The following is a 113,508-nucleotide window of genomic DNA, read 5'->3' as shown; positions in this document are numbered from 1 at the left end:
AGCAGGATGAAAATGCCTATCAAGATGCTTCCAATATTTTTCATTTATTCTTCCTCTGGCTCTACTAGCGATATTCGCGATCACGGCTTCTCAGCGCATCGCGTGTGCGCTCAACCACCCCTGCATCAGATTGTGGCGGCTGCACCAGCTTTTCGCCGGTGGCGGCTGTCGATGCATTGTTACTATTATTTGCAGCGCCCGATCCAAGCAGCTTATCCAAAGGCAAATAAAGCATACTATTTCCGCCTTTTTGATCCACCAATACCTTGCTGGTATTAGACAATATCTGTTCCTGCGCATCCAGATACAAGCGCTGGCGAGTCACTTCCGGCGCCTTGTTATACTGCGCAAGCACCTGTTCAAACCGATCAGCATTCCCTTTGGCTTCATTCTCGACACGTAACTTGTAACCCGCAGCCTCTTCAGCCAACCTTGAAGCCGTACCGCGCGCTTTAGGGATGACATCATTAGCATATGCCTGGCCTTCGTTTTTCTGACGCTCCAGATCCTGCTTGGCTTTCACAGCATCATCAAACGCAGCCTGCACCTGCTCCGGAGGCTGTGCATTCTGCATGGTGACATTCACCACATGAATACCAGACTTATAACGATCCAGCATATCCTGCATCAGTTTCTTCGCTTTGGCGGCAACATCGTCGCGACCTTCATACAACACGAAGTCCATCTTGCTTTTGCCGACAATTTCGCGAATCGCTGTTTCAGCAACACCACGCACACTCTCTTCAGTCGAGCGGTTGCTAAACTGATAATCCTCTACAGATTTGAGGTTATATTGCACAGCCACTTGCAAATCAATAATGTTTTCATCATCTGTCAACATCAGTGATTCGCGCAACTCTTTGCTTCGCCCAGACTCACCTTCAAATGAACGGTAGCCCATTTCAATGGTACGTACCTGCTCCAAGTTGACATTTTCAACCGTTTCAATAGGAAAAGGTAAATGCCAACGCGGTCCGGGAGTGGTCGTTTCTACATGCTTACCAAAGCGCAACACAACACCGCGAGAACCCTGATCCACGATGTAGAAGCCTGAGCCTAACCAAATCACTGCCACCAAACCCAATATTGGCGCTACAGGTAATGGCGCAGAAGGTGTTGACGGGCCACGCCCACTGCCGCTACCTTGACTGCCTTTGCCACCAAACATACGGTTAAGCTTTTGATTCAAGTCTTTGAATACTTCATCCAGATCAGGTGGGCCTTCGTTATTCTTGTTCCAAAAGCCGGGGAATTTTCTCATGCATGACACTCCGTATTTTTATTCATCTTTAAACGTAAGCACGCTCTTCCGTACTCAGTTTTTTCAAGTATTGCTGATGTTCCAACAGCGCCTGACGTAAATCTTCAATACCACCACCGTCTTTAGCTGAAACCCTTACAGTTTTGATATTACCATACTCGTCACGGTCTACTCCCGACGGCATGCCCAGCTTGTCAATCTGGTTCAAGACCAGCACCTGCCTGACATCGGCTGCACCAATCTCGTTCAAAATAATATTCACTTGCTCAATCTGAGCATCCCGGTTAGGACTGGAAACATCCACCACATGCAGCAGCAAATCAGCCTGTGCTGCCTCTTCAAGTGTGGCGCCAAATGCCTCAATCAAGGTCGTTGGCAAGTGCTTGATAAATCCTACCGTGTCAGACAACACCACAGGAAAACCTTCAGGCAAATGCATTTTGCGTGAAGTAGTATCCAGCGTGGCAAACAATTGATCCGCAGCATACACCCCTGAATGGGTCAGCCGGTTGAACAAAGTGGACTTGCCAGCATTGGTATACCCCACAATGGAGACCGTCATCAAATTGGAGCGTTTGCGTGCACGCCGTTGCATGCCACGCTGCTGCTTGAGCTTATCCAGCTTTTCGCGCAACTGCTTGACGCGCACACGCAACATGCGACGGTCAAGCTCCAACTGGGTTTCACCCGGCCCGCCACGCACGCCAATCCCACCTTTTTGACGCTCAAGGTGGGTCCAGCCGCGCACCAGTCGGGTAGACAAATGCTCCAGCTGCGCGAGTTCCACCTGTAATTTACCTTCATGTGACTGCGCACGCTGGGCAAAAATATCCAGAATCAAGCCGGTGCGATCTACCACCCGAGCCTCGAGATGTTTTTCAAGGTTACGCTGTTGTGAGGGGCTCAAATCGTGATTAAAAGCTGCCACTTTACTTTCATGCGCAGCCATGAGCACTTTCAGTTCATCGGCCTTGCCCGAACCAATAAAAAATTTGGGATCAGGTGACTGACGTTTACCTTCCAGTGTGGCAGAAATATTGAGGCCGGCAGTATCGGCGAGGTGGCGGAGCTCTTGCAAGCTTTCTTCATAATCAGCATCCCCAAAGTTAACGCTGACCAGGACTACGGCATCTCCGCCCGTAGGTCTGTCAAACATGCATTAAGATTCTTGTGCGGGTTCGTGCGGCCCAAGATTCACCGGACGTGCAGGAACAATGGTAGAAATAGCGTGTTTGTAAACCATTTGGGTGACGGTGTTTTTCAACAAAATCACATATTGGTCAAAAGAATCCACTTGACCTTGCAGCTTGATACCGTTAACCAGATAAATGGACACTTGCACGTGTTCTTTTCTCAAGGCGTTCAGAAAAGGGTCTTGCAGCATTTGGCCTTTGTTATTCATGGAGTTGCTCCTTGTTTGTTTTAATCGTATTGGAGTTTTTGTTATCTTGAACACCAATCCATCATAATGACTATAATTGTACTAATTTGTTCCAATTTCAATCCCCATGCTTTATTTTTTTGGAAATAAAGCATGAATGCGCTGCAAACAGGTTTCTTTACCCAGAATTGCCATCACCTGGTCAATGCTGGGTGACTGTGCAATCCCGATCAAAGCCACCCGCAAAGGCATCGCCAGCTTGGGAAATTTGATCTGCTGTTCAGTCACCACGAAATTAAGCGCATCGTGTAGGTTATCGGCAGCCCAGTCGGAATCTTGAGCCTTTTCCAAAAATTTTTCGATAATGCCTGAAGTTTCCTGCTGAATATGCTTGGCAGCATCGGCTTCGTTGATGGCAGGCATCTGGTAGAAGAAAGCAATCTCCTGCGCCAACTGGTTCAGATTATTGCTACGCTCACGGTATAAATTCAGCACTGCCAGTAAATCAGGCGTACTGGTCTCCGTAACACCCAGTTTGCCCAGCCGAGGTTTGACCTCGTCGGCAATGCGTTCTAGCGGCAGATTTTTAATGTAATGCGCATTGAGCCAGTTGAGTTTTTCAGTATTAAACTGCGCCGCAGAAGGCGTGATATGGTCAAGGTCAAACCACTCACAGAATTGCGCCATGCTGAACACTTCGTCATCGCCATGCGACCAGCCCAAACGGGCCAGGTAATTGAGCACTGCTTCACGCAAGTAACCGTCCTCGTGATATTGCATCACACTCACAGCACCATGGCGTTTAGAGAGTTTTTGGCCATCATCGCCCAAAATCATTGACAAATGCGCATATTGAGGCACTTGCGCACCCAAGGCTTGCAACATGTTGATCTGACGCGGCGTGTTATTCACATGGTCATCACCACGAATCACCTGCGTCACGCCCATCTCCCAGTCATCGACCACGACGCAGAAGTTATAGGTGGGGGTACCATCGGCGCGCGCAATAATCAGGTCATCCAGCTCGGCATTGGCGATTTCAATGCGGCCTTTGACCATATCATCCCAAGCCACCACGCCTGTAGTCGGGTTTTTAAAGCGCACCACTGGTGGCACATCTTGGGGCACCTCAGGCAAAGTTTTGTCCGTTTCTGGGCGCCAGCGGCCATCATAGCGCGGCTTCAGACCCTGCTGCATTTGCGTTTCACGCAAGGCATCCAGCTCTTCTTTGCTGCAATAGCAATAATAAGCATGGCCGTCATCCAGCATTTTCTGAATGATTTTTTTGTAAGTATCCATGCGCTGCATCTGGTAAAACGGGCCTTCGTCATGGTCCAGTTGCAACCAGGCCATACCATCCAGAATCGCCTGCACCGCCTCTGGCGTTGAACGCGCCACATCGGTATCCTCAATGCGCAGAATAAACTGCCCGCCATGCCGCTTGGCATACGCCCAGGAAAACAGGGCAGTACGCGCACCGCCAATATGCAGATAACCGGTAGGACTGGGGGCAAAACGGGTTTTAACAACTGACATGATGACTCTCTAAATACACAAGCCCCCATTTTAACATGCTCATCCGGCTTATCATCCGGCTTATCAAGCATAAGGGCTACGCGGATGGATTGAAGCCTTGCGGCAAACGCGCTATCATCCTTGCATGCAGCATATACCTGATTCGCAAACCGACATTCATGTGGGAGAGCTCTACGGCAAACCTGCCGCAAATGGGCAATCCCAAACCATTTATCATGTACTGGATGTGCATAAGCATGGCATTACCCTGCAAAATATGGATAACCCGCTTAGCCAGTTTGAAACCACTGCCGAAAAACTGAGGCAATCCGGCTATGTGCGCTTGAGCCAGACGCCTTATGTCAACCTGCAACCCTCTGCTAAACGCAAAAACATACACAATAAACTGAAACGCTGCCCGTTTACGCTAGACATTTTTGCAGAGCGTGCGGACTGTGAGCGTCCGGCCATTGCGGCCTAAGCTGACGCCCCGTCTGGCCAAAAGTATCCCGGAAAATAAAAATGCCGCGCATGCGGCATTTTTATTCAGGAGAGCCAGATTAAAACTCTGGCGGCGCACCAATCAAATCGTGGCCTTGTGAGTCGACGATTTGCACATCAACAAAATCGCCCGGGTTCAAGCCTTCACCATCCTGCAAATAGACAATGCCGTCAATTTCCGGCGCATCGCCTTTGGTGCGGGCAATTGCAATCACATTGCCATTGTCATCTTCAGTCAACTCATCTACCAGAACGGTTTGCAGGCTGCCCACTTTTGCCGCAACTTTTGCCGCGCTGATGCGCTCTTGCACTTCCATAAAGCGGCTTAAGCGTTCCTGCTTGATTTCTTCGGCGACAGGATCAGGCAAGGCATTCGCGGCTGCACCGTCGACCGCAGAATAGGCAAAGCAGCCTACACGATCAAGTTGCGCCTCTTCCATAAAATCGAGCAGCATTTTGAAGTCATCTTCTGTCTCGCCAGGGAAACCGACAATAAAAGTACTGCGAATGGCGATTTCCGGGCAAATGTCTCGCCAGGCCTTGATGCGCGCGAGGTTATTCTCGCTACTGGCAGGTCGCTTCATGGTTTTGAGTACGCGCGGGCTGGCATGCTGAAATGGCACATCCAGGTAAGGCAGAATGGCGCCTTCTGCCATCAGGGGAATCACATCATCCACATGCGGATATGGATAGACATAATGCAACCGCACCCACACACCCAGCTCGCCCAAGGCTTTACTGAGCTCGGTCATATGTGTTCTCACCGGGCGGCCATTCCAGAAGCCCTTGCGGAATTTCATATCCACGCCATAAGCAGACGTGTCCTGCGAAATCACCAGAATCTCAGATACACCGGCATTGACCAGACTTTCGGCCTCATTCAACACATCGCCAATCGGGCGGCTGACCAGGTCACCGCGCATGCTGGGGATAATGCAAAAACTGCATCGATGGTTACAGCCTTCCGAAATCTTGAGATAGGCATAATGCTTGGGTGTCAGCCGTATGCCTTGCGGTGGCACCAGATCGGCAAATGGGTCATGTGGCTTGGGCAAATGGGTATGCACATGGCCCATCACCTCTTCGAGTGCGTGCGGGCCCGTCACTGCCAATACACTGGGGTGCGCACCAGTGACCACGTCTTTTTTGGCGCCCAGACAACCAGTCACAATCACTTTGCCATTCTTGTTGAGCGCTTCACCAATCGCATCAAGCGACTCCTGCACAGCAGAATCGATAAAGCCACAGGTATTGACCACTACGAGGTCTGACTGCTCGTAGCTATTGCTGATTTCATAGCCTTCGGCCCGCAACTGGGTCAGGATACGCTCAGAATCCGAACCGGCTTTGGGGCAGCCCAACGAAACAAAACCGACCTTGGGAGTGCTTTGCATGATATAAATCCTTTAACCTTCGACCAGCCACTTGGTCACCGCGACAGAAGCCACGCCAAGAGCGATCAATAATAATTGCAATAACGTATCCCGCATGGCTGTGCGCTTGTGCAAGCCGGGAATCAAGTCGGCCACCGCCACATAGAGCATGCTGGCGGCAGCAAGGCTTAAAATATAAGGCACCCACTGCTGCACCAGCGTCAGCGCAAGATAGGCCAGCACCCCTCCCAGCAGGGTTGCCAGGCTGGATGCAATATTGAATAAAAATGCTTTTTGCTTACTGTAGCCGGAATGCAGCAAAATCAGAAAATCACCCACTTCTTGCGGAATTTCATGGGCAATAATCGCCAGCGCAGTGACCAGCCCCACTTGCATATCCACCATAAACGCAGCACAAATCAAAATACCATCGACAAAGTTATGAAAGGTATCCCCGATCATAATCATCATGCCGCTACGACCATGATCATGGTCATGATGCAATGGCGCATGATCGCAGTCAGGTCCGTGCTGATGACGCTGTAGCTGTGACACCTGCGTTTGTGCCAATTTGAATTTGACACCAGACTGATCGGGCGCAGCATGCAAATCAGGACAATGTGCTTCATCATGCGGTGCATGCATCTCGCAATGATCGCCATGGCAATGCCGCCACAACACCAGCTTTTCCAGTGCAAAAAACAGCAGAATGCCAAACAGCATCATAGCGGTCATGGCTTCAATATTCGGTGCTGTCTGAATCGCGTGTGGCAGAATTTCAAGGAACACGGCAGCCAGCAAAGCGCCAATCGCATAACTGACCAGCAACGGCACCATTTGTTTTTTGGCGTTCAGGGCGAAGATGGCAGCCACAGAGACGCTTAGCACGCCCCCCACCAGGCAAGCCAGCACCATGCCGGTCAACGGGGTAATATCAGCAAGTAACAGAGTCAAAGTTGTCATGCAGTGTTCACAGGAAAGAGGCGCGCATTATACGTGAGTTATCAAAAAAACAAAGCATAAACAAACAGTTAACGGGTATTGAAATCACCACGTCTGCACACTTGAGAGATTAAATAAACTGTGCAACGACATAGCCTGTGATAATGCCCACCATCAATGCCAGTGTCAGTCCGCGATAGGTCAGCACATCTTGTGAATAGCCGCGACGAATGGCAATGTAGGAAACCAGGTAACCCAAGGCGTTGAGCAGCCAGATAAAACCGAAACTTAATACCTTCACCACGATGGGCCCAACCACAGGCAACAAACCGATCAGACCGATGATCCAGACAAAAGCACCAGACATCAGGCCCACCAGCAAAGTAAGCCCTGCCAGCACTTTGACATCCCAGTGCTGCTGTAGCCCCCAATACACAAAACCGAGCATGCAGATAACGACAGGCACCATCATCGGCCATTGACGCCACCTGCCCGCTGCAGTTCCCATAGAGTCGCTCACAGGATGTCGACGCGCACGTAGCTTTTTCATTGAGCGCCGCCTGCTAAAGTGGCTATCATGCCTGGCAAGGCTTGCACTTGCGCACAACGCTGCCAATGTGCTTTCATGCGCGAAACATCCCCTGCATACCCCCAGGTCACCAGTATAAAATCCATCTGGTGCGCATCCGCGGCCAGCCCGTCTTCCAGGCGGTCGCCAATATATACACATGCCTCGGCATCCAGTACCAGATCCGTCACCATCTGCCCCACCATATCTGCCTTGCACTGGAGGGTTGGCTGAAAGTAATCCAGTGCATATACGCCAGTAAACAAAGATTGCCAGCCCAGATGCGCCACAATTTTTTCAGTCGGGTCAAAGCGTTTGTTGGTGGCAATATATAAGGCATACCCAGCCGCCTGCAACTGCTCGAGCATGGCGGGCACACCGTCAAATACCACCGACTGCAAATAGCCGCTAGTGTCGTAATGCTGCTTGAAAGCAGCAGCAAGGGTGTGAAGCAGCGCCGGATCGTCGCTGCCAGACAATCGTCTGAGTGCCTCCATCAAGGGCGGGCCTATCACATCGTTGTTTAATTCAGTCTTGAGCGGGGTATGGGTAGTGCTAAAAGCCAAGCCGAAACAGTGCAAAATACTGGGCGCAGAATCAATCAGCGTCCCATCCAGATCAAAAATTAAATGTTTTTTCATATTTAAATAAAGCTTATTGACCACAGAGGACAGAGAAAACCAAAACATGTGGCTCAAAAAAATTGGGCATATCGGTCACAGCATCATCGTGCATAGCCCTTGTTTCTCAACGCTGATCCCTGTACGTCCTCTGTAGCTAAAAATTTATTCCAGCCAGATCATACTTGCCATACGCCCGGTATCACCATCGCGTCTATAACTGAAAAAGGTCTCTGCTTCGCTATAAGTACAGCGGCCACCCCCATACACCTGCGTCACGCCCAGCCGCTGCAAACGCTGTCTGGCGAGGGTATATAAATCGCCCAGCCATTTATCCCCGTGCGACACAAAAGCAGTTTCGGCTTGGGCATCCACCGCCATAAACTGCGCCCTCACCTCACCGCCCACTTCAAATGCCTGCGGACCGATAGCCGGGCCTAGCCAAGCCATCAGGCTGGATGCGGCGACCGGCATGGTGTGCACTGTGGCTTCGATCACACCATCGCACAGGCTGCGCCAACCGGCATGCACGGCAGCCACTACCGTACCGGCCTGGTCGCACAACAAGACAGGCAAACAATCGGCAGTCATGGTCACACAGACCACCTGTTTGTGCGTGCTGAAGCTCGCATCGGCACTTTCGATGCAACTTGCCTGTGCCGCATCAATCACGCGGATGCCATGCACCTGATTGAGCCAGACCGGCTCAGAAGGAAGCAAAGGGCTTAAACGCTGGCGGTTAGCCGCAACATACTGCGGTTGGTCTTTGACATGATCACCCAGATTCAAACTGGCATATACACCCGTGCTCACGCCCCCCAAACGTGTGGTTTGCAGGGCTTTGACATGGGCCGGAGCCGGCCAGTCTGGTATGATGATCGGTAAGTCAGCCATGGGGGTGCCGCTTGCTATGCATCATCTTCCAGAGGTGCATCATCTTCCAGAGGTGCATCATCGTCCCAATCTGCATCGTCGCCCTCGGCATCCTCAAAGTCTGCATCCAGGTCATCATCGCCCCAGTCTTCATCCTCTTCGCCAATAAACAACCCGTTTTCATCCACATTGAAATCCACCGGCGCCAATGGCTCATCCGGCAGCTCGGTGGTGCGCATCGCATCCAGCAAAACACGCATGTCATCCGCCAGCTCAATTTGCCATTCCATGAATTCATTGGTGACCGGATGGATCAGCCCCAGTTTAACCGCATGCAAGGCCTGACGCTTGAAATCACCAATCACGGCACGCAGTTCTTGTGACATCATCTTGTGCGGAATGATATTGCCGATGCCATACATGGGATCGCCAACTATCGGGGCTTTGAGGTATTGCAAATGCACGCGGATCTGATGCGTGCGTCCAGTTTCCAGGTTGCAACGCAAATAAGTGTTAGTACCAAACCGCTCCAGAATCTGATAGTGGGTCACGGCAGACTTACCTTTGCGCACCACCGCCATTTTGGTGCGCTGATGTGGATGACGTCCGATGGGCTGATCGACCTTACCATTGCGCCAGAGCTGCCCCCAGACAATCGCCCGGTACTCACGCTTGACTGTGCGTGCCTGCAACTGACGCACCAGGCTGGTTTGCGCCTCTAATGTTTTGGCAACCACCAGCAAGCCGCTGGTATCTTTGTCCAACCGGTGCACAATCCCGGCACGCGGCACGTCTTTGAGCTGCGGCCACTGAAACAGCAAGGCATTGAGCAAAGTCCCGCTCCAGTTACCAGCGGCAGGGTGCACCACTAACCCCGCAGGTTTGTTGATAATCATTAGTGCATCATCTTCATACACCACATCCAGTGGAATATCTTCCGGCGAAAACGCGTTTTCCTGCAAGTTTTCAGGTGGGTTGACCAGCAGCTTCTCGCCGCCCCACACCTTGGTTTTAGCGGTAGGGGCAGCACCATCCAGCAGCACCAAGCCCTCCTTAATCCAGGTTTGTAAACGGCTGCGCGAATGGTCAGGCAACATCTGCTGCAAGGCGAGGTCCAAACGCTGCCCGCCAAGGCTGGTGGGGACGACCAGAGTTAAGCTTGCGCTTTCTTTCATATTTTTAAACGGCATCAGTTATAATGCCTTGAGTTCCTTAATCTAACGACTGTTTAACAACATGCTTCGCATTTTACCGCTTAACGCCCTGCTCACGCGTGCTTTTATTTTAATCGCCGCGATTTCAATGAGCGCCTGCGCCATTTTTGGTAACCCCAACCCACTGGATGAGACGAAAGGCTGGAGCGAACAAAAGCTTTACGCCACCGGCCAGGAAAAAATGGTCGACAAGAATTACGACAAGGCGATTGAATACTTTCAAAAGCTGGAATCACGGTATCCGCATGGCGTCTATGCAACACAAGCGCAGTTAGAAGTTGCTTACGCCTACTATAAAAAAACTGAACCGGTACTCTGCATCTCGGCACTTGACCGGTTTATCAAGCTGCACCCCAATCACCCTAACCTGGATTACGCCTACTACTTAAAAGGCTTGGCCACGTTTAACGAGCGCGGATTCATGGAAAAATATACCGGGCAGCAAATCAATGACCGCGACCCAAAAACCTTGAAGGTTTCCTTTGCTGCATTCAAAGAGATGACCGAACGCTTTCCTACCAGCCGTTACTACAAAGACGCGACCCAGCGCATGATCTATCTGGTCAATGCACTGGCATTGCATGAAATGCATGTTGCACGTTACTACATGCAGCGCAAAGCTTATGTTGCTGCCTTGAACAGAACACGCTTCGTACTCGAAACCTACCCGAATTCAACAGCCGTCGAAGATGCATTGGTGACCATGGTCAGCGCCTACGACGCCATGGAACTGGACGACCTCAAGGCAGATACTTTGCGTATTCTGAAAACAAATTACCCTGATAACCCCATGGTCACCGGAAAAATTCAGGAGGAAGAAAAAATCTGGTGGAAATTCTGGGAAAGTCTTTACTAGGCTGGAAATATTATTCGTATCAAAAAAGCCAGCAGATGCTGGCTTTTTTGATCAGCCATCATGTGATTGCATCTCTTCATCCGCTGCAAACGCTTCCCGTTCAAACGGATTGTCATAATAGGCATGACGGCCACACAGGCTTTGCCAACACCCTGCCAGCACATAGGCTGGAATAAACAAGATTCCCCAACGCTCGGCTTGCCTGACATGCACGTGTTCATGGCAACGCAAAGTATGCAGACAGTCAGCCGAAACGCCTATCACAATATGCCCGAGCGTCATCGCAGCAAAACCACCCGCCTGCGTCAGGCATCTGAGCAGCCAGCCGTCATAGATTTCAAACGCGCCCTGCACGCATCTGATTTTGGCGCCTGTTAAAAGCAAAGGCATTGCCAGTGCAACGCCCACCAGTGTCGTCGGCGATGCCCAAAGATAGGCAAGTATTTTTTTAAACTGCATCATCATTCAGCACGCCATACACAATACCCCGATCAAATCGGGCATCTTATATATCTGTATACCGTGCCCCATCTAGTCATGGGAGTGACTCACCTCGCGCATGCGTATACTGCTCGTAGGGCAACTCCGCCTGTTGCAAGCACTTGTCCATGGCAGCCTGCTCCACCAGTTGCATACACTGGTTGCGTTGCAAATATTGTCCTGACGTATACATCTGCTGCGACGAACAAGCTGCCAGCAAGGCTAACATTGCCATACTGCTTACGCGCAAAATTCGCATCACGATGACTCCCTTGTCAGATGGCACAGATTATTTTCCAAAGAATTTAACAACAATCAACAGCGTGAAACAGACCATACTTTGCAACAAGGGCATAAACAGAAAGATCAGGGCACTCTGTGCATCCAGAAACACAAAAAAAGCCTGGTAATACGCATACATTCCTGTCGTAACCACCAGCAATGAAATCCATAGCATCCAGCGCTGGGCTTGAGCTCCCGTTGCGACATGCCTGCCAAAAAAGAGCATCGCATACGGTAACACTGTCCACGCGGTCATCCACCAGCCACTCTTGGTCGTCAGAAACCCAAAGCCTGCAGCTGCCACATACTCAAACCAGAGCGTGCCTATGGCGCCCGTCAGCGCCACTAAAACACTCTGCTTTTGAATATTCAACGCGCCTCCTGTGCGCTGATGAGACGCATCACCATGATGGACCGTCAGGAGAGCTGCACCCAGCGGTAACTTTTAATCTTTCACGGCCCATGTCGAAAGAGCGCGCGCCCAACAATGAAAATGAACGTCCAAACACTACTGTGGCTGGGGCATCAAGTAGTGCAGTCGGTTTTTTGTTGTCAATCACCACCACATCCACCGTGGCAGGCTCAGACACATTACCGGAATCATCCTCAACAATCAGCTGAAAACGGTGCCTGCCGGAATGCAAGGGGTTGGCTGCATCCATGGTGACTTCAATACTCGACGTATTCGTTTTAATTGCTTGCCTTGGAACAAACTTTGCCATGTTTCATGCGCCTTTTCATATCGATTAACAAGCATAGGCTGTCTGTGGTTGCAGTGCACAACACACACTATTTTTCAGCATTGACCTCCATTGCCAGTGTGCTGGTCACCGGTGTTTCTGACACTTTGACGGGCGGCAGCACCCGCAAACGTTGGCCAGTAATCCCCGCATCAGCCAAAAAGTTCTGCATCGCCACCCCCCTGGCCGTAGCCAAGGCTTGCAAATCGGCCTCGGTGATGACGATACTGACAGTCAGCTGCTCCTGTAGCTGTACATAATGCCCATCTTCCGGCTTTTCAAATTTCGAAGCCAGTCGTTTGAGCAGCGGTTTTTTCGTCAAGGTGTTATACAAATCATCCAGTACTTTTTGCGTTTTTGGATGACTCAAATCAATCGGCCCCGGGGCTTGTCCCGCAGCCAGTTTGATCCCCAAAGCAACAGCCACCTGTTTGCGCAAGGACTGTTCCTGTAATGCACGTGCATCGGCTGCCTGATTGTAAGCTGGGGTGACAGACAAACGCAACTTGGTACGTTGACCAAGCATGTGCGCGACTGCAACCAGCTTCTCTTGCTCGGGTGGCGTAATTTCAGCGCTCCCCACTTCAAACACAATACCATCCAGTTGGTCACCACCACTGCCAAACAGCTTGCCCAAGGCCTTAAACGGCGAGGTCACAATCTTGGTCAATACATTTTTAATCGCCTTCCACACAATGCCGCCATAGCTGAATTGTGGATCATCCAGGCTGCCTGCAATCGGCAAGTCGAGGTCGATCACGCCATCACTGTCTTCCAGAATTGCAATCGCCAGATCCAGCGGCAGATTTGCTGCCTCTTTGCTGTCCACACGTTCCCCCAGCTTGAGCTTCTGAATCACAAACTTGTTTTCACCTGCCAGCTGGCGTTGTTTGATTTTATATTGCAGCGCGACAGACAAGCGCCCGGAATCAATGCGTCTACCTGCAAACTTGCCTGAGTAAGGGGTGAGCCGGTTCATTTCCAGGTTTTTAAACGCGAGCTTCAAATCCGTAAACTGTGTCACATTAAATGGCTGCAATGCCCCGCGTATGGTGGCTGAGCCGTACGCGTCGACCTTGCCGTCCAACTCGACCTGCGCCACCGAGATTGGCTGCGTGGATACCCCATTGATCACACCACTCAAGGTATTGATATGCGTACCAAATTGTGGGGTCAGCGACAAATCGGCGAAATCGAGTTCGGCGCGGTCGATGCGCACCGTTTCAATGTTCACCGGAAAGCCGTCACTGTTAGCCGCTTTGCTCTCAGGGGCAGAAGGCATGACTGCAGCGCGTGCGCCTGATGTCGTCACTGTTGTAGCAGTGTTTGGTGCAGAAGTGATGGGTGCAGCGTTGACAGTAGCAGGCTGCCGCATGATGCGGGTGACATTCATGGTTTTGTCTTCATGAATAATCAGCTTGCCCGTCGGCTTGACGATTTCCAGCGTAGTCATATGCAACTGATTGGGTGCCAGCGTCAGTGCAAGGCTATCACTGCCTACCCGCTCCCAGCTTAAAAATGGCACTGCGCCTGCTTCTTCCACCACGCCCAGCTGATGAATATTAAAGCCCCCTTTAAAACTGCCCGTCAGCGTTTTTTGCTGTTGCACCGCCAGTTGTCCGCCCACATCCAGCGCCCCACTATGCAGTTTCAACAAGGCAAACCGATTGACATAGCCTGAAAAAGGCAACAGGGATAACTGCTGTAATTGCAGGTTGGCATCCAGCTTTAACGGCTGCGGTATGAGCTTGCCGTGCAACCGGAATTGGCCGCCCTGTCTGACCTGAAACGCCAGATTGACCGGCAGCGGCTTGCGTAAGTCCAGCGAAGCATCGCGCACTTCAAACAAGGCTTTTTCAATATCCAGCACCACGGGGGTGGCCAGACTGCCATCCTCGACATGCACGCTGGCATTGTCCAACGCAAGTTTTTTCAGGCTGACAGACCAGGGACTAGCCTGACTGCCAGCAGCGGCTTGTGGATGCGATGGTGACGACACCCTCGCGCGCAAGCTTGCCTGGCTATCCGGTTGTGCCGTCACCGGCAATGGCGCCAAAATCGTCTGCCAGTTCAGCGGCTGCCCGGCCGCGGCCTGTACTACCCCGGTTTTCAAGCCGGATAACTGCAGGCCCTGCACCTGCACCTTGTGCTCGGCCAGATGCAGCGCTGCCTCATTCAGGTTAAGTTTGGTCAGGCTCACCACCGGTGATTTGAACGCACTGGAGTGCGCCGCCAGTGTATGCATACTGGCTTGCACGTGCGTAATGGCCAATGCATTTGCCGGTCCTGCAACGGCAAAACCCAGATTGAAGTCGGCAACACTGACACGCAATGGATGCAACAATTGCTGATGCTCAAACCCCAGACGCCAATGCTTTAATTGCACATCGGCAATAGCGAGTTGAAACGGTTTATCCTCGGTGATCACATCAGACACAGGTGCAGCCGCAACGACCGTGGTCTCGCTGGCTGCCGGCGCTTCCACGGCAAACGCCTGTTGCCAGTTCATCACACCTGCCTTATCGAGCGTGGCATGCACTTCCCCATCCGGCAGCGCCACTTGCGCGACATGAATGCTGCGCTCGGCCAAATCAAAATCGAGCCCGCGTACGGCCAACGCAGGCACCTGCAGCAAGGTCTCATTGCCCTTTGCCAATGCCAATGCCTGCATGTCCAGGGATAATCCGGCAAACACCGCTTGTGTCGCACCGTTGAGACGGATATCCAGTTGTGGCAACTTCAATGCGGCATGTTTTAATGAAGCATGGGTATCTTTGCCTTGCTGCAAGGCCAGACCCTCCAGATTCAAACCCAGTTGCTGCAATCGCAGTGGCGGCTGCTGTTGCGCGGAGAAGTTAATGGTTGGTGCGCTCAGAGAAAACTGTGACAACGCCAGTTTTCTCTCTGATTGCAGGCTGGCAGCCAGTTGGCTGACCTGCATCAGCAACCCACGCACCGCCACTTCAGGTTGCTCGTCCACCAGCGCAAAATCGTACTCAAAGCCCAGTTGCAAACTTCCCTGTTCAAGCTTGAAATCAGGGGTCAGACTTGCCAGCAATGGTTTAAACCTGGCGAGATTGAGGCCTTCTACTGCAAATGCGCCTTTGGAGGCCAGCGGGTTCACCCCCATATCGCCCTTCCACTTCAACACTCCACCCTGGTTTGGCAGCCGGGCAGCCAGCAAATAATCGCCGCGATCTTCAGGCAGAGTTGAAAACCCGTCCAGTGTCAGGTCAATCGGCGACAAGCCGGTTTTAAATGGGGTGGCCCGGTGCGTATCGAGATAACTGACCTGACCATTGTGGATCACAATGTGCTGCAATATCAGCCGTGGCAGTGACTCGCTGGGCGGTGTTTTATCCTCATTGAGCTTGGCCAGCAAAGTGGCCCAGTTGAACGTGCCGTTTTGTGCAATTTCAAGCTGCACACGCGGCCCGTGAATGCTGATCTCCTTAAACTTCCATGCCCATTGCAACAAGCCACTGACTTCAACATCCACCATCAGTTGGTCAAATGCCGCCAATGGCGCACCGTTAGTCTGCGTGAGTTGAAGATCGTCTATGGTTGTTTTGAGGCGTAACGGATCAAAACTGACCTTGCCCACACTGAGTCGGCTGGCAAGCTGCTTCTCGCCCACCCATGGCAACACGCGCTGTGCCAGCGGATTGACCGCAAAATAAGCAAACAGGAAATAAAAAACCAGCAGCCCGCCAATAATGCGAACAGATAACCGGTGAGACAGCTCAGAAAAGATTTTTTTGAATTGATTTTGCATGCGAACAGCTTAGCAAAATTTGCAAGCAGGGTGTTAGAAGCAATGGCTGGCATACCCCGTGCATAAACGCCAAATGCATGCGCTTGTGATGGCTTTTCAGGACCGCGCCCAAGATGGAAATAAAAGGCGCACTCAACCTTGCAAATGCATCATTCACTGCTTATTTGGATGAAAGTTTGGTGATTTCCATCTGCACCTGTTTCAAATCTTCTTCCAGATACAGCTTGCTGCCACACGCGACTTGATATTGTTCAATCAAATGATTGTAAGCTGAAGTTTGCTGGTTATGTGCCTGCAGTAATTGCTGATAGTCATGCTGCAAGCTATTAAACACCTCAAGCTGATGATTATAGGCCGTGGCAACGGTACGAAAGCGACTCATGGCGGTGGCTGAGGATGACGCCCGCACCTCCAGTTGATCCAACTGATTATTTTGTTGCTGCAGACTTTGCTCGTGACTTGTCAGCAAGCCTTCCAAATGACTAATCTGCTGCCCAGAAACCATCAACACTTTTTTATGTGATTCTGTATTTGCCTGCAACCCAAGGCAACTGAAAATCTGCTGTTTACTCATCACGTTCCCAGCGGATGACTTTATCGGCACCAAAATACTAGCCGACGATAAAGCTTCAGACTTTAATTGATCAGCCAAACCGGACAAAGGCCAGAAAAATACTGAAAAAAACAGGTACAGAAACAAACGCCAACAGTAATATTTCATAAAAAATAATTATTTATATCAGTATGTTGGAGAACATTATTAAGGCTATTTATTAAAAAATGAGGTGACTTACCATAAGTTTTCAAATTTTAACATTAAATACACAAAAACCGCACATCAGCCAGCAGTTTTGCGCGTGATAAACAACAAATGACTGCGAATGAAATTAAAACAGAGAGCGAAATACTCGCGAGAGCAATACGCACATCAGCGCACACATCAACAAACAGTTAGATTTTTTATTTGCGGACAAGCCAGGTGCACATATAACACCCTTGCCGTTAATCCACGTTCTGACCAATCCGCCAAAGCACACCCGAAGGATCAGTGATACAAAAGTCGCGCATGCCCCAAGGCTGCAGCGTAATGGGCCAAATCTTCAGGTCGTATCGGCCGATCACACCACTTTCCTGCACCTTGCTCCACCAGGCATCCACATCATGTACCAGCAAATGCATCATAAAGTTTTCAGCCAGATGATCCGCACAAAAATCCTGCAACAAAAAACTCACATGCTCAAAATGAAAATAAGCCACCCCGCCCCCTTCAGAAGCCATGGTAAAGCCCAGCTCTTGATAAAACTGCTTGGAAAGCGCAAAGTTTTTGGCAGGTACAAAGGCCTTGATTTCAGTGACCTGTAAATTTGACATGATGAATAGCTCCTTCAATGGCACGTCCTGAATGGCTAGATGACAGTTTCAACACTCTTTAGAGATGATAAACACGGCCCAAAATGCATATGGATGCACTTAACGCAACAAAAGGTAAACGCAAGCAATGGCCGTGACCATCGCCAGACCAAGCGAAGCAAACAACATCGTTTTGTATGCTGCCACCTGCTTTTTGGCTTCCTGCCCGGCCTCCTCCAACGCCTGAATCGCCAGCTGCATTTTTTCTGCCAGCAAGTGGAGTGACTCAGCATTCTGGATCGTCGCTGCCTGTAACTCCTCAATCTGCCGCGTCAATAACGGGTCCACCTTGGCAGCCTCAGGTTTGGAAGTAAACGCCGGAATAGCCGCCGTAGCCACCTGCGCAATATAAGGCGCCACCGCTTTAAGGATAGGTAAAAACTGAATAGCCACTTAAAACCTCACTCATTTGGCATTAGATAAACCTCATGGTAAAGGCTAAGCTTGCACAGGTCCAGCATGGTAGTGGCTCAATCGGGAGATCATTCTACGCGTGCTTGTCAGGCAGATTAAGAAATGGGGGCTTTGCGCGCGAATCATCTTGGCCCGCGAAGTAACAAATGATCCGCAACAAAAGCCGACTAGAGAGATGCACTTTAACCCTTTATGGGCTATTGAAGATTGTCAGTCACAGGTTGAGGTGATTTACAAACCAAGGATGTAAAAAATGCAAAATCACCCTGATTTTAGGATGATTGGGTGGATTTTACTTGACAGGAAGGGGAAGTCCCTAGAGATGGGTTAGCGAAGTAATCGGCTCCATGCCGCAAATCGCGCCGAAGAAACACAAGTAGCTCCCGAAGTGGCAAAGTAGAATGTGGCGTTGCGGAAGACCGATAAAGCAATGGTGCATTCTGCCCGCGGGTTAGCATGGTCAGGGAGACGTCATCGATATTGGTGAACCCGTGTTGCGAGGTTTTCCGCAAGCAGGTATCCCGTTTGAGAGAGTGAGCTTGACGACGTTCCCGATGCAGCGCCACATTCAATCACGAATGATGGAGCAAATCATGACACAATGCAATCGCAATAACCGACTCAAGCCCGGCAAGTCTGGCCCGATAACCATCACGCATCCCAACGCTGCGGGTATCGATATTGGGAGCGCCTCACATTATGTGGCCGTTCCTCCTGACCGAGATGACGAGCCAGTACGGGAATTTAAGAGTTTTACGGCTGACCTCCACGCCTTGGCGGATTGGCTTAAAACTTGTGGTGTTGATACAGTTGCGATGGAGTCCACAGGGGTGTACTGGATTCCTGTGTTTGAGTTGTTGGAGGCGCGCGGTTTCAAGGTGTTGCTGGTCAATGCCCGTCATGTCAAGAATGTCTCAGGACGTAAATCCGATGTGCTGGATTGCCAGTGGTTGCAACAACTCATGTCCTACGGTTTGTTGCAAGGTGCGTTTCGCCCGTCAGAGGGGGTATGTGCCCTGCGTTCGCTGTGGCGGCAACGCGGTATGCTCTTAAAAGACTAAGGCAGGCAAGTGCAGCATATGCAAAAAGCGCTCACACAGATGAACATTCAACTGACCAATGTCATCTCGGATATCGCAGGAGAATCTGGGCAGAAGATACTACGTGCCATCATTGCTGGTGAACGTGATGGACAAGTGCTGGCTGCACTCAAAAACGTGCGCATCCGCGCCAGCCACGACGAGATTGCCAAAAGCCTGCAAGGGCACTGGCGAGAAGAGCATCTGTTTGCACTCAAGCAAGCGCTGGCGATGTTCGATTTTATCGTGACACAGTTGGCTGAATGCGACCAGGAGATTGAAGCCAAGCTCCGGAGTTTGCAGGCCTATGATGGCGTACCCGCAAAAGGTAAAAAGCGTGGACGTGCCCGCAATGCGCCAAAGTTTGATCTGCGCACACAGTTGTACCAGCTGTGTGGTGTAGACCTCACTCGTATAGACGGCATTGATGTGACCACTGCGCTGGCAGTCATCAGTGAAACTGGCGCAGACATGTCACGCTTTGCCTCAGCCAAACATTTTGCCAGTTGGCTGGGGCTGTGTCCTGGCACCCGCATTACTGGAGGCAAAGTGCTGAGCGGTAAAACCAAACGTGTCGCCAACCGCGCTGCACAGGCATTGAAATTAGCCGCTGCTGCACTACGTAGCAGCCAATCAGCGCTAGGCGCATACTTTCGCCGAATGTGCGCACATATGGACAAACCCAAAGCCGTGACCGCCGCCGCACACAAACTGGCACGGCTGATATACACCATGCTCACCAAAGGCGAGGAGTATACCGATCAAGGCCAAGACTATTTTGAGGAGCGCTACAGAGAAAGGGTATTGCGGCAATTGGCTCAGCGGGCCGAAAAAATGGGCATGAAACTCGTCGAAAGCGAAAATATGGCTTAAATACCTTATTTAAAATCAATCATTTAGAAGGTGTTTCTTGAGAGACCTTAAGGCGTTCCTCCTTGATCGCCCGAAGAAGGCCCTTTTGATCATCATCACTCAGGCCACGCTTCGTCATGCCTGCCTTGATCACTTCTTGGGTGAGATCATCAACCAGTGAGAACAGATTAACGAAGGACTCTGTATGGAATCCAAGGTTGATAAGGTCAAGCGAACTCATCACTCGCCTTGTTATCGGGGGTATTGGATTTGCCGCAGGTCCGTTTGAGACGATCATGTTTGACAAGAAGCCGGCGATCATCGCTGCTGCCTTGCGGTCGAATGTAAATGCAGGACTTACCCAACCAATCAAAGTCTCGTTCGCCCCCTGTGCAAAGAATGCCTTTACGTCCGTCGTTCCAATCTGGCGAATGAAGGAAGACATTTCCCCAACGACGTCTCCCGCCTTTGTCCAAATAGATACTTCGCTTATAGCGGAAAGGCTCTGCTCAAACAAAAGCTTGACGTTCTCGATCTTGGCGAGGTCCAGATCGCCCCTATCGCGGTGTGTCACAGTGAAGACGGTGCAGTCGCTCGTATCGATCTTGATGCCGCGCGTCGGGTCTTCGATGTGGCTTGGAAATGCGTGAGCAACAAGACACTCGACGTTGGGCGCTTCAAGTCGAACGGGAAGTATTCCCGGCATAAGCTGAAATCGGCCAATGACGGCGACATTCGCGACTAGATCTGTCACTGCACTCTCCTGTGGGGCCTAACTATTAAGTAGCCGTCCCAATGACGGCGTGTAAACGAGCGTATAATTTTTCATAATATCAATTAAACCATATACCTAGATTGAAAATAGAGGGCGTAATTTAATCGGCAAAACCATTAATCGATTCTGGCTTAATTTACTTCAATTAGATAATGCCATGAGGATGAAAAAAGGTGCCAAAAATATTTGGCTTTATGAGGGTCTAAGGAGTTTTTTTAGTCTTTTTTGCAACTGCGGCATCTTTAGCATTAAGACTCTACATTGTTTTTTGGGTTGCCCGAATGCTTGAAACAGGTACTAATCCAGACGAGTAGTCATTGTCTGTGGGCTAACGAAGCTGTAGAAAAAGCTGTTGAGGGGTTGAGTGATTGTATTTTGAGGAGTGCTTTAACCATAGACTGTATTGAGTTAGATGCTTTTGGGGCGATTGTGAAGGTCTATTTATTGTCATGGTATGCCTTGATTTTTCTAAAACACTTATTCTACAGCGTCAACGTTTGAGTTCAGCGGACACCGAAGGCGATCCGCTGGAATGGGTTAGAGATTGTTTCATAGGCATACCAATCCTAAATTAGTAGATAGTTTAAATGGGGGTTGGTTAGTTTCTGGGGTAGGCAAATTTATGATTTGTTTTTGAATACAGACCAATCCTTTTATTCACCGACATTTTTTTGATATGCTTGAACGTTTACCACCCCGAAATCGCTTTTCCTCTTCGTCCGAATACCTGACAAAATCTAACGTTAATTAGACCCCAAAAACGAACCTAAATTTTTATTTAGTCCAGGGGCTATAAATTTATAAAAATTATTTATCATTATTAAATCAATAGTTTGTATTTTATTATTACACCTATATAAAAGGGCTTAGCTATGAAAAACACACCTGAAGTAAAACCTGCTCCAAAGCTGTTTCCTCTTATCGTCGAACGATTGCGGGTGAAGCATTACAGCAAGCGTACCGAAGAGGCTTATATTCAATGGATTAAACGCTATATTTTGCACCATGGCAAGCGGCACCCACGCGATATGGGAGCGAGTGAAGTTGAGGATTTTTTAACCCACCTGGCGGTGACACGAAACGTGTCAGCCAGCACGCAGAACCAGGCGAAGAGCGCCCTGCTCTTTTTGTATAAAGAGGTGCTGGAGATCGAGTTGCCCTTGCTGGGGCATGTGGCACAGGCAAAAACGCCCAAAAGCATGCCAGTGGTGCTCAACAAGCAGGAGGTGCAGGCGGTGCTTGGTCACCTGGATGGCTCGATGTGGCTGATTGCGAGTTTGTTGTATGGCAGCGGGTTGCGGGTGATGGAGTGTTTGCGCTTGCGGGTGAATGATGTTGATTTTGCCAAACGTGAGATTTTTGTGCGTACCGATAAAGGCTATAAAAATCGCGTCACCATGTTGCCAGCGAGTTTGATTGTTCCGCTGCAGGCGTATTTAGAAACTGTGCAGGCGTTGCATAGCAAGGATTTGACTAAGGGCTTTGGCGAGGTGTTCATGCCTGAGGCATTGGACAAAAAGCACCCTGGTGCAGGCAAAGAATGGGGGTGGCAGTATGTGTTTCCGGCAACCAAGCTGTCGCTTGATCCGCAAACCCATCAGGTGCGTCGCCATCATGCAGATGAAAAGACGGTGCAACGCGCCGTGAAAAAAGTAGTTGAAAAAGTGGGCATCGCCAAGCCAGTCACCCCACACACCTTGCGCCACAGTTTTGCCACGCATTTGCTCGAAGGTGGTCAGGATATTCGTACGGTGCAGGATTTAATGGGGCACGCAGATGTAACGACCACCATGATTTATACCCATGTGCTTAACAAAGGCGGATTGGCAGCCAGCAGTCCGCTCGATGTGATTTAGCGGCTGTTTATAACCAGTATTTTGGGTACTTGCCCTCACGCGTCAAGTTGTTATATATCAGCGCGACGATGGTGATGATGATGGCGCCAAACAAGGTAGGAAACCACAAAAACTGCCAACTGAACGCACCCTGGCTGGCAACCAGCCAGACAATGACGGGGTTGGAACCTGCGGGCGGATGCACGGTGCGGGTGAACATCATCCCAGCAATCGCCAATCCAACGGCAAGACCCAAAGCCCACCAAGCCACCCCTAACTGCGAGACCACTAGCAGACCGATCAAGGAACTTAAAAAGTGACCGCCGATGACATTGCGTGGCTGGGCAAAAGGTGCATCGGGGTAGGCAAACAAAATCACGCAGGAGGCACCAAACGAACCCAGCACCAATAACTGGTCCAGGCGTGCGCTCATGAGTGCGGCGATGCTGATGGCGATCATGCCGCCCAGCCCGGCCATTAAAATTGCTTTACCAGTGAATTTGGGTGGTAAGGCGGCGCGCTCGCCTGCGAGTTTTTCCAGTAGTTTCATCATGTGCTCCTTTGGTTGAGTGCTTATTTTTGCGTATCGCCAATATGTGTTTGTCCACGTAATCGAGCCAGTTTGACCTGCTTCTGGCGCTCTCTGAGTGACTCTTTTTTCTCTGCACTCAGCTTGTCGTAGCAATAAGGGCAAGAGATGCCTGCTTCGTATTGCTCGCTTTGCATTTCTTCGGGTGTTAACGGCATGCGGCAGGCATAACACTGGTCATGGTCACCCACGGCAAGCCCATGTTTGACTGCCACGCGCTGATCAAACACAAAGCATTCGCCTTCCCACAGACTTTGTTCCTGAGGCACGGTTTCAAGATATTTGAGGATGCCGCCCTGCAAATGGTAAACCTCTTCAAACCCCTGCTGCTTCATGTATGAGGAGGCTTTTTCGCAACGGATGCCGCCGGTGCAGAACATGGCGACTTTTTTGTGCTTGGTGGTATCCAGATTGTCCGCTACATATTTGGGAAACTCGCGGAAAGTGGTGGTCTTGGGGTCTACCGCACCTTTGAAGGTGCCGATATGCACTTCGTAATCGTTACGAGTGTCGAGCAAAATCACATCCGGGTCAGAAATCAGTGCGTTCCAGTCCTCCGGCTTCACATAGGTGCCGACCACCAGATTGGGGTCTACATCTGGCACACCCATGGTGACGATTTCTTTTTTGAGCTTGACCTTCATGCGGTAAAACGGGTGCGTGTCGGCCCAGGATTCTTTGTGCTCCAGGTCGGCCATGCGCGGGTCCTGTTTCAAATAATCGAGAATGGCACGGATATCTTCCGGCGCACCGGCAATGGTGCCGTTGATGCCCTCCTTCGCCAGCAGCAACGTGCCTTTAATACGGTGCATCAGGCAGTGCTCAAGGATGGGCTGTTGCATCTCCTTGTAGTTTTCCAGCGTGACAAATTTATACAGGGCAGCGGTGAGAAATTGGCTCATGGTGTTGACGGCATCATTCAATAATCCGCCATTTTAACACTGCCAAGGCACTGACTCAAAAGCCACTGATTCAAAAAGCAAAACGGGCCTGAAGCCCGTTTGCATGTGCCTGCTGATCTCCCGTTAAGGCTGGATAACCAGTATTTCGGCCTTGCCGATGCCCCCCATATCACCCATCCAGCGCTGTACACGCAGACTGGAAATCTGCGCAAAACGGCTGTCGAGTAATTTGAAGGATTTATACAGAATATTGAGGAAAGGCAGTTTGTGCGGGCCGCAATCCACCCAGGTGGCCGATAGTTGGGGCGCTTGTGCCAGCAGCAATGTGCCGCGCTTCATGCCATAGCCCACATAAGCACCCGTGGTGCCCAGTACGCCCAGCGTGCCAGCCATCATATCCGAGGCACAGTAGTCACCGGCATTGCCTTCAATCAGCAACATGCCTCGACGCATGCGGTCACCTGCACGTGCACCGGCGCTGCCCTTGCAGATCACAATGCCATTTTGCAGTTGTGCCCCGAGAAAATCTCCGGCATCCCCTTCAATGCTGAGTTGACCGGCCGTCATGCCAAAGCCAATAGAGTGGTGTAAGGCCGTCGTCTTTTTAAAGGTCACTTGCGGTGCCGCTATGGCGACATCCACACTGACATCAAACGCCTCTGCAACCGTGAGGTTGGCAGCCAGCTTGATTGCGGCGATCTCGGCAACCGTTTTGCCCTGCAAAGCCAATGGCAATAAGGCACGGCAATCTACAGCGCGTGACAGAGGTTTGGCTGTGAATATGATATGGCTCATGCGGTCACCTCCCCGCTTAAAATTGGACGCAGTTTAAAGTGGTGTTGGCCCAGTTTACCGCCGTAGTTACCGGCAGAAATACGCAAAATGCCATTCTCTTTACCCAAACTGCAGGCGGCTTCAATGCCAGCCTTCATGGAAATGGCAATATCTTCAAACGTGAGGCCATTGACCACGATTTCCATCACGCTTTCCACCCGTGGATCAAGCTCACTCTTGACGGCCCCTTTCAGGGTCGGGCAGAACGCATCGTTGGTGCTGGCAAACATTTTGGGATATTTGCTGCCGACCTTGGAGCCAGAACGCACCACACCGCCCGGAAACGGCATCACCACATTGGGTAATTTGCGCATGGCATCAATCGCGGCCTCGCAGGCAGTGAGTACCTGGGCCTGACTGGTGCCCAGCACAAGAAAGTTACCGCCCCCAATGGCGCGCACCATGCCGGTGGTTTCTTCGGTCAGAAACTCGCCATCCATCACCGGGATGCGCCAGAAACGTTTGAGTTTGCCGGTAGCATCCGGGATCTGCTTGGAAATCTGGTTACCATCGCCAAAAAAGCGCAAGTGCTTGCCCAGGCTGATCATGTCTTCCGACTCAATCCCGGCAAACGCCGCGGCGGTCGGGCAAGTCAGAATACATTGCCCCATGCGGGTTTCCAGCTGTTGCATGAGCACTTTGCTACCCATCGCAAACAATAATACGCTGACGCCCGGGCGACCATCGGGCGTTTCATCCTCAGACAGTTCGCGCTCTATGCCAGCCTCTACGCCACAGCCAATCACACTGGTGGCAAAGCCAGTCATGGCATTGGCTGCGTTATACGCCCAACGCAAGTTTTGTGCGGTAATCAGCACACGCGTTGCGCGCATGTTAAATGCTTCGGCAAAGGTGTCGTCAATATCTACGCCATTTAACTGCATATTTACCCCTGCGTATGGTTAATCACATGATTACGGCCATCTTCCGCAATCTGGTCATTAGAAATTTTAAAGTTGTGCATTTGCATGGTGTGATAGCGGTCAAAATACTGCTTGATATCGCGCTCTATGCCAAGGTCAAATGCGGGTTTGACCGTATGCGTCGCGCCCCATACCACTTTCACCACTTTGCCCTCTTTCACGACCAGCTGACCATCCTTAAACACCAGGTCAGGCTTGGCAAACATGGCCTCTTTATCGGCTTGTTCGGTATACACCGTAATATCGGCTGCAGCGCCCTCGCCCAGATGGCCACGGTCACGCAGACCAATCAGTTTGGCTGGCGCGGCGCGCGTCATGATGGCGATTTCATACAGGCTATATTCACGTTCCAGCGCTTTCAGATTGCTCATGGCCTGAGCATCCAGGTTGAGCTTGTCGAACGCGTCATTGCGGAAGGTTTTATCCATCAATAAACGAATCAGGTGTGGGTAACTGGTAAATGGCGCGCCGTTAGGATGGTCGGTGGTGAGAAAGATACGCCACGGGTCATCCACGCTGAGAAATACTTCCAGGCCAATCGCCCATTGCAAAGCGTTCACATAGTTCTGATCGCGGTACTTGAATGGCACAACGCCACAACCAGCATCGCACTCAATATCCATGATGACCGATTTTTTCGGATTGGCGACTTTGGCATTCAAATGTTGCATCATGTTATCGCCAGAAGCCGTCACGGTTTGACCGAACAGTATCTGACCAACATCAACGGTGATGTGTTTGTTTTTGTTCACTGCTTCGGCAATATTGGCCGCTGCTGATGAAAACTTTTTGTCGCCCTCTGTCCCGTAACTATGAAACTGGATATGCGTGAGGTGCATAGGCAGGCCATCACTGGCACCCATGGTGTCTAGCGTGGTCTGGAAATTTCCAGCTACACCCAGGTTGTTACAGTGCACATGCAAAGGCTTGGCAATGCCAACCTCGTTCACCGCACGACTCAAGGCCTGCAAAATACGGCGAGGTGTGATGTTGTAGTAACTGTGCAACTGGTCGAGATCCTGACGGCGCTCGTTAAATTTGAAGGCTGAAATACCACCGGGATTCACTACTTTAATGCCTATGGTCTGCGTCGCGTGCAAGGTCCAGGCGACATAGTCATTAATGGTTTTCTGGTCAGCATTCTGGCTCAGCAGGCGCAACAGATAATCATCGTTGCCCAGCATTGCATAGCCACCCTTGTCGATCATCGGGGTGTCGCCCATTTCCATATGCGCCTGCCTGGCATTCACCGCCAGCACAGCAGGTTCAAACGCAGCGGTATAGCCCATTTCGATATAGCGCATACCGGTATCGGTAGTATTTGGTGTGGCATGGTGGCTGCAATTCGGGCCACAGATATGCGCTTCAGGCTCTTGCATGCGGCGCATTTCCTGGTACTCAGGCAACAGCATGCGGGCAATATTCACTTTGCCGCCGCCGATATGACTGTGCATATCAATGGCGCCTGCCATGACAATCTTGCCATTTAAATCAAAAACCTCATCGATTTTTTCATTCGCTGCCGGACGCGCAACAATGCGGCCATCGCGAATGTAAATATCCTGCACCACGCCATCTTTTCCGTGGGCAGGGTCTACCACTTTGGCATTTTTGAGTACGGTAATCATGCCAAGGCTCCTTGTTCCAAGGTGGTAAGTATCTGGTTGACCACTTCACGCAAGCTGGGTAAATCGTCAGGCTTGGCTGCTGTCAAAGGCAAGGTTACAGAACCATCAACGCGGAACATTTGCCCATCACACTCTAATCCTGGCGTTGCCACCGGGATAAACACAGCAGGCGGCGTTGCAAATGCACTATCAGAGGCACCAAGCACAATCACTGGTGCAGCCCCTGCGGGCGGCATCGCATCAGGGCTGTAGCTATTCACCCAAACCACGACATCATGGCTTTCCCAGTCTGGCTGGTCAATAATCACCCCATTCAACCAGGTGTGGGCATAGTTGACGCTGGTATCGCCATCGCTGCCGCCCATGGACAAACCCATGGCGCGCGATTTCTGGTTGAGGGCGACGACAGTTTCGGTAATGTGTTCTATAGTAAGTTCAGCATGGGCGTAATGCAGGTCTTTTGATACCCATACCAGCGTAGCGTATTTGGCCGCTTTCAGCGTGTCAGCCAATGCTTTTAATGTGCTGACAGCGACCCCTGCCACCTGCGTGCCAGTCACGGGCTTATCCAGTACTAGCGCACGTAAGGCGGCCACCACTTCCGGCAAATGCGCGGAGGCACAGGCGATCACTTCTGGCGCATGCCCGTCAGGCGAAACGCCAGGCTTGGTATTCAAATCATCACCGCCCAGGTAAATAATCTTGCGCTGTGCGGCGTTGGTAAACATGGCTTCATCCACCCACACCACCCGTTCAAAAAAACGCGCGTTATGGCTGACCACATCAGTGCCTATCATCAGAATCACATCGGCGCGGTTGCGGACTTCAGTCAGCGTCGTGGTCTGCCAGCCGCGATGCTGCAATACCTGCATATTGCGCAAGGTGCTGCTGGCATTCAGGTGCGTCATGCTGGCATGCGTAGCATGTGACAAATCGACCAGCGCACGTGCGCCGTGCACATCGGTACTGCTGCCTGCGACCAGCGGGGATGTAGCCTGTGTGAGCATTGTTGCGGCTGCTTTAACAGCTTCGCGCACGGTGACCGCCCGACCATGGATCTGTGCAGAGGGGTGTTTCACAGAGCGGGCATAAAATTTGGCCGCCTTGCCACAGCTTAACTGCTGGCGCGCGATGGCATCGCTGGAAATATCGTCACACAATAACCCACAGGCAGGGCATGTGTGCATGGCATTTAATAGTTGTGTCATGGCGATTATTTAAACTCGTGTTAGACCTAAGAAAATCAACGCAAAAAATCAACGCATGGTTGTAATGCAACTCATGATAAAGCATATATTGTCAGTGTATCGCAAAAATAAAGCGATGAATGCGACGTTATTCCGCGGTCCACTGGTAACAGACGACGAATCCGGTTTATCTCATCGGCTAAAAATAGTAGAATGCATGTTTCTTTTTGTTCAATTCATTTATTTGGAGTTCTCATGGCTTTAGAGCGTACACTCAGCATTATCAAACCAGACGCAGTTGCTAAAAACGTTATTGGTCAAATCTACACCCGTTTTGAAAACGCAGGTTTGAAAGTTGTTGCCGCTAAAATGGTACAACTTTCACAAGCAGAAGCTGAAGGCTTTTACGCTGTGCACAAAGAGCGTCCTTTCTTTAACGATCTGGTGAAATTCATGATTTCCGGTCCAGTGATGATTCAAGCGCTGGAAGGCGAAAACGCTGTATTGAAAAACCGCGAGCTGATGGGTGCTACCAATCCTAAAGACGCAGCACCCGGCACTATCCGTGCTGACTTCGCTGACAGCATTGATGCCAACGCTGTGCACGGTTCTGACAGCCTGGAAAATGCTGCCATCGAAATCAAATATTTCTTTGGTTAATTTTTAAGCCATAGACTGACGCCGATGACTGAAACTGCATTGGCGTCCGTCTCAAGGTCTACCCACATTGACAAATCTGCTCAACTTCAACCAGCCGCAATTGGCTGAATATTTCACCGGCATCGGCGAGAAGCCTTTTCGCGCCAAGCAACTGATGCGCTGGATGCATCACTTCGGGGTGTTAGACCTCGACCAAATGACTGACATTGCCCAATCGCTACGCGAAAAATTGCGCAATGAAACCGAATTTACGCTGCCTGACGTTCAACTCGAGCAGATCTCTGACGATGGCACCCGCAAATGGCTGATCGGTACCGATAACACAAAAGATGGTAGTGCCAACAGCGTCGAAACCGTGTTTATCCCGGAAGATGACCGCGGCACCTTGTGCATTTCAAGCCAGGTTGGATGTGCGCTCGAATGCACTTTCTGCAGCACAGGCCGCCAGGGGTTTAATCGCAACCTGAGCGTGTCTGAAATCATTGGCCAGCTCTGGATTGCCAACCACTCCCTGCGCCAGTCAGAGGGCTACAACATGTTGCCCGCGAATGACCGCATCATTTCCAACGTCGTCATGATGGGCATGGGCGAACCGCTCGCCAACTACGACAACGTGGTGACCGCGATGCAGATCATGCTGGATGACAGTGCGTATGGCTTGAGCCGTCGTCGCGTGACGCTATCAACCAGCGGACTGGTGCCCGCCATGGACAGACTGAAGGAAGACTGCCCGGTTGCGTTGGCCGTGTCCCTGCATGCGCCTAACGACGCACTGCGCGATGAAATTGTGCCAATTAACAAGAAATACCCGATCAAAACACTGATGGCGGCCTGCGAGCGTTATCTGGTCAAAGCGCCGCGTGATTTCGTCACCTTTGAATATGTGATGCTGGATGGCATCAATGACACACTGGAGCATGCAAAGCAGCTCATCAACGTGGTGCGTGATATTCCGTGCAAATTTAACCTGATTCCGTTTAACCCATTTCCGAACAGCGGTTACGACACGTCCAAGCCCATGCAGGTGCGCGCGTTTCGTGATATGTTAATGCAGGCTGGTTATGTGGTCACTGTACGCAAAACGCGCGGGGACGATATTGATGCGGCCTGCGGGCAGTTGGCAGGCAAAGTGCTGGATAAAACCCGCCGTACACAAAAAACCATTCCTATACAACCAACTTCCTAGATTGGCATGCATATTCCGTCTTATACCAAAGTCATCTTGTTACTGGCCATGACCCCTTGGTTATTATTGACCGGGTGTGCGCAGGCGCCTGCCGATCGTGATCAGCGCCCTTATGACCAGTCGGCGACACGTGAAACCGGCGATGTTGAATCGGCACGCGTGCATACCGAACTGGGAGCAGAATATTTCCGTTTGCAGCGCTACGAAGTCGCCCTGGATGAATTTACGACAGCCATTGAGCGAAGCCCGACCTATGCGCTGGCCTACAACGGGCTTGGTCTGGTCTATGCCACCCTAGGTGAAAAAACACGTGCGGAAGAAGCGTTTAAACGGGCTATTCAATTACAGCCGGGCAACTCTGAATCCCACAATAACTATGGTCGATTTTTGTGCGACCAGGCCCGCTATGATGCCTCGATCAAGGAGTTCATGCTGGCGGTCAAAAACCCGCTGTATAAAACACCGCAGGTGGCTTATTACAATGCCGGTGTCTGCGCCATGCGTAATCAGCAAAAAGGGCAAGCTGAGGCTTATTTCGTAAAAGGACTGGCAATCGATCCATTGGCACATGCCTCTGCTTATCAGTTAGCAAACTTGCAATTTGGACGGGGCGATGCCAATTTGGCCTTAAATACCCTGCAAAATAGTGTTAATGTAGCACCTACGGCAGAATCGTTATGGTTGGCAATTCGGCTTTGTCGTGCATTGCAACTGCAGGATGATGCACGTTTCTATACCGTACAGTTATACAAACTGTTCCCCAACGCAAACGAAACCAAACAATTGCAAAAAGTGGAGTAATCGCAGGTTATGGCAGAGGATCAAGCAAAGGTCGGTACTGAAGCCCCTACAGGCGCAGACAAGCCCAAGCGCACACGCAAGCGCAAAGCTGACACCGAAAAAATGTCAGAACAGGCTTTTCAGGTGGCTGCTGATATGCAGCACTCTGATATTCATTTGCCCTCTATGATAGCCGACGCCACAGACATGCCCAATACCGAAACTGCACACACGCAGGCTCCGGAAGAGTATGCGGCCGCCATGGCCATGGAAAACGCGCCCACACAAGCGCCCGCAGTGATCATTACAGGGTCTGCGTGTGGTGGCCAGTTAAAGGCGGCACGCGAAGCATTGGGACTCAGCATCCACGAAGTGTCCGGTCAACTTCGACTGGGCATCAGTCAAATTCAGGCCATTGAACAAGACGACTTTGCCAAGCTTCCGCAGCAAAGCATTGTGCGCGGCTTCATTCGCAACTATGCACGATTATTAAAAGTTGAAGCGGAACCCATTCTGGCGGCTTATCAACGACTGGTGCCAACAGAAGCCCCGTTACCACTCAGTGTGAAATCAAATGCCAACACCTCGGTGATTGGAAAAACACATCGCCCTGTGCGGCCACAGCGCTATATCAACCTGTTGATTTTTTTGCTGCTGCTGTCTATTCTGACCTATTTTTATATCAACCATATTAAGCCGCAAACCCAAAAAGAGGCCACCTTGCCACTAGATGCGGGAAATATCAGTCAATCAGCCGAACATATTGAATTGCCTGCTCCTGCGGTCACCACACCAATTGAAGAGTCTGCCAACAATAATATTCAACCCGCCCCGGTCGTTGAGGGTGGGCCAGCGGAAACAACACCTGCGATCTCAGGCGAAGGTCAGCCCGTTCATGAAACAGCATCAACGCCTGCAACGCTGTCCGGTCAGCCATTGGAAAACACTGTGGTCAGCACACCTACGCCTGCTGCCAGCAATACGCCCTTGACGACACTCAAGGCGGTAAATCCGACAAAAACGCAATTGGCATTTAAAGTTACTGAAGACTCCTGGATCAGAGTTGAAGATGGACAAGGTAACAAAGTATTTAGCGAAGTGCTGACTGCCGGAACCGAGCGATCTATTACAGTAGAAAAGCCACTCAGTATCACAGTGGGTCATGCCAGCGGCACCCAGCTAAGCATTGATAACCAGCCTTATGATTTATCACAAGCGACACGCGGACGCGTGGCGCGTATCCAGCTCAAATAATCATGTTACAACGCAGAAATACCCGTCAGGTCATGATAGGTCATGTCGCAGTAGGCGGCGGCCTGTATAACACCCCTTCTTCGCCGGTAGTGGTTCAAAGCATGACCAATACCGATACAGCGGATGCACAAGTCACCATTGCTCAGGTTTATGCGCTCTGGCAAGCCGGTTCCGAAGTTGTGCGCATTACCGTCAATTCGGCTGAAGCTGCCGCCCAAGTGGCCACCATACGCAAAGGTCTGGATACGCTGGGCTGCAATGTGCCGCTGGTGGGTGACTTTCATTTTAATGGTCACAAACTGCTGCAGGCCTATCCAGACTGTGCAGAGGCATTGGCCAAATACCGCATCAATCCTGGCAATGTAGGCAAAGGCAGCAAACGTGACGAGCAGTTTGCCGCCATGATTGAAGCGGCTATTCATTATAAAAAATCCGTGCGCATTGGCGTCAACTGGGGCAGTCTTGACCAAGCCAAAATGGCGCAAATGATGGATGACAACGCCAAACTGACTGAACCACTGGCTGCCGATGCGCTGATGCGTGAGGCCTTGATTCAGTCGGCCCTGGAAAGTGCGCAGCAAGCCGTGGATTTGGGCCTGGACCCGAACCAGATCATCATTTCCTGCAAAGTCAGCAATGTGCAAGACTTGGTCAAAGTCTATACCGACCTTGGCGCGCGTTGTGAATACCCCCTGCATTTGGGCCTGACCGAAGCAGGCATGGGCTCCAAAGGGATTGTCGCCTCTACCGCAGCACTGGCCATTTTGTTGCAACAGGGCATCGGCGATACGATCCGTGTCTCGCTGACCCCGGAACCCAATGAATCACGCACCAAAGAAGTGGTCGTTGCGCAGGAGATCCTGCAAACCATGGGCATCCGCTCATTTACACCACTGGTCACCGCCTGCCCGGGTTGCGGCCGCACCACCAGCACCTATTTTCAGGAACTGGCCATGCAAATCCAGAGCTGGCTCAGACAGCAAATGCCGGTATGGCGCAGCCAGTATCCGGGTGTAGAAAATCTCAATGTGGCCGTCATGGGCTGCGTGGTGAACGGCCCCGGCGAATCCAAACTGGCGAATATTGGAATCAGCCTGCCGGGGACTGGCGAAACCCCTGTGGCGCCAGTGTTTGTCGATGGCGAAAAAACGGTCACGCTGAAAGGTGACCATATCGCACAGGAATTTCAACAGATCGTGGACGAGTATGTCCGCACCCATTATGCCGAAGGTGGCAAGCTACATGCAGTCAGACCGGCTGTGATCCCTATCATTGCGGCTTAGCCCTCAATACAAAACATCTCTTCAGAAAACATGAGTCAAAAATTTCAATCCATCAAAGGCTTTTACGACATTCTGCCGGAAGCCACTCCGCTCTGGTTTAAACTGGAAGACACAGCCCGCCGAATTTTGAGCCAGTATGGCTACAACAATATCCGCATGCCGCTGGTAGAACCCACCGAACTGTTTGTGCGCAGCGTAGGTGAACATACCGATATCGTCGAAAAAGAAATGTATGCCTGGGAAGATGCGCTCAACGGCGACAAGCTGACCTTGCGCCCGGAGGGTACCGCGGGGTGCGTGCGTGCGGTGGTCGAACACAACCTCACCTACAATGGGCCACAGCGCCTGTGGTACATGGGGCCGATGTTCCGCCACGAAAACGTACAAAAAGGCCGCCAGCGCCAGTTTCACCAGATTGGTGTGGAGGCATTTGGATTTGATGGCCCGGACGTGGATGCCGAACAAATTGTCATGCTGGCGCGCCTGTGGCAAGCCCTTGGCATCCAGGATGTGGAATTGCAGATTAACAGCATTGGCGATGCGGATGAACGTGGGCTTTACCGCCAAACACTCATTGCCTATTTTGAGCAGCATATGGATGGTCTGGATGAGGATGCCAAGCGTCGCCTCCAAAGCAATCCATTGCGTATTCTGGATAGCAAGAATCCACGCATGCAAGCCATATGCGAAGGCGCCCCAAAGCTGATGGATGTGCTGGGCGAGGCTTCCAAAGAACATTTCTCACGCTTGTGTGCACTGCTGACTGGAGCCCGAATTGCCTATACCATCAACCACCGCCTGGTACGTGGTCTCGATTACTACAACCGCACCGTATTTGAATGGGTCACCACCAAATTGGGGGCACAAGGAACCATCGCCGGAGGTGGGCGTTACGACACACTGGTCGAACGCATCGGTGGCAATGCCACGCCGGCCTGTGGTTTTGGCATTGGCCTTGAGCGCGTATTTTTACTGATGCAGGAATACGGTGTTGTTGCCAGCAACAGTCCGGATATTTATCTGGTGAATGTGGGCACCCTGGCAGAACAAAAAGCTTTTACCGTTGCCGAAAGCCTGCGTAGTATGGGGTTGAATGTGGTGTTACATGCTGGAGGCGGCAGCTTTAAGTCGCAAATGAAAAAGGCTGACCGGAGCGGCGCACGTTACGCCGCTATTTTGGGTGATGACGAGGCGATGGCCGACGAAATCAGCCTGAAGCCAATGCAGGGTCAGGGCGACCAGGTACGTCTGCTGCTCGATCAGGTACTCCAGCACGTGCAACCCACTTAACACAGGCAACTTTGCTACAGTCAATCCGGGGAGGTAAGATGTCTGAACAGAAGCAGTTTTTCAATGCAATGACCGTGTTGGGTTTGCTGCTGGCATTGGGCATGGCTTCAGCTGCATTTATACTCGGTGTGCAGGCCAAACATGCCGTTTCCAGCCAGCAAAGCATCACGGTAAAGGGTCTGGCAGAAAAGCCGGTGAAAGCTGACCGCGCGCAATGGACGATCAGCCTCTCTGTCACTGCGCCTACCCAGGCAGAAACCATTAAAGCGATCGACCGGGAACGTGCAGTACTGGAAGCATTTCTCGACCAGCAAGGTCTGGACAAGAGCACACGCAGTGTAGACGTACAGACACTGGGGCCGCATTACGAAGAAGAGTATATACACGATAATCCGCGACAAGTGCAGCGCGGCTTTGAGGGCTATCAGAATGTCCACATCACCAGTAATGACCTTGGCAAAATCACTGCTGCCAATCAGGCCATATTAAGCCTGCGTGCTGACAACCATCCGGTGACCTCGCAGCCTCCCGAGTTTCTGGTCAGCAATCTGGAAGCCGTTAAAATGTCATTGATTGCAGAGGCTACCAAAAATGCGCGCACCCGTGCCACAGAATTTGTTAAGCAGGACGGTGTCAACGTTGGCGTGATGAAGTCTGCCAGTCAGGGCGCTTTTTATATCTTATCGGCGACCGGCGGTGATGATAGTGACAACAGCTACGGCGGCATTTATGACAAATCCACCATAGACAAACTGGCCCGTGTCGTCGTGACTGTGGTCTACAGCATCGAATGACTGAACTGCTGCGCATAGAACATCTTGGCATTTCGCCACGCAATGACCCGCAGCACATGCTGGTCAAGAATATCTCACTATCGCTGGCGCGCGGCAAAACCACGTGTATTGTCGGCGAGTCGGGCAGCGGCAAAAGTCTGACCGCACTCAGCATCATGCAGCTATTGTCCAAACAACTGGTGATGCAGGGGCGCGTTCTGTTTGAAGGCCAGGACATCAGTCGCCTGGATAATGCGCAGATGCAATGTATCCGTGGTAAACAAATTGGCATGATCTTTCAGGAACCCATGACCTCGCTTAATCCGGTGTTGACAGTCGGCTTCCAGATTGGCGAACCTTTACAGATACACATCGGCCTGAAAGGCAGTGCACTCAAGCAAAAAGTGGCCTCCCTGATGACACAGGTAGGCATTGATCCAGCGCGTGCAGACAGTTATCCGGATGAACTGTCCGGCGGCCAGCGCCAGCGCGTGATGATTGCCATGAGCATCGCCTGCGAACCCGCCCTGCTGATTGCGGACGAACCGACCACGGCACTAGATGTGACCGTGCAGGCACAGGTGTTACGTTTGCTTGACGCCTTAAAAGACCGGATGCAAATGGCCATGCTGTTTATCACGCATGATTTCGGCGTGGTGGCAGACATTGCGGATGACGTGATTGTTATGTTCAGGGGGGAGATTGTCGAGCGCGGCCCGGTGTCACAAGTGCTCAATCAACCACAACACCCCTACACGCGTGCCCTGCTTGCCTGTGTGCCGGATGCAGAAGGTAAAAAGCAGCTGCAACCCATACGTTATGACTGGCTCACGCCTGCATGAGAATATCGCCATGTCTGATTTGATTCTGCAAGCCCATCATCTGGTTAAAACGTATAGCCAGCACAGCGGCACCCTGGGACTGCAGAAGACGCGCATTCGCGCTCTGGATGATGTCAGCCTGCAATTGAAACGGGGCACGACACTCGCAGTGGTCGGTGAATCAGGCAGTGGGAAATCGACCTTGGCGAGGGGGCTGATGCGCTTGCTGCCGCTCGACAGCGGCCAGGTCATTTTTGATCAGCAGGATTTTCTGTCAATGGACAAACAGGCCTTGCGCCATGCGCGCAAACATATCCAGATGGTGTTTCAGGACCCGTTTGCTTCACTCAATCCACGTATGCGCATAGGCGAAATTATTGCCGAAGGTCTGGTCATTCATGGCGTAGGCAACGCCAGGCAGCAACGTGATCAAGTCATGCATATGCTGGAAAAAGTAGGCCTCAAGGCGGAAGATAGCCCAAAATTTCCACATCAATTTTCGGGCGGGCAACGCCAGCGCATCGGCATTGCGCGCGCACTTATTTTGCAACCCAAACTGGTCATTTGTGACGAGCCGGTCTCGGCGCTCGACGTTTCTGTGCAAGCGCAAATTTTGCTGTTGCTTAAACAGCTGCAAACTGAAATGGGCCTCAGTTATTTGTTTATCACCCACGACTTGCGCGTGGTCAGACATATTGCCGACGAAGTCATGGTGATGCAAAAAGGCAAAGTAATTGAGCAAGGAAGCGTAGAAAACATTTATAATGCACCCCAGGAAATTTACACTCAACAATTGCTGAACGCGATTCCCGGCCACGCAAAACGTGTTGCCATCGCCTAATGTTCAGCACTTCATTTAAAGAATAAATAACAGGTATTGGTTATGGCTTATGATTTGGAAGAACAGGAACAACTGGACGAGTTCAGAGCCTGGTGGAATAAAAACGGTAAACTGGCCACGCGTTTGGTGATTGCAGCACTCGTCATCTATGGTGGCTGGCAAGGCTACCAGACATGGATGAACAGCAAGGCTACGGCGGCATCCAACGCCTACCAAACACTGGTCAGCACTTCGTTGCTTGAAGTGGATAGCAAAAAGGCTGACAGCATTCTGGCAGAGGCGCAGACACTGGAAAAAGACTACAGCATGACCCCTTATGCAGGGCGTGCAGCCTTGTTTGCAGCACGTGCACTCCATGAGGCCAAGCAGACTGATAAAGCGGAAGCGCAATTGCAGTGGGCAATGAAAGAATCGAAAGAGCCTGCTGTCCAACACATGGCAGCGATTGAAATGGCTGGCCTGCAGATCGAGCGCAACGCACTGGATGAAGCAAAAAAAACACTGGTAGCAATTAATGATACCGGCTTTGATGGGCTGAAAAATGCCATGCTGGGCGATATTTACCTCTCAAAAAAACAGGAAAAAGAAGCCAAAGCAGCTTATCAGGATGCGCTGAAAAGCCTGGATCCGGAAGGCAAACTATTTTACCTGACCCAACAAAAGCTGGATGCGCTGGGCTAACACATGATCAGGAAATATTTACCTACACTCGCTTTTACGCGAGCTTATCAATGGTCATCATTGCCAACAGTTGTGCTGTTGGCATTTGCCATTTCTGGCTGTAGCTCCTTCACCGACATCAAAAACAATTTAAGTGAAAGCATATTTGGCGCAGAACCAGCCAACCCACCAGTTGAACTGGAACCGATCACCAGTGCTTATGAAACAAAAATCCTCTGGTCAACGGATGTGGGAGATGCTGGTCGCTTCAGTTATACGCCGGTACTTGATGAGCGCATTCTCTACACTGCCAATGCCGAAGGTGAAGTCATGCAGCTGTCTGCTGAGTCCGGCAAAATCCAGTGGAAAACAGCCTTGGATGAAGCTGTCAGTGGTGCAGTAGGTTTAGGGGGCGGACTGGTACTGGCGGGCACCAGCAAGGGTCATCTGGTTGCACTAAACCTGAGCGGCAAAAAAATGTGGAGTGCTGTATTATCCAGTGAAGTACAAGGCCAACCTCGCTACTATGATGGTACAGTGATTGTCCGTACCAGCGACCATCACATTTACGGCATTGATGCCGCTGATGGTCGCCGCAAATGGATTTATGAACGGGCAACCCCATCACTATCACTGAAAACACAAGCCGGGATTGTCGTTGACAGTGGCGCAGTGTATGCCGGTTTTCCTGGAGGTAAACTGGTAGCGATTCGCGCTGACTCTGGCAAAATGATTTGGGAAGCAACCGTGGCGCAGCCAAAGGGTGTCACCGAAATTGAGCGCATTGCTGATATCACCAGCCTGCCTGTGGTAGATGGTCCAGTCGTTTATGTCGTGGCCTATCAGGGTAAAATTGCAGCGGTAGACCGGCAACGTGGACAGCTACTCTGGAACCGCGACATTTCAAGCTATGTTGGTCTGTCTGCGGATGCAGGAAGAATTTATATCAGCCATACTGTGGGCTCCGTGTACTCGCTTGACGATACCAACGGCAAAACTTTCTGGCGTCAAGCCAATCTTGGCTATCGCTTGCTGACAGTGCCTCTGGCACTCGGCAACGTGGTTGCCGTCGGTGATCTTGAAGGCTATGTCCATTTACTTAGCCATGATGATGGTAGTTTTGTCGGTCGCATACAACTTGGGTCTAAACCTGTCATGTCACTCGTTGCCGGCTCCAATAATCAATTCTTTGCCCAATCGCGTGACGGCAATCTATACGCGGTTTCTATTAAATAATGCTACCTACCATTGTTCTGGTTGGCCGTCCCAATGTCGGCAAATCCACCCTTTTCAACCGTCTGACCAGATCACGTGATGCGCTGGTTGCAGACTTGCCTGGCCTGACCCGAGACCGCCACTACGGCCGCGGCTTGGGGGCGAGTAAACCCTATTTGGTGATTGATACCGGTGGTTTCGAGCCAACTGCGGATAGCGGCATACTCAAAGAAATGGCCAAACAGACCTTATTGGCCATTGACGAAGCTGACGTCATTATCTTTTTAGTGGATGCCAGAGCTGGGTTAACGCCACAAGAGTTCAGCATTGCGCAAACCTTGCGCAAAGCGCAACGTCCGGTATTGCTGGCGGTGAATAAAACCGAAGGCATGCAAAAAGCCATTGTCAGTGCCGATTTTCATGAACTGGGCATGGGTGAGCCACTCTCCATTTCCTCAGCCCATGGCGAAGGTGTACGTGATTTAGTCGAGCTTGCCTTAGAAACCATTGTAGATAAAGAGGATGAAAGCACTGCAGCAAATCATGACGCACCGCGGATTGCCATTGTCGGCCGTCCCAATGTGGGTAAATCAACGCTGGTAAATGCCCTGCTCGGTGAAGATCGCGTGATTGCTTTTGACCAGCCGGGCACGACGCGTGACTCAATTGAAATTCATCTAGAAAAAAATGGCAAAGACTACACCATCATTGATACTGCTGGCGTACGCAAGCGTGGCAAAGTGTTTGAAGCCGTCGAAAAATTTTCGGTGATTAAAACCATGCAGGCGATTGAAGATGCCAATGTCGCCATTTTGGTGGTGGATGCGCAAGACGGCATTACTGAGCAGGATGCGCATGTGGCTGCCTATATTCTGGAAACTGGTCGTGCATTGGTCGTAGCCATTAATAAATGGGATGGCCTGAAAGACGACGAGCGTGACTGGATTAAACGAGAGATAGACCGCAAGCTACAGTTTTTGGACTTTGCCAAGTTTCACTATATTTCAGCCTTACGCAAAAAAGGGTTAAACGAGTTATTTGACTCGGTGGATGTCGCCTTCAAAGCTGCAATGGTCAAACTGGCAACACCGCAAATCACCCGCGTATTGGGCGAAGCGGTGATTCAACACCAGCCACCCATCAGCAAAGGCATCCGCCCTAAACTGCGTTATGCGCACCAGGGCGGCTCTAACCCACCGATCGTTGTGGTACACGGCAATCATGTCGACCATATCAAGGATAGTTATACCCGCTACTTAGCTGGCGTGTTTAGAAAAGCCTTTCAATTGGTCGGTACCCCGCTGCGGGTGCAATACCATCAAGGGGATAACCCGTTTGATAAAGAAGAAGAGCGTAAACAAGGGGAAGGTCTGGTGACCATGCGTAGACGCAAAAATGAAATGCGTGCCAAGCTGAAAGAGCGCAACGAAAAAAATAAAACCAAGAAATAGTGCATATTATATAAGGCCTGCATCTCATAGAAGGCAAAACAAAAAAGGGACCTACGGTCCCTTTTTTGTTGCATGCGCATTACTCTTTAACCCAGACGTTCCGTTAGGACTTGAAACGGCAACGCTGGACAGTTTGATGGATTTTTTGTGGAAATTTGAGGGCAATAGTCATTCTATTGACCGATAACTTGCCTAGACAAAGACACAAAATGGACAAGTTGACGTTCAAGTAGATTGAAAATCGCCTAATAGAAAATCTGGGTTTAAGTCAAACCACTGATTATCGCAAAGTGGGAATGAGTGACTGGACATGCGTCCCCAGAGCCTGCCCCATGCTGGCGCCCAGGCGTTTGGCAAAGCGATCCACCACTGTTTCCTGATAAGTAAAATCAACAATCTCGGATTCTTTGATCACTTCACGCGCCACAAACTCTGCACTGCCCTGCGCATCGGCCAGACCCAGCTTGATACTTTCCTCGCCATTCCAGAACAGGCCACTGAACGTTTCTTCATTTTCTTTCAAGCGACTGCCTCGACCTTCACGCACCACGTCAATAAATTGCTGATGGATCTGGTCAAGCATGGTTTGTGCAAATGCTTTTTGTTTGGGATTGACTGGTGAAAAAGGATCCAGCATGCCTTTGTTTGCACCGGCAGTGAGCAGGCGACGTTCGACGCCCACTTTTTTCATCAGCTCGGTAAATCCATAACCATCCATCAATACGCCTATAGAACCGACAATACTGGCTTTATCAACAAAGATCTTGTCCGCTGCGACGGCAATGTAGTACCCGCCTGAGGCGCAGATATCTTCGACCACCGCATATACGGGAATCTCCGGATGCAGTTTACGCTGACGGTGAATTTCATCATTGATAATCCCCGCCTGTACCGGACTGCCGCCCGGGCTGTTAATCCGCAAGATAATACCTTTGGTGCCCTTGTTGTCATACGCGTCGTTCAAACTGCTGATCACAGCATCGGCATTGACTTGTCCGCCTGCCTCGATCACGCCTGCGATATCAATCAACGCGGTGTGCGCAGTTGAAGCCGCCTTGTTCTGGCCGACCCATCCCAATAGCATCATGAGCAGGAAAAACAAATAAATAAAGGTCAGCGACTTGAATACAATGGACCAGCGCCTGGAGGATTTTTGTTCCTGCAATCCGGCAAGCGCTATTTTTTCCAGTGAACTGACTGCCCAATCCGGTGCAGGTGCAGTATTTTTTAATTCCGGGGACTGCGAACGTTCTTCTTGCATGGCTCTACTTTCATCAATAACTTTGGCATTAATAATTTATGATCAGTGACTTTAAATATTCTAACAACTTTCGTATGGTTTGCTTCGATTATGCGTGCAGCAAATATGCGTTGGGAAGCACTGGGCACGACGTGACTACAACTGATCCAGATGTATTCGAACCAATCCATTTTGCTCCGAGACCGGGATCCCTTTTAAATGTTTACCTTTACAAGGCCCCATCACACAATGTCCGCTTTGTGGTGCATACATTGCACCATGGGTTGCACAGATGAGCCACTCTTGTGTCATGTTAAAAAACTTACCGTGCTCCCAATCCAGCTCTATCGGCACATGCGCACAACGGTTGACATAAGCATACACATTGCCTTCAAAACGCACTGCAAACCCCGTCGCATGGGGCCCCAGTAACGGAATAGCAAAACGCAGACCCTCACCCTTCTCAATCAGCAAATGACTGTCAAACGTCACTTCTTGCACCTCTGTCATACCTGCTCCAGCAACCATTGACGCAATGTTGCCACATCCTGAAACAGCTGACCCGGTGAATACTGCTGTAATTGTGCCGCTGTTTGCGAGCCGTAGGCAACAGCAGCAGTATTCACATCTGCGTTTTTACCCATCTGTATATCGTATTGTGAGTCGCCAATCATCAGTGTACGGTGCGGCATCACCACCAGTTCATCCATTAACTCATCCAGCATTTGCGGGTGTGGCTTTGAAAAACATTCATCCACTGTTTTAGTTGCGCTAAAATACCTGCCAAGCCCGGTATTGGCCAAGGCTGCATCCAATCCTCTGCGCCCTTTACCCGTTGCCACCGCCTGCTTGCAGCCGCGGTGTGCCAGCGCGGCAATCGTCTCGGCAATGCCTTCAAACATGACAATCTCGTTCTCCCCAGCATAGTAACGCCGGTGATAGGCGGTCGCCAGGTCCTGTGCCAACGTTTGCGGAATATCTCCATAAAGAGCATGAATAGACTCGCGCAACCCTAATCCGATAATGCCGCGCACTTTTTCTGCCGTGAGCGGCGGCAGCCCTGTTTCTTCGGCGGCCCTGATCAAGGCCTGTGTAATCATGCCTGTAGAGTCGGCAATCGTGCCGTCCCAATCCCACACCACCAAATCAAATTGTTTCACTGCCATACTTTAATTGCCTGTTATTTTTCTGAAGAGTCTGTGTGTAATTGACGCTGCTGTTGCAAAAATGTGTCGAGATCAACGGGCAAACTTGCAATCAGGTGTAAGGCTTCACCCGTTAATGGATGCGCAATTCGGGTCTCGCTCGAATGTAAAAACATCCGTTTGAGCCCCTGTTTGAGCAATTGTTTGTTCAAAGTGAAATCACCATATTTATCATCTCCCACGATCGGGAAGCCCAAATGCGACAACTGTACCCTGAGCTGATGCGTACGACCAGTAATCAGTTTTGCCTGTAAAAAGCTGTAAGGACCAATATGCTGCTGCAAATAAAACCATGTCTCTGAGGTTTGAGTTTCAACTTCAAATTTGCCGCGTGCTGCCTGCTGTTTTGCAGCAATTCCCGCTGTTTTGACTGACTTACGCGCACCCGGTGTATCTGTGAGCAAAGGCATATCCACCACTTGCACACGCCGCTCACCCGACTCGGTGACATACTTTTGTAAATCCAGTGATACTTTCTTCGTTTTATCTTGCCAGTGACCTTGCACCAGCATCACATAGCGTTTATCCATATGATGATGGCGCATAGCCTCATGCAAGGCGGTCAATGCCGAACGCTTTTTGGCAATCATTAATACACCCGAGGTTTCACGATCAAGTCGATGCACCAGTTCGAGAAACTTGGCCTGCGGCCTTTCCAGACGCAATTGCTCAATCACACCCAGACTGATGCCGCTACCTCCATGTACAGCCATGCCCGCCGGCTTGTTCAAAGCCAGCATGGCATCATCTTCATAAATAACCATATCCGCAAGCCTGGGCTTCACATAGGCAGGCGCACTCATGTTCGCACTGGGCATTGACATCCGAATAGGCGGCACGCGCACCTCGTCTCCCAACTGCAGACGATAATCGGCGCTGATACGCTTTTTATTGACCCGTACTTCTCCACTACGCAAAATACGGTAAACATGGCTTTTGGGTACGCCCTTCAGCACTTTAGTCAGATAATTATCTATGCGCTGGGTTTCCGACCCTTCATCTACACGCAATAGCGTGGCACGATCGCTAGCGGGTTTATCGCCAGAGGCGGGAGCCTGATTACTGGACGTCGTATCAACCGTATTCGCTGAGACTGTTTTTATGTGTCGGGAATTCATTTGCATGGTTAAGGTCGTGCTTTGCTTTATCTTGACTTATGGATATACTGTCGAAATTCTGGTTCCGTGGTGTCGGCAGATGCAATCGCGATAACATCGCAATGCCTTGATTAAAAAGCCCGGACACGCCAGCCAATGATTGGCCAAAAATCAACGGATGGCCAAAAATAAAGTTGACCGGAAGCAGAAGTAAACAAAATTTTTGGTGAATACCGCTCGCCATCAAGTAGCGATAACAAATTTAGAAATTACACACGCGAAAGCTCTCGCAGAATAATTAACGACATGAGCTTGGCGTTGCCAAACCTGAATTTTAACGAATTTAATCTCTGCATAGGGTTTTTATTTTGAATCCGGTAGACAGACACTCGCATCAGGCGCATTGCGTCATGCAAGGTTTACCTTTATCAACTCCCTTTCAGAACCATGTGACCGCTCGATGCCTTATCCAAACTGGTAGCGTCAATATCACATGATGTACAAAGTTGCACCTTGTCACCACTGTCTATGGTCACCACTGTCCACGATAGCGATCAATGGCATGAGTCATCCGTGTGCTTTACGTTAATTTCCGGTGGTTGCCAGCCAACCCGGCCCGCCTTGTCCCTCATGCATTCTGCGACTTCGCAAGGAGTCATATATGAAAAGAATGTTGTTTAATGCAACGCAATCTGAAGAGTTGCGCGTTGCTATCGTCGATGGACAAAAACTGATTGACCTGGATATTGAACATGCTGGCAAAGAGCAGCGTAAAAGCAATATCTACAAAGGGGTGATCACCCGTATTGAGCCCTCACTGGAAGCCGCGTTTGTCGACTATGGTACTGACAGACACGGCTTTTTGCCTTTTAAAGAGATTTCGCGCAGCTATTTCCAGGACAAACCGGACGCTGGCCGCGCCCGTATTCAGGATGTGATCAAAGAAGGTCAGGAAGTCATTGTGCAGGTCGACAAAGACGAACGTGGTAGCAAAGGCGCTGCCCTGACTACGTTTATCTCGCTGGCAGGTCGTTATCTGGTATTGATGCCAAACAACCCGCGTGGCGGTGGTGTTTCGCGCCGGGTAGAAGGTGAAGAGCGCAATGAATTGCGCGACACCATGGCACAACTGGAAATCCCTAACGGCATGAGCATTATTGCGCGTACGGCCGGTATCGGACGCAATGCTGAAGAACTGCAGTGGGATCTGAACTACCTGACCCAACTGTGGAAAGCCATTGAGGATGCCTCTAACTTCCAGCCGGGCGCCTACCTGATTTATCAGGAAGGTAGCTTGGTGATTCGTGCGATCCGCGATTATTTCAGTGCCGATATCGGTGAAATCCTGATTGACACCGTGGATGTCCATGAACAGGCGGTACAGTTCATGAACCACGTGATGCCGGGCAATGTTGCGCGCGTCAAACTGTATCAGGATGAAATTCCGCTGTTTTCCCGCTTCCAGATTGAGCATCAGATTGAAACGGCATTTGCACGCGAAGTGCGCCTGCCTTCAGGGGGTGCGATTGTAATTGACCATACCGAAGCGCTGGTATCGATCGATGTCAACTCTGGCCGCTCAATCAAAGGGTCAGATATTGAACAAACAGCGTTCAATACCAACCTCGAAGCGGCTGAAGAAGTGGCGCGTCAAATGCGTCTGCGCGACCTGGGTGGCCTGGTCGTCATTGACTTTATTGATATGGAAGTCCAGCGTAACCAGCGTGAGGTAGAAAACGCCTTGCGGGATGCCCTGCATCATGACCGTGCTCGCGTGCAAATGGGCAAGATTTCGCGCTTTGGCCTGCTGGAGCTCTCGCGTCAGCGCTTGCGCCCTAGCCTGGGTGAAACCAACCATGCGACCTGTCCACGCTGTAACGGCACAGGACACATCCGTGGTATCGAATCCACTGCTTTGCATATTCTGCGCATCACACAAGAAGAAGCAATGAAGGACAACAGCGCAATTATTCAGGTACAACTGCCTGTTGAAGCTGCGACTTTCCTGTTGAATGAAAAACGTGCAGATATTCACAAAATTGAACAACGTACGGGCGTTGAAGTAGTGTTGATTCCCAATATCCACATGGAAACCCCAAATTACAATATTACGCGTATCCGTCATGATGATGTCAATGAAGAAACCGCGCAGGCCAGCTACAAAATGGTGGACCTGCCAACTGAGTCTGACTACCAGCATAACTTGCAACAACCGGCCGCACCGGCAAAAGCAGAAGCCGTAGTGAAAGGGATCACACCCGCCACTGCAGCGCCTATTGTAGAAGAAAAGCCAGCCCCTGTCGCAGCGAAAAAGTCGCTGTTTGGCGTAATCAAATCCTGGTTAGGTATGGAAGAAAAACCAGAGGTTGAAGAAACCACCAAACCGGTGCGTGAAGCACGCGAGCAAAGTCGTGACCGCAATAAAAACCGCAACCGTCGTGACAAACAGCGTGAACGCCAGCAAGAGCGCGGTGACCGTACAGAGAAATCTGAGAGACCCGCTGATCAGGCTGCGCACAAGACGAAACAGGATAGGCCGGTACATGACAAGCAGTTCAATAAAGAGCGTCAACCAGCAGCGGAAGCTAATAAACCTGACCAGCAACAAGCCCCTGTCTTGACTTCACAAACCGGTGAAGCGCGCCAGGAGCGTGGTGAACGCGGTAGTCGACGCAACCGTCATGGCCGCCGTGATCGTCGCCAGCGGGATGATCAGGCAGTGAGTGCCGAGTCAACACAACCCATCGTAGTGAATGAACAGACACAGCCTCTTGTGAATGTAACAGAACTGACAATGCCAGCAACGCATATAGAGCAGGTTGTCGCAATTGCAAAAACTGATGTGCCTGAAGTCGCTACCGCAAAAGAACGCGTGTCGGAAAATGCTGAAGCTGCAAACACAGATGCTGCATCTACTGCAGAAGTGACCAAGCCTGCACGTAGCCGCTCACGTGGTGGAAAATCTCGCGGTAAAGGCAGTGAAGCAGCGGCTAAAACCGCCGCAGATAAGCCTGCAATAGAGATGGTTGAAATAGCCGCTGCCGTTGCAGAGACTGCAAGCCCTGAAAAAGCTGTAGAACCCAAGAAAAAACCTGTGCGCGGTAAAAACAAACCTGCAGCAAAAGCAGCCAAGATTGATGACGGTATTCAACTGGTAGAAACTAAAGCCGTGGCAACACCAAGCGAAACAGTTGCAGCACCGGCTAAAGCCAAGAAAACACGTCAGGCACCTCCAAAATGGAAAAAGGGAGATGAAGTCGCTGCAGGTGAAGCCCCATTAGTAATGGTAGAAACCCAGAAATAAACACCCGTTAGTTAGGTGCAACACCAAGAAAAAGAGGGCCACCTGGCCCTCTTTTTTATTGAGAGAAATACTTCAACCCAACGTTACAATGGGGCAGAATGCCAACGCATGACCATCCAATAGCCCAGCATCGTCAACAGTATGGATGCCACTACGTGCGCCAGAACATACAGCATGGCCCACATGTATGCCTGTTTTTGTAGCAACTCAAATGCTTGCGCGGAGAATGTTGAAAATGTTGTTAATCCACCCAGAAAGCCTGTTGCTATAAACAGTCGCCATTCTGGTGAAAGTTGAGGGATGAACTGAAAAAAACCAAGCACAACACCCATTAAAAAACCACCAATGGCATTCGCCAAAAACGTACCTAATGGAATCACACCCACCGCATTAAGCCAGGTAGTTAATCCCCATCTCACCCATGCCCCCAGAGCCGCGCCTAAGCCAACGGCCATCCAAAATTTCATCTCACGTCCCTTCTAAAATACAATAATGCAATGTATCATAAACAGGCTATTTTATTGGCGCCCCGATGCTTTCGTCCCATTAAAGAGAACCCCTTGCGCTTATTATTTGTTACTTCTGAAGTTTTCCCCTTGATTAAGACTGGTGGCTTGGCAGATGTAAGTGGTGCTTTGCCAATTGCACTCAGATCTTTAGGAGTGGATATCCATATTGTACTACCAGCCTATCGAGGAATACGGTCACAATGTACACCAGCTAAACGACTGGGAGGCCTTAAAGTATTTAACGATATTGACTGTGAGCTATACCAAACAACATTACCAGGCACCAATATCCCGCTGATTCTCGTGGATCAACCTGCGCTCTATGATCGTGATGGCAGCCCTTACCATCACCCCCAACATGGGGATTGGCAAGACAATCCCCTGCGATTTGGAGTGCTTTCTAAAGTCGCTGCAATTCTGGCGAATAAAAACAACTTACTTGACTGGCAGGCAGATGTTGTCCATTGTAATGACTGGCAAACCGGCTTGGTTCCTTATTACTTAAAGCAGATGGGCAGCTCTGTAAAGTCTGCATTCAGCATTCACAATATAGCATTCCAGGGCAATTTTCATCCTGACTGGCGCCATAGACTGACATTAAATGATCGTGATTTTCAGCCCGAAGGATACGAGTTCTTCGGACACGTATCCTTCATGAAAGCAGGTCTCTATTATGCGGATGCTCTGTGCACGGTAAGTCCGACCTATGCCAGAGAAATCCAAACAGAGCAATTTGGCTTTGGTTTTCAGGGTCTTTTGCAACACCGAGCCAGAGCCTTGACAGGCATTCTTAACGGGATTGATACTCAAGCTTGGGATCCGTCTCAAGATGTACATCTTCCAGTCCATTACAGTGAGAAAAAACTGGGCAACAAGGCCAAGGTAAAACAGATATTGCAAGAAGAACTCGGATTAAACAAGGATGCAAACTGCCCTTTACTTGGTGTGGTCAGTCGGCTGACCCATCAAAAGGGTCTGGACCTGCTGTTAGAGATCGCGCAAGCACTGATTGAGCAAGGTTGTCAGTTGGCAATACTGGGAGGTGGTGAACCCAAGCTAGAACAAGACTTTCTGGGATTGATGCAGCGTTATCCAGGAAAAGTTTCGGCGACCATAGGATACAACGAGCCACTCTCGCACCGCATGATGGCAGGAGTAGATATTTTCGTGATGCCTTCCCGCTTTGAGCCTTGCGGATTAAACCAAATGTATGGATTACGCTACGGAACGATTCCTGTCGTCGCGAATACAGGCGGGTTGGCGGACTCAGTCAGTGGTGGAACAGTCACGGAGGATGGGAAGTTGCCACATAATATGACCGGTTTTGTGTTACCCGAAAACACGGCCTCGACACTTTTGGTCACATTACAACAAGCCATCCGAATGCATGCCAATTTTGGTCACTGGCAGCAATTGCAAAAGCAGGCCATGAAGCAGGATGTCAGCTGGAAAACCAGTGCAAAACACTATTTAACACTCTACCAAAGGATGTTTAAGCATTAAAAAACTGGGAAATACTGGACTCAAAAGGGAATGTAAGTTGGCACAGAAGATGCTTATATCTACTCAAGCTTCTCCAAAGCTAACTTCTCCTCCCTCAGGACGCCTTTTTAGGCGTCTTTTTTTATCTGAGGTCTACGTTACTCTGCTTTTGGTTACTCGGCTTTTGCCGGGGCTGTCATGATCAAAAAATGTTCACGGTAATATTTGAGCTCATCGATAGACTCATAAATATCAGCCAGGGCTTCATGTCGACTGGCTTTCTTGAAACCGCTGTAAATATCCGGACGCCAGCGACGCGCCAACTCTTTAAATACGCTGACGTCGAGATTGCGGTAGTGAAAAAACTGCTCCAGACGCGGCATATAACGCGCCATAAATCTTCTGTCCTGACAGATTGAGTTACCACACATGGGTGACTTACCTGCCGGCACATGTGCTTTTAGAAAACTCAACATGGCATCGGTCGCGGCCTCTTCGTCCAGCGTGGAAGCTTTGACTTTATCGATCAACCCGCTACGACCATGCGTCCCCTTGTTCCAGGCATCCATGCCATCCAATACGGCATCTGATTGATACACCACCAACACCGGTGATTCAGCCACAATATTCAATTGTGCGTCAGTCACCACGGCTGCCAACTCCAAAATACGGTCGCTGTCTGGCTGCAAACCACTCATTTCCATGTCCAGCCAGATTAAATAATCCTGATTATTCGCCAATTGCGTCCCTCTTGTCATGATTTCCATTAAAATGAGACATTATATTCAGTTCATTGAACAAGGTGGGTATAAATCCATCAAAATAGGTCTTTAGTAACATTTACATATTACACATAAGGTTATGTCAGCACTCTTCACACAAATATTCGTTGCCCTGATTGCGATCAGCTTATTCATCAGAATCTGGCTGGGCATGCGCCACATTCGCCACATCGAAAGTCACCGTCATCAGGTGCCACAAGCCTTTAGTCAAACGATCGGCCTGGAGGCACATCAACGCGCAGCAGACTATACAACAGCCAAAGTCAAACTCCGCTTAAGTGAGACCATCATGGAGTCTTTTATCCTGCTGGCACTGACGCTCGGTGGTATTTTGCAATTACTGGACAATGTGTGGCAGCAATGGCTGCCTTCACATGAGATTGTGCGTGGCGCACTGGTGGTCTGCTCTGCCATGCTGCTTTCTAGCCTTGCCACACTGCCATTTGACTACATCCAGACCTTTAATGTGGATGCGCGGTTTGGCTTCAATAAAATGTCGCGCGGAATGTTTTTTAATGACCTGATCAAGCATACCCTGGTTGGTTTACTGCTGGGCGGCCCCATTCTGCTGGTCGCACTATGGCTGATGCAAAGTACAGGCAGCGGGTGGTGGTTCTACCTATGGGTAGTATGGAGTGTATTCAACCTGTTTATGCTGGCTGTGTACCCAACCTGGATTGCACCGCTGTTTAATAAATTTTCCCCGCTAGAAGACCACGGCCTGAAAAACAGGATTGAAGCACTGATGCAGAAATGCGGATTTGCCAGCCAGGGCTTGTTTGTGATGGATGGTTCAACACGTTCAGGACATGGCAATGCCTATTTCACTGGGTTTGGTAAAAACAAACGCGTCGTATTTTTTGACACCTTGCTCGACAAATTGAATGCGGATGAAATTGAAGCAGTGCTCGCACACGAGCTGGGGCACTTCAAACACAAACATGTCATCAAGAGAATTGTCATGATGTTTGGCTTGAGCTTGCTAGGCTTGGCATTGCTGGGCTATTTAATGCAGCAGGACTGGTTCTATCAGGGTCTGGGTGTAACCCAAGCCAGCAATCACATGGCACTGCTATTGTTTGTGTTGATTGCTCCGGTATTCATGTTTGTATTGCGTCCCCTGATGGCCGCATACTCGCGCACCAATGAGTTTGAAGCTGACCATTACGCTGCGCACCAGTCTCGCCCACAGTACCTGATTGATGCGCTGGTTAAGCTGTACCGGGACAATGCCTCGACCCTGACGCCCGATCCATTGCATTCTGCGTTCTATGACTCACATCCACCGGCCAGTTTGCGTATTGCAAAACTGCAAACATACGCATGAAAACACGTCATCTGTCCGCTGTCGCCCTGCTCCTTTGCACTACTGGATTGATTGCCGGTGAGCAGGATACAAGCAGCATCCAGGCGGGCAAAAAACTGGTGAATACCCATTGCATCAGTTGCCATGCCAGCAGTTTTGGGAGGGATGGCAGTGGCATTTACACCCGAGAATACCGCAAGGTACGCTCCTTATCTGGCTTAAAGGCGCAAGTGACCAACTGCAATACCATGCTTAACCTCAAATGGTTTGATGATGAAGAACAGCAAGTCGTGCTGTATTTAAATCATACTTTTTATCACTTTTGATATGCAGGAAGGATTGGTAGTAGCCGCTTTTGGCAAGCGTTACAATGTTGAACTGACGGATGGGCACGTCATCAGCTGTGTCACCCGCGGCAAGAAAGTGGATAATGCAGCTGGTGACCGCGTCTCGATCAAACTGACCGACAACCATGAAGGCGTCATCGAAAAAACCGCCGAAAGAAGTAGTTTGCTTTATCGCAGCAATGCCTTTAAAAGCAAGATTCTGGCGGCCAATGTCACACAAATACTGATTGTACTGGCCACGCAACCCAGCTTTTACGAAGACTTGCTCAATCGCTGCCTGATTGCAGCTGAAGCCTGTGGTATCCGGCCAGTGATAATTCTCAACAAATGCGACATGGCCAATGCCGAGGCCGAAGAAAAACTGGCTTTTTATGCCACATTGGGTTATCACACCGTGCGCCTGAGTGCCGCAGAATCAGTAGCCCCCCTGCTACCTTTACTCGATCACCAAACCAGCATACTGGTGGGGCAATCCGGCATGGGCAAATCCACGATTATCAATGCGCTATTACCCGAGGTGCATAGTCGCACGCAAGAGATCAGTGCAACACTGGACAGTGGCAAACATACCACCACAGCCACCCATCTTTATCATCTGGACGTACACAGCGCGATTATTGACTCCCCTGGCCTGCAAGAGTTTGGCTTGTACCATGTCGACACCGCGACGCTGGAGTATGCGTTTATCGAATTCCGTCCTTTTATCGGAAAATGTAAATTCAACAATTGTACGCATCAGCATGAGCCTGGCTGCGCGATTCTGGAACAAGTCACACAGGGACATATCAAGCGATTGCGATTACAAATTTTCCAGCAATTGCGTGCTGAAAATGCTGTACGTGTCTATTCCTGAGTTACAGCCACACGCTTGCAGTAGTAATAAAAAAACACCCTGCCAAAGCAGGGTGTTCATAGCGCTAAGTATTACTTACTGATGACTTAAGACTGGCTTAAATTACAGTGAGAATACGTTCAGTGCACCGCCGCCAGGCGCAGCGTTGTACTTGGTCAACTCTTTGTAACCACCCGCAGCACCCAATGCATCAGTGTCGCTGGTCATACCCAGGTTCATCGCCACACCAGCCCAACCGCCGATCCCGGACAGTATGCCTACGTGCTGCTTGCCTTTCAGGCCATAAGTGAACGCGTTACCAATAGCCCCTGAACCTACCTGAAATTTCCACAGCTCTTTACCTGATTGAGCATCAACCGCTTTGAACCAGCGATCCAGAGTACCGTAGAACACGATATTGGAAGCTGTTGTCAGCGCACCGCTCCAGGCAGAGAATTTCTCTTTGTTGTACCACACTTTTTTGTTGGTCATTGGGTCGTAAGCAGCAAAGCCACCCATCACGCCGTCAGGACCAGCAAACATGGTCAACGTAGCACCAACCCATGGTTGACCTGCAACGTATTTTGACTCCACTGGCTCGTAAGTCATACATACGTGGTTCAATGGTGAATACATCAAACCCGTTTTTGGTGAGTAAGCAGCAGGCTGCTGGTCTTTTGTACCCAAAGCTGCCGGGCAGATACCTTTGGCATTGTAATCCTGGTGCGTGGAGTAACGACCATCTTTGCTTGGCACGCCAGTTTTAAGATCTACATCTCCAGCCCAGTTCACAAAAGGATGTACTTTTTCAGCAGCAATCAGGGAACCGGTGTGTGCGTTCCATGTATAAGCAAAACCATTACGGTCATGGTGCCATGCATATGTTTTGCCACCTTTATCGAACAGGATGACTTCGTTTACACCGTCATAGTCCCACTCATCATGCGGTGTCATCTGCATCGCCCATTTGGCCATGCCGGTGTCCAGATCACGTGCAGTGACAGTCATGGACCATTTATTGTCGCCTGGACGAACGTCCGGGTTCCACACAGATGGGTTACCAGCACCGTAGTACACCAGGTTGGTACGTGCATCATATGGCCACCAGCCCCATACGGAACCACCACCATGTTGCCAACCATCTTTCACAGCTTGTGGCTTCAACCAGGTGCGTGTACCCAGTTCCATTTCGCCGCCTTTGATTTGCGAAGCCTCGAGGCGTTTGAAAGAACCACCCTCTTTGTTACCACCGTTAACATCCTGATAGACAGACAGCGCGTTGTAGAGCGGGTTATCTTTGTTAGTGTTTGCGTCATGCAATGTTTCAGCATCAGGGCCTGTAGAATAGGCTTTCCAGGCCAGTGAGCCATCTTTCAGGTTATATGCCGCGATAAAGCAACGCACGCCGAATTCAGCACCGGAACACCCTGTTAACACCTTGTCCTTGATCACGTGTGGCGCATTAGTGTTAGTTGCACCGACTTTTGGATCAGTATTTTTTACTTCCCATACTTTTTTACCGTCTTTGGCATCCAAAGCAACCAACATACCATCGTTTTGTTGCAGATAGATTTTGCCATCACCGAAACCCAGACCACGCGTCACGTTGTCACAGCACAGGACTGCTTGAACGCTTGGGTCTTGTTTTGGAAAATAAGACCACACAATTTTTTGATTGTCGTTGAGATCCAGTGCATAAATATTGTTTGGAAAGGCAGTCACGATATACATCATGTTACCTACAACAATTGGGGAACCTTCATGGCCACGGTTTACACCAGTAGCAAACGTCCAGGCCATTTTCAGGCTTTTAACGTTACCTTTATTAATTTGTGACAGTGTGCTGTATGCCTGATTGTTATGCTGGCCACGTGGATGTGCCCAGTTATTAGGATTGGACATCGCAGCTTCTTGGTCTGCGGCAGCCATTGCAAGCATTGGCATAGCGAGTGCTACACCAGCAGCAACACCAAATGCGGTTTTAATTTTATTCTTCATAGTAATCTCCAAGGATAAATCACAAAGTAGCAATCTTGTAGCCACAAAAATTGCATTGCACTTAAGTTATCACTGGAACTAGGAACCCAGAGCTGTAACCATCCAATACGCGGATGATTCCCTTTTAAGCGAATGTAACTGTAATATAAACAACGCCTGATAGCAGCCAGCCAGTTTTTAGTTTTATTCATGGTCCAGATCAGGAAAAACTCACATGTCTTTAACAAGATGCTTTTTTTTTGTATCATTACGTTTCAGGAAAGACACTGCCTAGTGTGCCTTTCAAGATCATTTGTTGCCACATTGACAGCAAATTCACACTTGAAAATCACTTACAAAACATTAGGATCAGGCTGTGCTCAGACCTTGGCATTACTCTCTGGAACTTGACAAAACGTCTCCAGACTCAATCCACCAACAACTTACACGACATTTTCGCAGCATGATCGAAGGTGGCAGATGGTTGGGGGGGAGCCTCCTGCCAAGTACCCGAGACATTGCACAGCAACTGGGTATTAACCGGAAAACGGTTGCACGCGTCTATGAAGAGCTTTCTGCACAAGGACTGATTTACACAGAACCGAAACGTGGCACCTTTGTCTCTGATACACCAAACGGAGACATTCCTGGCCCATATACGACTTCGGTTAACACCGCCGCGATCAGTGAGGGCATGATACAACCAGCAGAAGGCATTCGACTATTGATCCAGAAAACCAGCCTGCACCATACGCGTCGCGCAGCGTTACATATGCACAAACTGCAACCTCAGGATTACGACCAGGGGGGGTTGCTCAGCCTGAAGCACATGCTGGCAAACCTGCTAGCGCATGAAAAAAGATTTCTGGTTTCTCCACAAGAGATTATTTGCAGCAACTCTCTTACGCTGGAACTTGCTGTGATCGAATTATTAAAACAGCGTGGCGGCTATCTACTGGTAGATCACGACATGCCTGCTCCACTGAGCCTCACACTGGAGAAGCATGGCTTGCAACTTTTAAGGTTACCAGCAATTTCCGGTGGCTATTCGCCCGCATTGGCAGAACAACTTGAAAAATATTGTATTAATTACCCGGTGACCGCCATCTGGCATAACAGTGTCATTGCCAGTAATGTCACAAACCAGGATCAGGAACAGGCACACAGCCTGATTGCACGCAAACTGCAAGACTACCAACTGTTACTGATTGATGATCAACGCTTACACCCGGCCCAAACTCAGCCATTAGCTGCCAAATACCCTCAAAAGAGCCTGATGCTAGGCAGCCTTTATGGCATGTGGTGTGACATGTTTAATATACATTACATCGCCAGCGCTCACTCACTGACAGAGAGCCTGCTGTGCTCCATCCAACTGCAACAACAGCAAAGCATGCTGCTAAATATGTTGGCCCAAAGCGAACTGATCAAACGTGGCGACTATAAAAAGCTGATGTCAGCAGCACACCGACTTTTATAACACATCTGATACTCGACAACCGCATAAAACAGGCTACCCACAACCCAACAAAACCACCAAACCGGCTGAATACAACCACATCAAAGATAGGTTTAAGCAAGAAGAATATTAATTATCAATTAAAATCATATAGTTAGAATACAACTAACGTGCTGGCACATATTATGCATTTAATTTAAAAGAGGGGTGTTCTACCACTAGGACCGATACCAGCAGACAACAAATCAGGTGGTATCGGGGTAGTCACTCCCTCACTTGCATATTGATCTCATGCAAAAAAGGCACCGCTTGTGCGGTGCCTTTTGTTGTGAATTTTTACCAAGAGCCCCTGTTAACTATTTAAAACACAGGGATGGAAAAGTGCAATTACTCTTGACCGATTTGGTAAACTTCGTAGCTAGTTTCAACAATTTTTCCGGTGGTTGCATCTACTTCGATTTTAACTTCTTCGTTGTCAGCTTCCAGAATATCAAACTCGTAGGAGGCCTTGCCGTCTGGCTCCAACTCATATTCAACTTCAACGACTGTGCCAGGATGTGCTGCAAGGGCAGTTGCTTTAGCATCAGCTTCTGAAACCTTGGCCAAAGCCTTGAACTTCTCGTCATCCGCTTTAACTTCTTGTTCAATCTCGGTGACCTTGCCAGTTTTGGCATCACACTCAATATCCCAGGCAGTACCGTCTTTGGATTCGACATCAAATTCGTAAACCAAATGCTTACGCTCGGATTTAGCTTCCACTTTAACAATCTTGCCGTCATGCTTGGACAATGCCGCTTTCACGCATTTACCCAGACTATCATATGGCTTTGGTTTGATGGTTTCATGATCAGCAAATGCCTGACCAGACAGCAGTGCACACACCGCAGTTGCGATGATTGTAACTCTCAATTGCATAATGATCTCCTAATGTAATTTACATAGTTTGCAGCCACTGACACAGCGTCACTAGAATAACGCTGATACACGACTACAACGCGCAAAGGATATCAAAAAAGAATTAAGCGTTTGAATATATTACACTTTGTTAACAAAATGGTTGACCTCAACCATTTTAAACAGCAACAGGGGCCTTGATTGCAGGATATGGATCATAATTCTCAAGCGCAAAGTCATCATACTTGAACCCGAAAATATCATCGACCTTCTGATTGATGCGCATAGTGGGCAAAGCTCTCGGGGTGCGGGATAACTGCTCGTTCACCTGCCCCATATGATTGCTGTAAATATGTGCATCGCCCAGCGTGTGTACAAAATCACCCACCTCTAGTCCACACACTTGTGCCACCATCATGGTCAGCAAGGCATAGGAAGCGATATTGAATGGCACACCGAGAAAAATATCGGCGCTGCGCTGATACAACTGGCAGCTCAATTTACCATCAGCCACGTAAAACTGGAAAAAAGCATGGCAAGGCGGCAATTTCATCCGCTCGACATCAGCCACATTCCAGGCCGAGACAATTAAACGGCGGGAATCCGGAGTACGCTTGATTTGCTCAATCACTTGCGTGATCTGATCAATATGGCTGCCATCCGGCTTGGGCCAATTACGCCACTGATAACCATAGACCGGACCAAGATTGCCTTGCGTATCCGCCCACTCATCCCAAATAGTGACGCCATTTTCTTTCAGGTAAGCAATATTGGTACTTCCCTGCAAAAACCATAGTAGCTCGTGAATAATCGATTTAAGGTGGACTTTTTTGGTGGTCAGTAGCGGAAAGCCCTCAGCCAGATTAAACCGCATCTGGTAACCAAACACTGAAACCGTGCCGGTGCCGGTGCGGTCTGTTTTCACATGCCCGTGCTTCAGCACATGATTAAGCAGGTCGTGGTACTGTTGCATGCGCAGCTCCAATCATCTCTTAGGTGTTTGCAACAATAAATGCCTTGATCGCTTCGACGTTAGCATCCATCACTGTAAATTTTTGCGGCAAGGCTTCAATGCCATTCAAGCTGGCAGGTCTGGGCGGCACTTCGCCCAAAGCTTCGACCAAAGCATCTTCAAACTTGGCTGGCAAGGCGGTTTCCAGTACGACCATGGGGGTTTTAGCATCACGCAACTCCAGCGCCACTTTGAGACCATCGGCGGTATGGGTATCTATCACCACGCCGTATTTTTTTTTGGTTTGACGGATGGTTTGCATGCGGTTGGCGTGGTTGCTGCTGCCTGAGATGAAACCAAACTCTGCTTTCACTTTGGACATGTAGCTTGTTAAGTCAAATGCGCCGCCTTGGTCTACACTGCCCCATAACTCGCGGACTTTTGCGCCGTCTTTGCCGACGAGGTCATACACAAAACGTTCAAAGTTGGAAGCTTTGCTGATGTCCATCGACGGGCTGGAGGTGTGGTAGGTGTTGGCGGAGCCGCGTGGTTTGTACACGCCAGTTTTGAAGAACTCGTCCAGCACGTCGTTTTCGTTGGTGGCGACGACGAGTTTGTCTATCGGCAAGCCCATCATGCGGGCGATATGGCCTGCACAGACGTTGCCGAAATTGCCGCTGGGTACGGTGAAGCTGACTTTTTGGCTGTTATTTTGCGTAACTGCAAAGTAGCCCTTAAAGTAATACACCACTTGTGCAACAATGCGTCCCCAGTTGATGCTATTAACGGCACCAATTTTGTATTTGGCTTTAAACGCGTGGTCGTTCGACACTGCTTTAACCATGTCTTGCGCATCATCAAACACGCCTGTGACGGCGATGTTAAAGATGTTGTCATCTTGCAGACTAAACATTTGTGCAGTTTGAAAGCGGCTCATTTTTTGGTGGGGTGAAAGCATAAATACGCGCACCCCTTTTTTACCGCGCATGGCGTATTCTGCCGCACTTCCTGTATCGCCAGAAGTCGCGCCCAGGATATTGGTCGTTTCGCCTGTTTTGGCAAGCACATATTCAAACAAGTTGCCGAGCAACTGCATGGCCATGTCTTTAAACGCTAATGTAGGCCCGTTGGAAAGACTCAACAAGTAAAGGTTATCTTCCAACTTAACCGTCGGCGTAATGTCTTCGGAGTTTTGCCCTGCGCGGGTGAAACCATACACTTCGGCGGTGTAGGTTTTATCGATAATGGCTTTTAAATCAGAGGCAGGGATGTCATCCACCAAGCGAGACAAAATCGCAAACGCCAAGTTGCAGTAGCTCATACTACGCATGGCAGTTAAGTCAGCATCGCTGAAGTGTGGGTATTGCTTGGGCAAATACAAACCGCCATCGGGCGCGAGGCCACCGAGGAGGATTTCGCTAAAGCTTAAAGCGGGCGACTGCCCACGGGTACTGATATATTTCATGGATTACTTACCTAGTTCTTCCATACGGATTTTAGTTACTTTGCCGTCAATTGCGCTTAAAACCTCAATCGCAGCAATGGCGGCATCCATATTCTTTTCGATGGTGACATGCGTCAAAATCACAATGTCGGCTTCTGATTCGCCGTCTTGTGGTTCTTTTTGCATCATGGCGTCGATGGAGATGGTCGCGTCACCTAAAATCCTGGTGACTTCCGCCAGTACGCCGGGCTTGTCCAATACACGCATACGCAAGTAATAGGCACTGGCGACTTCGCTGACAGGTAAGACAGGCAAGGTTTGTTGTTGGTCTAACTGCACACCCAAGTAAGCCACGCGCTGCTCAGCTTGGGTGCCGTGTGCACGTGCAATGTCGACCAAATCGGCCACTACCGCGCTGGCTGTAGGTTCTGCACCTGCGCCTGCACCATAGTAAAGTGTAGGGCCGACGGCATCGCCTTTGACAACTACGGCATTCATGGCGCCATTCACATTGGCAATCAGACGCTTTTCAGGAATCAAGGTTGGATGTACACGCAACTCTACCCCCGCCTCAGTCTTTTTGGTAATTCCCAGCAATTTCACGCGGTAACCAAGCTCTTCGGCGTACTTGATGTCTTTGGAAGTAAGCTTGGTAATCCCTTCGGTGTAGGCTTTGTCAAACTGCATGGGCATACCAAAGGCAATACTGGCCATGATCGTGAGTTTGTGTGCGGCGTCGATGCCTTCTACGTCAAAAGTCGGATCCGCTTCGGCATAACCCAGACGTTGCGCCTCGCCCAACACATCAGCAAAAGCCAAGCCTTTTTCACGCATTTCGGTGAGAATAAAGTTAGTCGTACCATTGATAATACCTGCCACCCATTCAATTTTGTTGGCACTCAAACCTTCGCGCAGGGCTTTGATAATGGGGATGCCACCGGCCACAGCGGCCTCGTAAGCCACGACCACGCCTTTTTCTGCGGCGGCTTTAAAAATTTCATTGCCATGCACGGCGAGCAAGGCTTTGTTGGCAGTGACCACGTGTTTGCCATTGGCAATCGCTTTGAGCACGAGCTCTTTTGCAATGGTATAGCCACCAATCAACTCAACCACCACATCCACTTCAGGATTGTTCACTACGGCAAAAGCATCGTCAGTGACAGGCACTTGCCCGCCGGTGACTTGCGTGGCCAGCGCGAGGTTACGGTCTGCCACTTGCACAATACGGATATTGCCGCCTAGACGACGCGCAATATCGGACTGGTTACGGGTTAATACAGCATAAGTACCACCACCCACAGTGCCGATACCCAGCAAACCAACTTTTAATTCTTTCATACGCTCACTCATTGATTGATATTGTGACCATCAGGCACTGATGTGCACCGGATTATTTTGCATGTTTTTTACGATAGCTTTCCAGATATCGGCCTATGCGGACCATGGCCTCAGTCAGGTCATCCACATTCGGCAAAAATACCACGCGAAAATGGTCAGGGGCTTTCCAGTTAAACCCGGTGCCTTGCACCAGCAAGACCCGTTCTTCCAGCAACAGGTCCAGAATAAATTGCTGGTCATCTACGATCGGATACATCTCAGAATCCAGCCTCGGGAACAGGTACATCGCAGCCTGCGGTTTGACACAGGTCACGCCCGGCATGGCTGTCAGCATGTCATACGCCAAATCACGCTGTTTGCACAAACGGCCTCCCGGCGCGACCAGGTCGTTAATACTTTGATAGCCGCCCAATGCAGTCTGAATCGCAAGCTGACCCGGCACGTTCGCACACAAGCGCATGGAGGCCAGCATATTCAGGCCCTCGATATAATCTTTGGCCTCTTTTTTATCGCCGGAAATAATCATCCAGCCAGAACGATAGCCACAAGCGCGGTAGTTTTTTGACAAGCCATTAAAAGTCACAAACAGCACATCGTCTGCCAGTGAGGCAATCGAAGTATGCGTGTTACCGTCGTACAGCACTTTGTCATAAATCTCGTCTGCAAAAATCACCAGACCATGGTGACGCGCAATTTCGATAATGCCTTCGAGGATCTCTTTAGGATACAGCGCGCCGGTAGGATTGTTCGGGTTGATGATGACAATACCTTTGGTATTGGCATTGATTTTATTTTCAATATCCGCGAGATCAGGCAACCAGCCGGATTGCTCGTCACACACATAATGACGTGCACTGCCACCGGCCAGATTGACTGCGGCCGTCCATAATGGATAATCGGGCATCGGCACTAGTACCTGATCACCGTTATTAAGCAGTCCTTGCATGGCCATCACGATTAGTTCAGAGACGCCGTTACCAATGATGATGTCATCAATTGACACCCCCTCAATATTTTTCTGCTGGGTGTAATGCATGATAGCTTTACGCGCCGAGAACAGGCCCTTGGAGTCGGTGTAGCCGGAGGCCTGATCCATGTTGCGGATCACATCCTGCACGATTTCTTCCGGCGCATTAAAACCAAACGGCATCGGGTTGCCGATGTTGAGCTTGATAATGCGCTGACCGTCTTCTTCCATCTGGCGGGCACGTTGCAGTACCGGGCCACGAATGTCGTAGCAGACGTTACTGAGTTTGTTTGATTTATTGACTGGCGGCATACACGGTTAACGAACACGATGAGCGTGTGTTAAGCTTTCAAAGTAAAACTTTCATTCTACCTGCAAAGCCTTGTTTCATCAACGAACGCAAGCACGGAATGCCAGTATTGCCGGCCACACAACAGGCTGATTTTTTTGCCAAACACAGAGATCATGACTCGATGAAATTACACCTGCACACTTCTGCACAACAACACATGATTACAGGCATGGATGCGGACGCCATCGCCGTGAATCACCAACCTTACACCACTTCCCTGATTGTCAGTGGAGATGCGTTGGTGGAGGATTGGTTCAGCGGACAATGGGAACAACTTGAGGCAAACGCCCTGGCAGCCATTCTCGATTTGAAACCAGAGGTGGTATTACTGGGCACCGGAGACAAACACCGCTTTATTCACCCCAGGCACATTCAGTCTTTTCTGGCTGCCAATATTGCGGTCGAGTGCATGACGACAGCGGCCGCTTGCCGGACATTCAACATCCTCACCAACGAAGGCCGCCACGCCGTGGCCGCCTTGCTGCTGGAAGAGCACTTATCAGCCGCTTAGCGTTGAGGATTTAGCGTAATCTGAACACCATCATCTGTCACTCGCAAATCACTTGGCTGGTAATGCGTACCGGAGACTGTCAGATCCTCTGGCTTGACCTGATAGAGCACCAGTTGATTCATCCATTTACTGCCCATTTCTCTGGCAAGTTTATTGACCATGGCATGCAAGTCGCTGCTGGCACCATCCAGTTGCACCACTTCCACCACAGGTGCATCCAGTATCACCGCGTAACGCGCTGCATCAAACTTGAGTATCCCGGAAATGGCCAGTTTTCCAGTCAGTGATTGCTGTAACAACGGGCTGGTGATGACCGTATCCATCGTTGTATTCAGACGTCCACTTGCGGCTTCAGGAACCACCAGCGCATTCGACAGCTGCACCTGAAAAACCTTTAAAACGGTCAATGGCTGCGCCAGCTTGCCATTCAGTTTTTGCTGTATTTGCGCAGTATTGATGCGCACTGTACGCTCACCCAATGTTGCACACTGCGTTAAGGTGATCATCACCAAAATATATAACAAAACAACTTTAAAAATGCGCATTTGTAAGTCTTCTTTAACAATTGAAACCTTAGTCAAAGCTTAGCATTAAACACTCGAGCTGGAGTAACATAAGCTGCAATGAAAAAGTTAAATACATGCAGTTACGGCTTCACACTTATCGAAATGGTGGTAGTCATACTGGTACTCTCCATACTGGCAGCAACGGCCGTTGCGCGCATTGCTGACACGAGCACACAAACCAGACTCGCCAGTTTAAAGAGCTTTAAGGGCACCTTATTCTCAGTTGCAAATATGGCAAAGGGCATGTGCCTTTCCGATGTTCAATGCAATATCGATGAGACTAATGGCAATACATCCACCACGATAGACGGACACAGGATTTATTTTCATTATGGTTATCCTGTTGGCTGGTTAGGCGGCACTGATGCTGATGGGGCAGGAAGTTTGCAACAACTCATTGACAGTGGAAAATTTCGTATCGATGCTGGCCAATCCTCGACTACACAAGCTGTATATCTGATGGAAGGCGCTCCCGACCACACGCAATGCAAGCTGATTTACAGCCTTGCACCAAGTAACAATGCCGCAGTACTTTCCATTCAAACAATTACTAGTGGCTGCTAGATCTAATACGCATAAAAAAGGCGTACTTTGCAAACTGCAAAAGTACGCCCCGTCATCTACACAACGTTAAAGATGCTTTGTAGAAAGCGTCAGCGTGGCATTAGTCCCACCAAAGCCAAAACTGTTGGATAATGCCGTTTTAATCGTGGCAGAGGTCATAGGTTGCCGTACAATATTCAAGCCCTCTGCCGCGGGATCCAGCGTATCAATATTTGCTGATGCAGCAATAAAACCATGCTGCATCATCAACAAAGTGTAAATTGCCTCATTGACGCCGGCAGCACCAAGCGCATGACCTGAAAGAGATTTGGTTGAAGCAATGGCTGTTTTGCTATTAGCGCCAAATACGGCGCGAATCGCTTCCAGCTCCTTGGTATCACCAACCGGAGTACTAGTACCATGCGTGTTGATATAGTCAATTTCCGTTGGGTCTATGCCCTGCAAAGCTTGTTGCATACAACGCACAGCACCCTCACCGCTCGGCGCCACCATGTCGTAACCGTCAGAGGTCGCGCCATACCCCACCACTTCCGCATAGATATGTGCACCACGCGCTTTAGCGTGCTCGTACTCTTCCAGCACAACAATACCGCCACCGCCTGAAATCACAAATCCATCACGGTCAGCATCGTAGGTACGAGAAGCCTTTTCCGGGGTCTCGTTGTACTTGCTGGACAAAGCCCCCATGGCATCGAACAGATAGCTCATGGTCCAGTGCTCTTCTTCACCACCGCCGGCAAACACAATATCTTGCTTGCCGAGCTGAATTTGCTCCACCCCCGCCCCGATACAATGGGCACTGGTTGAACAGGCAGAGCTGATGCCGTAATTGACGCCCTTGATTTTCGCACCAGTCGCCAGACAAGCAGCAATCCCGCTGCTCATGGTCTTGGTGACCATATAAGGCCCCACCCGACGAATGCCTTTTTCAGCCAGTGTGTTGGTGCCTTCCAGCATGCTTTCGGTAGACGTTCCACCGGCTCCCACAATCAAGCCCGTACGCACATTCGAAACCAACTCTCCGGGCAGTTGCGCGTCAGCAATCGCTTCCTGCATGGCCAGCCATGCGTACGCATGCCCCTTGGCCATAAAACGCAGCAACTTGCGGTCAATCAAAGTGTCGACATCAAGATTTTTAATAGACCCGGCCACATGCGAGCGCAAACCATGCTCCGCATATTCCGGCTGATAGGTAATACCGGAACGGCCTGCTTTCAGGCTTTCCAGTACTTCCTGTTTGTTATTACCCAGACTTGATACGATACCAAATCCAGTAATCACTACGCGACGCATTGCGCCTCCTCTTGCTTTTAGAAATTGTCCGTGGTGGTAAACAAACCAACACGCAAATCACTGGCATTATAAATCTCGCGGCCATCGACTTCCATACGCGCGTCAGCAATCCCCATCACCAGTTTACGCATGATGACGCGCTTCAAATCGATGTGATAGCGCACCAGCTTGGCTTTTGGCAACACTTGGCCAGTGAACTTCACCTCTCCAGCGCCCAGCGCCCTGCCACGTCCAAGGCCACCTTTCCAACCCAGGAAGAAGCCGACCAACTGCCACATTGCATCCAGACCCAGACAGCCAGGCATGACCGGATCACCGGTAAAGTGACATTCAAAAAACCATAAATCAGGACGAATATCCAGCTCGGCAATGATTTCTCCCTGGCCGTACTTTCCACCCTCATCAGAAATTTTGACAATACGATCAAACATCAACATTGGCGGCAATGGCAACTGGGCATTCCCCTCACCAAACATTTCTCCACGCCCACAAGCCAATAATTCTTCTTTGCTAAAACTGCTTTGTCTGCTCATGAAAATCTTTATATTTTTATACAAAACGCTATTTTCGCTGGAAATTGCATTTAGTGAAAGCTTTTTGTCAAAAGTATACAGACCTGTATACTTTTAAATTAATTGCAGGTAAGATGCGTTTTAATGACAGACCGGTTACAATTTTGTAACAACCTCATAGTTAACCCTCAGGAAATCAGGAATGCGTGATCAACAACTAGCTGACTGGCGTGCGCAAGCGCTCAAACTTGAATCAGAAGTGAACAACGTGGTGGTAGGACAAGAAAATCCTGTGCGCCTGATCACAATTGCCGTGTTTGCCCGCGGCCACGTATTGCTTGAAGGGGATGTCGGGGTTGGCAAAACCACATTGTTACGCGCATTTACACGTGGCATTGGCGGTGGTTACCAGCGGATTGAAGGCACCATCGACCTGATGCCAAATGACCTGGTGTATCACACCTATCTGGGCGAAGATGGCAAACCGCACGTCAGTCCCGGCCCGCTGTTAATGTCTGGCCAAGATTTGTCCATTTTCTTCTTTAACGAAATCAACCGCGCCCGTCCGCAAGTACACTCGCTCATGTTGCGCGTCATGGCTGAGCGTACGCTGACCGCTTTCAACAAAGAGCATTACTTCCCGCACATGCTGGTGTTTGCAGACCGCAACCAGGTTGAAAGAGAAGAAACATTTGACATTCCATCGGCTGCGCGCGACCGTTTCATGATGGAAATTCCGATTGTGGTGCCACCTGCGCATGACATTATGGAATCGCTTATTTTTGACACCCGCTTTCACGATGTGGATCAGTTAATCAGCCAGGTGCAGGCAGACGTCTTGAAATTCGATGAATTAAACAGCTTTGCCAAAGTGATTCAGGAAAGTGTGACTGCCAGCCCGGCCTTGCGCAAATACGCACTCGACTTGTGGCTGGCTACAAAGGATCCGGTGGCCTATGGCGTCAAAGTTTCCAATGTGGACATGAAACGACTGGTACTCTCGGGCTCCAGTCCCCGTGGCATGGGCATGCTGATGCGTGCCGCCCGTGTCAATGCCTGGCTCAATGAACGTGAAGCGGTGGTGCCTGAAGATATCCATGCCGTATTTCATGAAACAATTGCCCACCGCCTGGTATTTAGTCCGGTGTATGAAATGCGCCGTACAGAAATTGCGCGCGAAATGCTCACTGGCATTACCAACGCAATTGCCGCGCCTTGATAAGCAATTGAAGATGCACGATTGAGAACACGCGTAACTTAGTCATCGACCTGATCTTGGACCGTCATGGATTACATTAAGGAATTCAGCTACCACATCGGCTGGCGCTCACGCTCTCGCCGGCCTGGTCGCCACAAGAGCAACCAGCGCGGCATGGGAATGGAGTTTCGCGGGCACACCACCCTGCTGTCTTACCCGGATCCGCGCCGGATTGATATTCGCCAGACCATCCGTGATCCGATGGAGCAGGTGTATGTCCGCATATTTAACCAAAAAAGTGCGACGCCGGTATTCGTGATGTGCGACATGTCCGGCTCGATGCAATACGGATTGCCACATACCAAGCTGAACACGGCCGCACAGATCGCACGCTCGGTTGCGCAATCCGCCACCCGCAACACGGATCCGGTGGGATTTATCGGTTTTGATGATGCACTGAGAGACGAATGGCTATGCACGCTTTCAGCCAGACCACACAGCATACTGGAACTCGCCGATCGTCTTGAAAACCATTTACCGCCAGAGGTAGGGGCAGCTGCACTGATGGACAGCGCCCGCCTGCTGCCACGCGAGCGTGCATTGGTTTTTCTGGTATCTGACTTTCATATGCCGATGGCACAACTGGAAGCCGCATTACTGTTGATGCTGCGTCATCAGATTGTGCCTGTCGTGCTGTGGAATACCGCCGAATACAAAAACTTGCCTGAATTTGGTGTTACCAGTATCCACGACCCCGAAACCGGAGAACGGCGCACATTATTTTTACGCGCTTCATATCGCCAGCGGATTCTGGATACGTTCACCGCCCGTCGACAAGCGATTGAAGACCTGTTTATGAAGTTTGATATGCAGCCATTTTTTGTGGAAGATCAGTTTGATGCAGATCTGCTGACCGAGTATTTCCACCAATATGTGGCCGCCTGAGGAATGCGATTGATGAAAGCGCCCCACTTTTTATTTACCTGCCTGTTCGCCGCCATGCTGATGACCCTGGCATTGTCTGTCAGGGCGGATGTCATTTTGCCGACGGTAGAAAGCCAGTATGTCACGGTCAAAGAGATCAACCCAAAAAGGGATGCCGGTTACGTGGTCGGCGACAAACTCGAGCGCACCATCATCGTGACCGTCAAAAAGCCGTATGAACTGATCAAGGAATCCTTACCGATTATAGGTTATGAGCATCGTTATCGTGGGCAGGTATCCGGCATTGAACTGGCGGGTATCGATGTTGAAGAAGAGAAATTCTCTGACCGCAGCGTGCACACAATTCACCTGGTATATCAGGTATTTAAATCAGGTCGCGTGGCAAAACCAGCCATATTACGCGGCGAAATCGTCAAGTTGCGCCTGAACGGCAAAACAGAAATGCGTCAGCTACGTTTTCCAAGCTTCAACTTCCGCACCTCTCCGCTCTCCGTGTACGGTGAAGTCAACCTGAAAAACGAAATGAGCCCGCTGATTCCGCCATTTAAACTCAGCGCCGCCAGAGAGCAAACCACATTCAAGGTGGCTGCGGGGATTCTCATACTGTGTGCATTAGGCTTGCTCTATATTCTGGGCGCGATCAGCATCCTGCCACGCATGGGTGGCGCCTTTGCCAAAGCCTATCGTAAAGTGGCCAGACTGCCGGACACCGATGAAGGCCTGCAACAATCGATTTCAGCAGTCCACCACGCCATGCAGCAAGTGGCCGGGCACAGTGTATTTGCCAATACGCTAGAGACATTTCTACAGGAAAAGCCCGCTTATCAACCAGCGAAACCTGAAATAGAACGTTTTTTCAGCCTGTCACGCCAGGTATTTTTTGATGCGAATACTGCATTGGAGCTCGACATACCCGCCAAACAATGGCTCAAGAAATTCTGTCGCCACATGCGTGACTGCGAACGTGGCTTAACTCCAGAGGTGAAATAAAGGCTATGGCATTTAACCATCCCTGGCTGTTATGGGCACTGCCACTGGCATTACTGCCACTCTTGCTGGAGCGCTCACATAGCCGGCATTACTCATGGGTGAGCCTGCTGCCGCCAGACCCCCTATCCAAGGCCATTGGTCTGTTACTTAAGTTACTGGCGGCCTTAAGTATCGTCAGCGTACTATTGGGCCTGGCAGGCCCGCATACCCTGGAGCAACAGGTTGAACGTACCGGCGTGGGGGCGCAAGTGGCCCTGGTGCTTGATCGTAGCGCCAGTATGGACGACCCGTTTGCCGGCGACAAGGATGGCCATGTTGGTGAAACCAAATCCGTCGCAGCCGCCCGCATCATTACCAACTTTGTCAAAGGTCGCAAAAATGACATGCTGGGGGTAATCACGTTCAGTAACTCGGCGATGTACGTCTTACCGCTGACAGAAAATAAAGAGGCCGTCTTGTCAGCAATTCAGGCCACTGCTGGCAACTCGCTGTTTCAAACCAATATTGGTGGCGGGCTGACCAGCTCGGTGGAGCTATTCAAAGAAATGCCAGACTCAGGGTCACGCGTCATCATTCTGATTTCGGATGGTGCAGGCCGCGTCAGTGACATGGTGCAACAGAAACTGCGCGATTGGTTGCAACGCTACAACATTGGCTTGTACTGGATTGTATTGCGCCAACCTGGTGGCACAACTATTTTTGATCCCAAATACTCGGCCAGTGGCTATGACGGACATATGCCGAGCGAAGTATTGCTGTATCAATACTTTCAAACACTGCGTTCGCCATTCAGCGCCTATGAAGCCTCCGATCCCAAATCACTGGAAGCCGCAGTTGCCGACATCAACAGCAAAGAAAAGAAACCGATTCAATACAAAGAAAAAATTCCCGGCCACGACTACACCAACGTGTGTTACTGGATGGCAATATTCATGATTGCGATCCTGCTGGCTGTGAAATATCTGGAGATCAACACATGGCGCTCAGCGTAAATAAACTGGTGACAGGCTTGGTAGTGGTGGCAGCGGCATCGCTGGTCACCATGGCATTCAGTTGGCAACGAATCAAGCAGGTTGAGGCCTTTAACCAGGCGATTGCCAGTGCCAAAACACCGCAAACCGACTTGCAGAGCTTTGAAGCCAAGTATGCAGTGGCGTACTGGCTGGCAAAAAACGAGCGTTACAAAGAAGCCACGCTGTTATTCACCAAACTGATTGATGGGGCCACTCCGCTTGAGCGGGCCGCTGTGCTGCACAACATCGGCAATATGTTCTTCATGAAAGCCATCCAGGTCACTGGTGGCAATGACAACAGTACGCGCGATGAAGTGGAGTACCTGCTTTCGCAGGCGCTCTCCTCCTATAAAAACGCACTGAAAGCCGACAATAGTCACTGGGGAACTCGCCGCAACTATGATCGTGTCCTGAGTCTGTTGCCAGAAAAGCCAACGCCTGGCGTCGGTGAATCAGATAATCCTGGCCTGATCATGGGCAATATTCCGAATGGCTTGCCATAATGCACAAGACTCACCCTCCCTTAGCGAACCGCTCAAAGCTTGCCCTATGAATACATGGCTCAGAAGATTTATTAAACATCGCGACTCAGCCCTGCTTGGACTAGCACTGCTATTTTTGCTTGGGGCTATTTTGCGTCCGACGATTCCGTTCAAGCACAACATTTATTCTTATTTGCTGGTCGCGGATATTTCACAAAGCATGAATGCTTCAGATATGAAGCTGCATGGAAAAACAGTGTCTCGGTTGACTTACATGCAGAATATGATGCATGAAGTCGTGGCTTCCTTGCCTTGCGGCACCAAAGTCAGTATCGGCTTATTTGCAGGCAACTCCGTTGCAGCACTCTACTCACCCATCGAGGTTTGCCGAAACTTTGCCGCGATTCAGGACACCATTGCGCATTTGGACTGGCGCATGGCGTGGTCTGGCAATAGCCGCTTGCGTGAAAGCCTTTATGTCACTGCAAAAGTCGTGCGTAGCATGTCCGAGCCTGCGCAAGTAGTGTACTTTACAGACGGGGAAGAAGCCCCCAAGCTGCACGCATTCAACACCAAAAATCTGGACGAATTCCAGGGCGGAAATGACTGGATTCTTGTGGGCATTGGCAGCGAAGAAGGTGCCGCCATTCCCAAGCTCAGTGAGGACAATCAGGTGATTGGTTATTGGTCCAACGAAAGCTTTGCCATGCAGCCCGGGATCGCACAAATCTCCGAGAGCACACTCGGTGTGCGTGACGACAACGTGGCCACTGGGGAACATGACCGCTATATTTCTAAACGTGCTTCAGAATATATGGAAAGTATCGTCAAAGAAATTGATGCCAAGTACATCAAGGGCGATAGCAGTTATCAAGTGTTGCAAGCCATGAAGGCACAAAAACCCGCACGCAGAGACATCGCCCCGCTGGCGCTTGACTGGATATTGGCAACCTTGGCAGGCCTGTGTATTCTTGGCACCTACGCCAGTCGCCATCCGCTGCGCCAGATCATGCAAAATCTCAAGCTTTACCGCAATGAAATTAAATCCAGATTTTTTGTCAAAAGTGACGCGGTCGCCCACGACAACCACTTTCAATAATGCAATCCCCAACGCAACCAGACCCGTAAAGCCCTTAAACTTTCGGCATCCGCGTGGTCTGGCAATATCAATAAGCGTGTTGGCCTGAGCCAGCGTGACATCAAGCTGTTTGTCTTACGGTCGGCGCTTTCCTTTACCCCCTGCTCATCTGCGGTTGCTTCATCCAGATAATGCAAATGGATCAGCAAGCCATACCGATGCACCACCGTATCGGGCAGTACCTCTGCGAACCAGCGCCTGCCGAGACCATCCACCACTGACAACTGTCCATATACATCCACCCGCAGCGTGCGTATGCTGTGCTCGTGGCGCGTTGCAACCAACTGGGTGTATTGCCACAACAGGTAAATAGCATATAACAATATGGCCGCAAACGCGATGGGCCAAGGCAGGCAATAGGCGAGCACCCCCACCACTAACATTGAAAAAAAGCCCAACCACCCCCATAAATATAGGGAAGGATGAAGCGCAATCAGGATTTCAGTTGGTAAAATAGGTTTTTTCATCACAGCTCGCGGCGGGACTTTGGTCCTCACATACACTTTCAAGGGATTCTACTTATGTCCAGCGTTGCTTGGCAGCAATTTTTAACCACCCAAGGTGCACGGATAGATGCACAACACTACGCGCATTTTAATCCGTCCACCGCTGAAAATCGCCTGTTTGATTTATCAGCGCTCGGGCTCATTGCAGTCAGAGGTGAAGATGCCCAGACTTTTCTGCAAGGGCAGCTCACTAACGATATTAAACAGACCAATACAGGCGCTCAACTGACGGGTTACTGTACGGCAAAAGGCCGGCTGCTGGCACTGTTTTACGCCTGGCAAACTGAAGACACCGTCACCCTGCAATGCCCGCGCGCCATGGTCCCAGATCTGGTCAAGCGTTTACGCATGTTTGTACTGCGCAGCAAAGTCGTGATTGAAGATGTCAGTGATCAGTTTGTATGTATGGGGCTGGCAGGACCGGCATTGCAGTCATTGACACCCGGCATCCCGGAGACGGTGCATGGTGTATCGCATAATCAGCAAGTCACCCTCATTCGCTTGCCGAAGAGTGGCGGCCTGCCGCGTGCGCAAGCCATCTTGCCTGTGGCGATAGCTGAAACGCACTGGCGTCAATTTGCCAACCTGTACACACCTTCAAGTACCGATGCGTGGGATGCCCTGGAGATTCAGGCGGGCATTCCACAAGTGTATCCGCAGACCAAAGAACAATTTGTGCCACAGATGCTCAATCTGGATGCGCTGGGTGGCATCAACTTCAAAAAAGGCTGTTATACAGGCCAGGAAATTGTCGCCAGAACCCATTATCTGGGTAAAGTAAAACGCCGAACTTTAGTGGCCCAACTTTCTGCATCCAACTCGACACCTCAAGCTGGAGACACCTTGTTAGATGCACAACAACAGGAAGCTGGCCAATTAGTGCGGGTCGCTCCTGATGTAAAGGGTGGCTGGTCAGTGCTGGCTGAGTGCCGTCTCGAATCAAAAGAAGCTGGCGTCGTTACCTGGCAAGGACAAGCGCTCACGTTTGTGGCCCCCCCTTATGCATTAACCTAGCGCCAATTCACCTTAAGCGGATATAAAAAATGGCGCTTTACGCGCCATTTTTTGATTCACACATTGTCATTGCACCGACTTGGCTGGATTCGCAGGCTTGTCTGCGCCTGCCGCCGCCGGAGAACCGGGAGATTTTTTTCGCTCAATCACCTGATAAAACACTTCGTCTTCCTTGATCATTCCCAGCTCACTGCGCGCTCGCTCTTCAATGGCTGATTGCCCTTGCTTGAGATCTCGCACCTCTGCACGCAGAGTTTCATTACGCAGACGGTAATATTCATTGCGCTTTGCATGTGCTTCTATTTGCTGCGAATATTGCCATACCCGCAACCAGCTGCCTTTGCCCAGCCACAATGGATATTGCAGCAGGGCAATCAGTACTATCAGAATCACAGTCAGTTTGCGCACATCCGCTCAATGGTCACGATGCGAGGATTATTTGAACAACTGGTAAAAGGCTGACAGACCAGCATAGCTGGTTGCGTCACCCAGTTCTTCTTCAATCCGCAGCAACTGGTTGTATTTGGCGACGCGTTCTGAACGGCACAATGAACCGGTTTTGATCTGCAGTGCATTAGTCGCCACAGAAATATCGGCAATTGTGGTGTCCTCAGTTTCACCGGACCGGTGTGACACCACCGCCGTGTAATTGGCACGTTTAGCCATTTCAATGGTCTGGAAGGTTTCGGTCAATGTACCAATCTGGTTAACCTTGATCAGCACCGAGTTGGCCACGCCTTTCTGGATGCCTTCGCGCAAGATTTTCGGGTTGGTCACAAACAGGTCGTCACCCACCAGCTGGGTGGTTTTACCCAGGCGCTTGGTCAGGATGTCCCAGCCGTCCCAGTCAAATTCGCTCATGCCGTCTTCAATGGTAATGATGGGATATTTGTCAGCCAGCGTCGCCAGATAGTCAGAGAACTGCTGAGACGTCAGTGCCGCACCTTCAGACTCCAGATGGTATTTGCCATCTTTGTAGAACTCGGTACTGGCGCAGTCCAGACCCAGATAAATATCTTTACCAGGCTCGTAACCGGCCGCATGGATAGACTCCATAATCAGTTGCAGCGCGGATTCGTTGGAAGGCAAATTAGGCGCAAAACCGCCTTCATCACCGACTGTAGTGGCCAACCCTTTGTTGTGCAGAGTTTTCTTCAGTGCATGGAACACTTCCGCACCGGCGCGCAAGGCTTCACGGAAAGTTGGCAAGCCAGCCGGAATAATCATGAACTCCTGAATATCGACCGAGTTGTCGGCGTGGGCCCCCCCGTTAATGATATTCATCATCGGTGTTGGCAATTGCATAAAGGCAGAACCACCCAGATAGCGATACAGTGGCAAACCGCTCTCTTCAGCAGCCGCACGCGCACAGGCCATAGACACGCCCAGAATGGCGTTGGCGCCCAGGCGGTCCTTGTTATCGGTACCATCGAGTTCAATCAGGGTTTTGTCGATAAAACTTTGCTCTTCGGCATCCAGGCCGATAATGGCTTCAGTGATTTCGGTGTTGACGTTTTCGACCGCAGTCAGTACGCCCTTGCCCAGATAACGGCTCTTGTCGCCATCACGCAACTCTACGGCTTCCTTGGTACCAGTCGACGCGCCTGAAGGCACGGCTGCACGGCCAATCACGCCGCTTTCCAGCAACACGTCCACTTCGACTGTCGGGTTGCCGCGTGAGTCCATAATTTCGCGGGCGATAATATCTACAATAGCGCTCATGATTTATCCTTATCTAATTTAAAATAAAATTTAAGTTATAGCGTCTGTTCTGCGAACCCGGCTTTTTTCACCAGTCGGTCCAAATCGACCAAAAGATGCAACAAATCTTCCATTTTGGCTAATGGCCAGGCATTGGGGCCGTCAGACAAGGCTTTGCTCGGGTCAGGATGTGTCTCCATAAATACACCGGCAATACCACTGGCCACCGCAGCACGTGCCAACACAGGCACAAACTCGCGCTGACCACCACTTTTATCCCCCTGCCCGCCTGGTTGTTGCACCGAATGGGTGGCATCAAACACGACCGGGCATTGCGTTTCGCGCATGATGGCCAGACCACGCATATCAGACACCAGCGTGTTGTAACCAAATGAAGCGCCTCGCTCGCAAACCATAATATTGTCGGCACCGCCGTTGGCTTCTTTAGCTTTGCTGACGACTTGTTTCATATCACCTGGCGCCAGAAACTGCCCTTTTTTGATATTGACCGGTTTGCCAGACTGCGCACACGCCACTATAAAATCGGTCTGGCGACTCAGGAAAGCCGGCGTTTGCAACACATCGACCACAGCAGCCACATGCGGCACCTGCTCCTCCGTATGCACATCGGTCAAAATTGGCACACCGATTTGCGCACGCACATCATCCAGTATTTTCAGGCCTTCTTCCATGCCAAAGCCTCGGAAGGTCTTGGTCGAACTACGGTTGGCTTTGTCATAAGACGATTTGTAAATAAATGGCACACCGACTCGGGCAGCGATTTCCTTGAGCTGACCGGCAGTGTCGATCGCCATTTGCTTGGACTCAATGACGCAAGGCCCCGCAATCAAAAACAGAGGATGCTCTAAACCTACGTCAAAACCACATAATTTCATGCATGAATCCTTTAATTTTTGCTGGCTTTTTGCGCCAGTGCTGCCTGCACATAAGCTGTAAATAATGGGTGACCACTGCGCGGATTGGATGTGAATTCCGGGTGAAACTGACAAGCGACAAACCATGGGTGGTCCGCTTTTGGCAACTCAATCATTTCACACAACTCTTCGCGTGGTGTGCGCGCAGAAACCACCAGACCGGCAGCTTTCAGCTGATCAACATAATGATTGTTCACTTCATAGCGGTGGCGATGACGCTCATTGACTTCACTGCCATAGATGCTGGCAGCCAGCGTGCCAGGCACAATCGGACAGCTCTGCGCGCCCAGGCGCATGGTGCCGCCCAGATCAGAGTTTTCGTCACGTTTCTCAATTTTTCCTGAGGCATCTTGCCACTCATCGATCAAACCAATCAGTTTATGCTCGGCTTTTGGATTGAATTCGGTACTGTTGGCATCGCTAAGGCCCGCCACGTTACGCGCAAACTCAATCACAGCCAGTTGCATGCCCAGGCAAATACCCAAGTATGGCACTTTATGTTCACGTGCATAGCGAATAGCCGCAATCTTGCCCTCGGTTCCACGCACGCCAAATCCGCCCGGAATCAAAATAGCGTCCATGCCGCCAAGGGCGTCGGTGCCTTGTTTCTCGATATCCTCACTGTCAATGTAGTGAATTTTAACTTTAGACTCGGTATGAATGCCGGCATGAATCAAGGCTTCAGTCAGCGATTTGTAGGATTCTGTCAGATCGACATACTTGCCAACAAAGGCAATATCGACGATCTCTTTGGGGTTAGCCTGTGCATGGGTAATTTTTTGCCAGGCAGACAAATCCGCTGCTTTGGCCAGGATATTCAGTTTATGACAGACGATTTCGTCCATCATTTGTGCATGCAGCATGCCTGGAATTTTATAAATGGAATCGCTATCCAGGGCACTGATCACCGCTTCAAACGCCACGTTGGTAAACAGCGCGATTTTGCGTTTTTCATCTTCGGGGATTTCACGCTCGGCACGACACAACAGAATGTCAGGCTGAATACCAATTTCACGCAACTCTTTCACCGAGTGCTGTGTCGGTTTTGTTTTTAACTCACCGGCTGTCGGAATCCAGGGCAATAAAGTTAAATGCACGTAGCAGGCATTATGTTTACCTTCTTCAAAACCCATCTGGCGAATCGCTTCCAGAAACGGCAGTGATTCAATATCGCCCACTGTCCCGCCGACTTCCACAATTGCCACATCGGCACCCTCGGCACCGCGCTTGATATGCGCCTTGATTTCATCGGTAATATGCGGAATCACCTGCACGGTTTTGCCCAGGTATTCGCCGCGACGCTCTTTTTTGATCACGGTTTCATAAATCTGGCCGGTAGTAAAATTATTACGCTTGGACATTTTGCTGCTGATAAAGCGCTCGTAATGGCCAAGGTCGAGATCAGTTTCTGCGCCGTCATCGGTCACAAACACTTCGCCGTGCTGAAATGGCGACATGGTGCCGGGGTCAACGTTGATATAGGGGTCCAGCTTGAGCATGGTCACTTTAATGCCACGCGATTCGAGAATGGCGCCGAGGCTGGCAGCCGCGATACCTTTTCCAAGAGAAGAAACTACACCGCCGGTTACGAATACATATTTGGTCATGGATAAGGTACTTTGAGATTGTTACAGACGGGAGAACATTTTACCGTAAAGGCCCCTTGCCTACAATCTAAGCCAAAGATAAAATCTTGCATTTCACTCGCCAAGCCTTCCTGGCAAGCATACAATCAACGCATGACTGAGCCACAAATTAACCATCCTGCACTGTGGCAATCGCTGTTGCCGCAACCCAATGCAGTCAGCCACAAATACACACGGGGCTACGTGCTGATCCAGGGCGGCTACCCGGTCACTGGCGCCGCCAGGCTAGCTGCCATGGCCGCGGCGCGCAGTGGTGCGGGCATTACTGCGATTGCCGTGCCAGCAATCGCGTTCCCCATTTATGCCAGCCAGTTACTCAGCATTGTGGTCAAACCCTATAGTGATGACAGTAGTTTACAGGCGCTCATTAATGACAATCGGGTCGGCGCACTCCTGATCGGCCCAGGCGCGAGTGTCAGCGACAGCACACGCCTGACCGCATTCAGCATGCTAAAAACGACCAAACCAGTGGTGATTGACGCTGATGCGCTGACTGTATTTGCCGGCAAACCGGAGCGGCTGCGTAAAAGCATACTGGCACCCTGCGTACTCACCCCGCATGACGGCGAATTTAAAACACTATTTAATCTGCAGCCTGCTAACGTGCTGGAACAGCGCATTAAGCAAGCTCAGCTCGCCGCTGCCAGCGTGGGATGCATTGTATTGCTCAAGGGATCACAAACCATTATTGCCGACCCGGATGGTCGTGTGATCCTCAATCAACCTGCGCCACCCACACTCGCCACGGCGGGAGCAGGCGATGTACTGGCAGGCATCATCACCAGCCTGCTTGCACAGGAAATGCCAGCCCTTGAAGCTGCGGCAGCAGCCACCTGGATACATGCCGAAGCTGCGCGCTTATGTGGTGTGGGGATGATTGCAGATGACTTGCCAGAACTGATACCTACCATCTTGCAAGGCTTGATGCCATCAGAGTAAGGCACTTGATGGGAGAAACCGTTTAGCGCTGCTTAACCTTGTTTTTCATCAAAGCATTTTGCTCACGCTTCCAGTCACGCTCTTTTTCGGCATCACGCTTGTCGTGTTGCTTTTTACCTTTGGCCAGACCAATCTGAATTTTGATCCGTCCACGGGTGAAGTGCATATCCAAAGGCACTATCGTATAACCTGAACGTTCTACTTTACCAATCAGCTTGGCAATTTCTTCATTGTGCAACAACAGCTTACGTGAACGAATCGCATCAGGACGCACATGCGTGGAGGCTGCACCCAGCGGCGTGACGTGACAACCAATCAAATATACTTCGCCACGCATGATGACCACGTACGCCTCCTTGAGGTTGATGCGGTTATCACGGATAGCTTTGACTTCCCAGCCTTCTAGCACAATACCGGCTTCGTATTTTTCTTCGATAAAGTAGTCAAAAAATGCTTTTTTGTTTTGCGCGATGGTCATAACGCTGGCATGCTTGCTTAAATCACTTAAAATAGCATTTTAACTCAAATCCCCATTTCACACCTTTTACATGGCACACGTTGAAAAAACAGTCCTGGTAATGCACTCATGCGAGGCCATGTTTGGCCTGGTGGACGCCGTAGAAGACTATGCGGCATTTTTGCCGTGGTGTGGAGGCAGCGAAATCCACGAACGCTCGGAGATAGCCACGCAAGCGACCATTCATATTCGCTATCATGGCATACAGCAACACTTCACCACCCGCAATCACAAGCAGTTTCCGCATCACATGGATATCAGCCTGGTCGATGGCCCTTTCAAGCAGTTAACGGGTCACTGGCACTTTATCCCGTTGCGGGCCGATGCCTGTAAAATTGAATTCCGGCTGGAGTATGTGTTTGCCAACAGCCTGATTGAACGCATCATCGCGCCAGTCTTCAGCCATATTGCCAATACGTTTGTAGACAGTTTTGTCAAACAGGCCGACAAAATATACCCAAAATAAAGAGAATGTAATGCCAGAAAAACACCCGGACAACATCATGGTAGAAGTCGCCTACGCACTCCCTCAGCAGCAACTCATTCTGCCACTCTATGTGAAAACAGGCACCACGGCACTGGAAGCGATACGACAATCCGGCATTGTGCAGAAATTCCCGGAAATCAATCTGGATCATATCGAGATTGGCGTATTTGGCAAAGTCGTCAAGTCGGATACGCCATTACGACCGCTGGACAGAGTGGAAATTTACCGCCCCCTGATTGCAGATGCCAAGGAAGTCCGTCGTCAACGGGCTGCCGAAGGCAAGGATTTGAAATAGGCGCTGAAAACTTGTCTTGCCATAACAAGGCCTGCAAGCAATAAAGCGCTGCCCGCCATACATCTTTTCTTTACTCGGGCGGGCAGTTTTCTTCTATTTGCTGCTGTGCGCGCACCAGCCCTTCCTGAATCTGCTGATCGCTCATAAATTCTTTTTCGCCGTTCTCATTCACATTTTGCATGCGCCCGCCAATCGCGTAATTACGATAGTTGGTGCGGGCCGAAGCGCAATTTTGGGCCTTAGTTTTCTCCTGCATGGCTTTAAGTGCCTCTACTGCCTCAGACTGCTCATTTGCAGCAGCATTTGTAGCATCACGTACCGGCTTGGTATCAGAGGGCTTTTTTTGCGCTTCAGATGTGCTATCACCCGGCCTGTAAGTGTCAGCACGTGTTAATGGCCAATCGGTGGGAACAACGACAGGTTTGGTTTTCTGCGCAGGCAACAGTTCTGCAGGCGGCGGGGTATCCGAGTAGTTCATGACACCATGCGCATCTCGCCATTTGTATATTTCGGCGCCCGCAGCACATGACCATGCACAGACCCCCAGCATCAAAATATATTTACAAATCCCTGACTGCATTGCATCCATTTCATTCCGCCATTTAAGCCTGCAAAAACATGCGCACAGCTTGCCGCATCCGATCAAAAAAACGCATGCACAAACCATGCCAAACAGCCATACCAGGAGGCCAAAAAATGCAAAACGCTTTGTAAAGACTACACGAAATCGGTATAATTATATTTTGGAGATAAGGAATTCACATGCGTTTGCTGCAACAAGCCCTGACCTTTGATGACGTTTTACTCGTTCCCGCGCATTCCAATGTCATGCCCAGAGAAGTTGACCTCAGTACCAGACTGACCAAAACAATCACTCTGAACATTCCTCTTTTGTCAGCTGCCATGGACACAGTGACAGAAGCGCGCATGGCCATTGCACTGGCGCAACTGGGCGGCATGGGCATTATCCATAAAAACATGTCTATCGAAATGCAGGCCTCGCGTGTTTCTCGCGTCAAACGCTTCGAGTCCGGTGTCGTCATCGACCCCGTCACTATCCACCCGGCCATGACAGTCCGTGAAGTCATTGACCTCACCAAACAACATAAAATTTCCGGCTTGCCAGTACTGCAAGACGGCAAAGTCGTCGGCATCGTCACCAACCGTGATTTACGCTTTGAAACCAACCTGGATCAGGCGGTCAGTAACGTCATGACCCCGCAAGATCGCCTGGTGACAGTGCGCGAAGGTGCGCGCCGTGAAGAAATCATGGGTCTGCTGCACAAATTCCGGCTGGAGCGCCTGTTAGTCGTGGGTGAAAACTACGAGCTGAAAGGCCTGATTACCGTTAAAGATATTCAAAAATCTTCTGACCATCCTCTGGCCTGTAAAGATGAAAAAGGCCGCCTGCGCGTAGGCGCTGCGGTTGGCGTGGGCGATGGCACTGAAGAGCGTATTGATGCACTGGTGGAAGCCGGTGTCGATGCCATCGTAGTTGACACGGCCCACGGCCACTCTCAAGGCGTGCTAGACCGCGTCAAATGGGCCAAAACCCGCTACCCTAAACTACAAGTCATTGGTGGCAACATTGCCACCGCCGAAGCTGCACTTGCACTGGTCGATCACGGCGCAGATTGCGTTAAAGTAGGCATCGGCCCTGGCTCTATTTGCACCACGCGCATTGTAGCGGGTGTGGGTGTGCCACAAATCACAGCCATCAGCAATGTTGCCAAAGCACTCGAAAAATCCGGTGTGCCGTTTATTGCGGATGGTGGCATACGCTTCTCTGGCGATATTTCCAAAGCCATTGCTGCAGGCGCTTATAACGTCATGCTGGGTGGCATGTTTGCCGGTACCGAAGAAGCACCAGGCGAGGTCGAACTGTATCAGGGACGCTCTTACAAATCTTACCGTGGCATGGGCTCTATTGGTGCCATGCAAAAAGGCTCGTCTGACCGTTACTTCCAGGACAACACCTCGAATGCTGACAAGCTGGTGCCGGAAGGGATTGAAGGTCGTGTGCCCTACAAAGGCAGCGTTGTTGCCGTAGTGCATCAGTTAATGGGTGGCCTGCGTGCATCAATGGGTTATGTGGGTTGTTCGTCGATTGAGCAAATGCGTAATAAGGCCGAGTTTGTACAAATTACCAGTGCCGGGATGCGCGAGTCGCATGTGCATGATGTGCAAATCACCAAAGAAGCACCGAATTACCGTATTGATTAACGCGACTTTTTCATTATTAATTAAAAGCCACAGAGGACACAGCGGTCACAGAGAAAGTACTTCTCTCAGACGCTGTGTCCTCTGTGCTCTCTGTGGTTAGAAAACATGTCTCATTCCAAAATTCTGATTCTCGACTTCGGCTCCCAAGTCACCCAGCTTATCGCCCGCCGTGTGCGCGAAGCGCACGTTTACTGCGAAATCCACCCTTGTGATGTCTCTGATGACTTTGTTAAACAATTTGCTGCTGATGGCATTATTCTGTCTGGCAGCCATGCCAGCGTGTATGAAGAAGAAACCGACAAAGCTCCGCAATCGGTGTTTGAGCTGGGTGTGCCGGTACTGGGCATCTGTTACGGCATGCAAACCATGGCGCAACAGTTGGGCGGCAAGGTAGAAGCCGGTAGCAAGCGCGAATTTGGGTATGCGCAAGTACGCGCACGCGGCCACTCTGCCCTGTTCCGTGATATTCAGGATGCTACCAATGCCGAAGGACACGGCCTGATAGATGTCTGGATGAGCCATGGCGACAAAGTCACCGAATTACCCACCGGATTTAACGTCATCGCCAGCAACGACACCACACCGATTGCTGCGATGGCGGATGAAAGCCGCAAATTTTATGCCGTGCAGTTTCACCCGGAAGTGACCCACACCAGACAGGGCCAGGCCATGCTGGAACGTTTTGTACTCGACATCTGCGCAGCCAAGCCTGACTGGATTATGGGCGATTATATTACTGAGGCGGTGGCCAAAATCAAAGCCCAGGTGGGTGATGAAGAAGTGATTTTAGGCTTGTCGGGCGGCGTGGATTCCTCTGTCGCCGCAGCGCTCATCCACCGTGCGATTGGTGACCAGTTGACCTGTGTATTTGTTGACCACGGTTTACTACGCCTGAATGAAGGCGACATGGTGATGGAGATGTTTGCCGGTCGCTTGCACGCCAAGGTTATTCGTGTCGATGCGACTGAGCAATTTATGAGCAAACTGGCGGGTGTCAGCGATCCGGAAGCCAAGCGCAAAATCATTGGTGCCGAGTTTGTAGAAGTGTTTAAAGCCGAAGCCGCCAAACTCAAGGCCAGCGGTACGGGCCACAAAGGCGCGACCTTTCTTGCACAAGGCACCATCTATCCGGATGTGATTGAATCCGGCGGTGCCAAATCGAAAAAAGCGGTGACCATCAAGAGCCATCACAATGTCGGTGGCTTGCCAGAGCAACTGGGGCTGAAGCTGCTGGAGCCGCTACGCGACCTGTTTAAAGACGAAGTGCGTGAACTGGGCGTGGCATTGGGCTTGCCACGCGACATGGTCTACCGTCACCCTTTCCCCGGCCCGGGCCTGGGAGTACGTATCCTCGGCGAAGTCAAACGTGAGTATGCCTTGCTTCTGCAACGTGCCGATGCCATTTTTATTGAAGAATTACGCAATACTGTCGATGTCGAAACCGGCAAAACCTGGTATGACCTCACCAGTCAGGCCTTTACCGTGTTCTTGCCGGTCAAATCCGTTGGCGTAATGGGCGATGGCCGCACCTATGATTATGTCGTGGCCTTGCGCGCGGTGGTGACCAGTGACTTTATGACCGCACATTGGGCAGAGTTACCTTACAGCCTGCTGGGCAAAGTATCGAACCGCATCATCAATGAGGTCAGGGGCATTAACCGGGTGGTGTACGATATTTCAGGAAAACCACCGGCAACCATTGAGTGGGAATAACTTGAGCCGAGGTTTTGTCAAAGAAGATGATCTGGAACATGCGGGCACGGACCTGCCGGAACGCCCGGTCAGCAGCCACGCCAACTATGTGACACCGCATGGCTTGCAGCACCTCCAGGAGATGGTGAAATCGCTGGAAAATGAACGTGTACAGCATGCCGCCAGCAAGGAAGACCCGAATGCGCAGCAGAAACTGGCCGAGATTGATCGCGATTTGCGCTATTTTTTTTCCAGTCTCGAGTCAGCGCAACTGGTGGACCCGGCGCAACAGCCACGCAGCAGTATCCTGTTTGGAGCCAAAGTCACGGTGGAAGACGAAAACGGCACGCAATCTGTATTTCAGATTGTGGGTGAAGATGAAGCAAACATTGCACAGCATAAAGTCAGTTACGTTTCCCCCTTGGCCAAAGCCTTGCTGGGGCGCAAAGTGGGCGACAGTACAGTGTGGCAACGTCCTGCTGGCCCCCTGCAACTGAACATTTTAAACATAGCGTATTGAAAGTATTCATGAACGTATCACAAGCCATTATCGAACGCCGATCTGTGAAGGCCTATGACCCTCAGCATCGCATGACAGAAACAGAAATTCAGCAACTGCTGTCATTGGCCATGCTGTCACCGACGGCCTTTAATATCCAGCACTGGCGTTTTGTGGTAGTCACTGACCCCGTACTGCGCCATCAAATCCGTGCCGTCAGCTGGAATCAGGCACAAGTCACGGATGCATCGCTGCTGATTATATTGACCGCCGACCTGAAAGCCTGGGAGAAAAAGCCCGAACGCTATTGGGCGAATGCACCGCAGCAGGTCAGTGATTATCTGGTCAATGCCATTCATGGCTACTACACAGATCACACACAGGCACAGCGCGATGAAGGCATGCGTTCCGGCGGCATGGCGGCCATGACGCTGATGCTGGCCGCCAAGGAAATGGGCTACGACACCTGCCCGATGGATGGCTTTGATTTTGATGCCGTTGCCAAACTCATTAACCTGCCTGCAGACCATGTTCCGGTCATGTTTGTGGTGGTTGGCAAGGCACTCGAACCGGCCAAGGCGCGCGGTGGCCAACTGGCCATGGATGAAGTCGTCATTTACAACACATTTTAATTGGTAATCATCGTCGTCGGCGCACCCTGACGACTGATCATTGCAGCAACACTCAACAAGGGTTTTTCATGTTAATTGCAAACAACATCACCATGCAGTTCGGCTCCAAGCCACTGTTTGAAAATGTCTCCGTTAAGTTTGGTGACGGTAACCGTTATGGCCTGATTGGCGCCAATGGCTGCGGCAAATCCACCTTTATGAAAATTCTGGCAGGTGTGCTCGAGCCCTCTTCAGGCAATATCAGTCTGGACTCCAATGAGCGCATGGCTTTTTTGAAACAGGACCAGTTTGCCTACGAAGACCAGCGCGTACTGGATGTGGTGATGATGGGCCATGAGCAGATGTGGAAAGCCATGCAGGAGCGTGATGCCATTTACGCAAATCTCGAAGCCACCGAAGAAGATTACATGCGTGCTGCCGAGCTCGAAGGCGAGTTTGCTGAATACGACGGCTACACTGCAGAAGCGCGTGCTGGTGAGTTGCTGTTGGGCGTAGGCATTCCGATTGAACAGCATAACGGCCCGATGAGTGCCGTGGCACCAGGCTGGAAATTACGGGTACTGCTGGTACAAGCGCTGTTTGCCAACCCTGACGTATTACTGCTCGATGAACCAACCAACAACCTGGACATCAACACCATCCGCTGGCTGGAAGACGTGGTCAACAATCGTGACTGCACCATGGTCATCATTTCGCATGACCGCCACTTTTTAAACCAGGTGTGTACCCATACCTGCGACATGGATTACGGCAAGATCACCTCTTACCCTGGCAACTATGACGATTACATGGAAGCCAGCATCGCTGCTCGCAACCAGCAGGCCAAGGACAACGCCAAGGCCAAGCAGCAGATTGCTGACTTGCAGGACTTTGTACGACGTTTCTCGGCCAATGCCTCCAAAGCCAAACAAGCCACCAGTCGTGCCAAACAGATTGATAAAATCAAGGTGGAGGAATTTAAACCTTCCAGCCGTCAATATCCGTTTATCCGCTTTGAATTCGACGATAGAGAAAAACTGCATCGCAATGCGGTTGAGCTCAAAAAACTCAGCCACGGTTTTGACAAGCCCTTGTTTAACAATCTGGAAATGATGTTTGAAGCCGGTGAAAAAGTGGCCATTATTGGTGAAAACGGCATCGGCAAAACCACATTCCTGCGCTGCCTGGCTGGCGACTTGCAGCCCAAACACGGAGAAGTCAAATGGGCTGAGAAAGCCAAACTGGGTTACTTTGCACAAGATCATGAATATGAGTTTGAAAAAGGTGAAGACCTGTTTGAATGGATGACGGCCCAGCGCCAGCAAGGCGATGATGACAACACTGTGCGCAGCATGCTGGGGCGTTTGCTGTTTCCGACCGAAGCCACCAAAAAATCTGTCAAGGTGCTCTCAGGCGGTGAAAAAGGCCGCATGCTCTATGGCAAACTGATGCTGGCCAAAACCAATGTGTTACTGATGGATGAGCCCACCAACCACATGGATATGGAATCCATCGAGGCGCTGAACACCGCACTGGACAAATACAAAGGCACGCTGTTTTTTGTCAGCCATGACCGCGAATTTGTGAGTTCGATTGCCACACGCATCATCGAAATCAAGGCCGACGGCATTGTCGATTTTACCGGCAATTATGAGGATTACCTCACCAGCCAAGGCATTGCCTAAACGATACATTCCGATACACAGTGATTGCTTTAAGAAAAACACCCGATACATTCGGGTGTTTTAATGACACCATTGCATATTCGCAATGATGATTAAAAGGAAGCAAGATGAAACTGAAAAAACTGGCAATCGCAGGTGTACTCATTCTGGTATCCGGGATCGCATATGCAGCACATGAACATGACTGCGGTGGAAAAGGAAAGTTTGATAAAGCGCAATGGCAGGAACACCGTGCCGAGCACTTTGAAAAGCATCAGGCTGAATTGCATGGCAAGCTGGCACTGACCGCTGAACAAGAAAATGCCTGGAAAATCTTCCAGGGGCAAATCAAACCACCAGAAAAAGCCGGGCATCCTGATGCCGAAGCGTTAAGCAAGCTGAACACCTTGCAACGTCTGGACAGCATGGAAGCCTGGGATAAAGAGCGCGACAGCCAAATGGCTGAACGCGCCAAAGCGATCAGAGCCTTTTATGCACAACTGTCCGATACCCAGAAAAAGGTATTCGACGACAATGCCTTTCCGCACCCGCACAAACGGCCTAAATAAACGCACAACAGCTTAATATCAAACACCGGCCCACGTGGCCGGTTTTGTGTTCAAATAACGGTTTATCACTTACACTCTGGCAACAATGACGGAAATCCAATCCAGCATCCATGTACTTGTCGTTGATGACGATGACGCCATCCGTGATTTATTGTGCGACTTTTTGCAAGATAATCAGTTGACCACGGATCAGGCAGCACACCATGCACAACTGTGGCAGGCCTTGCAGCAACGCGTCCCCGATGTAGTGATTCTCGACATCAATATGCCGCAACGCAATGGCATAGAGCTATGTCGTGAATTGCGCGAGTCGCCAAAATACCATCACCTGCCTATTATTATGCTGACCGCGCGCACCAGCTCGCTGGATACGATTATGGGCCTGGAAACCGGTGCCGATGACTATGTGGCAAAACCATTTGAACCACTGGAATTACTTTCTCGAATTCGCAGTCTGGTCAGACGCAGCCGCATGCTGCCGGATACCAGCGGCAAGCTGGCCGCCAGTCAGCATGACAACGGCGTGTTGCACTACATAGCCTTTAATGAATGGACGCTGGATATCCAGAACCGCACCCTGATTGACAAGCAAAATACGGCCATTCCGCTCTCAAACGCCGAATTCAAATTTTTACGGTTTATGCTACTCAACGCCAACCGCATCCTCAGCCGTGACCAGCTCATGGAAGAAATGCATGGCCGCGAGGCTGGCCCATTTGATCGCTCGATTGACTTGCAGATCAGCCGCCTGCGTCAGAAAATTGAGATGGACAGCAAAACACCTTCAATTATTAAAACCTTGCGTAACGAAGGCTATCTGCTGACAGCAGATGTGCGTTACCTCAAATAACGAGTAGACAACCATGCGCAAATATCTGAGCACAATGTCAGTACGCCTCTTTCTCATTGTCATTATGGGCGTCCTGCTGACAGCTGCAATAGTCAATCTGCTAGGTCAGCGTGACTTTCGTGCCAATGAGTCGAGAATGCGCGAGCAGTTTGCCTTTGAACGTGTAGAAAATATTATCCGCATACTTGAAGCCACGCTTCCGGAAAAGCGGACCGAAATCCAGGATGTATTTGCCCGCATGGGTAGCCGTGTCACGCTCAATGCCAGCCCGCCTGAGCAACCGGCCGCACTGCCTGCCGAGCTAGCAAGCCTGCAAGGGTTGATGGTGCCCGAAATCGCAGATCAACTGGCTTTCTCCAGCGAATGCGGGCCGCGCAGAGGTATGCGCCCACCGCCCCGCCCTAGCGATCACGGACTGTTCTCTGCACCGCCACCGCCCGGAATGGGCGAACCGCCGGAATTCGAGCCGCATAGAATGCATGGCCAGTGCCTGGGCATATACACACATCTTGATGACGGCACGCAAGTACTGATTCATCTGCACTATGGACGCAGACCCATGCCACCACAAAACGAACATCAGCCATTCTTGCCGGTGTTAGTGCTGCTCAGTCTGGTGGTCATTACCTGGATCGTGGCTTCAGTGGCAACCAAACCTTTGCGCAAACTGGCGAATGCCGCCTTACGACTGGCACGCAATATTGAACACCCGCCCCTGCCAGAAAACGAAGGCCCGGTGGAGGTGAGAAATGCAGCAAAAGCCTTTAATGAAATGCAACGCAGCATCGTCAAGCATGTGCAGGAACGCGCATTTATCCTGGGCGCCATTGCCCATGACTTGCAAACCCCCTTAACCCGACTGCGGTTGCGCCTGGAAAAGGTCAAGGAACCAGCACTCAAACAAAGCCTTATCAATGACCTGACAGCCACTCAGGAAATGGTCAAGGAAGGGCTCGATTTTGCCCGCCTGTGCAGTGAAAACATTCACAAAAGCAATATTGATCTGTCAGCATTGGCCAATGCGATTTGCGATGACTTTGATGAAGAAGGTCATCATGTGAGCCGCAGTCTACCTGCAAAAGCCATCGTCATGCAGGGCTCACCGCATCTGTTGCGAAGATGCCTGACCAACCTGCTATCAAATGCAATCACCTATGCACAACACCCTTCACTAGCGATTGAACATCACGGCGCGCACGTGCATTGCATCATTAGCGATGATGGCCCGGGGATTCCTGATACTGAGCTGGAAAGTATGCTAGAACCTTTCCGCCGCATTGAAGACTCTCGCTCAAGACACACTGGCGGCAGCGGCCTGGGATTAGCCATTGCGCGCATGATCGTTGAAAAACATGGCGGACAGCTGCGCTTAAGTAACAAGCCATCCCCTGCACATGGACTGGTGATCACGATAGAGATGCCAATTATCCTTTAGTGCCGTGATTTATTTAACGCGTTCTATTGAATGTTCACCCTCACGCATAGTAGACTAGCGTCCCGTCATCGGGAAACCCTGATGCTTGCCTATCAAGCTTCAGATCAGGAGAAGTGGCAGAGCTGGTTGAATGTACCTGACTCGAAATCAGGCATACGTGAAAGCGTATCGAGGGTTCGAATCCCTCCTTCTCCGCCAGCAAAAATATTTTGCAGATCATTAAGCATGTGTCTATGCCTGCTGGGTTAACGCCCGAATTTCCGGCAGGTTACGCCACCAACCATAGACATCCATGCCGCAGCCAAACACATAGCGATTCGGCACAACCAACCCAACAAAATCTGCATGCAACGGTTTTTGCAAGCCATTGTCTTTTTCGGTGAGCACGGCGGTGAATACTTGTTTTGCACCGGCCTGTTTGCAATAGTTGACCACCTCTGCAAGGGTAATGCCTTCGTCCAGAATGTCGTCCACCACCAGCACAATGCGCCCTTGCAAATCAGTATCGGGATGTTTGGACCAATCGACCTGACTGCCGCTCAAGCCGTGGTAGCGATTGGCTTGCAGATAATCCAATTGTAATGGGCAACGCAACCCTGCCATCAGCCTTGCAGAGAGATAAAGCCCGCCGCGCATTACACACATCATCACAATCGGCTCATCCGGCAGCGTGGATTGCATATGCTGCATCATGGTATTAATGGCAATATCAACTTCAGAGGCCGTATAAACGACCTCTGAAAGTTGCAACCAATGCTCAGCGGCTTGCACAGTCGTCATACTTTTAAACGCCTTTAATATTAAATACTCAAGGTTTTTAAATAAGCTTTGAAGCTATCTGCAATTTCCGGGTGTTGCAATGCCAACTCAACGTTTGCCTGCATAAACCCAAGTTTACTGCCACAGTCATAGCGTTTACCATGGTAGCGATAGGCCAATACTTTTTCATATTGCATCAAGGCAGAAATACCATCGGTCAATTGAATTTCGCCTCCTTTGCCAGGCTTGACATGTTCAAGACAGTCAAAAATACGCGGCGTGAGCACATAGCGGCCGACCACTGCCAGATTAGAGGGCGCCTCTTCGGGCTTTGGTTTTTCAACCATGCCTTTCACTTCAAGCAAATCTTCGCTTTGCGGAATCGCATCAACGACACCGTAGCTACTGGTTTCTTCGGGTGCGACAGTTTCAATACCCAGCACAGAACATTGCTGTTGCTCAAATACATCCACCATTTGTTTGGTAATAGACACTTCACCACATAGCAAGTCATCTGCCAGTAACACGGCAAAAGGCTCATTACCGACAACAGGTTTGGCGCACAACACGGCGTGGCCAAGACCCAAAGCTTGGGACTGACGGATAAACACACAACTCACACCTTTAGGCAGAATACTACGTACGATATCCAGCAGCTTCTGCTTATTCGCTGCCTCTAGCTCAGCTTCCAGTTCATAAGCCTTGTCAAAGTGGTCTGCAATTGAGCGTTTATTCCGTCCGGTAATAAAAATCAGCTCAGTGGCACCCGCGGCAATGGCCTCTTCGGCAGCATATTGAATCAGCGGTTTATCAACAACGGGCAGCATCTCTTTTGGACTGGCTTTAGTTGCTGGTAAAAAGCGGGTCCCCAGACCGGCAACCGGGAAAACAGCTTTTGTAATCTTTTTCATGGCAATATCCTAATCATTTTATTTTTTAATTTGCACTCAGCATAAATTTTAATTTTAACAAAAGAACCACCCCAGCCAATACTACAGTAATTGCATTCGCAATAATAATTGGCCAATCGTGATTGATTACCCCATACACCAACCACAATGCAACACCTGTTGTAAAAATCAAATACATGGGCATGGAGATTCCACTTAAATCTCGCGTGCGCCAAGAGTAAATGACTTGCGGTATAAATGATACAGTAGTGCAGAATGCTGCAAATGCACCAATAAACGTGTTAATTTCCATCATTTCAGATCCACTATCTCAGCACCAAAAGCTTGCAATTTGAGCTTTTTTAATTGATCCCGCAGTTGGGCAGCTTTTTCAAACTCCAGGTTTTTAGCCGCATCGTGCATGGCCTTTTCAACCCGTTTTAATTCTTTAGTGACCTCTTTCTCACTCATGCTGGCATAGCTGGCCTGCTCCTGTGCAGCCTTGCGCTCGCGATGCGCTTCGTCTTTGTCATACACGCCTTCAATGATGTCCTTGATGCGTTTGGTCACGCCCTTGGGCGTAATGCCATTGGCAGTATTAAACGCGGTTTGGATTTTACGCCTGCGCTCGGTCTCATCCATCGCCAGTTTCATGCTGCGCGTGATTTTATTCGCATAAAAAATGACTTTACCATTCAGGTTACGCGCAGCCCGCCCGGAGGTCTGGATTAACGAACGCTCCGAACGCAGGAACCCTTCTTTATCTGCATCCAGCACCGCGACCAGAGAGACTTCCGGAATATCCAGGCCTTCGCGCAACAGATTAATCCCGATCAACACATCAAATTCGCCCAAGCGTAGATCACGGATAATTTCCACACGCTCCACCGTCTCAATATCACTATGCAAATAGCGTACCTTCACGCCGTGTTCAGATAAGTAATCTGTCAGGTCCTCTGCCATGCGTTTGGTCAGCGTGGTGGCCAGCACCCGCTCGCCAACCGCCACCCGTAGCTTGATTTCCCCCAACAAATCATCCACTTGCGTATCCGCAGGTTTGACAATAATTTCCGGGTCGATCAGTCCGGTGGGGCGTGCAATCATCTCCACCACTTGCTGCTGGTGATTTTTTTCATATTCTGAAGGAGTCGCCGATACAAATACGCACTGGCGCATAATGCGCTCAAACTCTTCAAACTTGAGCGGCCTGTTATCCATGGCGGAGGGCAAACGCCAGCCATAATCGACCAGATTGGCTTTACGCGACCGGTCACCCAGATACATGCCACCGATTTGCGGCACGGTCACATGGCTTTCATCAATAATCATCAAGGCGTCTTGCGGCAAATAATCAATCAGCGTGGGCGGGGGTGAGCCTGAAGGGCGGCCCGTCAGGTGGCGGCTGTAGTTTTCAATGCCTTTGCAAAAACCGATTTCGTTGAGCATTTCCAGATCAAAACGGGTGCGCTGCTCGATGCGTTGCGCCTCGACCAGCTTGTTCTCGCCCAGGTAAAACTTCACGCGATCACGCAATTCCTGCTTGATGGTTTCCATGGCACGCACAGTGGCCTCACGTGCGGTCACGTAATGACTGGATGGGAATATCCTGAAGTTATGTATTTTGTTGAAGACCTGACCCGTCAGCGGGTCAAACAATTGAATAGTATCAATTTCATCATCAAACAGACTGATACGTACAGCCGTCTCGCTGTTTTCAGAAGGAAAGACATCAATAATGTCACCGCGCACCCGAAAACAACCCCGCCCAAAGTCGAAGTCATTGCGGTCGTACTGCATCGCAATCAAATGCGCTACCACATCTTTTTGCAGTATTTTCTTGCCTTGGTGAATATGCAGCACCATGCCATGGTATTCCCCCGGGTCGCCGATACCGTAAATGGCAGACACGGTGGCCACAATCACCGCATCTTCTCGCTCGAGCAAGGCCTTGGTGGCAGACAAGCGCATCTGCTCGATATGGTCATTGATACTGGAATCTTTTTCGATAAACAAATCGCGGGAAGGCACATAGGCTTCCGGTTGGTAGTAATCGTAATAACTGACGAAATACTCCACCGCATTATTGGGGAAAAACTCCCTGAACTCGCTGTACAACTGCGCGGCCAGGGTTTTATTGGGGGCCATGACTATTGCGGGTTTGCCAGTGCGTGCAATCACATTGGCCATGGTGTAGGTTTTACCCGAACCGGTCACGCCGAGCAGCGTTTGAAATTTAAGGCCGGACTCAATGCCGGCAGTCAATTTCTCGATGGCTTGCGGCTGATCGCCTGCTGGCGGAAAAGGCTGATGCAACTCGTATTTACTATTAGGAAACGTAACAATCACAACCGGAATCAATCATAGGCAATATTCACTTATTTTAACTGTTTTATGCCACTTAGTCGCGGACAATATAGTACCCAGATTAAAAATGTGTACACTGAACTTTACTGAGTAAAGTAGAGTCACTTCAACACGATTAACGCACAAATGATTAGGGGTCTAATGTGAAATATTTTCTGGCTGCAACACTGCTCCTGCTTTCAACGCTAACGCAAGCCTATAACCAGCAAGCGCTGATGAGCTCTTACTTTGGTGTGGTGCTGATTCGCGGCTACAACCAGGATGGCGGCATGGCCTACGGCTCCGGCGTGGTCGTGGCAGAAAACGAGGTGGTGACCAACTGCCACGTCTTGCGCGCCACCAAACAACCCTGGGTTTCCCGTGGAGAAGACAGCTATCCGATTACCAGCGTACGCGCAGACACCTGGCACGACCTCTGCCTGGTCACCACCCATGCCATGCCCTTCCAGCCAGTCCCGCTCGGCAACAGCAGCAGCCTACAGCGCGGACAGGAAATTACCGCCATCGGCCACTCCAATGGCGTACCAGCACCGATCACTTCTGTCGGCGAAATTCAGGGACTGTATCCGACTGAAACCGGTTTCATGATACGCAGCAGCGCAAAGTTTCTGATGGGCGCCAGTGGTAGCGGCTTGTTTGATATGGATGGAAAACTGGTCGGCATCAATACCTTTAAAACCGCAGGCAATGGCGGCAGCATTCACTTTGCCCTACCCGTAGAATGGTTAAAAACACTTGCCAGCTTGCCTGTCTCGCAAACCTTCCCTGTCAGTGGTAAAGCCTTGTGGGAGGAAGACGAAGACAAAAAACCTTACTACATGCGTGCTGCGGTACCAGAATCACGCCAAGACTGGGCAGCGCTTGAAACCATTGCTCTGGCCTGGACCCGAAGTGAAAAAAATAGTCCGGATGCTTGGTTCAGCCTGGGCATGGCGGAGCAGCAACTTTTGCATTTCAGCGCAGCAGCCCAGGCTTACCAGCACTCGGTGACATTGGACCCCAATTTTGTTGAAGCGTTGTTCAAACGTGGCCATATGGCTAAAAAACTGGGGGATGGTGAGACTGTGAGTGCGGTAGAGACACGCCTGCGCCAGATTGACCCGCAACTTGTGCCGGTTTACCAGACATTCATGGGGTGCGAAGGCAGCTGCCACTAAAATTTACACCACAATTTTCATTTTAAAAACCTCGGGTTATGCTTCCACACCAGAGGTTTTTTGCGTAAAATAATGCGTTTTTAATTTTTTTACGCAGGCTTAGGCTTGCTTTATGCAACACACAAGGATTCCATCTTGAGCGACGCCGCCAACGTGCTGTCAGCACGCGTTTTATCCATTAAAGAATCACCAACGTTGGCCATCACTGCCAAAGCTGCTAAGTATAAGGCAGAAGGCCGTCCGATTATCGGTCTGGCGGCTGGCGAGCCCGATTTCGATACCCCACAACACATCAAAGATGCAGCCAAAGCGGCCATTGATGCCGGATATACCAAATACACACCGGTGAGTGGAATTCCTGCGCTTAAAAAAGCTATTGTGCACAAATTCAACACTGAAAATGGTTTTGATTACGCCATGAACGAAGTGATTGTGGGCGTGGGTGGCAAACAAACCATTTTTAATTTGTGTCTGGCCGTCTTAAACGCCGGTGACGAAGTCATCATCCCCGCACCATACTGGGTCAGCTATGCTGATATCGCCATGGTGGCCGAAGCCAAGCCTGTGATCATCGAGTGCGGCATTGAGCAAGGATTTAAATTACTACCAGCGCAACTGGAAGCCGCCATCAACGCCAACACAAAGCTGGTCATCCTGAACTCTCCATCCAACCCGACAGGGGCGGTTTACACGCTGGATGAGCTCAAAGCATTGGGCGCCGTATTACTCAAACACCCGCACGTACTGGTAGCTACTGATGATATGTATGAGCATGTTAACCTGACTGGCGAAAAATTTAATAACATCCTGAATGCTGCCCCAGGCCTCAAAAACCGTTGCATCGTCTTAAACGGTGTTTCCAAAGCCTACTCCATGACAGGCTGGCGTATCGGCTACGCAGCCGGACCGGCCAACATCATCAAGGCGATGGAAATCCTGCAAAGCCAATCGACTAGCAACCCGACTTCCATTTCGCAATATGCAGCCGAAGCCGCACTCAGTGGCTCGCAAGAATGCATCAAACCGATGGTGGCTGCTTTCCGTGACCGCCACACCTATGTGGTAAATCGTTTCAATGCCATGCCGGGCTTAAGCTGCCTGATGGCCGGTGGAGCATTTTATGCGTTCCCTGATGCAAGACAGGCCATCAGCAACCTCTACCAGACAGGGAAAATCAAAGACGCCTCCGATATGGCTCTCGCAGAATACCTGCTGGAGCAACACAATGTCGCACTAGTGCCAGGTTCTGCCTTTGGTGCAGAAGGTTATTTCAGGATTTCGTTTGCGACCAGCATGGACAACCTGCGCGAGGCGCTGGATCGCATTGAAAAAGCACTCAGCTGATGGTGCTGGTCATATACTCAAAGACCTGACAGCCCCAAAATAAAAAAGCGCCACCAGGCGCTTTTTTTATGCGAACAAACGCTAAAAGATACTTCAGTCACGCCCAAACAGTTTTTTAAACTGGCTCCCGGCCTTGATGCCCAAACTGGTGCCAACCCCCGGCATGAGCGCAGTCCCAACCGCAGCGCCCAAAGCAGCAGCCTTGTCCGGCAATACTGTTGGCGCGTCAACAGTGCCGCCAACATCAAGCGGCACTTCCAGCATACCTGCCGTTGCTTTAACAGCCACAGTCACCGCCCCTTCAAGCTGCTTGCCATCGAGTACATCCACATTGCCTTTGGCTGTCATCAGGCCGGACTCCAACTCCAGCTGTTTGAACTGGGTGCGCTTGCCCTGCACCTTTAATTGCGTGCGCAAGGTGTCAAATGCAGTCTCGCCCCCCTGTCCGCCCTGCTTGAGCAGTAGTTTTGCGATTTTGACCAGGTCAATGCCGTGCAGCACGCCCTCTTTCACTTCCAGCCGTGCCTCCACCCACAAATGATCCAACAAGCCTCCAAGCTGGGCAGTCTCCGCCCCCAGTGACCCGTTACCGGACAACCCTCCACTCAGATATGGGCCGCGCCCCGTGCGAGTCAAGGCCCGCATGGCCACCCCCTGTAACTGAAACTTGCCACTGGCTTTCGCGCTAGATTGCCAGCCAAGCTCGCCTTGCCCGGTCACTTTACCATCCAGCATGCGCAACTCAACCTGAGTAATATGCAGCGCCTTGGCTTGCAAGCTTGCCCGCACCTCCCCCTCATCTACTTTTAACCGATGTCCAGGCAGCACGAAATCATGCAATTTGACCTGAAGCGCCTGCGCTTGCCCCTGAGGGAGCAAGTCTGCAACCAAGGTACGATCATGCGTCTCCAACCTTAAGCTTTGCAGTGCGTTATCCGCCAGCCCGGCACTTGCCCGCATCACCGGCAACCCGACCAAAGCACTGACATCCAGATGATCTATCTGAACCTGCTTGACCAATACTGGAGCATTTGCATCTGACTGGCGACCTGCCAGCCTGGATTGCACGATATCATATGCCACGAGCGCAGTCTTTTTCACCAGCACACCATCCATCATCACGCTGATGACACGCTGCGCCGAGAATATGCTGGAGAGCTCAGGAACGACTGACAGCTCTTCAACGCTGACATCACTGCCTCCCCCCACATGTACACCATGCGCCACAACCCGCGGACTGGGCAATAACTGGATTTTTGCACTATCGATGACAAGCGGAACACCCAGCACATCAGACGCGTGTTGTTCTGCCTGCCTGACATACGGCGCAAGCGGGATCAGCAGCGGCAACAACCATATTGCAGCAACAAATACAAGCAGCACAATCCACTTTTTCATCAACAGCACCCGTTTTTTTGGAGATTACATAGTAGCATCAAAAAATATAAAAAATTTGTGAAAAAGAGGTTGACCAAGGACAGCCCTCTCAGTATTATAGCGCCTTCAAACGACGTACCGATTCCTCAATAGCTCAGTCGGTAGAGCGCCGGACTGTTAATCCGTAGGTCCCTGGTTCGAGCCCAGGTTGAGGAGCCAAATACAAAAAGGCCTTGCAGAAATGCAAGGCCTTTTTCTTTATTCTTGAGCTATATGAGCCCGCCCTGGCTTTCGTCGCTATCCAAAAAAACCCCCACCCATCTATTTCTGGTCAGTATTAGGTCGCATGTTAGGTCAATCGACTGGCTTTATACTATACATATTTTCAGCACCTGGCCTGACTATGCGCGCTGTTGCAGTTTCGATATTCCGCACAGTCTGCAAGCTGCACGGTTATCCTTTTACATCTTGAGTTACTGAGTCGCTATGCTTTATGTATCGCTGTTTATCGCCGCATTACTGGCGTTTTCCATCAGCCTGATTTGCGGGGGTGGCGCTGGCCTGCTGCTGATTCCCATACTGGGGTATAGCTTGCCCGCGGCACAAGTACCAGCCGCGTTGTCTATCGGCACATCGGTAAGTTCAGTCACCAAGATTGTCTTGTTCTTTCATGAGATTGAATGGCGCATCGTCAAGCTGTTTTTGCCCGCCGCCATTGCGGGCGTATTTTTTGGCGCGTGGCTACTCAGTTATCTGGCCCCGATGTATGTGGAGTTATGCATGGCAGTTTTCTTGCTCTCCAACCTGCCATATCTATTTAAAAAGGAAAGCACTACTGCACATGCGGCGCATCCACCAGCTTACCTGTTGCCTTTCATAGGCTTGCTGGCAGGGGCTATTTCAGGGCTGACAGGGGCGGTAGGCGTATTGTTTAACCGCTTTTATTTACGCTATGGCATGTCTAAGGAGCAAATCGTTGCCACGCGCGCGGCAAACGAAATCATCCTGCATATCATTAAATTGATTTTGTATGCCTGCTTTGGCTTATTTACCCTGAAGGTACTGATGTTGGGGCTGATCGTTGCGCTGGCAGCCATCCTTTCCACCACCCTGATGAAACGCATGCTTCCTGCAATATCCATCCGCCTGTTTAGCAAGATTGGCTATTCGGCTATGGTCATTTCTGGCGTCGTGTTGTTCAATAGTGCGATCATCAATATACAAAGGGCGCACAATCCGGCAATCTACATCCAGCATGTGGCCAAAGGCTATGATGCAGAAATCAGCTGGGATGATGTGTTTTACACGGTTGAATTTAAATATAACGAAGGCTTTGAATTCGAAAAAATCGTGCCTTTGGCTTCATTACCTGCTGAAAAACAGCAGTGGCTGGCAGGCCAGCGGGCAGGCGCACATAAAATTGTGATTGAAAAAGTCTATGCGGTGGGCAGTATTTCTTATGAAGCGTATTTTTATGATGCATCGAATGTGCTGCGCAAGAAAATAGAGTTCAATTAAAAGGCCTGTGCACCAGAACGAGCTTCACGCTAGAATGAACTTGTCACCGCATTCAGTTTCTCAACTTGAAACACGCTACCTCCCCCATCTGGCGGGTCAACCACAGCAACCCTGATGCAGGCATTTGTTGCGATAACAGAAGGTGAAGAAAACCCATTGACCACGCATGTTTACAAAAAACGTCGTCGCGCACGGGCATGCACTGCCTGTGACCTGGTGTGCCTGTTGCCTGTGTTGCGCCCTGGCGAACAGGCCAATTGCGCGCGGTGCAGGCATGTACTCGCCAGGCGCCACCTGCATCCGGTGCAGCGCAGTATTGCGTTGGCGATCACGGCATTGATCAGTCTGCTGATTGCCGTGACCTTTCCTTTTATTGGCGTAGAGGCCGGTAGCCTGGATAACCAGATATTAATAGGCCAGACGGCAGAGGCCCTGCTGATATTGCATCAACCTCTGGTGGCAACGATTGTAGCGGTTACCGTGATTGTACTGCCTGCCCTTTACCTGGCTGGCGTGATCATGATGCAAGCCGGGATGCTGCGAGATATCCAGCGCGACTACAGTGACCCGATTGCACGTACGTTTACAAAACTGCACCCATGGATGATGGCGGATGTATTCATTATCGCGGCGCTGGTCAGCCTGGTAAAACTTGTGGGCATGGCAGAAGTGCACCTTGGTGTTTCGTTCTGGGCCTACTGCCTGTTTGCCATCTTGCTCTTGATGACCACGCGCTCGGTAGACACCGGCTGGCTTTGGTGCTCGCTGGCAGGAGAGCCAGCACCTCCAGCCAATCTCCGCTTCGGCATCAGTGCAGCCGCCCAGCAGATGACAGGTTGCCCGACATGCGGCTTGATCAATAGCTTGTCGGCCTCTGGCACTGGTAAATGTGTACGTTGCGGCGACAGGCTGCACTTGCGCAAACAGCAGAGCCTGCAACGCACCCTGGCCTTACTGTTTACTGGCGTGGTCTTGTATATTCCGGCCAATACCTACCCGATGATGATCACGACAAGTTTTGGACAAAGCCACTCGGCAACGATTATCGGCGGGATGATTGAATTCTGGAAAAGTGGTTCACAGCCAATTGCAGTGATCATTTTTGTGGCCAGCATTCTGGTGCCTGTACTCAAAATGCTGACACTCATTCTGCTATCATGGGCAGTCTATCAAGGGGCTGCAACCCATGCCCTGCATAAAACCCGGCTGTATCACCTGACGGAATTGATAGGCCGCTGGTCGATGGTCGATGTGTTTGTGGTTGCGATCATGGTCGCTTTAATTCAGTCAGGCAATTTAATGTCGATCACCCCCGGTCCGGCAGCACTCGCATTCTGTGCGGTAGTTGTGATTACCATGCTGGCCGCCATGGCCTTCGACCCGCGACTGATCTGGGATAGTCAAGGAAACAGACATGAGTCATAGCACCCCACCCTCTTTACACACCACGCTGGCCAAGGTTCGCAAACAGGCCAGCGTCTCTCCTATCTGGATCGTGCCGATTGTGGCATTGCTGATTGGTTGCTGGCTGATCTATGATAACTACACCAAGGCGGGCAAGCAGATCACGCTGTCGATGTCGAATGCCGAAGGCATTGAAGCGGGCAAAACCAAAATCAAAGTGCATAGTGTAGATATTGGCCTGGTTGAACAAGTCAAACTGTCACAAGACCTCAGCCATATTCAGGTGCTGGCGCGCATTGCGCCCGAGGCACAGTCGATGCTGGTAGCCGATACCCAGTTATGGGTGGTGAAACCACGTATCGGGCTCGAAGGTATCAGCGGACTGAACACCGTCATTTCCGGCGCGTATATTCAGTTACAACCTGGCAAAAGCATGGAGGAAACCAACCAGTTTACCGTGCTGGATCAACCGCCGATTTCGCTCAATGGTGCCAAAGGCCTGCACATTGACCTGACGGGAAAAGTAGGCAACGCATTGCGTGTGGGCGACCCGGTGAGCTATCAGGGCTTGCGCGTGGGGCGCGTGGTCAGTGCCACCTTTGATCCGCAGCAACGCCATATGAAGCATGAACTGTTTATCGAACACCCCTACGATGTACTGGTGACCGAAAATACCCGTTTCTGGACCACAGTAGGGATAGACCTCAAACTGGATTCCGAGGGATTCAAGGCCAACATACCCACCATAGAGTCACTGATTGCCGGTGGCGTCAGTTTTGGACATCCCGATGACAGGCCCATGGGTAAGCCTGTTCACTCGGAAACCACATTCGAGCTGTTCCAGAATGAAGAATCCGCCCGTCAGCAATTGTATGACCAGTATCTGGAGTATGTGCTGCTGGTGGACGACACCGTACGCGGCCTGTCAAACGGGGCGCCGGTAGAATTCCGTGGTATCCGTATCGGCACGGTGATTAACGTGCCATGGAAATTCAGCTCGCCAGAGCGTAAAAAAGATTTCCGTTATGCCATCCCCGTGCTCATCCACCTTGAACCGGGCAGACTGGCCGACAGTGGCCATGCCGACCTGAAGGAATGGCAAAGCCGCCTCTCGGTCATGCTCAAACATGGCCTGCATGCCACCTTAAAATCCGGCAACCTGCTCACCGGCTCCCTGTTTGTCGATTTATCCATGGATAAAAAAGTACACCCTGGCTACAAGCGCCTGACGTTCGAGGGGCTGCCAGTGCTACCCACCACCACGACGGGCATCACGCAACTCGAAGACAAGCTCTCCGAACTGCTGGACAAGCTAAACGGGCTCAAAGTCGAACCCGTGCTGAGTGGCCTGGATAAAAACCTGCAGCAGTCCGAACAAACCATGCAGGAAATCCGCGCCTTGAGCCAAAGTGTGAACGCATTGCTCAGCCAGCCCGAGACACAGCAGATCCCGGCAAACCTTAACCAGACCTTGCGGGAGCTGCGGACCACCATGAAAGGACTGTCGCCAGAGTCGCCGGCCTATCAGGAGCTGACCACCACATTGCAGCGGCTGGAAAAAGTGCTGCGTGACGTGCAACCATTGGTGCGCACCCTGAACGAACAGCCCAATGCCATTTTATTTGACCGCAAGCCAGGGGATGATCCTCTGCCGCTTGCGCCGTCCCGGCAATAAAGGCCGACAATAAGGATAATGTCGATGATGAAAATACCTGATACACGTTTGCGATATCTTCTCCTGATCATGACTTGCCTCAGCCTGAGTGCATGTCTCAGCATTAACAAACCGGTTAAAACAGAACGTTACAGCCTGCCCGAAGTCAGCCCGGCAGTACAGGCAGCGTCTGCAACACAAATACTGGTGTTGCAGCCTGTGGTGCTGGCTGACTTTCTGGACACTGACCGGATTGTGTTGCAAATTGATGATATCAGCCTGCGACCCACCCGTGACCACCTGTGGGCCGATGCACTCTCCAGCCAGTTGGACCGGGCAGTCATCAGCAGGCTAGCCAAGCAATTACCCAATACACAAGTCATGCACCGTCTGGCAAACCAACCTGCCACGGCCATGCAGTTACATATCAAGATAGATCAGTTTCAAGGACATATGAATGGTTATGCTATCGCCAGTGGACAATGGCAGCTTCTCTTGCCAAATACGCACAAGGTCGTGTCACGCGCTTTTAAATTTGAAACACCGTTAAATGAAAATGGCTACCCTGCCCTGGTGCGTGCGCTGGGTAACAATATCGACTTATTAGCCAGCCAAATCAGTCTGGCCATTTCCAGCCAATAAACCGTATATCCTTTCACTACACAAAAAGGTGTTTTACGATGCTCAATTTGCTATGATGAAAGCTCCCAACTTTACAAAAACATATCAGGAGTCTCGCTATGGGTTTATTCGCATTTATCAAGGAAGCCGGAGAAAAACTGTTTGGTACAGGTGAAGCCAAAGCAGCACAAGAAGCTGCAGCCAAAACACCTACACCCGTGAATATAGAGTCCGCAAATGTCACCGCGGCCAAAGCCATACAAAACTACATAGCCAAAAACAATTTACCCACCGATGGGTATGAAGTGAAGTTTGATGCCGCCAGCGGCACGGTGATTGTGCAAGGCAACATCGACACCCAGGCCAATAAAGAAAAAGTGCTGTTGTGTTGTGGCAATGTGGCTGGCGTAGAAGCCGTGCAGGATCAGTTGTATGTGCCAAGCGCAGAACCTGAGGCGAGATTTTATACCGTCGTCAAAGGCGATACCCTTTCAAAAATTGCCAAAGAAATGCTTGGCAACGCCAATGCTTACATGACGATTTTTGAAGCCAACAAACCAATGCTCAACCACCCTGACAAAATTTACCCGGGTCAGGTATTGCGTATTCCACCTAAATAAGCCTGCAAAAACAAGTTCACTCACTCAATTTTTATGCAAAGGACTCAACATGACTCATATACTGCGTTTAATGCTGGTTGCGCTATTAAGCAGCACCTTACTGGTGGCATGCGGCGAAAAATCCACGCCAGCTGAAGAGGCTATGGAGTCGGCAAAAACCCATGCCGAAGAAGCCGGAAGTGAAGCCAAAAAAGCTGCCGAGGATGCGGCAGAAGCCACCAAAGAAGCAACAGCTGAAGCAGTTGCCGAAGCAAAAGTAGCTGCCGAAGATGCAGTACAAGCGGCAAAAGAAGCCGCTGCCAAAGCTAAAGAAGCCACTGAAGAAAAGTAATTTCGCGCCACCTCCATCGCAAAAACCTTGTCGTCCTGGCAATGTTTTTGCGATGCCAACCCCTCAAAACTTTTAACAAACTATTGCATTCATTGCAATCGCTACACGTCATTCGACGGTCACGCTCTTCAACACTTTGATGTACACTCCGTCGATGTTTAGCTATTAATCGGGAACAATTCAGTGCAGTTTCGCGGCATTACTCTACTGGCATTACTGTGGTGCGTGTTTGTGGCACCTGCATGGGCGACGCCGCAAATACTGGCCACGATTTGCCATGACCAGCACGGAATGTCCGTTGCCAGCCTTCCATTGCAAGGGGGAAAATTTGTATGTTCCAGCATACTCAAAGTCCCCGAAACCGGCCGCTATGTGATTGATTTTAAAAACACCACGACCATTGCCCACTTTCAACACGAGTTGATAGACCATTCAGGGGGACGCATTATTCTCAATGGCGGCATTAGCAGTGAAGATCAAAATCCGTTTCTATTACGCCATGGTCGAGAAGTGCACTTATCAGCAGGCACTTACCACCTGATTACCCGCCTCAACTCGCCTTACTACTTGGCTCAACCAGAACTGTTTGTCAGCGAGATACATAGCTATCAGCAACGTATTAACATGAGTAGCGCTGGCGCATTGCTCATGCTTGGCGTGCTGATGGGAATTTTCACTTATTACATTGGCATTGGCATGGCCCGTGGCCATCACACCGAACGCATGTATGCCCTGTTTATTCTCGGCAACCTGATCTTTCAGGGCGCGGCACTGGGCGCCTTCAGCCAGTTACTGGGCTGGCACTGGTTTTACCTCACAAGCCTGCCTATTTTGTTTTCAAATCTGGCTTATGTCAGCTTTGTGTGCCACTTGCTCGGCATCAACCAGTTTAACCGGCCACGCCTTTATCAACTATCCCTGATCGCGCAAAGCTTGCTGGTGGCCATGTTGGTCGCCGCGCTGATGTTTCCCAACTGGATGCTGGAAATGGACCGCTATGGTGTGGGCATATTTCTGTGCTTTGGCCTGATTTGTGGCATACGGCTAAGCCTGCAAAAACATATCACCGCACAGCTTTACCTCGTTGCGATTACAGTATTTGGTATTTTGGGGGGCTTATCCATCAGCGCCAACCGGCTGACCACTCAAATATGGACCATAGAACAGTTGGGGCTGCTGGCGGTAACGGTCGAAGCGGTACTGCTGGCTTTGCTGGTCGCCTACCAGATCAATCGCATGCAGAAGGAAAAAGAACGCATGCTGGCAGAATTGCAAAATACCCGCTCCATCGCCATGACAGATCGCTTGACCGGTATGCCGAATCGGCATGCCTTGGAAAACAAATTAATGCATTTCCCCAAGCACGGCTGCCTGATTTTTTTGGACATGGATAATCTCAAATTTTTCAACGATCACTATGGTCATGAAGTCGGGGATAAACTGCTCAAGCACTTCAGCAGTTATCTTTCTGAAAAACTGGATAACAATGCCCAACTATATCGCCTCGGGGGCGATGAATTTGCCATTGTATGCTACGAAGATGACGTCGAATGGTGCCAGCACCAGGTAGAATATACTAACAAACAGTTACAAAATGAGGGCTTTAATGGCACTGGTGCCAGCATGGGCATCGTGTTTGGGCACGAAGCGCAGGAAACCACCGAACTGATGCGCATTGCAGATAAACGGATGTATGCAGATAAACGATCGCGTAAAGACCGCAAAGAAATGATGCATGCACTACACTCCTAAGCGTAATCCATCCTGTTGTGATCAGCCACCCAATCGGGATTTATTCCCTAAACCTTGAGTTCAACAGGCAGTTTTCTATCAAGTTTGTGCCACGGCGCCCAGAATCATTTAGACTAAAGCCTCAGCCAGATGCGGCTTCCACTCAAGCACAACCAGGTCAACATACGGCAAAACACCTTTCTCGCTACAATGCCTGTCGGGTATATTAAGAAACGATTCAAAAACTGCAATGCCATTACTCACCAGCCTGCTTATTCTTATTGTCATTGCCCGCCTGTTCGGACAGATTTTCCGCCGCTTCAAACAGCCAGCCATCATCGGTGAAATGTTGGCCGGTGTGGTATTAGGGCCGAGCCTGCTCAACTTCATCACTCCCTCGCCCGCACTCTCCGGCATTTCAGAATTCGCTGTATTTTTAATTGTATTGTCAGCAGGGCTGGAAATGAACTTCAAGGAAGTGATTGACTCCATGCGCGGCAAAGGTGTCGTGATCGCCCTGCTCGGTTTTATCCTGCCGCTTACCGGAGGCATTCTGGTAGGCGCTACTTTTGGCATGGATGTCACACGTACGGTTTTTCTGGGGCTCTGTGTGTCGATTACGGCCTTACCTGTCACCGTGAGCATCCTGCAAAGCTTTAAACTACTGGGCTCTGACATTGCACGCTATTCGGTAGCCACCGCAATTTTTAATGACATTGCCGCCTTGCTTGCGCTGGGGGTGATTCTCAACCTGCCAGAACAAAAATCGCTGCAAGCGGTGGGTATCTCCATTTTTCATGCCAGCTGGAAACTGGTGCTGCTATGTGCGCTCATCCTAGGCTTTAATATGTTATTGCAAAAGCTGATTGAAATGGGAGTGCATATTGAGCGCCTGTCAGAAAAACTGGTAGATATCATTGGTAACGAGGCCCTGTTTGGCATTCTGCTGCTGTTTGTGTTGATCTTCGGCTCGGTCAGCGCCGCGCTGGGCTTTCACTTTATTATTGGCGCTTTTTTTGGCGCGCTGCTCATTGATCGCACCTTTTTTCTCGCCTCACGCTACAATGAACTTGAACTGACCCTGAGCTCGATTACAGGCGGCTTTCTGGCACCCGTATTTTTTGCCACACTGGGGCTGGAATTCAAAGTGGAAATTATTGATTCTTTCTGGTTTGTAGCCGTGGTACTGGTGGTTTCCATCGCCACCAAAGTCTTGGCTGGTTGGCTGGGTGGCCGCCTGATCGGCCTGCCCAAGAGCCATGCGCTGGGCATAGGCTTTATCCTCAATGGCCGCGGCGTGATGGAGCTGGTCATCGCCAGCATTGCCTATGAGCGTGGATTTATCGGGCAAGACCTGTTCTCGGTGCTGATTATCATGGGCGTGGTCACCACCATGATCACACCCTTTATGTTCCGCAAATGGATCATGCCCACACTGGCATTGGAATCAGCAGACCGCACCTGAATCAGGCACAAGTCACACTGTGCCCCGTGTTCTGTGCCAGCCTGCTGGCCAACAAATAACCGCTCATCCAGGCACCTTCCACCTTGCCGCCATTCAGCCAGTCGCCACACAAACCCAACTGAGCATCAGCATCCCACATAAAGCCTGCATCCACATAGTCAGCACAATCAGCATAGCGCCAGCGATGTATGCTGTATTCAGCAGGGATGGTGCCTCCAAGCTTGATAAACGCAGCTATCAATTCAGGGGCCACGGCCTCAGCTTCGCGCGCAATATTGGCTTCTGACCATTCCGCACTGGCGTGCAATACCCACACTTCCTGGGTCGCACCCTCTACTGGCAAACGCCCCGGTTTGCTGCTGTCACGCGCCACCCAACTTAAAGGGCCGCTGTTCACAAACACCCCGTCAAACGGCAAATCCAGCGCCTGCGGATAACGGGCCATCAACGCCCAGCAACCACGCATCTTTACCCCACCAGCCAGATCAGTAAAAGGCAACGCCTCTGCGGCCAGCAAGGCATGCGCCTGCGGTGAGGGAATCGCCAGCACCAACTGGTCAAAGGTTTCCGGATACTCACCATGTGCCTGGCTGCGCACATGCCATTTACCCGCCTGCATGCGTAAACCTGTCACGGTGTGTTCAAACGCCACCTCCAGCAACCCGGCCATTTCCCGTGCCGGGGCGGTATTCTTGGGCACGCCCACATAGCGCACTTTTTCAGACTGCTTGGGCGAAAATTGCACGCCATCAGTTTCAAACAAACGCCCATGCCACTCGGCCACCACGCCTGCCTGCAACCACCGTTGCACCTGTGTGGCAAACGCTGGCTGGCTCACCGTGAAATACTGCGCACCATGGTCACACTGCCAGCCCTCCCCCGTGCGCGTAGATACACGGCCAGAAGGACCACGGCTTTTTTCAAACACAGTCACCAAAAACCCTGCCTGCTGCAAGGCCTGGCCACACGCCAACCCTGCCATGCCTGCACCAATCACCGCCACATTTTTCACCGCACCCACCCTTGTTTCCACAATTCAGTATTTTGCAATTCACGCCAGAGGATCTCCTGCCTGCGCCCGGTCATCACCGCTTCAATTTCCACTGCCGTGATTACTTGCGTTTCAAGGTCAGGCATCATCAGCCTGGTCACCATAAAATGCTTTTCTTTGTTCACTGGCTTTACTGTGGTCCATTTGAAATGTAGCAGTTTTTTAGGGTTTATCTGGCGTTTCTGTGTTTGCATGCAAACTCTGACAAGCAGGCCAGAGGATTTATCCAGCCTTATGACTTAAATCGCTAATAAAAATCATCTTCACGCTGATGCCGCACTGCAATAATCGTGATGATATTCGGCTCTTCAATTTCAAACAATGCCACGTAGCCATAAGCACCAAAGCTGATCACCCACTCGCGCAAAAAAGCGTTATCGTCCAACGCTTTTCGACATGTGTATGGAAAAAGCATCAGCGCCTCAATGGCCTGATGAATGCCTTTTAAGGCTTTTTCGGCAGCAGCTCTATCTTGGGAGAGTAAAAATGCATACAAACGCTTTAAATCTTCCCGCGCCGCTTTAGTAAACCGTACGCGGTAACTCAAGGCTTGGTCTCATCCAGCATGGTTTGCAATTCATCCAACACAGCCTCAGCGCTGTAATACTCCTGACTCTGGCGCGCGATATCGGCAGAAGCCAAACCTCGAGTGATAAATGCCTGCTGATGCTGCCTGCGCATAATGTTCGCTTTTAACGCCTCCTCCATAAAACTCGAAAGCGTTTCGCCCTCAGCCAATACCTCCTCAACCGCATCGCGTAATTTTGGCTCTACCCGCAAAGCAGGAATCGTCGCAGTTTTCATAAGGCACCTCGCATGTAATTCATTTGTAATGCAATCTTAGAAGAATCTCCCTGCTCATGCAATTAACATTTGCTCAAGTTTTGAACGTGCTGATTTACTCTACCCCTAAATATGCTCTTACCTTAAAACATCTAAGTTTGAAGTGCACAAAAAATGGCATATACTAATTACATATGCCAACTGGAGATTCTGCCATGTCTAGTTTATCGAAAGCCGCCCCACCTAAAGAAGCAAAGCTTTTTCGCAACAATCGTAGCCAGGCAGTGCGCATTCCTGTTGAGTTTGAGCTACCGGGTGATCGCGTATTGATTCATCGTGAAGGCAACAAGCTGATTATTGAACCAGTCACCCGCCCCGACAATCTCGCCGAATTACTGGCAGAATGGCGTCAAGAACCGCCACTTGCACCAGAAGATCAATTCCCCACCATTGACGATATGCCCGCCAAGCCGGAGAACATATTTTGAGTGGCTACTTGCTAGACACCAACATCATCAGCGACCTGATCCGCAACCCAGCAGGCGCTGCCGCACGACATATTGAACAGATCGAAGCCAAAGACATCTTTACCAGCATCATCGTCGCCGCCGAACTGCGCTATGGCTGCGCAAAAAAAGGATCAGCCAAGCTCACGGAAAAAGTGGAGAATCTACTCGCAACTATCCCAGTACTCCCATTAGAGAACCCAGTAGATACCGAATATGGACGCATCCGCGCAGAACTTGAAGCATCCGGGCAAACCATAGGCATGAATGATTTGCTAATCGCTGCACAAGTCTATAGTTTGAACCTGACACTGGTAACGGATAATCTGCGAGAGTTTGGTCGCATTCATGGCTTGAAGGTTGAAAATTGGCTGGAAAGATAGAGAGCTTTAACTTTTACTCTAACCAATAATATCTCAACGCCACTTGTGTTGTTTTGCAAGACCTGACCCCTGTTATTCGCTCTGGCTGGCTCACCGTGAAATACTGCGCACCATGGTCACATTGCCAGCCCTCACCCGCGCGCGTAGATACACGGCCAGAAGGACCACGGCTTTTTTCAAATACCGTCACCAAAAAACCAGCTTGTTGCAAGGTCTGGCTACACGCCAACCCCGCCATGCCCGCACCAATCACTGCCACATTTTTCACTGCACCCACCCTTGTTTCCACAACTCAGTATTTTGCAAATCACGCCAGGGCATTTCCTGCCTGCGCCCGGTCATCACCGCTTCAATTTCCACTGCCGTGATTACTTGCGTTTCAAGGTCAGGCATCATCAGCCTGGTCACCATAAAATGCTTTTCTTTGTTCACTGGTTTTACCGCTGTCCATTTGGAATGTAGCAGTTTTCTAGGATTTATCTGGCGTTTCTGTGTTTGCATGCAAACTCTGACAAGCAGGCCAGCGGATTTATCCAGCCTTAAGACTTAAATCTCTAATAAAAATCATCTTCACGCTGATGACGCACTGCAATAATCGTGATGATGTCTGGCTCTTCGATTTCAAACAATGCCACATAACCATAAGCACCAAAGCTCATCACCCACTCGCGCAAAAAAGCGTTATCTTCCAACGCTTTGCGGCATGTGTATGGAAAAAGCGTCACTGCCTCAATGGCCTGATGAATACCTTTCAAGGCCTTTTCGGCAGCCGCCCTATCTTTAGAGAGTAAAAATGCATACAAACGCTTTAAATCTTCCCGCCCCTCTTTAGTAAACCGTACCCGGTAACTCAAGGCTTGGTCTCATCCAGCATCGTTTGCAATTCATCCAACACCGCCTCAGCGCTGTAATACTCCTGATTCTGGCGCGCGATATCGGCAGAAGCCAAACCTCGAGTGATAAATGCCTGCTGATGCTGCCTGCGCAGAATGTTCGCCCTTAACGCCTCTTCCATAAAACTTGAAAGCGTTTCTCCCTCAGCCAATACTTCCTCAACCGCATCGCGTAATTTTGGCTCTACCCGCAAAGCAGGAATCGTGGCAGTTTTCATCAGGCACCTCACATGTAATTCATTTGTAATGCAATCTTAGAAGGATCCGTCTGCTTATGTAATTAACATTTGCTCAAGATTTGAAGTTGCTGATTTACTCTATCCCTAAATATGCAGTGACCTTAAAAAGATCTAAGTTTGACGTGCACAAAAAATGGCATATACTATTTGCATATGCCAACTGGAAATTTTGCCATGTCTACTTTACCCAAAGCCGCCCCACCTAAAGAAGCAAAGCTTTTTCGCAACAACCGTAGCCAGGCCGTGCGCATTCCTGTTGAGTTTGAATTACCGGGTGATCGCGTGCTGATTCACCGTGAGGGTGACAAACTGATTATTGAGCCAGTGCCACGCCCAGCCAATCTCGCCCAATTACTGGCCGAATGGCGACAAGAGCCACCACTCGCAGCAGAAGATCAACTCCCACCTATTAACGATATGCCCGCCAAGCCGGAGGACATATTTTGAATGGCTATTTGCTAGACACCAACATTATCAGCGATCTGATCCGTAACCCTTCAGGCGCGGCCGCTCGCCATATTGAGCAAGTGGATGCCAAATACATCTCCACCAGCATTATCGTCGCCGCCGAACTACGCTATGGTTGCGCAAAAAAAGGATCAGCCAAACTCTCAGAAAAAGTGGAGAATCTGCTCGCAACCATCCCGGTACTGCCATTAGAAAAACCCGCAGATACCCACTATGGACGCATCCGCGCTGAACTGGAAGCATCAGGCCAAACGATAGGCATGAATGATTTGCTGATCGCTGCACAAGCTTATAGTTTGGGGCTTACGCTAATTACGGATAATCTGCGAGAGTTTGATCGCATTCACGGCTTGAAGGTTGAAAATTGGCTGGAAAGATAGAGAGCTTTAACTTTTATTGTGACCGATAATATCTCAATGCCACACTTGTGTTGTTTTGCAAGACCTGACCCCATTGATTTGTGCATGCCAAGATTGGACAACTATCGTTGGAGAATGATTTTTTAGAAAGCGCGCTCGCACGGGCGGGACTGCTGAGCGCAAGACGATGATAGATCGCACCCACTCAATGCCAGTCGGCAGGCAATGTCAGTTGCTGCAATTGTCTCGCTCCACGGCCTACTACCAGCCGGTGGAGATTACAGAAGAGAATTTAGCCGTCATGCGCCGCATGGATGAGCTGCATCTGGAATATCCATTTGCGGGCAGCCGCATGCTACGTGATTTGCTGCGCCGTGGTGACTCCCCCACCATTGGACGCAAACGGGTGCAGACGCTGATGCGGCGCATGGGGATGGAAGCCATTTACCGCAAACCCAACACCAGCAAGCGACATCCCAAGCATCCAGTCTATCCCTATCTGTTGCGTGGTCTGAGCATTCACCGATCAAACCATGTCTGGGCAGCCGATATTACCTACATTCCCATGCAGCGAGGCTTTGTGTATCTGTTTGCCGTCTTAGACTGGGCCAGTCGTCGGGTATTATCTTGGCGGCTATCCAATACACTGACCACAGATTTCTGCATAGAAGACGTGAATGAGGCGATTCAGAAATACGGCAGACCTGAAATCTTTAATACGGATCAGGGATGTCAGTTTACCAGCCTGGAATTTACCAGCTTGCTCAAGGCGCATGACATCAAAATCAGCATGGATGGCAAGGGCTGTTGGCGGGATAATGTGTTTGTAGAACGCTTGTGGCGCTCAATAAAATACGAGGAGGTTTACCTGCATGCTTCTGCCAGCGTCACTGCAGCGAAACAAGGGCTGGAAAGATACATCGCAAAATACAACCGCGCCCGCCCGCACAGTTCGCTTGACAGGCTGACGCCGGATGAGTTTTACTTTAAACACCTGCCCGCAACACCCAAGGCAGCTTAAACAGAATCGCAAGATATTTCACTTAAAAAAGCAAACATTCTGTCCAAATAAACGGGTCCACCTCTTTTAATATTGCCCAACGTGGTCACATGTTCTCAGGATATGTCTATCGAAATGTTCAATCAGATAGTATTGGTGTTTATGTTCAGACTTATGGTGCGGGAAGTGGCGGATGGAAGAGTTTAAACGATGAGTGGGTTCAGAAAGGTGGCTGGGGAAAGGTTGATGGTCAAATTAGGAATTGGTTTCTTAACAAATGAATCTGGCATTCTTTACTCTCTCTAAGAAAGAATTACTAGCAACAATTTTTGCTGCATTCGCTGCTAGTTTATTTTTCTCCATATTGACTATAAGTAACATTTCTTTTATGGAAGAAGGCGTGATTGATTATGAGCTTATTCTTCGGACTTTGTTAGGTCTTTTTATTTTTTCGATCCCAGTTACTCTTACTGCAGCTATTCTTTTAATTGTTACTTTTTATCTACTGATCCGTTATTGGGGGCTGGTCAATATTTATACATGTACACTTGTGCCATTTTTTATATTGCTTGTTGCTCAAGTAATTTGGAGTGTTACTCATGAGCCATCGTCATTTAGTCATCTTAGAGTTGGGGGGCATGACCTCTGGCTCAATGGATTCATAGTTTGGGAAAATTGGCCTGCACTTTTTTTCTACTGGAGTGAAGTTGCCGTTTACGGTGCAATTGGCGGAGGTGTTTTTTGGATGTCTCTTTTGAATCGCCCCGACATTTGAGGAGGCTCTTTAAGATGAGAGAATATCAAAATGAAGAGCACAAACAAATTTTCCCCGGAAGTCAAAGCGCGCGCAGTGCGCATGGTGTTAGATCAAAGCAGTGAGTACCCATCGTTGTGGGCGACAGTTGAACATATTAACGAAACGATGGGGTCAGATACCGTCTTGAATTGCAAGCCCCTTTAGCGAAATTTCTGCATCAAAAGGCTTGCCTGACTTCACCACGCCATAAATTATAACCAAGCAACGGGGTCAGATACCGTCTTGAATTGCAAGTCCCTTGAGAGGAATTTCCGCATCAAAAGACTTGCCTGATTTAATCACCCCGTAAATCAAATGCACCAATTTTCGCATCACCGCGCCGATCACCGCTTTAGGTGCCAGCCCGTTTGACCGCATTCTCTCACCAAACACCTTAAGCGCAGGATTATGTCGCAAAGCCACCATCCCCGGCATATAGAGCGCCTTTCGGAGCGCAGCATGCCCAGTTCTCGCAATCATGGTTCTACCT

At 50.3% G+C, this 113,508-nt stretch carries 117 protein-coding genes, 2 tRNA genes and 4 pseudogenes (1 of these 123 only partly in view); 61 read left to right on the top strand and 62 right to left on the bottom strand.

Going from position 1 to position 113,508, the window contains the following annotated elements; genetic code table 11:
• The 5 genes from hflC to gltX form a co-directional block, all read right to left on the bottom strand.
• A protein-coding gene (hflC, locus tag Q9291_RS11510) for a protease modulator HflC (protein WP_306390198.1) crosses the window boundary here: on the bottom strand, window positions 1–44 show its 5' end (the start). The gene continues 826 nt to the left of window position 1, outside the view; 44 of the gene's 870 nt are visible here — the first part of the coding sequence; its start codon is at window positions 42–44; the stop codon falls past the left edge of the window.
• A gap of 20 nt (window positions 45–64) precedes the next feature.
• The gene (gene hflK / locus Q9291_RS11505; protein ID WP_306390197.1) at window positions 65–1,261 is read right to left on the bottom strand and encodes an FtsH protease activity modulator HflK; all 1,197 of its coding nucleotides are present in this window, start codon (window positions 1,259–1,261) and stop codon (window positions 65–67) included.
• Between the two features lie 28 nt (window positions 1,262–1,289).
• Complete coding sequence (gene hflX / locus Q9291_RS11500; protein WP_306390196.1) at window positions 1,290–2,417, bottom strand: GTPase HflX; 1,128 nt, start codon at window positions 2,415–2,417, stop codon at window positions 1,290–1,292.
• Between the two features lie 3 nt (window positions 2,418–2,420).
• Entirely contained in the window at window positions 2,421–2,663 is a 243-nt protein-coding gene (gene hfq, locus Q9291_RS11495) for an RNA chaperone Hfq (protein WP_306390195.1), read from the bottom strand.
• A 111-nt stretch (window positions 2,664–2,774) separates the two neighbouring features.
• Window positions 2,775–4,178, bottom strand: a complete 1,404-nt coding sequence (gene gltX / locus Q9291_RS11490) for a glutamate--tRNA ligase (RefSeq protein ID WP_306390194.1) — start codon at window positions 4,176–4,178, stop codon at window positions 2,775–2,777.
• 124 nt (window positions 4,179–4,302) lie between these two features.
• Between gltX and Q9291_RS11485 the strand changes: the two genes are divergently transcribed.
• Window positions 4,303–4,638, top strand: a complete 336-nt coding sequence (locus Q9291_RS11485) for a hypothetical protein (RefSeq protein WP_306390193.1) — start codon at window positions 4,303–4,305, stop codon at window positions 4,636–4,638.
• Between the two features lie 79 nt (window positions 4,639–4,717).
• On the opposite strand, the gene rimO is transcribed toward Q9291_RS11485, so the two are convergent.
• The 6 genes from rimO to rluD all read right to left on the bottom strand — a co-directional run bounded on the left by rimO (window position 4,718) and on the right by rluD (window position 10,224).
• Window positions 4,718–6,052: a 30S ribosomal protein S12 methylthiotransferase RimO gene (gene rimO / locus Q9291_RS11480; RefSeq protein ID WP_306390192.1), complete on the bottom strand. Its 1,335-nt coding sequence runs from the start codon at window positions 6,050–6,052 to the stop codon at window positions 4,718–4,720.
• 12 nt (window positions 6,053–6,064) lie between these two features.
• Window positions 6,065–6,994 carry a ZIP family metal transporter gene (locus tag Q9291_RS11475; protein WP_306390191.1) on the bottom strand — a complete coding sequence of 310 codons (930 nt, stop codon included), beginning with the start codon at window positions 6,992–6,994 and terminating at the stop codon, window positions 6,065–6,067.
• 109 nt (window positions 6,995–7,103) lie between these two features.
• The gene (locus tag Q9291_RS11470) at window positions 7,104–7,523 is read right to left on the bottom strand and encodes a hypothetical protein (RefSeq protein ID WP_306390190.1); all 420 of its coding nucleotides are present in this window, start codon (window positions 7,521–7,523) and stop codon (window positions 7,104–7,106) included.
• A complete protein-coding gene (locus tag Q9291_RS11465; protein ID WP_306390189.1) occupies window positions 7,520–8,182 on the bottom strand; it encodes an HAD family hydrolase in 663 nt (220 codons plus the stop codon). The genes Q9291_RS11470 and Q9291_RS11465 overlap by 4 nt, the downstream gene beginning before the upstream one ends.
• Window positions 8,183–8,326: 144 nt before the next feature.
• Entirely contained in the window at window positions 8,327–9,055 is a 729-nt protein-coding gene (gene pgeF / locus Q9291_RS11460; protein WP_306390188.1) for a peptidoglycan editing factor PgeF, read from the bottom strand.
• Between the two features lie 14 nt (window positions 9,056–9,069).
• The gene (gene rluD / locus Q9291_RS11455) at window positions 9,070–10,224 is read right to left on the bottom strand and encodes a 23S rRNA pseudouridine(1911/1915/1917) synthase RluD (RefSeq protein WP_306390187.1); all 1,155 of its coding nucleotides are present in this window, start codon (window positions 10,222–10,224) and stop codon (window positions 9,070–9,072) included.
• A 46-nt stretch (window positions 10,225–10,270) separates the two neighbouring features.
• On the opposite strand from rluD, the gene Q9291_RS11450 reads away from it, so the two are divergent.
• Window positions 10,271–11,104, top strand: a complete 834-nt coding sequence (locus Q9291_RS11450; protein WP_306390186.1) for an outer membrane protein assembly factor BamD — start codon at window positions 10,271–10,273, stop codon at window positions 11,102–11,104.
• 51 nt (window positions 11,105–11,155) lie between these two features.
• Here the strand turns inward: Q9291_RS11450 and Q9291_RS11445 are convergent, their stop codons facing one another.
• The 8 genes from Q9291_RS11445 to Q9291_RS11410 all read right to left on the bottom strand — a co-directional run bounded on the left by Q9291_RS11445 (window position 11,156) and on the right by Q9291_RS11410 (window position 18,184).
• Window positions 11,156–11,569: a hypothetical protein gene (locus Q9291_RS11445; protein ID WP_306390185.1), complete on the bottom strand. Its 414-nt coding sequence runs from the start codon at window positions 11,567–11,569 to the stop codon at window positions 11,156–11,158.
• Window positions 11,570–11,639: 70 nt separating this feature from the next.
• Entirely contained in the window at window positions 11,640–11,843 is a 204-nt protein-coding gene (locus tag Q9291_RS11440) for a hypothetical protein (protein ID WP_306390184.1), read from the bottom strand.
• A gap of 30 nt (window positions 11,844–11,873) precedes the next feature.
• Window positions 11,874–12,239 (bottom strand): hypothetical protein, encoded by a 366-nt coding sequence (locus tag Q9291_RS11435; protein ID WP_306390183.1) that lies wholly within the window; start codon window positions 12,237–12,239, stop codon window positions 11,874–11,876.
• A 28-nt stretch (window positions 12,240–12,267) separates the two neighbouring features.
• Entirely contained in the window at window positions 12,268–12,588 is a 321-nt protein-coding gene (locus Q9291_RS11430) for a hypothetical protein (protein WP_306390182.1), read from the bottom strand.
• A 67-nt stretch (window positions 12,589–12,655) separates the two neighbouring features.
• On the bottom strand, window positions 12,656–16,381 hold the full coding sequence (locus Q9291_RS11425; RefSeq protein ID WP_306390181.1) for a DUF748 domain-containing protein: 3,726 nt from the start codon (window positions 16,379–16,381) through the stop codon (window positions 12,656–12,658).
• 160 nt (window positions 16,382–16,541) lie between these two features.
• Window positions 16,542–16,955 (bottom strand): hypothetical protein, encoded by a 414-nt coding sequence (locus Q9291_RS11420; protein ID WP_306390180.1) that lies wholly within the window; start codon window positions 16,953–16,955, stop codon window positions 16,542–16,544.
• Window positions 16,956–17,383: 428 nt separating this feature from the next.
• Window positions 17,384–17,752: a VOC family protein gene (locus tag Q9291_RS11415; protein WP_306390179.1), complete on the bottom strand. Its 369-nt coding sequence runs from the start codon at window positions 17,750–17,752 to the stop codon at window positions 17,384–17,386.
• Between the two features lie 99 nt (window positions 17,753–17,851).
• The gene (locus Q9291_RS11410; protein ID WP_306390178.1) at window positions 17,852–18,184 is read right to left on the bottom strand and encodes a hypothetical protein; all 333 of its coding nucleotides are present in this window, start codon (window positions 18,182–18,184) and stop codon (window positions 17,852–17,854) included.
• A gap of 614 nt (window positions 18,185–18,798) precedes the next feature.
• On the opposite strand from Q9291_RS11410, the pseudogene Q9291_RS11405 reads away from it, so the two are divergent.
• Window positions 18,799–20,157 (top strand): annotated as a pseudogene (locus Q9291_RS11405) (IS110 family RNA-guided transposase).
• 19 nt (window positions 20,158–20,176) lie between these two features.
• On the opposite strand, the gene Q9291_RS11400 reads toward Q9291_RS11405, so the two are convergent.
• Complete coding sequence (locus Q9291_RS11400) at window positions 20,177–20,890, bottom strand: hypothetical protein (protein WP_306390177.1); 714 nt, start codon at window positions 20,888–20,890, stop codon at window positions 20,177–20,179.
• An 893-nt stretch (window positions 20,891–21,783) separates the two neighbouring features.
• Between Q9291_RS11400 and Q9291_RS11395 the strand changes: the two genes are divergently transcribed.
• On the top strand, window positions 21,784–22,767 hold the full coding sequence (locus Q9291_RS11395) for an integron integrase (protein ID WP_306390176.1): 984 nt from the start codon (window positions 21,784–21,786) through the stop codon (window positions 22,765–22,767).
• 7 nt (window positions 22,768–22,774) lie between these two features.
• Here the strand turns inward: Q9291_RS11395 and Q9291_RS11390 are convergent, their stop codons facing one another.
• From Q9291_RS11390 to Q9291_RS11365, 6 genes are all read right to left on the bottom strand, one after another.
• A complete protein-coding gene (locus tag Q9291_RS11390) occupies window positions 22,775–23,299 on the bottom strand; it encodes an HPP family protein (protein ID WP_306390175.1) in 525 nt (174 codons plus the stop codon).
• A 20-nt stretch (window positions 23,300–23,319) separates the two neighbouring features.
• Window positions 23,320–24,237 carry an oxygen-dependent tRNA uridine(34) hydroxylase TrhO gene (gene trhO, locus Q9291_RS11385; RefSeq protein ID WP_306390174.1) on the bottom strand — a complete coding sequence of 306 codons (918 nt, stop codon included), beginning with the start codon at window positions 24,235–24,237 and terminating at the stop codon, window positions 23,320–23,322.
• A 123-nt stretch (window positions 24,238–24,360) separates the two neighbouring features.
• Complete coding sequence (locus tag Q9291_RS11380) at window positions 24,361–25,032, bottom strand: GltB/FmdC/FwdC-like GXGXG domain-containing protein (RefSeq protein ID WP_306390173.1); 672 nt, start codon at window positions 25,030–25,032, stop codon at window positions 24,361–24,363.
• Window positions 25,029–25,955 (bottom strand): formylmethanofuran--tetrahydromethanopterin N-formyltransferase, encoded by a 927-nt coding sequence (gene fhcD, locus Q9291_RS11375; protein ID WP_306390172.1) that lies wholly within the window; start codon window positions 25,953–25,955, stop codon window positions 25,029–25,031. Before fhcD ends, Q9291_RS11380 begins: the two co-directional genes overlap by 4 nt.
• 2 nt (window positions 25,956–25,957) lie before the next feature.
• The gene (locus Q9291_RS11370; RefSeq protein WP_306390171.1) at window positions 25,958–27,622 is read right to left on the bottom strand and encodes a formylmethanofuran dehydrogenase subunit A; all 1,665 of its coding nucleotides are present in this window, start codon (window positions 27,620–27,622) and stop codon (window positions 25,958–25,960) included.
• A complete protein-coding gene (locus Q9291_RS11365) occupies window positions 27,619–28,830 on the bottom strand; it encodes a molybdopterin-binding domain-containing protein (protein ID WP_306390170.1) in 1,212 nt (403 codons plus the stop codon). Before Q9291_RS11365 ends, Q9291_RS11370 begins: the two co-directional genes overlap by 4 nt.
• 234 nt (window positions 28,831–29,064) lie before the next feature.
• Here Q9291_RS11365 and ndk point away from each other — a divergent pair, with 234 nt between their 5' ends.
• The 12 genes from ndk to der all read left to right on the top strand — a co-directional run bounded on the left by ndk (window position 29,065) and on the right by der (window position 41,023).
• Complete coding sequence (ndk, locus tag Q9291_RS11360; RefSeq protein WP_306390169.1) at window positions 29,065–29,469, top strand: nucleoside-diphosphate kinase; 405 nt, start codon at window positions 29,065–29,067, stop codon at window positions 29,467–29,469.
• A gap of 67 nt (window positions 29,470–29,536) precedes the next feature.
• A complete protein-coding gene (gene rlmN / locus Q9291_RS11355; RefSeq protein WP_306390168.1) occupies window positions 29,537–30,655 on the top strand; it encodes a dual-specificity RNA methyltransferase RlmN in 1,119 nt (372 codons plus the stop codon).
• Window positions 30,656–30,661: 6 nt separating this feature from the next.
• On the top strand, window positions 30,662–31,456 hold the full coding sequence (pilW, locus tag Q9291_RS11350; RefSeq protein ID WP_306390167.1) for a type IV pilus biogenesis/stability protein PilW: 795 nt from the start codon (window positions 30,662–30,664) through the stop codon (window positions 31,454–31,456).
• 9 nt (window positions 31,457–31,465) lie between these two features.
• The gene (locus tag Q9291_RS11345) at window positions 31,466–32,689 is read left to right on the top strand and encodes a helix-turn-helix domain-containing protein (RefSeq protein ID WP_306390166.1); all 1,224 of its coding nucleotides are present in this window, start codon (window positions 31,466–31,468) and stop codon (window positions 32,687–32,689) included.
• 2 nt (window positions 32,690–32,691) lie between these two features.
• On the top strand, window positions 32,692–33,972 hold the full coding sequence (gene ispG / locus Q9291_RS11340; protein WP_306390165.1) for a flavodoxin-dependent (E)-4-hydroxy-3-methylbut-2-enyl-diphosphate synthase: 1,281 nt from the start codon (window positions 32,692–32,694) through the stop codon (window positions 33,970–33,972).
• Window positions 33,973–34,002: 30 nt separating this feature from the next.
• On the top strand, window positions 34,003–35,262 hold the full coding sequence (hisS, locus tag Q9291_RS11335) for a histidine--tRNA ligase (protein ID WP_306390164.1): 1,260 nt from the start codon (window positions 34,003–34,005) through the stop codon (window positions 35,260–35,262).
• A 38-nt stretch (window positions 35,263–35,300) separates the two neighbouring features.
• Complete coding sequence (locus tag Q9291_RS11330; protein ID WP_306390163.1) at window positions 35,301–36,056, top strand: SIMPL domain-containing protein; 756 nt, start codon at window positions 35,301–35,303, stop codon at window positions 36,054–36,056.
• Complete coding sequence (locus Q9291_RS11325) at window positions 36,053–36,877, top strand: ATP-binding cassette domain-containing protein (protein ID WP_306390162.1); 825 nt, start codon at window positions 36,053–36,055, stop codon at window positions 36,875–36,877. The genes Q9291_RS11330 and Q9291_RS11325 overlap by 4 nt, the downstream gene beginning before the upstream one ends.
• A gap of 10 nt (window positions 36,878–36,887) precedes the next feature.
• A complete protein-coding gene (locus Q9291_RS11320; protein WP_306390161.1) occupies window positions 36,888–37,697 on the top strand; it encodes an ATP-binding cassette domain-containing protein in 810 nt (269 codons plus the stop codon).
• A 42-nt stretch (window positions 37,698–37,739) separates the two neighbouring features.
• Window positions 37,740–38,378, top strand: coding sequence for a YfgM family protein (locus tag Q9291_RS11315; RefSeq protein ID WP_306390160.1), 639 nt, complete (start codon window positions 37,740–37,742; stop codon window positions 38,376–38,378).
• Window positions 38,379–38,381: 3 nt separating this feature from the next.
• Window positions 38,382–39,593, top strand: a complete 1,212-nt coding sequence (bamB, locus tag Q9291_RS11310; RefSeq protein ID WP_306390159.1) for an outer membrane protein assembly factor BamB — start codon at window positions 38,382–38,384, stop codon at window positions 39,591–39,593.
• The gene (der, locus tag Q9291_RS11305) at window positions 39,593–41,023 is read left to right on the top strand and encodes a ribosome biogenesis GTPase Der (protein ID WP_306390158.1); all 1,431 of its coding nucleotides are present in this window, start codon (window positions 39,593–39,595) and stop codon (window positions 41,021–41,023) included. The genes bamB and der overlap by 1 nt, the downstream gene beginning before the upstream one ends.
• A 280-nt stretch (window positions 41,024–41,303) precedes the next feature.
• Here the strand turns inward: der and Q9291_RS11300 are convergent, their stop codons facing one another.
• The 4 genes from Q9291_RS11300 to Q9291_RS11285 all read right to left on the bottom strand — a co-directional run bounded on the left by Q9291_RS11300 (window position 41,304) and on the right by Q9291_RS11285 (window position 44,592).
• Complete coding sequence (locus Q9291_RS11300; RefSeq protein ID WP_306390157.1) at window positions 41,304–42,284, bottom strand: S49 family peptidase; 981 nt, start codon at window positions 42,282–42,284, stop codon at window positions 41,304–41,306.
• Between the two features lie 135 nt (window positions 42,285–42,419).
• The gene (locus Q9291_RS11295) at window positions 42,420–42,773 is read right to left on the bottom strand and encodes a Rieske (2Fe-2S) protein (RefSeq protein WP_306390156.1); all 354 of its coding nucleotides are present in this window, start codon (window positions 42,771–42,773) and stop codon (window positions 42,420–42,422) included.
• Window positions 42,770–43,429, bottom strand: a complete 660-nt coding sequence (locus Q9291_RS11290; protein WP_306390155.1) for an HAD family hydrolase — start codon at window positions 43,427–43,429, stop codon at window positions 42,770–42,772. Before Q9291_RS11290 ends, Q9291_RS11295 begins: the two co-directional genes overlap by 4 nt.
• A 14-nt stretch (window positions 43,430–43,443) precedes the next feature.
• Window positions 43,444–44,592 (bottom strand): pseudouridine synthase, encoded by a 1,149-nt coding sequence (locus Q9291_RS11285; RefSeq protein ID WP_306390154.1) that lies wholly within the window; start codon window positions 44,590–44,592, stop codon window positions 43,444–43,446.
• A 634-nt stretch (window positions 44,593–45,226) separates the two neighbouring features.
• Here Q9291_RS11285 and Q9291_RS11280 point away from each other — a divergent pair.
• Window positions 45,227–47,869, top strand: a complete 2,643-nt coding sequence (locus tag Q9291_RS11280; RefSeq protein ID WP_306390153.1) for a ribonuclease E/G — start codon at window positions 45,227–45,229, stop codon at window positions 47,867–47,869.
• Window positions 47,870–47,952: 83 nt separating this feature from the next.
• Here Q9291_RS11280 and crcB read toward each other — a convergent pair whose 3' ends face one another.
• Entirely contained in the window at window positions 47,953–48,336 is a 384-nt protein-coding gene (gene crcB / locus Q9291_RS11275) for a fluoride efflux transporter CrcB (RefSeq protein WP_306390152.1), read from the bottom strand.
• Between the two features lie 93 nt (window positions 48,337–48,429).
• Between crcB and glgA the strand changes: the two genes are divergently transcribed.
• The gene (glgA, locus tag Q9291_RS11270) at window positions 48,430–49,881 is read left to right on the top strand and encodes a glycogen synthase GlgA (protein WP_306390151.1); all 1,452 of its coding nucleotides are present in this window, start codon (window positions 48,430–48,432) and stop codon (window positions 49,879–49,881) included.
• A 152-nt stretch (window positions 49,882–50,033) separates the two neighbouring features.
• Here glgA and orn read toward each other — a convergent pair whose 3' ends face one another.
• The gene (gene orn, locus Q9291_RS11265; RefSeq protein WP_306390150.1) at window positions 50,034–50,618 is read right to left on the bottom strand and encodes an oligoribonuclease; all 585 of its coding nucleotides are present in this window, start codon (window positions 50,616–50,618) and stop codon (window positions 50,034–50,036) included.
• 103 nt (window positions 50,619–50,721) lie between these two features.
• Here orn and Q9291_RS11260 point away from each other — a divergent pair, with 103 nt between their 5' ends.
• From Q9291_RS11260 to rsgA, 3 genes are read left to right on the top strand one after another with little or no spacing between them, the layout of a single operon-like run.
• On the top strand, window positions 50,722–51,969 hold the full coding sequence (locus Q9291_RS11260) for a M48 family metallopeptidase (RefSeq protein ID WP_306390149.1): 1,248 nt from the start codon (window positions 50,722–50,724) through the stop codon (window positions 51,967–51,969).
• Window positions 51,966–52,274 carry a cytochrome c gene (locus tag Q9291_RS11255; RefSeq protein WP_306390148.1) on the top strand — a complete coding sequence of 103 codons (309 nt, stop codon included), beginning with the start codon at window positions 51,966–51,968 and terminating at the stop codon, window positions 52,272–52,274. The genes Q9291_RS11260 and Q9291_RS11255 overlap by 4 nt, the downstream gene beginning before the upstream one ends.
• Window position 52,275: 1 nt before the next feature.
• Window positions 52,276–53,148 carry a ribosome small subunit-dependent GTPase A gene (gene rsgA / locus Q9291_RS11250; RefSeq protein ID WP_306390147.1) on the top strand — a complete coding sequence of 291 codons (873 nt, stop codon included), beginning with the start codon at window positions 52,276–52,278 and terminating at the stop codon, window positions 53,146–53,148.
• A 102-nt stretch (window positions 53,149–53,250) separates the two neighbouring features.
• Here the strand turns inward: rsgA and Q9291_RS11245 are convergent, their stop codons facing one another.
• Complete coding sequence (locus Q9291_RS11245) at window positions 53,251–55,125, bottom strand: PQQ-dependent dehydrogenase, methanol/ethanol family (RefSeq protein ID WP_306390146.1); 1,875 nt, start codon at window positions 55,123–55,125, stop codon at window positions 53,251–53,253.
• Between the two features lie 355 nt (window positions 55,126–55,480).
• Here Q9291_RS11245 and Q9291_RS11240 point away from each other — a divergent pair, with 355 nt between their 5' ends.
• Window positions 55,481–56,584: a GntR family transcriptional regulator gene (locus Q9291_RS11240; RefSeq protein WP_306390145.1), complete on the top strand. Its 1,104-nt coding sequence runs from the start codon at window positions 55,481–55,483 to the stop codon at window positions 56,582–56,584.
• A gap of 366 nt (window positions 56,585–56,950) precedes the next feature.
• Here the strand turns inward: Q9291_RS11240 and Q9291_RS11235 are convergent, their stop codons facing one another.
• From Q9291_RS11235 to Q9291_RS11215, 5 genes are all read right to left on the bottom strand, one after another.
• Window positions 56,951–57,478 carry a PepSY domain-containing protein gene (locus tag Q9291_RS11235; protein WP_306390144.1) on the bottom strand — a complete coding sequence of 176 codons (528 nt, stop codon included), beginning with the start codon at window positions 57,476–57,478 and terminating at the stop codon, window positions 56,951–56,953.
• A gap of 157 nt (window positions 57,479–57,635) precedes the next feature.
• Window positions 57,636–58,430, bottom strand: a complete 795-nt coding sequence (locus tag Q9291_RS11230) for a thymidylate synthase (RefSeq protein WP_306390143.1) — start codon at window positions 58,428–58,430, stop codon at window positions 57,636–57,638.
• A 19-nt stretch (window positions 58,431–58,449) separates the two neighbouring features.
• Window positions 58,450–59,874: a threonine synthase gene (gene thrC, locus Q9291_RS11225; RefSeq protein WP_306390142.1), complete on the bottom strand. Its 1,425-nt coding sequence runs from the start codon at window positions 59,872–59,874 to the stop codon at window positions 58,450–58,452.
• Between the two features lie 3 nt (window positions 59,875–59,877).
• On the bottom strand, window positions 59,878–61,191 hold the full coding sequence (locus tag Q9291_RS11220; RefSeq protein ID WP_306390141.1) for a homoserine dehydrogenase: 1,314 nt from the start codon (window positions 61,189–61,191) through the stop codon (window positions 59,878–59,880).
• 52 nt (window positions 61,192–61,243) lie between these two features.
• Window positions 61,244–62,470 (bottom strand): pyridoxal phosphate-dependent aminotransferase, encoded by a 1,227-nt coding sequence (locus tag Q9291_RS11215; protein WP_306390140.1) that lies wholly within the window; start codon window positions 62,468–62,470, stop codon window positions 61,244–61,246.
• 98 nt (window positions 62,471–62,568) lie between these two features.
• Here Q9291_RS11215 and Q9291_RS11210 point away from each other — a divergent pair, with 98 nt between their 5' ends.
• Window positions 62,569–63,021 carry an Mth938-like domain-containing protein gene (locus tag Q9291_RS11210; RefSeq protein ID WP_306390139.1) on the top strand — a complete coding sequence of 151 codons (453 nt, stop codon included), beginning with the start codon at window positions 62,569–62,571 and terminating at the stop codon, window positions 63,019–63,021.
• Here Q9291_RS11210 and Q9291_RS11205 read toward each other — a convergent pair.
• Complete coding sequence (locus Q9291_RS11205) at window positions 63,018–63,566, bottom strand: DUF1439 domain-containing protein (protein WP_306390138.1); 549 nt, start codon at window positions 63,564–63,566, stop codon at window positions 63,018–63,020. The two genes, Q9291_RS11210 and Q9291_RS11205, sit on opposite strands and share 4 nt — an antisense overlap.
• A gap of 78 nt (window positions 63,567–63,644) precedes the next feature.
• Between Q9291_RS11205 and Q9291_RS11200 the strand changes: the two genes are divergently transcribed.
• Window positions 63,645–64,151 carry a pilus assembly FimT family protein gene (locus Q9291_RS11200; RefSeq protein ID WP_306390137.1) on the top strand — a complete coding sequence of 169 codons (507 nt, stop codon included), beginning with the start codon at window positions 63,645–63,647 and terminating at the stop codon, window positions 64,149–64,151.
• A gap of 66 nt (window positions 64,152–64,217) precedes the next feature.
• On the opposite strand, the gene fabB is transcribed toward Q9291_RS11200, so the two are convergent.
• Both fabB and fabA read right to left on the bottom strand, forming a co-directional pair.
• Window positions 64,218–65,444: a beta-ketoacyl-ACP synthase I gene (fabB, locus tag Q9291_RS11195; protein WP_306390136.1), complete on the bottom strand. Its 1,227-nt coding sequence runs from the start codon at window positions 65,442–65,444 to the stop codon at window positions 64,218–64,220.
• Between the two features lie 17 nt (window positions 65,445–65,461).
• Window positions 65,462–65,977 (bottom strand): 3-hydroxyacyl-[acyl-carrier-protein] dehydratase FabA, encoded by a 516-nt coding sequence (gene fabA, locus Q9291_RS11190; RefSeq protein ID WP_306390135.1) that lies wholly within the window; start codon window positions 65,975–65,977, stop codon window positions 65,462–65,464.
• Window positions 65,978–66,158: 181 nt separating this feature from the next.
• Between fabA and Q9291_RS11185 the strand changes: the two genes are divergently transcribed.
• The 6 genes from Q9291_RS11185 to Q9291_RS11160 all read left to right on the top strand — a co-directional run bounded on the left by Q9291_RS11185 (window position 66,159) and on the right by Q9291_RS11160 (window position 71,683).
• Window positions 66,159–67,175: an AAA family ATPase gene (locus Q9291_RS11185; RefSeq protein ID WP_306390134.1), complete on the top strand. Its 1,017-nt coding sequence runs from the start codon at window positions 66,159–66,161 to the stop codon at window positions 67,173–67,175.
• A 66-nt stretch (window positions 67,176–67,241) separates the two neighbouring features.
• Window positions 67,242–68,099, top strand: a complete 858-nt coding sequence (locus Q9291_RS11180; protein WP_306390133.1) for a DUF58 domain-containing protein — start codon at window positions 67,242–67,244, stop codon at window positions 68,097–68,099.
• 12 nt (window positions 68,100–68,111) lie between these two features.
• On the top strand, window positions 68,112–69,089 hold the full coding sequence (locus Q9291_RS11175) for a hypothetical protein (RefSeq protein ID WP_306390132.1): 978 nt from the start codon (window positions 68,112–68,114) through the stop codon (window positions 69,087–69,089).
• Between the two features lie 5 nt (window positions 69,090–69,094).
• A complete protein-coding gene (locus tag Q9291_RS11170) occupies window positions 69,095–70,081 on the top strand; it encodes a vWA domain-containing protein (RefSeq protein ID WP_306390131.1) in 987 nt (328 codons plus the stop codon).
• Entirely contained in the window at window positions 70,066–70,605 is a 540-nt protein-coding gene (locus Q9291_RS11165) for a hypothetical protein (protein ID WP_306390130.1), read from the top strand. Before Q9291_RS11170 ends, Q9291_RS11165 begins: the two co-directional genes overlap by 16 nt.
• Window positions 70,606–70,651: 46 nt before the next feature.
• The gene (locus Q9291_RS11160) at window positions 70,652–71,683 is read left to right on the top strand and encodes a vWA domain-containing protein (protein WP_306390129.1); all 1,032 of its coding nucleotides are present in this window, start codon (window positions 70,652–70,654) and stop codon (window positions 71,681–71,683) included.
• On the opposite strand, the gene Q9291_RS11155 is transcribed toward Q9291_RS11160, so the two are convergent.
• Entirely contained in the window at window positions 71,677–72,189 is a 513-nt protein-coding gene (locus Q9291_RS11155) for a protein YgfX (RefSeq protein WP_306390128.1), read from the bottom strand. The two genes, Q9291_RS11160 and Q9291_RS11155, sit on opposite strands and share 7 nt — an antisense overlap.
• Before the next feature lie 54 nt (window positions 72,190–72,243).
• On the opposite strand from Q9291_RS11155, the gene ygfZ reads away from it, so the two are divergent.
• Entirely contained in the window at window positions 72,244–73,242 is a 999-nt protein-coding gene (gene ygfZ / locus Q9291_RS11150; RefSeq protein WP_306390127.1) for a CAF17-like 4Fe-4S cluster assembly/insertion protein YgfZ, read from the top strand.
• 66 nt (window positions 73,243–73,308) lie between these two features.
• On the opposite strand, the gene ftsB is transcribed toward ygfZ, so the two are convergent.
• The 4 genes from ftsB to pyrG are packed head-to-tail and all read right to left on the bottom strand — an operon-like array spanning window position 73,309 to window position 77,485.
• Window positions 73,309–73,650 (bottom strand): cell division protein FtsB, encoded by a 342-nt coding sequence (gene ftsB / locus Q9291_RS11145; protein ID WP_306390126.1) that lies wholly within the window; start codon window positions 73,648–73,650, stop codon window positions 73,309–73,311.
• A 27-nt stretch (window positions 73,651–73,677) separates the two neighbouring features.
• Complete coding sequence (eno, locus tag Q9291_RS11140) at window positions 73,678–74,964, bottom strand: phosphopyruvate hydratase (protein WP_306390125.1); 1,287 nt, start codon at window positions 74,962–74,964, stop codon at window positions 73,678–73,680.
• Window positions 74,965–74,999: 35 nt separating this feature from the next.
• Window positions 75,000–75,839 carry a 3-deoxy-8-phosphooctulonate synthase gene (gene kdsA, locus Q9291_RS11135; RefSeq protein ID WP_306390124.1) on the bottom strand — a complete coding sequence of 280 codons (840 nt, stop codon included), beginning with the start codon at window positions 75,837–75,839 and terminating at the stop codon, window positions 75,000–75,002.
• Window positions 75,840–75,850: 11 nt separating this feature from the next.
• The gene (pyrG, locus tag Q9291_RS11130; protein ID WP_306390123.1) at window positions 75,851–77,485 is read right to left on the bottom strand and encodes a CTP synthase; all 1,635 of its coding nucleotides are present in this window, start codon (window positions 77,483–77,485) and stop codon (window positions 75,851–75,853) included.
• Window positions 77,486–77,617: 132 nt separating this feature from the next.
• On the opposite strand from pyrG, the gene Q9291_RS11125 reads away from it, so the two are divergent.
• On the top strand, window positions 77,618–78,463 hold the full coding sequence (locus tag Q9291_RS11125; RefSeq protein ID WP_306390122.1) for an NAD(P)H-hydrate dehydratase: 846 nt from the start codon (window positions 77,618–77,620) through the stop codon (window positions 78,461–78,463).
• Between the two features lie 22 nt (window positions 78,464–78,485).
• On the opposite strand, the gene smpB is transcribed toward Q9291_RS11125, so the two are convergent.
• Window positions 78,486–78,974, bottom strand: coding sequence for an SsrA-binding protein SmpB (gene smpB, locus Q9291_RS11120; protein WP_306390231.1), 489 nt, complete (start codon window positions 78,972–78,974; stop codon window positions 78,486–78,488).
• A 37-nt stretch (window positions 78,975–79,011) separates the two neighbouring features.
• On the opposite strand from smpB, the gene Q9291_RS11115 reads away from it, so the two are divergent.
• Together Q9291_RS11115 and Q9291_RS11110 are read left to right on the top strand one after the other, a co-directional pair.
• The gene (locus tag Q9291_RS11115) at window positions 79,012–79,446 is read left to right on the top strand and encodes a type II toxin-antitoxin system RatA family toxin (protein WP_306390121.1); all 435 of its coding nucleotides are present in this window, start codon (window positions 79,012–79,014) and stop codon (window positions 79,444–79,446) included.
• A 10-nt stretch (window positions 79,447–79,456) separates the two neighbouring features.
• Window positions 79,457–79,762 carry an RnfH family protein gene (locus Q9291_RS11110; protein WP_306390120.1) on the top strand — a complete coding sequence of 102 codons (306 nt, stop codon included), beginning with the start codon at window positions 79,457–79,459 and terminating at the stop codon, window positions 79,760–79,762.
• A gap of 70 nt (window positions 79,763–79,832) precedes the next feature.
• Here the strand turns inward: Q9291_RS11110 and Q9291_RS11105 are convergent, their stop codons facing one another.
• Window positions 79,833–80,351 (bottom strand): DUF4124 domain-containing protein, encoded by a 519-nt coding sequence (locus Q9291_RS11105; RefSeq protein ID WP_306390119.1) that lies wholly within the window; start codon window positions 80,349–80,351, stop codon window positions 79,833–79,835.
• 173 nt (window positions 80,352–80,524) lie between these two features.
• On the opposite strand from Q9291_RS11105, the gene guaB reads away from it, so the two are divergent.
• The 9 genes from guaB (at window position 80,525) to Q9291_RS11060 (ending at window position 89,503) form a co-directional block, all read left to right on the top strand.
• Window positions 80,525–81,985: an IMP dehydrogenase gene (gene guaB, locus Q9291_RS11100; RefSeq protein WP_306390118.1), complete on the top strand. Its 1,461-nt coding sequence runs from the start codon at window positions 80,525–80,527 to the stop codon at window positions 81,983–81,985.
• Window positions 81,986–82,090: 105 nt separating this feature from the next.
• Window positions 82,091–83,698, top strand: coding sequence for a glutamine-hydrolyzing GMP synthase (guaA, locus tag Q9291_RS11095; RefSeq protein WP_306390117.1), 1,608 nt, complete (start codon window positions 82,091–82,093; stop codon window positions 83,696–83,698).
• Window position 83,699: 1 nt separating this feature from the next.
• Window positions 83,700–84,197, top strand: coding sequence for a GreA/GreB family elongation factor (locus Q9291_RS11090; RefSeq protein WP_306390116.1), 498 nt, complete (start codon window positions 83,700–83,702; stop codon window positions 84,195–84,197).
• Between the two features lie 8 nt (window positions 84,198–84,205).
• A complete protein-coding gene (locus Q9291_RS11085; RefSeq protein WP_306390115.1) occupies window positions 84,206–84,808 on the top strand; it encodes a nitroreductase family protein in 603 nt (200 codons plus the stop codon).
• A gap of 68 nt (window positions 84,809–84,876) precedes the next feature.
• Window positions 84,877–86,472, top strand: a complete 1,596-nt coding sequence (locus tag Q9291_RS11080; RefSeq protein ID WP_306390114.1) for an ABC-F family ATPase — start codon at window positions 84,877–84,879, stop codon at window positions 86,470–86,472.
• A gap of 107 nt (window positions 86,473–86,579) precedes the next feature.
• Window positions 86,580–87,020 (top strand): Spy/CpxP family protein refolding chaperone, encoded by a 441-nt coding sequence (locus Q9291_RS11075; RefSeq protein ID WP_306390113.1) that lies wholly within the window; start codon window positions 86,580–86,582, stop codon window positions 87,018–87,020.
• A gap of 85 nt (window positions 87,021–87,105) precedes the next feature.
• Window positions 87,106–87,870, top strand: a complete 765-nt coding sequence (locus Q9291_RS11070) for a response regulator transcription factor (protein WP_306390112.1) — start codon at window positions 87,106–87,108, stop codon at window positions 87,868–87,870.
• Window positions 87,871–87,883: 13 nt separating this feature from the next.
• On the top strand, window positions 87,884–89,305 hold the full coding sequence (locus tag Q9291_RS11065; protein ID WP_306390111.1) for an ATP-binding protein: 1,422 nt from the start codon (window positions 87,884–87,886) through the stop codon (window positions 89,303–89,305).
• Window positions 89,306–89,412: 107 nt separating this feature from the next.
• A tRNA-Ser gene (locus Q9291_RS11060) sits at window positions 89,413–89,503 on the top strand.
• A 33-nt stretch (window positions 89,504–89,536) separates the two neighbouring features.
• Here the strand turns inward: Q9291_RS11060 and Q9291_RS11055 are convergent.
• The 4 genes from Q9291_RS11055 to uvrB are packed head-to-tail and all read right to left on the bottom strand — an operon-like array spanning window position 89,537 to window position 93,300.
• On the bottom strand, window positions 89,537–90,085 hold the full coding sequence (locus Q9291_RS11055) for a hypoxanthine-guanine phosphoribosyltransferase (RefSeq protein ID WP_306390110.1): 549 nt from the start codon (window positions 90,083–90,085) through the stop codon (window positions 89,537–89,539).
• A 20-nt stretch (window positions 90,086–90,105) separates the two neighbouring features.
• Window positions 90,106–90,975, bottom strand: coding sequence for a UTP--glucose-1-phosphate uridylyltransferase GalU (galU, locus tag Q9291_RS11050; protein ID WP_306390109.1), 870 nt, complete (start codon window positions 90,973–90,975; stop codon window positions 90,106–90,108).
• Between the two features lie 25 nt (window positions 90,976–91,000).
• Window positions 91,001–91,270 (bottom strand): SemiSWEET transporter, encoded by a 270-nt coding sequence (locus Q9291_RS11045; protein ID WP_306390108.1) that lies wholly within the window; start codon window positions 91,268–91,270, stop codon window positions 91,001–91,003.
• Window positions 91,267–93,300, bottom strand: a complete 2,034-nt coding sequence (gene uvrB, locus Q9291_RS11040; protein WP_306390107.1) for an excinuclease ABC subunit UvrB — start codon at window positions 93,298–93,300, stop codon at window positions 91,267–91,269. The genes Q9291_RS11045 and uvrB overlap by 4 nt, the downstream gene beginning before the upstream one ends.
• Window positions 93,301–93,461: 161 nt before the next feature.
• Here uvrB and Q9291_RS11035 point away from each other — a divergent pair, with 161 nt between their 5' ends.
• Window positions 93,462–94,475, top strand: a complete 1,014-nt coding sequence (locus Q9291_RS11035; protein WP_306390106.1) for a S1 family peptidase — start codon at window positions 93,462–93,464, stop codon at window positions 94,473–94,475.
• Window positions 94,476–94,607: 132 nt separating this feature from the next.
• Window positions 94,608–95,819: a pyridoxal phosphate-dependent aminotransferase gene (locus Q9291_RS11030; RefSeq protein WP_306390230.1), complete on the top strand. Its 1,212-nt coding sequence runs from the start codon at window positions 94,608–94,610 to the stop codon at window positions 95,817–95,819.
• 93 nt (window positions 95,820–95,912) lie between these two features.
• On the opposite strand, the gene Q9291_RS11025 is transcribed toward Q9291_RS11030, so the two are convergent.
• On the bottom strand, window positions 95,913–97,217 hold the full coding sequence (locus Q9291_RS11025) for an AsmA-like C-terminal region-containing protein (protein WP_306390105.1): 1,305 nt from the start codon (window positions 97,215–97,217) through the stop codon (window positions 95,913–95,915).
• A gap of 122 nt (window positions 97,218–97,339) precedes the next feature.
• On the opposite strand from Q9291_RS11025, the gene Q9291_RS11020 reads away from it, so the two are divergent.
• From Q9291_RS11020 to Q9291_RS10980, 9 genes are all read left to right on the top strand, one after another.
• Window positions 97,340–97,415: transfer RNA gene (locus Q9291_RS11020), tRNA-Asn, on the top strand.
• 267 nt (window positions 97,416–97,682) lie between these two features.
• Entirely contained in the window at window positions 97,683–98,714 is a 1,032-nt protein-coding gene (locus Q9291_RS11015) for a sulfite exporter TauE/SafE family protein (RefSeq protein WP_306390104.1), read from the top strand.
• A gap of 114 nt (window positions 98,715–98,828) precedes the next feature.
• Window positions 98,829–100,139: a paraquat-inducible protein A gene (locus tag Q9291_RS11010; RefSeq protein ID WP_306390103.1), complete on the top strand. Its 1,311-nt coding sequence runs from the start codon at window positions 98,829–98,831 to the stop codon at window positions 100,137–100,139.
• Window positions 100,129–101,793 (top strand): intermembrane transport protein PqiB, encoded by a 1,665-nt coding sequence (gene pqiB / locus Q9291_RS11005; RefSeq protein WP_306390102.1) that lies wholly within the window; start codon window positions 100,129–100,131, stop codon window positions 101,791–101,793. The genes Q9291_RS11010 and pqiB overlap by 11 nt, the downstream gene beginning before the upstream one ends.
• 24 nt (window positions 101,794–101,817) lie before the next feature.
• Window positions 101,818–102,414, top strand: coding sequence for a PqiC family protein (locus tag Q9291_RS11000; RefSeq protein WP_306390101.1), 597 nt, complete (start codon window positions 101,818–101,820; stop codon window positions 102,412–102,414).
• Between the two features lie 98 nt (window positions 102,415–102,512).
• Window positions 102,513–103,013 carry a peptidoglycan-binding protein LysM gene (gene lysM / locus Q9291_RS10995; RefSeq protein ID WP_306390100.1) on the top strand — a complete coding sequence of 167 codons (501 nt, stop codon included), beginning with the start codon at window positions 102,513–102,515 and terminating at the stop codon, window positions 103,011–103,013.
• 49 nt (window positions 103,014–103,062) lie between these two features.
• Window positions 103,063–103,344: a hypothetical protein gene (locus Q9291_RS10990; RefSeq protein WP_306390099.1), complete on the top strand. Its 282-nt coding sequence runs from the start codon at window positions 103,063–103,065 to the stop codon at window positions 103,342–103,344.
• Window positions 103,345–103,527: 183 nt separating this feature from the next.
• Window positions 103,528–105,096, top strand: coding sequence for a sensor domain-containing diguanylate cyclase (locus tag Q9291_RS10985; RefSeq protein WP_306390098.1), 1,569 nt, complete (start codon window positions 103,528–103,530; stop codon window positions 105,094–105,096).
• 229 nt (window positions 105,097–105,325) lie between these two features.
• The gene (locus Q9291_RS10980; protein WP_306390097.1) at window positions 105,326–106,540 is read left to right on the top strand and encodes a cation:proton antiporter; all 1,215 of its coding nucleotides are present in this window, start codon (window positions 105,326–105,328) and stop codon (window positions 106,538–106,540) included.
• Window position 106,541: 1 nt separating this feature from the next.
• On the opposite strand, the gene Q9291_RS10975 is transcribed toward Q9291_RS10980, so the two are convergent.
• From Q9291_RS10975 to Q9291_RS10960, 4 genes are read right to left on the bottom strand one after another with little or no spacing between them, the layout of a single operon-like run.
• The gene (locus Q9291_RS10975) at window positions 106,542–107,561 is read right to left on the bottom strand and encodes an NAD(P)/FAD-dependent oxidoreductase (protein ID WP_306390096.1); all 1,020 of its coding nucleotides are present in this window, start codon (window positions 107,559–107,561) and stop codon (window positions 106,542–106,544) included.
• Window positions 107,549–107,785 (bottom strand): TIGR02450 family Trp-rich protein, encoded by a 237-nt coding sequence (locus tag Q9291_RS10970; protein ID WP_306390095.1) that lies wholly within the window; start codon window positions 107,783–107,785, stop codon window positions 107,549–107,551. The genes Q9291_RS10975 and Q9291_RS10970 overlap by 13 nt, the downstream gene beginning before the upstream one ends.
• 53 nt (window positions 107,786–107,838) lie before the next feature.
• The gene (locus Q9291_RS10965) at window positions 107,839–108,138 is read right to left on the bottom strand and encodes a type II toxin-antitoxin system RelE/ParE family toxin (protein WP_306390094.1); all 300 of its coding nucleotides are present in this window, start codon (window positions 108,136–108,138) and stop codon (window positions 107,839–107,841) included.
• Window positions 108,135–108,395 carry a YlcI/YnfO family protein gene (locus Q9291_RS10960; RefSeq protein WP_306390093.1) on the bottom strand — a complete coding sequence of 87 codons (261 nt, stop codon included), beginning with the start codon at window positions 108,393–108,395 and terminating at the stop codon, window positions 108,135–108,137. The genes Q9291_RS10965 and Q9291_RS10960 overlap by 4 nt, the downstream gene beginning before the upstream one ends.
• A 194-nt stretch (window positions 108,396–108,589) precedes the next feature.
• Here Q9291_RS10960 and Q9291_RS10955 point away from each other — a divergent pair, with 194 nt between their 5' ends.
• Both Q9291_RS10955 and Q9291_RS10950 read left to right on the top strand, forming a co-directional pair.
• Window positions 108,590–108,862: an antitoxin gene (locus tag Q9291_RS10955; protein WP_306390092.1), complete on the top strand. Its 273-nt coding sequence runs from the start codon at window positions 108,590–108,592 to the stop codon at window positions 108,860–108,862.
• On the top strand, window positions 108,859–109,263 hold the full coding sequence (locus Q9291_RS10950) for a type II toxin-antitoxin system VapC family toxin (RefSeq protein ID WP_306390091.1): 405 nt from the start codon (window positions 108,859–108,861) through the stop codon (window positions 109,261–109,263). The genes Q9291_RS10955 and Q9291_RS10950 overlap by 4 nt, the downstream gene beginning before the upstream one ends.
• 13 nt (window positions 109,264–109,276) lie before the next feature.
• On the opposite strand, the gene Q9291_RS10945 is transcribed toward Q9291_RS10950, so the two are convergent.
• From Q9291_RS10945 to Q9291_RS10930, 4 genes are read right to left on the bottom strand one after another with little or no spacing between them, the layout of a single operon-like run.
• Entirely contained in the window at window positions 109,277–109,531 is a 255-nt protein-coding gene (locus Q9291_RS10945) for an FAD-dependent oxidoreductase (protein ID WP_306390090.1), read from the bottom strand.
• Window positions 109,528–109,764 (bottom strand): TIGR02450 family Trp-rich protein, encoded by a 237-nt coding sequence (locus Q9291_RS10940; protein ID WP_306390089.1) that lies wholly within the window; start codon window positions 109,762–109,764, stop codon window positions 109,528–109,530. The genes Q9291_RS10945 and Q9291_RS10940 overlap by 4 nt, the downstream gene beginning before the upstream one ends.
• A 53-nt stretch (window positions 109,765–109,817) precedes the next feature.
• Window positions 109,818–110,117, bottom strand: a complete 300-nt coding sequence (locus tag Q9291_RS10935; RefSeq protein ID WP_306390088.1) for a type II toxin-antitoxin system RelE/ParE family toxin — start codon at window positions 110,115–110,117, stop codon at window positions 109,818–109,820.
• Window positions 110,114–110,374, bottom strand: coding sequence for a YlcI/YnfO family protein (locus Q9291_RS10930; protein ID WP_306390087.1), 261 nt, complete (start codon window positions 110,372–110,374; stop codon window positions 110,114–110,116). Before Q9291_RS10930 ends, Q9291_RS10935 begins: the two co-directional genes overlap by 4 nt.
• Before the next feature lie 195 nt (window positions 110,375–110,569).
• Between Q9291_RS10930 and Q9291_RS10925 the strand changes: the two genes are divergently transcribed.
• The 5 genes and pseudogenes from Q9291_RS10925 to Q9291_RS14165 form a co-directional block, all read left to right on the top strand.
• Window positions 110,570–110,842, top strand: a complete 273-nt coding sequence (locus tag Q9291_RS10925; protein WP_306390086.1) for an antitoxin — start codon at window positions 110,570–110,572, stop codon at window positions 110,840–110,842.
• Window positions 110,839–111,243 (top strand): type II toxin-antitoxin system VapC family toxin, encoded by a 405-nt coding sequence (locus tag Q9291_RS10920; protein ID WP_306390085.1) that lies wholly within the window; start codon window positions 110,839–110,841, stop codon window positions 111,241–111,243. Before Q9291_RS10925 ends, Q9291_RS10920 begins: the two co-directional genes overlap by 4 nt.
• 80 nt (window positions 111,244–111,323) lie before the next feature.
• Window positions 111,324–112,243, top strand: a pseudogene (locus Q9291_RS10915) (IS3 family transposase); the annotation flags it as partial.
• A gap of 256 nt (window positions 112,244–112,499) precedes the next feature.
• A complete protein-coding gene (locus Q9291_RS10910) occupies window positions 112,500–112,997 on the top strand; it encodes a hypothetical protein (RefSeq protein ID WP_306390084.1) in 498 nt (165 codons plus the stop codon).
• Between the two features lie 30 nt (window positions 112,998–113,027).
• Window positions 113,028–113,150 (top strand): annotated as a pseudogene (locus Q9291_RS14165) (IS3 family transposase); the annotation flags it as partial.
• A gap of 99 nt (window positions 113,151–113,249) precedes the next feature.
• On the opposite strand, the pseudogene Q9291_RS10905 reads toward Q9291_RS14165, so the two are convergent.
• Window positions 113,250–113,508: pseudogene (locus Q9291_RS10905) on the bottom strand (IS110 family transposase); the annotation flags it as partial.

The organism is Methylophilus aquaticus, assembly GCF_030769565.1.
In the GTDB taxonomy this organism is placed as follows: Bacteria; Pseudomonadota; Gammaproteobacteria; order Burkholderiales; family Methylophilaceae; genus Methylophilus; species Methylophilus aquaticus.
The sequence above is the reverse complement of the archived record's forward strand: the minus strand, read 5'-3'. Positions and strand labels throughout refer to the sequence as shown.

What these genes read in the sequence shown, in the direction of transcription:
- hflK (WP_306390197.1), bottom strand. Translation starts at nt 1,261, where the DNA reads ATGAGAAAATTCCCCGGCTTTTGGAACAAGAATAACGAAGGCCCACCT.
- hflX (WP_306390196.1), bottom strand. Translation starts at nt 2,417, where the DNA reads ATGTTTGACAGACCTACGGGCGGAGATGCCGTAGTCCTGGTCAGCGTT.
- hfq (WP_306390195.1), bottom strand. Translation starts at nt 2,663, where the DNA reads ATGAATAACAAAGGCCAAATGCTGCAAGACCCTTTTCTGAACGCCTTG.
- gltX (WP_306390194.1), bottom strand. Translation starts at nt 4,178, where the DNA reads ATGTCAGTTGTTAAAACCCGTTTTGCCCCCAGTCCTACCGGTTATCTG.
- Q9291_RS11485 (WP_306390193.1), top strand. Translation starts at nt 4,303, where the DNA reads ATGCAGCATATACCTGATTCGCAAACCGACATTCATGTGGGAGAGCTC.
- rimO (WP_306390192.1), bottom strand. Translation starts at nt 6,052, where the DNA reads ATGCAAAGCACTCCCAAGGTCGGTTTTGTTTCGTTGGGCTGCCCCAAA.
- Q9291_RS11475 (WP_306390191.1), bottom strand. Translation starts at nt 6,994, where the DNA reads ATGACAACTTTGACTCTGTTACTTGCTGATATTACCCCGTTGACCGGC.
- Q9291_RS11470 (WP_306390190.1), bottom strand. Translation starts at nt 7,523, where the DNA reads ATGAAAAAGCTACGTGCGCGTCGACATCCTGTGAGCGACTCTATGGGA.
- Q9291_RS11465 (WP_306390189.1), bottom strand. Translation starts at nt 8,182, where the DNA reads ATGAAAAAACATTTAATTTTTGATCTGGATGGGACGCTGATTGATTCT.
- pgeF (WP_306390188.1), bottom strand. Translation starts at nt 9,055, where the DNA reads ATGGCTGACTTACCGATCATCATACCAGACTGGCCGGCTCCGGCCCAT.
- rluD (WP_306390187.1), bottom strand. Translation starts at nt 10,224, where the DNA reads ATGCCGTTTAAAAATATGAAAGAAAGCGCAAGCTTAACTCTGGTCGTC.
- Q9291_RS11450 (WP_306390186.1), top strand. Translation starts at nt 10,271, where the DNA reads ATGCTTCGCATTTTACCGCTTAACGCCCTGCTCACGCGTGCTTTTATT.
- Q9291_RS11445 (WP_306390185.1), bottom strand. Translation starts at nt 11,569, where the DNA reads ATGATGATGCAGTTTAAAAAAATACTTGCCTATCTTTGGGCATCGCCG.
- Q9291_RS11440 (WP_306390184.1), bottom strand. Translation starts at nt 11,843, where the DNA reads ATGCGAATTTTGCGCGTAAGCAGTATGGCAATGTTAGCCTTGCTGGCA.
- Q9291_RS11430 (WP_306390182.1), bottom strand. Translation starts at nt 12,588, where the DNA reads ATGGCAAAGTTTGTTCCAAGGCAAGCAATTAAAACGAATACGTCGAGT.
- Q9291_RS11425 (WP_306390181.1), bottom strand. Translation starts at nt 16,381, where the DNA reads ATGCAAAATCAATTCAAAAAAATCTTTTCTGAGCTGTCTCACCGGTTA.
- Q9291_RS11420 (WP_306390180.1), bottom strand. Translation starts at nt 16,955, where the DNA reads ATGAGTAAACAGCAGATTTTCAGTTGCCTTGGGTTGCAGGCAAATACA.
- Q9291_RS11415 (WP_306390179.1), bottom strand. Translation starts at nt 17,752, where the DNA reads ATGTCAAATTTACAGGTCACTGAAATCAAGGCCTTTGTACCTGCCAAA.
- Q9291_RS11395 (WP_306390176.1), top strand. Translation starts at nt 21,784, where the DNA reads ATGAAAAACACACCTGAAGTAAAACCTGCTCCAAAGCTGTTTCCTCTT.
- Q9291_RS11390 (WP_306390175.1), bottom strand. Translation starts at nt 23,299, where the DNA reads ATGATGAAACTACTGGAAAAACTCGCAGGCGAGCGCGCCGCCTTACCA.
- trhO (WP_306390174.1), bottom strand. Translation starts at nt 24,237, where the DNA reads ATGAGCCAATTTCTCACCGCTGCCCTGTATAAATTTGTCACGCTGGAA.
- Q9291_RS11380 (WP_306390173.1), bottom strand. Translation starts at nt 25,032, where the DNA reads ATGAGCCATATCATATTCACAGCCAAACCTCTGTCACGCGCTGTAGAT.
- fhcD (WP_306390172.1), bottom strand. Translation starts at nt 25,955, where the DNA reads ATGCAGTTAAATGGCGTAGATATTGACGACACCTTTGCCGAAGCATTT.
- Q9291_RS11370 (WP_306390171.1), bottom strand. Translation starts at nt 27,622, where the DNA reads ATGATTACCGTACTCAAAAATGCCAAAGTGGTAGACCCTGCCCACGGA.
- Q9291_RS11365 (WP_306390170.1), bottom strand. Translation starts at nt 28,830, where the DNA reads ATGACACAACTATTAAATGCCATGCACACATGCCCTGCCTGTGGGTTA.
- ndk (WP_306390169.1), top strand. Translation starts at nt 29,065, where the DNA reads ATGGCTTTAGAGCGTACACTCAGCATTATCAAACCAGACGCAGTTGCT.
- pilW (WP_306390167.1), top strand. Translation starts at nt 30,662, where the DNA reads ATGCATATTCCGTCTTATACCAAAGTCATCTTGTTACTGGCCATGACC.
- Q9291_RS11345 (WP_306390166.1), top strand. Translation starts at nt 31,466, where the DNA reads ATGGCAGAGGATCAAGCAAAGGTCGGTACTGAAGCCCCTACAGGCGCA.
- ispG (WP_306390165.1), top strand. Translation starts at nt 32,692, where the DNA reads ATGTTACAACGCAGAAATACCCGTCAGGTCATGATAGGTCATGTCGCA.
- hisS (WP_306390164.1), top strand. Translation starts at nt 34,003, where the DNA reads ATGAGTCAAAAATTTCAATCCATCAAAGGCTTTTACGACATTCTGCCG.
- Q9291_RS11330 (WP_306390163.1), top strand. Translation starts at nt 35,301, where the DNA reads ATGTCTGAACAGAAGCAGTTTTTCAATGCAATGACCGTGTTGGGTTTG.
- Q9291_RS11325 (WP_306390162.1), top strand. Translation starts at nt 36,053, where the DNA reads ATGACTGAACTGCTGCGCATAGAACATCTTGGCATTTCGCCACGCAAT.
- Q9291_RS11320 (WP_306390161.1), top strand. Translation starts at nt 36,888, where the DNA reads ATGTCTGATTTGATTCTGCAAGCCCATCATCTGGTTAAAACGTATAGC.
- Q9291_RS11315 (WP_306390160.1), top strand. Translation starts at nt 37,740, where the DNA reads ATGGCTTATGATTTGGAAGAACAGGAACAACTGGACGAGTTCAGAGCC.
- bamB (WP_306390159.1), top strand. Translation starts at nt 38,382, where the DNA reads ATGATCAGGAAATATTTACCTACACTCGCTTTTACGCGAGCTTATCAA.
- der (WP_306390158.1), top strand. Translation starts at nt 39,593, where the DNA reads ATGCTACCTACCATTGTTCTGGTTGGCCGTCCCAATGTCGGCAAATCC.
- Q9291_RS11300 (WP_306390157.1), bottom strand. Translation starts at nt 42,284, where the DNA reads ATGCAAGAAGAACGTTCGCAGTCCCCGGAATTAAAAAATACTGCACCT.
- Q9291_RS11295 (WP_306390156.1), bottom strand. Translation starts at nt 42,773, where the DNA reads ATGACAGAGGTGCAAGAAGTGACGTTTGACAGTCATTTGCTGATTGAG.
- Q9291_RS11290 (WP_306390155.1), bottom strand. Translation starts at nt 43,429, where the DNA reads ATGGCAGTGAAACAATTTGATTTGGTGGTGTGGGATTGGGACGGCACG.
- Q9291_RS11285 (WP_306390154.1), bottom strand. Translation starts at nt 44,592, where the DNA reads ATGCAAATGAATTCCCGACACATAAAAACAGTCTCAGCGAATACGGTT.
- Q9291_RS11280 (WP_306390153.1), top strand. Translation starts at nt 45,227, where the DNA reads ATGAAAAGAATGTTGTTTAATGCAACGCAATCTGAAGAGTTGCGCGTT.
- crcB (WP_306390152.1), bottom strand. Translation starts at nt 48,336, where the DNA reads ATGAAATTTTGGATGGCCGTTGGCTTAGGCGCGGCTCTGGGGGCATGG.
- orn (WP_306390150.1), bottom strand. Translation starts at nt 50,618, where the DNA reads ATGACAAGAGGGACGCAATTGGCGAATAATCAGGATTATTTAATCTGG.
- Q9291_RS11260 (WP_306390149.1), top strand. Translation starts at nt 50,722, where the DNA reads ATGTCAGCACTCTTCACACAAATATTCGTTGCCCTGATTGCGATCAGC.
- Q9291_RS11255 (WP_306390148.1), top strand. Translation starts at nt 51,966, where the DNA reads ATGAAAACACGTCATCTGTCCGCTGTCGCCCTGCTCCTTTGCACTACT.
- rsgA (WP_306390147.1), top strand. Translation starts at nt 52,276, where the DNA reads ATGCAGGAAGGATTGGTAGTAGCCGCTTTTGGCAAGCGTTACAATGTT.
- Q9291_RS11245 (WP_306390146.1), bottom strand. Translation starts at nt 55,125, where the DNA reads ATGAAGAATAAAATTAAAACCGCATTTGGTGTTGCTGCTGGTGTAGCA.
- Q9291_RS11235 (WP_306390144.1), bottom strand. Translation starts at nt 57,478, where the DNA reads ATGCAATTGAGAGTTACAATCATCGCAACTGCGGTGTGTGCACTGCTG.
- Q9291_RS11230 (WP_306390143.1), bottom strand. Translation starts at nt 58,430, where the DNA reads ATGCAACAGTACCACGACCTGCTTAATCATGTGCTGAAGCACGGGCAT.
- thrC (WP_306390142.1), bottom strand. Translation starts at nt 59,874, where the DNA reads ATGAAATATATCAGTACCCGTGGGCAGTCGCCCGCTTTAAGCTTTAGC.
- Q9291_RS11220 (WP_306390141.1), bottom strand. Translation starts at nt 61,191, where the DNA reads ATGAAAGAATTAAAAGTTGGTTTGCTGGGTATCGGCACTGTGGGTGGT.
- Q9291_RS11215 (WP_306390140.1), bottom strand. Translation starts at nt 62,470, where the DNA reads ATGCCGCCAGTCAATAAATCAAACAAACTCAGTAACGTCTGCTACGAC.
- Q9291_RS11210 (WP_306390139.1), top strand. Translation starts at nt 62,569, where the DNA reads ATGCCAGTATTGCCGGCCACACAACAGGCTGATTTTTTTGCCAAACAC.
- Q9291_RS11205 (WP_306390138.1), bottom strand. Translation starts at nt 63,566, where the DNA reads ATGCGCATTTTTAAAGTTGTTTTGTTATATATTTTGGTGATGATCACC.
- Q9291_RS11200 (WP_306390137.1), top strand. Translation starts at nt 63,645, where the DNA reads ATGAAAAAGTTAAATACATGCAGTTACGGCTTCACACTTATCGAAATG.
- fabB (WP_306390136.1), bottom strand. Translation starts at nt 65,444, where the DNA reads ATGCGTCGCGTAGTGATTACTGGATTTGGTATCGTATCAAGTCTGGGT.
- fabA (WP_306390135.1), bottom strand. Translation starts at nt 65,977, where the DNA reads ATGAGCAGACAAAGCAGTTTTAGCAAAGAAGAATTATTGGCTTGTGGG.
- Q9291_RS11185 (WP_306390134.1), top strand. Translation starts at nt 66,159, where the DNA reads ATGCGTGATCAACAACTAGCTGACTGGCGTGCGCAAGCGCTCAAACTT.
- Q9291_RS11180 (WP_306390133.1), top strand. Translation starts at nt 67,242, where the DNA reads ATGGATTACATTAAGGAATTCAGCTACCACATCGGCTGGCGCTCACGC.
- Q9291_RS11175 (WP_306390132.1), top strand. Translation starts at nt 68,112, where the DNA reads ATGAAAGCGCCCCACTTTTTATTTACCTGCCTGTTCGCCGCCATGCTG.
- Q9291_RS11170 (WP_306390131.1), top strand. Translation starts at nt 69,095, where the DNA reads ATGGCATTTAACCATCCCTGGCTGTTATGGGCACTGCCACTGGCATTA.
- Q9291_RS11165 (WP_306390130.1), top strand. Translation starts at nt 70,066, where the DNA reads ATGGCGCTCAGCGTAAATAAACTGGTGACAGGCTTGGTAGTGGTGGCA.
- Q9291_RS11160 (WP_306390129.1), top strand. Translation starts at nt 70,652, where the DNA reads ATGAATACATGGCTCAGAAGATTTATTAAACATCGCGACTCAGCCCTG.
- Q9291_RS11155 (WP_306390128.1), bottom strand. Translation starts at nt 72,189, where the DNA reads ATGAAAAAACCTATTTTACCAACTGAAATCCTGATTGCGCTTCATCCT.
- ygfZ (WP_306390127.1), top strand. Translation starts at nt 72,244, where the DNA reads ATGTCCAGCGTTGCTTGGCAGCAATTTTTAACCACCCAAGGTGCACGG.
- eno (WP_306390125.1), bottom strand. Translation starts at nt 74,964, where the DNA reads ATGAGCGCTATTGTAGATATTATCGCCCGCGAAATTATGGACTCACGC.
- kdsA (WP_306390124.1), bottom strand. Translation starts at nt 75,839, where the DNA reads ATGAAATTATGTGGTTTTGACGTAGGTTTAGAGCATCCTCTGTTTTTG.
- pyrG (WP_306390123.1), bottom strand. Translation starts at nt 77,485, where the DNA reads ATGACCAAATATGTATTCGTAACCGGCGGTGTAGTTTCTTCTCTTGGA.
- Q9291_RS11125 (WP_306390122.1), top strand. Translation starts at nt 77,618, where the DNA reads ATGACTGAGCCACAAATTAACCATCCTGCACTGTGGCAATCGCTGTTG.
- Q9291_RS11115 (WP_306390121.1), top strand. Translation starts at nt 79,012, where the DNA reads ATGGCACACGTTGAAAAAACAGTCCTGGTAATGCACTCATGCGAGGCC.
- Q9291_RS11110 (WP_306390120.1), top strand. Translation starts at nt 79,457, where the DNA reads ATGCCAGAAAAACACCCGGACAACATCATGGTAGAAGTCGCCTACGCA.
- Q9291_RS11105 (WP_306390119.1), bottom strand. Translation starts at nt 80,351, where the DNA reads ATGGATGCAATGCAGTCAGGGATTTGTAAATATATTTTGATGCTGGGG.
- guaB (WP_306390118.1), top strand. Translation starts at nt 80,525, where the DNA reads ATGCGTTTGCTGCAACAAGCCCTGACCTTTGATGACGTTTTACTCGTT.
- guaA (WP_306390117.1), top strand. Translation starts at nt 82,091, where the DNA reads ATGTCTCATTCCAAAATTCTGATTCTCGACTTCGGCTCCCAAGTCACC.
- Q9291_RS11085 (WP_306390115.1), top strand. Translation starts at nt 84,206, where the DNA reads ATGAACGTATCACAAGCCATTATCGAACGCCGATCTGTGAAGGCCTAT.
- Q9291_RS11080 (WP_306390114.1), top strand. Translation starts at nt 84,877, where the DNA reads ATGTTAATTGCAAACAACATCACCATGCAGTTCGGCTCCAAGCCACTG.
- Q9291_RS11075 (WP_306390113.1), top strand. Translation starts at nt 86,580, where the DNA reads ATGAAACTGAAAAAACTGGCAATCGCAGGTGTACTCATTCTGGTATCC.
- Q9291_RS11070 (WP_306390112.1), top strand. Translation starts at nt 87,106, where the DNA reads ATGACGGAAATCCAATCCAGCATCCATGTACTTGTCGTTGATGACGAT.
- Q9291_RS11065 (WP_306390111.1), top strand. Translation starts at nt 87,884, where the DNA reads ATGCGCAAATATCTGAGCACAATGTCAGTACGCCTCTTTCTCATTGTC.
- Q9291_RS11055 (WP_306390110.1), bottom strand. Translation starts at nt 90,085, where the DNA reads ATGACGACTGTGCAAGCCGCTGAGCATTGGTTGCAACTTTCAGAGGTC.
- galU (WP_306390109.1), bottom strand. Translation starts at nt 90,975, where the DNA reads ATGAAAAAGATTACAAAAGCTGTTTTCCCGGTTGCCGGTCTGGGGACC.
- Q9291_RS11045 (WP_306390108.1), bottom strand. Translation starts at nt 91,270, where the DNA reads ATGATGGAAATTAACACGTTTATTGGTGCATTTGCAGCATTCTGCACT.
- Q9291_RS11025 (WP_306390105.1), bottom strand. Translation starts at nt 97,217, where the DNA reads ATGAAAAAGTGGATTGTGCTGCTTGTATTTGTTGCTGCAATATGGTTG.
- Q9291_RS11015 (WP_306390104.1), top strand. Translation starts at nt 97,683, where the DNA reads ATGCTTTATGTATCGCTGTTTATCGCCGCATTACTGGCGTTTTCCATC.
- Q9291_RS11010 (WP_306390103.1), top strand. Translation starts at nt 98,829, where the DNA reads ATGCAGGCATTTGTTGCGATAACAGAAGGTGAAGAAAACCCATTGACC.
- pqiB (WP_306390102.1), top strand. Translation starts at nt 100,129, where the DNA reads ATGAGTCATAGCACCCCACCCTCTTTACACACCACGCTGGCCAAGGTT.
- Q9291_RS11000 (WP_306390101.1), top strand. Translation starts at nt 101,818, where the DNA reads ATGATGAAAATACCTGATACACGTTTGCGATATCTTCTCCTGATCATG.
- lysM (WP_306390100.1), top strand. Translation starts at nt 102,513, where the DNA reads ATGGGTTTATTCGCATTTATCAAGGAAGCCGGAGAAAAACTGTTTGGT.
- Q9291_RS10990 (WP_306390099.1), top strand. Translation starts at nt 103,063, where the DNA reads ATGACTCATATACTGCGTTTAATGCTGGTTGCGCTATTAAGCAGCACC.
- Q9291_RS10980 (WP_306390097.1), top strand. Translation starts at nt 105,326, where the DNA reads ATGCCATTACTCACCAGCCTGCTTATTCTTATTGTCATTGCCCGCCTG.
- Q9291_RS10970 (WP_306390095.1), bottom strand. Translation starts at nt 107,785, where the DNA reads ATGCAAACACAGAAACGCCAGATAAACCCTAAAAAACTGCTACATTTC.
- Q9291_RS10960 (WP_306390093.1), bottom strand. Translation starts at nt 108,395, where the DNA reads ATGAAAACTGCGACGATTCCTGCTTTGCGGGTAGAGCCAAAATTACGC.
- Q9291_RS10955 (WP_306390092.1), top strand. Translation starts at nt 108,590, where the DNA reads ATGTCTAGTTTATCGAAAGCCGCCCCACCTAAAGAAGCAAAGCTTTTT.
- Q9291_RS10940 (WP_306390089.1), bottom strand. Translation starts at nt 109,764, where the DNA reads ATGCAAACACAGAAACGCCAGATAAATCCTAGAAAACTGCTACATTCC.
- Q9291_RS10930 (WP_306390087.1), bottom strand. Translation starts at nt 110,374, where the DNA reads ATGAAAACTGCCACGATTCCTGCTTTGCGGGTAGAGCCAAAATTACGC.
- Q9291_RS10925 (WP_306390086.1), top strand. Translation starts at nt 110,570, where the DNA reads ATGTCTACTTTACCCAAAGCCGCCCCACCTAAAGAAGCAAAGCTTTTT.
- Q9291_RS10910 (WP_306390084.1), top strand. Translation starts at nt 112,500, where the DNA reads ATGAATCTGGCATTCTTTACTCTCTCTAAGAAAGAATTACTAGCAACA.